Origin of the sequence: Serratia sp. HRI (genome assembly GCF_010119335.3) — a bacterium.
Lineage (GTDB): Bacteria > Pseudomonadota > Gammaproteobacteria > Enterobacterales > Enterobacteriaceae > Serratia > Serratia nevei.
In genome coordinates, this window is record NZ_CP083690.1 from 3,374,052 (window position 1) to 3,489,394 (window position 115,343).

Here is a 115,343-nt window from a genome sequence, read left to right on the forward strand (position 1 = left end):
AACGCGGTGCGCGGCCGGGCCGAAACCGGTTTTGGCGTGATGACCGAAGCGCAGTTGAAACACGCCGTCGCGCAGGCGCGTCAGCGCGGCGAGAAAGTGGTGATGACCAACGGCATCTTCGACATTCTGCATGCTGGCCACGTCTCTTATCTGGCCAACGCCCGCAAGCTGGGCGATCGTCTGATCGTGGCGGTGAACAGCGACGCCTCGACCAAGCGCCTTAAAGGGGAAACACGCCCGGTCAACGCGCTGGAGAACCGCATGATCGTGCTGGGCGCGCTGGAAGCGGTGGATTGGGTAGTGCCGTTCGAAGAGGATACGCCGCAGCGCTTGATCGCCGACATTCTGCCGGATCTGCTGGTGAAAGGCGGTGATTACAAACCGGAAGAGATTGCCGGCAGTGCGGAAGTGTGGGCCAACGGCGGCGATGTCAAAGTGCTGAACTTTGAAGACGGGCTGTCGACCACCAACATCATCAAAGCGATCAAAAACGGGCGCGGCTAACGCCGGGCGACCTAAAGAACAAGGGCGCGCTGTGCGCGCCCTTGGCGGGAATTATTCGTCTTCCTGTTTGGCGGCTGGTGTCGCGCTCAGTTTGCTTTCCAGCTCGGCCATGCGCTGTTCCAACAGCGCCAGCTTCTCGCGGGTGCGCAACAGCACCTGAGTCTGTACGTCGAACTCTTCGCGGTTAACCAAATCCAGGCGGGTCAGCTGCGACTGCAGGACCTGACGGATTTTTTTCTCAACGTCTTCCCCGAATTCACGAACGCCTTTAGGCATGGACTCATGAACCTGGCGTGCGATTTGTTCGATTTTTTTCGGGTCAATCATGGCGTATCCCTTTCAGAGTTTAATAGCTGCCGCTTAGTGTAATGCGAGTTGCCCGCGGGATAAACCATTAAGCGCATTCGCCGTGCGTGGCCGAATTGTGCTTTTGCCAATTGCCCTGCCTACCCATTAGCGTTATAGTCATCCTGCTTATTCTCAGGGCGGGGTGAAAGTCCCCACCGGCGGTAAATCACCTTCTACGGTGAAAGCCCGCGAGCGCTCAGCCAGCCTGTCAGGGCCGGTTAGAGGTCAGCAGATCCGGTGTAATTCCGGGGCCGACGGTTATAGTCCGGATGGGAGAGAGTAACGGTATCTGCCGGGCTTGCGCCCGCTTGCGTTATTTTTTTAGCTATTGCTAGCTACTCCTCAAGATCGCCCTGGTTCTGGTAATCCATAATTTTTAATGAGGTTTTTTACCATGAATCAGACGCTACTTTCAGACTTCGGCACGCCGACAGAACGCGTTGAACGCGCGATTGACGCACTGCGCAACGGGCGTGGTGTAATGGTGCTCGATGATGAAAACCGTGAAAACGAAGGTGACATGATCTTCGCCGCGGAAACCATGACCGTTGAGCAGATGGCGCTGACCATTCGCCACGGCAGCGGTATCGTGTGCCTGTGCATCACCGAAGAACGCCGTCAGCAGCTTGAGCTGCCGATGATGGTGACCAACAACTCCAGCCAATTCCAGACCGCCTTCACCGTGACCATTGAAGCGGCGCAGGGCGTGACCACCGGGGTTTCCGCTTCCGATCGCCTGACCACCATCCGTGCGGCGGTGGCAGACAGCGCCAAGCCGAGCGATCTGAACCGTCCGGGCCACGTATTCCCGCTGCGCGCGCAGCCGGGTGGCGTGCTGAGCCGTCGCGGCCACACCGAAGCGACCATCGATCTGGTTTCCATGGCCGGTTTCAAACCTGCCGGCGTGCTGTGTGAACTGACCAACGACGATGGCAGCATGGCGCACGCGCCGGAAGTGATCGCCTTCGCCAAACAGCACGACATGGTGGTGCTGACCATCGAAGATCTGGTGGCCTACCGCCAGGCGCACGAGAAAAAAGCCAGCTGATAGCCGGCCGCTTTCAACGATAAAAAAGCCGCGTAACGCGGCTTTTTTTGTGGCTACCGTTTTGACAGGCGTTCGCCGATGCGGCTGGCGTAATTCATCACGTGGAAGGTGTAGTTCTCCTCTACCGTGCCCTGGAACAGATGGGCCCAGGGGCCGATAGCGTAGATGCCGAGATCTTCCCCGCCGTGGGTCTCGCTTTTCAGCGGCACCAGCGCCGGCTGAATAAAGTCGGGCGCGGTGGCCTGCTCCATGGTCAATGCCGGGCGTTCGGCCAGCGGGATCGTGCCGCCGGGGCCATTGGCGAAGCCGATAGTGGTGTAAGGCTTGTCGTCGCTGCCCAGCAACGGTTTGCCGTTGACCCCCACGGAAATGCCGAGGATAGGATTACCCCGCTTGGCATAGCCGGCGATGGTGAGCGTGTGGCTGTGATCGCCGGTCACGATTACCAGGGTTTCGTCCAGATTGACCCTGTCGACGATGGTTTTCACCGCCTCGTTCAGGGCGACTGCGTCGCTCAGCGTGCGGTAGGCGTTACCGTTGTGGCTGCCGTGATCGATGCGTCCACTCTCCACCAACAGCAGGTAGCCTTCGGGGTTCTTGGCCAGAATATCGATGGCCTTGCCGGTCATTTCCGCCAGCGAAGGTTCTCCCGCCGCGTCTTGCCGCCGATCGTGCTCGAAGTTCATGTGTGACGGCTCAAACAGGGCCAACAGGTGGTCGACCTTACCCGGCTCGATTTTGTCGAACTGCGCCTGATTCCATACGTATTGTCCTCGCTCGCCATAGCGTTGTAGCCAGGCCTGCGTCAGATCGCGGCCATCCTTTCTGGCGCCTGTCTTGCCGGGGTATTCCGGGTCGCTCACGCTGTCGGGCAGGAAGTTGGCGCGCCCGCCGCCCATTGCCACGTTGAGGCCGTTGCCGTACTTCATTTCCACCAGTTGGCGCGCGATGTCGCGGCAACCTGCGGCCAGGGCCGCTGCCGGCATTTTGGCGTCGGATTCCCAATCGCGGTTGGCGATATGGGCATAGGTGGCGCCCGGCGTGGCGTGGGTGATGGTCGCGGTCGTCACGGCGCCGGTGGACATGCCGAGCGTTGCGGCCATCTCCCACAGCGTGGTGACGGCCTTGGTTTGCTGATCCTCGCAATTATTGAGGGCAGCCGTGTGGTTGAGGCCCATCAGATCGTTGATGGTTTTGACGCCGGTAGTCATCGCCACTGCGCTGGGCGCGGAGTCGGTGATTTGGGCGTCGGCGGAGTAGGTTTTGGCCGCCGCCAGATAGGGGAAGGCCTCCCAGGCCAGCACGTTGGATTCGCCGTCCACGCCGCGCTGCTGCCCCTCAAAAATGCGGGCGGCGGTCACGGTGGAAAACCCCATGCCGTCGCCGACCACCAGAATGACGTTTTTGGCGCGGTTGGTGTTTGGCGTCTGTTTCAGCCGCTGTTGCAGCTGAGCTTGCGCCTGAAGGAAGTAAGGGTCTTCGCGCTGCGTCAGCTGCGCGTTGTCCGCTGCGCCGGCGGTTGCCGTACAGCCGGCGAATAAGGACATGGAAAGCGCCAGGCGGGTTGCCAGTGTGAGTCTGAACATGAATTCCTCCTTGGTGAGACGTAATTCCCATCGCGCGGCGGGGCTGTCGGCACCCGTCGGCAGAGGAGGAGTGTATAGATTGTGTTAACAAAAAATACATAAATTGTTCACAAATTGGATCTGTGTGGCAGTAATGCCATGACATTCACGGTTGTTATTAATCTATTGATATATATAATTTTTTTTATCTTTCTGTTGACCGACGTATTTCTCTGCTTTTAATTCAAATTTATTGAATATCTTCATCACGGTTATCCGGCTGTGTTGGTGCGGCAAAGCGCGTAATGTAGCGGCATAGCACAATTTGAACTAAGGATCTCCCTATGAACACCTCTCGTATGCCTGCACTGTTTCTTGGCCACGGTAGCCCGATGAACGTGCTGGAAGACAACCGTTACACCCGGGCATGGCGTGCGTTGGGTGAGTCATTGCCGCGTCCGAAGGCGATCGTGGCGATTTCCGCACATTGGTATACCCGCGGCACTGCGGTTACCTCGATGGAAAAACCCAAAACCATTCACGACTTCGGAGGGTTCCCGCAGGCGCTGTTCGATACCCGTTATCCGGCGCCGGGCTCTCCCGCGCTGGCTGCGCAGCTGCAGCAAATGCTGGCGCCGGTGCCGGTAACGGCCGATCTCGGCGAGTGGGGGTTGGATCACGGCACCTGGGGCGTCTTGATCAAGATGTATCCCAATGCCGACATCCCGGTGGTGCAGCTCAGCGTCGACGGCACGCAGCCGGCGGCCTATCACTATGAACTGGGCCGCAAACTCGCTGCGCTGCGCGATGAGGGGGTGATGATTGTCGCCAGCGGCAACGTGGTGCACAACCTGCGCATGGTGAAATGGCAGGGCGATACCAGCGCCTACCCGTGGGCGGAATCGTTCAATAACTTTGTCCGCGATAACCTGCGTTATCGGGGTGATAACCATCCGCTGGTGGATTTCATGCGCCATGAGGGGGCGGCGCTGTCGAATCCGACGCCGGAACACTATCTGCCGTTGCTGTACGTGCTTGGCGGTTGGGATGGAAAAGAGGCCATCAGCGTGCCGATCGACGGTATCGAAATGGGAGCACTGAGCATGCTGTCGGTGCAGGTAGGCTAAAGAAAAAACGCCAGTCAGAGACTGGCGTTTTTGTCTTCGGTGGGGGGATCAGCCGAGGATGGTGTGCGGATAGAAGCGCGACAGATCCTGCGTGATCAGTTCGCGATCTTCGCGCAGGCCGATGCCGCAGGGTTGATCGTTTACCAGCCAGCTGCCGATCAACGTGTAGCTGTCTTCGAACTTCGGCAGCGGATGGAACTGCTGCACGATCATGCCCTCTTCGCCGTATGGCCCATCGACGCGCGCCACTTCCTGACCGTTTTCGACGATCTGGATATTGGCGCCTTCGCGTGAGAACAGCGGCTTGGTGACGTAATGATCCATCGGCGGATGATCGTCTTGCGCGAAATAAGCCGGCAACAGATTCGGGTGGTTCGGGAACATTTCCCACAGCAGCGGCAGCAGCGCTTTGTTGGAGATGATGCTCTTCCAGGCCGGCTCCAGCCAGCGCACGCCGGCGTCTTCGAGCTTGGTGGAGAACATCTCGCGCAGCATGAATTCCCACGGATAGAGCTTGAATAGGTTGCCGATCACCTGATCCTGCAGATCGGTAAACTGGCCTTTCTCGCCAAGGCCAATCTCTTCCATGAACAGGAACTCGGTCGGCAGACCGGCTTCCTGCGCGCAGTCCTGCAGATATTGCACCGTGCCGCGATCTTCTTCGCTGTCCTGGCAGCAGGCCAGGTGCAACAGGCCAAAACCGTGATGCGCTTTCAGCTCGGCGAAACGCTCGATCAGTTTTTCCTGCAGGCTGTTGTACTGATCCGACTCCGGATCCAGCTTGCCGGCGTTGATCTGGTCTTCCAGCCACAGCCACTGGAAGAAGGCCGCCTCATACAGCGAGGTTGGCGTATCGGCGTTGTTCTCCAGCAGCTTCGGCGGGTTGACGCCGTCGTAGGCCAGATCGAGACGCGAGTACAGCGACGGCTGGTTGGTGCGCCAGGAGCTGCGCACGAACTCCCAGGTGTGTTTCGGGATGCAGAACTTGGCCATCAGCTCGTCGCTGCCAACCACTTTTTCCACCACCTGCAGGCACATCTGGTGCAGCTCGGCGGTGGCGCTTTCGATCTCTTCAATCTGCGCCAGCGTGAACTGGTAATAGGCGTCTTCACACCAGTAGGGCTCGCCGTACATGGTGTGGAAACGGAACCCGAACTCGGTCGCTTTTTCACGCCAGTCCGGGCGCTCGGTAATAGCAATACGTTTCATGCATCAACCGCCCATGCTGCGAGAGCCGGAGTTGGAGGTGGCGCTGCTGCGCTGCATGCTGGTCTGCTTGGCCACGGTCTCGCCGAAGCCGCCGCGGGTCACGGTGTTGGTGACCGCAGGCTTCGGTGCCATGGCGGTTTTCGGCACCGTCATGGTGCGGCCGCCGGCGGTGGCCGGGCCGTAGCTCTTGCCGCTGGCGTCGACAAACTTGCCGTTTGCCGGGCTGGCGGCGTTCTTGGAGGTGAACAGCGGCTGCTGCGCGAAGCCGGAGCCGCCCATCAGGCGACCCATCATGTAGCCCGCCATCAGCGGCATCCAGAAGCTGCCGCTGCTTTGCGATTCCGCCGCCATGCCGGCCTGCGCCGGAGCCGGCGCCTGGGTGCACTGCGCTTCGCCGAACTCGGCGACGCAGTCTTCGCGGGTAGCATATTTCGGTGCGGTTTTCGCCGCTTCTTTCAGGGCGTTGTTGTAGGCGGTGGTGCACTGCTCGCTCATCGAAGGATTGGCGCGCGAACAGTCATCGGCATTCTGATACAGGGAGACCGTTTCATCGCTCTTCTCGCAGCCGGCCAGCATAAAGACAGCGCTGATCGCCAAAGCCACGGGCGCGACACGGTAGCTGCGCCAGGATTTGCGGAACGTCTCTTGGTTGATGTTTTTTGTCCGTTTCATCGTTATCAATCCCATCATGCGGGCTGTTTTCGCCCTTTCCCAGTAGTGGCGCTAAGGATAGGGGAAACATGGTCAAAATTAAAGCTGAAACGCCCGCAGAATCGACTCTTTACGCAGTTATACGTTGGGGTGTGCGCCAGTTCGCTTTCGCGGCGAAAAAACGCGCGTTGGCGTTTCATCATGAAACGTTGTCGCTATGATGATGTTCCATAATGGAACAAAAATCGCGAGGCTCGCCAGGCGGGCGGCGGGCGCTCATAGTCGAAGCACAACAACAAGCCGGCGGCGAAGTCGGCGCGTCATCACCTGATATCTGAACGTTACCATCGCCAACTCCCTACAAGGATCCGGTTATGTTGAGAATCATCCAGTCACCAGGCAAATATATTCAGGGCGCCAATGCGCTGGCCGCCGTCGGCGAATACGCCAAATCCCTCGCCGATCACTACCTGGTGATCGCTGACGACTTCGTGATGCAGCTGGCGGGCGACACCCTGATGGGCAGCCTGCAGCAGCACGGCGTGAAACATCACGCGGCCCGCTTCAACGGCGAATGCTGCCGCAAAGAGATAGACCGGCTCGGCCATGAGCTGCAGGCTCACGGCTGCCGCGGCGTGATCGGCGTCGGCGGCGGCAAGACGCTCGACACCGCCAAGGCCGTGGCGCACTACCAACAGCTGCCGGTGGTGCTTATTCCCACCATCGCCTCCACCGATGCGCCGACCAGCGCGCTGTCGGTCCTCTACACTGAACAGGGCGAATTCGCCGAATACCTGATTTATCCGCGCAACCCGGACATGGTGGTGATGGACAGCGCCATCATCGCCAAAGCGCCGGTGCGTCTGCTGGTGGCCGGCATGGGTGACGCGCTCTCCACCTATTTCGAAGCCCAGGCCTGTTTCGACGCCCAGGCCACCAGCATGGCCGGCGGCAAATCGACGCTGGCGGCGCTCAGCCTGGCGCGGCTGTGTTATGACACGCTGCTGGCGGAAGGGGTGAAAGCCAAACTGGCGGTCGAGGCCGGCGTGGTGACGGAAGCGGTGGAGCGCATCATTGAGGCGAATACCTATCTGAGCGGCATCGGCTTCGAGAGCAGCGGGCTGGCGGCGGCGCATGCCATCCACAACGGTTTTACCGTGCTGGAAGAGTGCCACCACCTGTATCACGGCGAGAAAGTGGCGTTCGGCACCCTGGCACAGCTGGTGCTGCAGAACAGCCCGATGGCGCAGATTGAAACCGTGCTGGCGTTTTGCCATGGCATCGGCCTGCCGATCACGCTGGCGCAGATGGGCGTCACCGGTGATGCGACGGCGAAGATCATGGCGGTGGCCGAGGCCAGCTGCGCCACCGGCGAAACCATTCACAACATGCCGTTCAAGGTCGCCCCTGCGGGCGTGCAGGCGGCGATCCTGACGGCGGATCGGCTGGGCGCCGCCTGGTTGCAGCATCATTGATACCCTTGGGGCGCGGTGTGCCGCGCCCTTGTTCTTACAGAGGAAACCATCGTGAAAAAACTGATTAATCAGGTCGAGTCGGTGTTGGAAGAGCAGTTACAGGGGCTGGCGGAGGCCCATCCCGAGCTGCTGGTGCACGCGGATCCGGCGTTCGTGACCCGCGCTGACGCGCCGGTAGTGGGCAAAGTGGCGATCCTGTCCGGCGGCGGCAGCGGCCATGAGCCGATGCACTGCGGTTTCGTCGGCGAAGGGATGCTCGACGGCGCCTGTCCGGGCGAAATTTTCACCTCGCCGACGCCGGATAAAATGTACGAGTGCGGCCAGGCGATCGACGGCGGCGCCGGGGTGTTGCTGCTGATCAAGAACTACACCGGCGACGTGCTCAACTTCGAAACCGCCACCGAGCTGCTGCACGACAGCGGCGTCGCGGTGGCGACGGTGCTGGTGGATGATGACGTGGCGGTCAAAGACAGCCTGTTTACCGCCGGACGGCGCGGGGTAGCCAACACCGTGCTGATGGAGAAGCTGCTGGGCGCCGCCGCGGCGCGCGGCGACGATCTGGACAGCGTGGTGACGCTGGGGCATCGCATCAATAACCACGGGCATTCGATCGGCATCGCGCTGGGGGCTTGCACCGTGCCGGCCGCCGGCAAGCCGTCGTTCACCCTGGCGGAGAACGAAATGGAGTTCGGCGTCGGCATTCACGGCGAGCCGGGCATTGCGCGCCGCCCGTTCACCACGCTCAACGCGGCGGTGGACGACATGTTCCATACGCTGATCGACCACGGCCACTATCAGCGCACGATCCGCGTCTGGGATCGTCAGCAGGGCGAGTGGCGCGATGAGATGCAGACCAAGCAGCCGCTGACGCGCGGCGATCGGGCGATCGCGCTGGTCAACAACCTGGGCGCCACGCCGCTGTCCGAGCTGTATGGCGTATACCATCGATTGGCGGAACGCTGCGCCGAGGCCGGCATTATTATCGAACGCAACCTGGTGGGCGCTTATTGCACCTCGCTCGATATGCAGGGCGTGTCCATCACGCTGTTGAACGTGGACGATGAGCTGTTGTCCTTGTGGGATGCGCCGGTGAAAACGCCTGCGCTGCGTTGGGGTTGCTGAGGAGGAATCATGGCGTTGACCAAACAACAGGTTGTCGATTGGCTGATGCGTTGCGGCGAGGTGTTCAGCCGGGAGCGCGATTTTCTGACCCGGTTGGACACCGAGATCGGCGATGCCGACCACGGTTTGAACATGAATCGCGGTTTTAACAAGGTGGTAGAAAAACTGCCGTCGGTGGCGGACAAAGATATCGGCTTCATTCTGAAAAACACCGGTATGACGCTGCTGTCGAGCGTGGGCGGCGCCAGCGGTCCGCTGTTCGGCACCTTCTTCATCCGCGCGGCGCAGGCGGCGAACGCCAAGCAAAGCCTGGATCTGGCGGAGCTGCAGCAGATGATGCAGGAGGGGGTGGAAGGCGTGGTGATGCGCGGTAAGGCGGAGCCGGGCGACAAAACCATGTGCGACGCCTGGTGGCCTGTGGTGGAAAGCCTCGGCCAGTCCGCGCAGCAGAACCTGAGCGTGGCGGAGGCGCTGCAGCGCGCCGCCGACAGCGCCGAGCGGGCGGTGGAGAGCACCATCACGATGCAGGCGCGCAAGGGGCGGGCCAGTTACCTGGGCGAGCGCAGCATCGGCCACCAGGATCCCGGCGCCACTTCGGTGATGCTGATGATGAAAACGCTGGCCGAGGTCGCCGGTAGTTAGCTGTAGCAGGAGGCGAGATGATTAATATCGTGGTGGTTTCGCACAGTGCGTTGCTGGCGCGCGGCGTTGAGCAGTTGGCGCGGCAGATGATGCGCGGTGATGGCTGCAAGCTGGCGCTGGCGGCGGGTGTGGATGACGAGCAGCATCCGATCGGCACCGACGCGGTCAAAGTGATGGAGGCGATCGAAGCGGTTGCCGACGGCGACGGCGTTCTGGTGCTGATGGACCTGGGCAGCGCGCTGCTCAGCGCGGAAACCGCGCTCGATCTGCTGGACCCAGACGTGGCCGCCAAAGTGCGGCTGTGTGCGGCGCCGCTGGTCGAAGGCACGCTGGCGGCGGTGGTCGCCGCCAACTCCGGCGCCTCGCTGGAGCAGGTAGTGGCGGAGGCGCAGGGTGCGCTGCAGGCTAAACAGGCGCAGCTGGGCGAGGCCACATCTACGGCGAAAAGCGCGGCTTTGCCGCTGGCGCAGGGCAAAAGTGCAACCTGGACGGTGCAGAACCCGCACGGGCTGCATGCGCGCCCGGCGGCGCGGCTGGTAGAGGCGCTGGCGCCGTTCAAGGCCGAGCTGGTGCTGGAAAAACAGGGGCAGTGCGTCGATCCGCGCAGCCTCAATCAGCTGGCGCTGCTGCAGGTGCGCCACGGCGACACCATTCGCTTGATCGCTGACGGCGCGCAGGCGGACGAAGCGCTGGCGGCGTTCAAAGCGCTGGCGGAACAACATTTCGGCGAGACGGTTTCCGAGCGGCAGCAGCCTTCGCTGCATGGCATTCCGGTGGCGGAAAGTGTCACCAGCGGGCCGGTGTTCCAGGCCCACTGCTTCTGGCCGCCAACCGTCGATAGACGGATTGGCGCGGACGAGGTGTTGGGCGAACAGCAACGCCTGCGGGAGGCGCTACAGCACACCCTGAGCGATCTGAACCGGCTGGCGGAACGTACCGGCACGCTGATCGGCAAGCCGCAGGCGGCGATCTTCGGCGCCCACAGCATGCTGCTGGACGATCCGGATCTGCAGCAGGCGGCGTACACCCGCATCGCGCAGCAGCTGTGCTGCGCCGAACAGGCCTGGCGGCAGGTGCTGGAGGCAATCGCCGAAGAGTACCGCGAACTGGATGACGACTACATGCGGGCGCGTGAACTGGACGTGCGCGACATGCTGCGCCGCACGCTGTGCCATTTGCAGGGGCTGCCGCTGCCGGTCATCGCGCTGGCAGAGCCGTCGATACTGGTGATGGACGAGCTGATGCCTTCAGAAGTGGTGATGCTCGACAGGCGGCTGGTGCTTGGCATCTGCCTCAGCGGTGGCAATGCCCTGTCGCACAGCGCCATTCTGGCGAAGGCGATGGGTATTCCGATGGTGGTCGGCATGCAGGATTGCCTGAGTAAAACCCGCAGCGGGCAGAAGGCGATGCTGGACGCCGCGCGCGGGGTGTTGCAGCTCAGCCACTAGGCGCGCAGCTTGAACTGGCGGATGTCGATCCCGTGCTGTTTGATCTTCCGCCACAGGGTGGTGCGGCCGATGCCCAGCAGCTGTGCCATCTCTGTCAGCTGGCCTCGGCTGACGGTCGCCGCGCGGAGGATCGCCTGGCGCTCCATGTCCGTCAGCGTCAACAGCGGCGCGCCGGGCTGCGGATCGCTCTCCAGCAGCGATGGCTGGCCGAGCAGGTGTGCCGGCAAATCTGCTAACTGGATGTGGTGGCCGTGGCAGATCATCGCCGCGCGCTCCACCACCCCTTTCAGTTCCAAATCGTTGCCCGGCCACAGGTAGAGCGCCAGCTGGGCCATCACTTCGTCATCCACCCGGAAGCGGCACTGAAAATGCAGCTCCAGCGCGCGCAGATGGTGTTTGACCAGCAGCGGAATATCGCTCAGCCGCTGGCGCAGCGGCGGGATCTGGATCTCGAAGGCTTGCAGGCTGTAAAACAGCTGGCGGCGGAAGCGGTTTTGCTGCACCAGCAGCGGCAGATCGGCGGCGCTGCCGGCGATCACCCGCACATCGACCGGGATCACCCGGCTGGAATTGAGGCGGATCACCACGCCGGTTTTCAGCACCTGCAGCAACGCCGACTGCATCTCCGCCGGCAGGTATTCGATCTGTTCGAGGTACAGCGTACCGCCGTTGGCCAATTCGAATTTGCTGAGCTGGCCCGCCTCTTCTTCGCTGGCGTCGCTGCCCAGCAGCTCACGCAACCCCTGCGCCTGCGGCAGCAGCTGGCAGTTGAGGGCGATATACGGCCCGGCGGCGCGTTCGCCGGCGTTGTGGATAGCCTGGCTGAGCCGCTCTTTGCCGACCCCTTCCTCTCCGCGCAGCAGGATTGGATGCTGGCCCTTGGCCGCCTGCTGCCCGTAACGGATCAGCCGCCGCATCTCCAGCGAGGCGGAGGGCATCTGCTCAAAGCTGTGGCTGACGCGCCCCAGCTGGCTGCTGACGTACTGGCGCAGCCGCTCGAGCGGGTGCAGCAGGGCGATGAAACTGCAGCGATCGCCGTCGAAAATCGGCTTGAGCGTCAGCAAGGCGGCGATAAACTGCCGCTGGCTTTCGAAGGTGACTTCGACGTGTTGCAGCGGCTGCCGGTCGGCGATGGCGCGCTTGAGCAGGGCGGGCAGCGTCAGCAGCTGCGCCAGCGGTTTGCCCTGGCTCTGCTGTTCATCCAGCTTCAGCAGGCCGGCGGCGCGCTGGTTGATGTATTGCAGGTAGCCACGGTGATCCCAGGCCATAACGCCGTCGTCCACGCCGTCCAGCAGGCCGTAAAGCTGATTCAGATGGCGGTTGGATTCCGCCAGCAGGCCGTCGGCGTTCAGCGAATTGCCGATTTCGCGGGCGATGGCCAGCGTCAGCGACAGATCGCCGGCGGCGCAGTCGGCCAGCAGGCAGCCTAGCGCGATAGAGCCGCGTTGGCGGCCGCTGTTGTCGTAGACCGGCGTGGCGCAGAACGACCAGCCGTGCAGCGCCCGGCGCACGTGTTCCTCGCCGCTCACCCGCACCGGGTGGCCTTCCGCCGCCGCCAGCGCCGGGGCGTTGGTGCCGATCTGCCCCTCGGCCCAGTAAGCGCCGGGGGCGAACCCCAATGGCTGCAACAGCTCCCAGGTTTTGGCGTCGCCGCAGCGCCACAGCATGCAGCCGCTCTCGTCGAGGATCATCAACAGGCAACGCCGTGGCTCCATATATTCGCAGGCATCTTCCAGCGCCGCCTGGCCGAGCGTCAGCAGGTCGTTCTTGCGGCGGCAAATCGATTCGAAGGTGGCGCCCTGAGCGCGGTGCGGTGCTTGCCAGACGTCGGGCTGCATCAGGCTGCGGCAACGCAGCCAGGAGGCGTAAACCGCCTGTGTCGGGCGCAGCGGCGGCGGCAGTTCGCCGTCGTTAATCAAGCGCTGCCAGCGTGAATCGTTGTCCATCGAACCTCATCCAGACTGCGAAAACGAGAGTGACGATGATACCACCTGGGGCAGCGACGGCTGTGAGGTGGCGGGCAGAAGTGGGGAAATCGGGGCAAAAAAAACGGGGTGCGGCGCAGGCCGGACCCCGTGTTTATCAACGCGCGCTTCAGTTGCGGAATGGGTTGCCGCTGTTGCGTACCGGTTGGCGGACGGCCGGTGCCGCAGCGCGTGTGGCGCTTGGTGCCGGCGCTGCGGTTTGCTGCATTGGCGCATTGTCCTGATAACCGTCCGCATAGGCGTCCTGAGCGCGGTTGTGCGGTGCGACGGCGTCAGGTGCGGTCGACACCGGTTTACCCAACGCGCCATTCAACAGCAGCAGATCGTTTTGGTTCAGCGTGCCGAGCGCCGACTTGATGTTCAGCTGGTTGATCAGATAGGTATAACGCGCGTCGGACAGCTGACGTTTGGCGTTATACAGGGTGGTGGTGGCGTCCAGCACATCGACGATGGTACGGGTACCGACCTGATAACCGGCTTCCATCGCATCCAGCGAGCTCTGCGCGGAGATCACCGCCTGTTTGTAGGCGTTGATGCTGCTGATCGAGGCGTTGACGTTGTTGAACGACGAACGCACGGTCTGCACCACGCTGCGGTGTGAGCTTTCCAACTGCTCGCTGGCGCCGACGAAGCCGTACTGCGCCTGTTTCACCTGGGAATTGGTCGCACCGCCGCTGTACAGCGGCAGGTTGAAGCTGATGCCGACCTTATTTTGGCCCGCATCGGAATCGCTGTAGCGTGCAGCATTCGCGCCTCCGGTTTTGGAGCCGTTGTATTTGGTATTGCTGATGCCGGTTGACGCGCTGACGTCAATCGTCGGCATATAGCCGGTTTGGGCTGCGCGGATTTGCTCGCGCGCCAGATCCTGGCTCAGACGGGCGGACAGCAGGCTCAGGTTACGTGCTTCCGCTTCTTTGAGCAGGTTGTTCACCGCTTCTGGGCGCTGGGTACTGAAGCGATCGGTATTCAGCGAGGCCAGTTCCGGGTAGAAGGCCCCGGTCACCTGGCGCAGCGTTTCGAGCGCATTATCCAGATCGTTGCGGGCGGAGACTTCCGCCGCCAGCACGGTGTCATAGTTCGAGCGGGCGTTCTGCACGTCGGTGATCGCTACCAGGCCCACGTTGAAGCGTTGGGTGGTTTGATCCAGCGTGCGGTATACCGCATCTTTCTGCGCCTGGGTATAGGACAGCTTGTCGATCGCTTTCAGCACGTTGAAGTAGGCAGTGGCGGTGTTGAGAATCAGCGATTGCTCTGCGGTCTGGAAGGTGACGTCGGAGATGCCGGCGGTCTTTTCCTGCAGCGTCAGCTGGCGCCATTTCGACATGTCGAAAATAGTTTGCGTCAGCGTCAACGAACCGCTGGTCACGTTGCTGTTAACGCCATTGCTGTCACGATAACCGTTGGTGTAATCGTAACCTGCGGCTAAACCGAGCTGCGGCAGCAGCGGGCTGCGCGCTTCATTGATCTTTTCGAATGCGGCGTCGCGGTCAGCAGCACTTTTGCGCAGATCCGGGTTACTTTCCCTGGCCTGTTTGTAGACCTGCAGCAGGTTCTCTGCCTGGCTCATTGCACTGAAGCCGCCCAGGCTCAGTCCGATAAGAAGGGGGAGCAGTTTCTTCATTTGCATTCCTTGTTGTGCAGCAATATTGCTATGTTAGCGCTGACGATAGACGAAATAGTTGCCGATTCTAGCAGAGTCTGCGGTACGCATCAGGTGGCTGAATGTGCCATCTCACGTAACTTTTACCTTTCAGACCGCCCATTTACCAGGGCAAACTGCCCGAGCCGACTGCAGCTGATATTATGGCTGACAATCCGGATTGTTTCCCACTATTACATGCGAGCGCACAAACGTGCCGCATCCGGCGGCGAAAAACAGCCTAACATAAAGCCGCGGCGGAGAGTCCCGCTGTTTCTGTCATCAAAACCGTTTATTTTATCGGCATACTACGCAGGAGAATTCGCACATGAACCGTTCGCAGCCGTCACCCGTCACTTTCGATAAAAAAGATGTAGAAATTATTGCACGCGAGACGCTGTACCGTGGTTTTTTTTCACTCAATTTATACCGGTTTCGCCATCGCTTGTTCAATGGCGAAATGAGCCCTGAAATCACGCGTGAAATTTTCGAGCGCGGCCATGCGGCGGTGCTGCTGCCCTACGATCCGGTGCGCGACGAAGTGGTACTGATTGAACAACTGCGCATCGCCGCGGTCGATACCAGTAATTCGCCCTGGCTGCTGGAAATGGTGGCGGGTATGATCGAAACCGGCGAAAGCGTCGAAGACGTGTGCCGCCGCGAAGCGCAGGAAGAGGCCGGCGTGATGGTCGGGCGCTGCAAGCCGGTGCTGAGCTATCTGGCCAGCCCGGGGGGCACCAGCGAACGTCTGTCGATCATGGTCGGCGAGGTGGACGCCGGCACCGCCGAAGGCATCCATGGCCTGGCGGAAGAACATGAGGATATCCGCGTCCACGTGGTCAGCCGCGAGCAGGCTTACCGCTGGGTGGAGGAGGGCGCGATCGATAACGCCGCATCAGTGATTGCATTGCAATGGCTGGCGTTGCACCATGAATCGTTGAGAAAAGAGTGGGCCAACTAATGAAACAGCGCTATACCCCTGATTTCCCCGAAATGATGAGATTGTGCGAAACCAACTTCGCGCAATTGCGCCGCTTGCTGCCGCGCAACGACGAAGCGGGCGAAACGGTGACTTATCAGGTGAACGGCGCCGGCTATCGTTTGACCATCGTTGAGTCCACGCGTTACACGTCGTTGGTGGAGATTGAGCAGATCTTTCCGGCGGTCAGCTACTGGAGCCTGCCCGCGATGACGGTGCGGTTGTACCATGACGCCATGGTTGCGGAAGTGTGTTCCAGTCAGCAGATCTACCGCTTTAAAGCGCGTTATGATTATCCTAATAAAAAGTTGCATCAACGCGACGAAAAGCATCAAATTAACCAGTTTCTTGCTGATTGGCTGCGCTACTGTTTGGCGCATGGAGCGATGGCGGTTCCGGTTTGTTAGACAGACTGAAATAACAAAGGACACCATTTGGAAAGCCTGTTTAAACTGCCCGTGGCGAGTGGGGCCGCGGTCAGGATTCTACAAATAACAGATACCCACCTTTTTGCCGGCGAACACGAGACGTTGCTCGGCATCAATACCTATCGCAGCTATCACGCGGTGCTGGACGCCATCCAGGCGCAGCGCCGCGATGTCGACTTGATCGTCGCCACGGGAGATTTGGCGCAGGATCATTCGCAGGAGGCGTACCGCCACTTCGCCGCCGGCATCGCGCAACTGCCGGCCCCCTGCGTGTGGCTGCCGGGTAACCACGATTTTCAACCGGCGATGGTCGACGCGTTGGCCGCCGCTGGCATTGCGCCTTCCAAACAGGTGCTGCTGGGCGATAACTGGCAGGTGCTGATGTTGGATAGCCAGGTGTTCGGCGTACCGCACGGCGAATTGAGCGAATACCAGCTCGAGTGGATGGAGCGCTGCCTGCAGGCTCACCCCGAGCGCTATACGCTGTTGCTGCTGCACCATCATCCGCTGCCTTCCGGCTGTACCTGGCTCGATCAGCACAGCCTGCGCAACCCGCATATGCTGGGTGCGATCCTGCTGCGTTATCCGAAAGTGAATACCGTGGTGTGCGGGCACATTCACCAGGATCTGGATCTGGAATGGCAGGGCCGGCGCCTGTTGGCGACGCCCTCGACCTGCGTGCAATTCAAGCCGCACTGCACGAACTTCACCATCGACGACGTCTCCCCCGGCTGGCGCTACCTCGATCTGTTGCCGGACGGCCGCGTCGAGACGCAGGTGTTCCGCCTGGAAAACGACGATTTCCGCCCCGATATGGACTCGGATGGATACTGATGCCTTCGACACTGCTCTACCTGCACGGTTTCAACAGCTCGCCGCAGTCGGCCAAGGCGGTGGCCTTCAAGGCCTGGCTGGCCGAACACCATCCCGATATCCAGATGCTGGTGCCTCAGCTGCCGGCTTTTCCGGCGGAGGCCGCCGAGATGCTGGAGAATCTGGTGCTGGAGCGCGCCGGCCAAACGTTCGGGCTGGTCGGCTCCTCGCTCGGCGGCTATTACGCCACCTGGCTGTCGCAGTGTTTTTCGCTGCCGGCGGTGGTGGTCAACCCGGCGGTCAAGCCGTTTGAGCTGCTGGTCGACTATCTCGGCGCCAACGAGAACCCCTACACCGGCCAGCAATATGTGTTAGAGTCACGTCACGTTTACGATCTGAAAGTGATGCAGATCGATCCCTTGGAGTCGCCGGATTTAATCTGGCTGCTGCAGCAAACGGGCGATGAAATTCTCGATTACGGCCAGGCAGTGGCGTATTACACCGCGTGTCGGCAAACGGTGGAGTCGGGTGGAAACCACGCCTTCGTCGGTTTCGAGCACTACTTCCCCCAGATTGTGGATTTTTTAGGGCTAAACGCGGTCTGACGGACCGTTCCGGCACCTCCCTTTAACCACGAAAAAATAATCAACGATGACTCAATCCAGCTATAACGCTGATGCCATTGAAGTACTCAGCGGTCTAGAACCAGTGCGCCGTCGTCCCGGCATGTATACCGACACGACGCGCCCAAACCACCTCGGCCAAGAGGTGATCGATAACAGCGTCGACGAAGCGTTGGCCGGTCACGCCAAGCGTATCGACGTGATTCTGCACGCCGATCAGTCGCTGGAAGTGATCGACGACGGCCGCGGCATGCCGGTGGATATCCACCCGGAAGAGGGCGTGCCGGCGGTTGAGTTGATCCTGTGCCGGCTGCACGCCGGCGGTAAATTCTCGAATAAAAACTACCAGTTCTCCGGCGGCCTGCACGGCGTTGGGATCTCGGTGGTCAACGCCCTGTCGAAGCGGGTGGAAGTCAACGTGCGCCGCGACGGCAACGTCTACGGCATCGCCTTCGAAAACGGCGACAAGGTGCAGGATCTGACGGTGACCGGCACCTGCGGCAAACGCAATACCGGCACCAGCGTGCACTTCTGGCCGGACGAACAGTTCTTCGACAGCCCGCGCTTCTCGGTATCGCGCCTGACTCACCTGCTGAAAGCCAAAGCGGTGCTGTGCCCCGGCGTCGAGATCTATTTCATCGACAAAGTGAACAACACCGAGCAGCGCTGGTGCTACCAGGATGGCCTGACCGACTACCTGATGGAAGCGGTTAACGGCCTGATTACCCTGCCGGAAGCGCCGTTCGTCGGCAATTTCGCCGGTGACACCGAAGCGGTGGACTGGGCGCTGCTGTGGCTGCCGGAAGGCGGTGAGCTGCTGACCGAAAGCTACGTCAACCTGATCCCGACCATGCAGGGCGGCACCCACGTCAATGGCCTGCGCCAGGGGCTGCTGGACGCGATGCGCGAGTTCTGCGAATTCCGCAATATTCTGCCGCGCGGCGTGAAGCTGTCGGCGGAGGATATCTGGGATCGCTGCGCCTACGTGCTGTCGGTGAAGATGCAGGATCCGCAGTTCGCCGGGCAGACCAAAGAGCGTCTCTCCTCGCGCCAGTGCGCGGCCTTCGTTTCCGGCGTGGTGAAAGACGCCTTCAGCCTGTGGCTGAACCAGAACGTTCAGGCGGCGGAACAGCTGGCCGAGCTGGCGATCTCCAGCGCCCAGCGCCGTCTGCGCGCCGCCAAGAAAGTGGTGCGCAAGAAGCTGACCAGCGGGCCGGCGTTGCCGGGCAAGCTGGCGGACTGCACCTCGCAGGATCTGGCCATGACCGAACTGTTCCTGGTGGAAGGGGACTCGGCGGGCGGATCGGCCAAGCAGGCGCGCGATCGTGAATATCAGGCGATCATGCCGCTCAAGGGCAAGATCCTGAATACCTGGGAAGTCTCCTCGGACGAAGTGCTCGCCTCGCAGGAAGTGCACGACATTTCCGTGGCGATCGGCATCGATCCGGACAGCGAAGATCTCAGCCAGCTGCGCTACGGCAAAATCTGCATCCTGGCGGATGCGGACTCCGACGGCCTGCACATCGCCACGTTGCTGTGCGCGCTGTTCGTGCGCCACTTCCGTTCGCTGGTGAAGGGCGGCCACGTCTATGTCGCCATGCCGCCGCTGTATCGTATCGATCTCGGCAAAGAGGTGTTCTACGCGCTGGATGAAGAAGAGAAAGCCGGCGTGCTGGAACAGCTGAAGCGCAAGAAGGGCAAGCCGAACGTGCAGCGCTTTAAAGGGCTGGGCGAGATGAACCCGCTGCAGCTGCGCGAAACTACCCTCGATCCGAATACCCGCCGTCTGGTGCAACTGACGGTGGCTGAGGATGACGTCGATCAGACGCTGGCGGTGATGGACATGCTGTTGGCCAAGAAGCGTTCGGAAGATCGCCGCAACTGGCTGCAAGACAAGGGCGACATGGCCGAACTGGCGGTCTGAGCCTGATCCTGGCCCGGTGAAACGCCGGGCCTGCTTTCCCGCAGGGCGTTGCATGCGGCGCCCGTCAACCTGGGGCGAACCGCGTGAAGATCACCCTCGAAGAGCTGCTGGCGTTCACGGCGGTGGTCGACAGCGGTTCGGTCACCGCCGCCGCCGATCGGCTCGGCCAAACCACCTCCGGCGTTAGCCGCGCACTCAGCCGTCTGGAAGCGAAGCTCGACGCTACGCTCTTGCGCCGCACCACGCGTCGCCTGAGCCTGACCGAAGAAGGGCAGAGCTTCCTGGCGCCTGCGCGCGAAATCCTGCGTTCGGTGGATCAGGCCGAAGAACTAATGGCGCTGCGGCGCCGGCTGCCCGCCGGTCGGCTGCGGGTCAACGCCGCCGCCCCTTTCATGGCGCATGTGCTGGTGCCGATGGTGGCGGAGTTCCGCCGCCGTTATCCGCAGATTGAGCTGGAGCTGGACACCGACGATCGCAATATCGACCTGCTGGAGAAACGCGCCGATATCGCGATCCGCATCGGCGCGCTGCGCGACTCTACGCTACACGCGCGCCTGCTGGGCAACAGCCGGTTGCGCATTCTCGCCAGCCCGGATTACCTGCAACGGCATGGCGAACCGCGCGGCGTGGAAGATCTGCACCGCCATTGCCTGTTGGGATTCACCTATCCGGAGTTGCTGAACCAGTGGCCGCTGCGTCACCGGCAGGCGCGGCATTTCGCCATCGAACCGACGATCTCGGCCTCCAGCGGGGAGACGCTGCGTGAGTTGGCGCTGCGCGGGGCGGGCATTGTCCAGCTGGCGGACTTTATGACGCGACGCGATCGGGAAGCGGGCAGGCTGGTACCGCTGCTGGTGCGGGAGACGCTGGACGCGCGTCAACCGATCCACGCGGTGTATTACCACGACGCCCAGCTGGCGGCGCGCCTCACCTGTTTTCTCGACTACGTCAGCGCCCGCCTTGAGGCAGAACCGCCAGAGGCCGCAGAGGGCCTCTGAGGGGATTACAGCGCGTTTTCCAGCACGTAGATCTCGGTACCCAGCACGTAGTCCTTGATGGTCTCGCGGTGCTTGAGCATATGCTCGATCTGCAGGTGTTTTTCCAGATGCGACTGGCTTTGCCATTTTTCCAGCATAAACACCGAGTCCGGCGACAGTTTCTGCCAGGGGGCATGGGTGTGGCTGTCTACCATCGGCGTGTATTCGCCGCAGCCTTCTTCCGCCAGCACCAGCGGCACCAGTTTTTCAATGGCTTGTAACACGGTGGCGCGGTGGCCGGGTTTGACTTTGATTTCTGCGATTACGGTGATCATCATTACCTCGTTGGTTAAGCCCTTCGCTGCCAGTTAAGCAAAAATTTCCGCCAGATGCTCGCGATAACGTGCGATGTCCGTTTCGATATCCGGTTGTTTTATCACGTCATTGCAGATAAAGGTCGGCAAGGCTTCCATCCCCAGGAACTGGTTGGCCTTGTGGAAGTGCAGGTAAACGCCGTCGACGCCGACGCCGTGGAAGAACTGGTTCGGATCGGTGAAAGCCTCGAGCGGGGCGTTCCAGGTCAGGCTCAGCAGGTATTTTTTTCCCTGAATCAGGCCGCCGGAACCGTACTTCTTGCCGGCGTCGGAGCGGGTGCGGCCATCGCTGGCGTACAGGCTGCCGTGGCCGGCGGTGAACACTTCGTCGATGTATTTTTTCAGGATCCACGGCTCGCCCATCCACCAGCCCGGCATCTGATAGATGACCGCATCGGCCCACAGGTATTTCTGCACCTCGGCCTCAATGTCATAGCCGTCGTCGACCACCGTGACCTGCACATCGTGCTGCAGATCGCGCAGGAAGCTTTCTGCCACGTCGCTCAGGGTTTGGTTGAGTTCGCCGTTGGAATGGCCGAATTGCTTTTTAGCGTTGATAATCAGGATATTGCTCATCTTTTGCGGCTCCCGTCAGAGTTAAGATAGATGCCGTTTTCCGCTGCGGGGCGCAAAAACAGCTTGCTGAACGAGAGTGTAATCGTTGGCCAGGCAAGTAAAAACGTGACGGCAGGCACAACAGTGTTGATTCTTAATCAACAATCACGGTGGAATTTTGCCTAAACGCCCCGGCGACAGCGCCTTCGGCCGGCGATCCTTGCGCCAACTGTGACAGCCACCCCGCAGATGGGTTACTATCGCGGGCAGAATCGACAAGCGATGCCTTATTGTCGTCCAGGGATTGCCAAGCCACGGTCTGAGGATAATTGAGTAATGAGTGATCTGACTCATGACGGTGTAGAGCGTTTACCGCTGCACACATTCACTGAAAACGCCTATCTGAACTATTCCATGTACGTCATCATGGATCGGGCGTTGCCGTACATTGGCGACGGCTTGAAACCGGTACAACGCCGCATCATCTACGCCATGTCTGAGCTGGGGCTGAACAACAGCGCCAAATTCAAAAAATCCGCCCGTACCGTGGGCGACGTGCTGGGTAAATACCACCCGCACGGCGACAGCGCGTGTTATGAAGCCATGGTGCTGATGGCGCAGCCGTTCTCGTACCGCTATCCGCTGGTGGACGGCCAGGGGAACTGGGGCGCGCCGGACGATCCCAAGTCGTTTGCGGCGATGCGTTATACCGAATCGCGCCTCTCCAAATACGCCGAAGTGCTGCTGGCCGAGCTGGGGCAGGGCACCGTCGACTGGATCCCGAACTTTGACGGCACGCTGCAAGAACCGAAGATGTTGCCGGCGCGCCTGCCGAACATCCTGCTGAACGGCACTACCGGCATCGCCGTCGGCATGGCGACCGACATTCCGCCGCACAACGTGCGCGAAGTCGCCGCGGCGGCGGTGGCGCTGCTCGACAAGCCGGGCGCTTCGCTCGATGACCTGCTCGAATTCGTGCAGGGGCCGGACTTCCCGACCGAAGCCGAGATCATCACCCCGCGCGATGAAATCCGCAAAATTTACCAGAGCGGCCGCGGCTCGGTGCGCATGCGCGCCGTGTGGAAGAAAGAAGACGGCAGCGCGGTGATCACCGCCTTGCCGCACCAGGTGTCCGGTGCCAAGGTGCTGGAGCAGATCGCCAGCCAGATGCGCGCCAAGAAGCTGCCGATGGTCGAAGATCTGCGCGATGAATCCGACCACGAAAACCCGACGCGTCTGGTGATCGTACCGCGCTCCAACCGCATCGATCTGGAACAGGTGATGAACCACCTGTTCGCCACCACCGATCTGGAACGCAGCTACCGCATCAACATGAACATGATCGGTCTGGATAACCGCCCGCAGGTCAAAGGGCTGGTGGAAATCCTCACCGAATGGCTGGCCTACCGTCGCGACACGGTGCGCCGCCGCCTGAACTACCGCCTCGAGAAGGTGCTGAAACGCCTGCATATCCTCGAAGGTTTGCTGGTGGCGTTCCTCAATATCGACGAGGTGATCCACATCATCCGCAGCGAGGATGAGCCGAAGCCGGTGCTGATGCAGCGTTTCGGCATCTCCGACACTCAGGCGGAAGCGATCCTCGAGCTGAAACTGCGTCACCTGGCCAAGCTGGAAGAGGTCAAGATCCGCGGCGAGCAGGATGAGCTGGCGAAAGAACGCGATCAGCTGCAGGCGCTGCTGGCGTCCGAGCGCAAGCTGAACACGCTGATTAAGAAAGAGATCCAGGCCGACGCGCAGACCTACGGCGACGATCGCCGTTCGCCGCTGACCGAGCGTGCGGAAGCCAAGGCGATGAGCGAGCACGACTTCGTGCCGTCCGAGCCGGTGACCATCGTGCTGTCTGAAATGGGCTGGGTGCGCAGCGCCAAGGGCCACGACATCGATCCGGCCGGCTTGAGCTACAAGGCCGGCGACAGCTTCCGCGGCGCGGCGCGCGGCAAGAGCAACCAGCCGGTGGTGTTCATCGACTCCACCGGACGCAGCTATGCGCTCGATCCGATGACGCTGCCTTCGGCGCGTGGGCAGGGCGAGCCGCTGACCGGCAAGCTGACGCCGCCGCCGGGCGCCACCATTGAGCAGGTGCTGATGGCGGCCGACGATCAGAAGCTACTGATGGCATCCGATGCCGGTTACGGCTTCGTTTGCACCTTCAACGATCTGGTGGCGCGCAACCGCGCCGGCAAGGTGATGATCACGCTGCCGGACAACGCCAGGGCGCTGCCGCCGATGGAGATCCACGGCGCAGACGACATGCTGCTGTCGATCACCGCCGCCGGGCGCATGCTGATGTTCCCGGTTGCCGATCTGCCGCAGCTGTCGAAGGGCAAAGGCAACAAGATCGTCTCCATTCCGGCAGCCCAGGCGGCGGCCGGTGAAGACAAGCTGGCCTGGCTGTTCGTGTTGCCGCCGCAGGCGTCCGTCACGCTGCACGTCGGCAAACGCAAGCTGACGCTGCGGCCGGAAGATCTGCAGAAGTTCCGTGCGGAGCGCGGTCGCAAGGGCACCCAGCTGCCGCGCGGCCTGCAGCGTATCGATCGCGTCGAAGTGGATGCGCCGGTGCGGGTATCGGGTAGCGACAGCGAAGAGTAAGCGTTGGCGCCAGCGTTAACGGGCGGTCGCAGCATGCTGTGGCCGCCTTATTTATTTTTGCTGGCGTTTATTTTCCAAATAGTTAACATTTCTGCGCATAAAATTATTGTGCGTATTGCTGGCTGGCGGGAAAATAGCGAGAAACGCAGGCGACATCGGCGTGCTTATCGCCTGGCCGGCAAATAATGAGTAAAGGAATCTGCGCAGCGAAGTAAACTGCGTTGGCAGTGTGCTAATGAGGTTGTTATGTTATTGATTTTGCGTGCCGTTCTCGCCACTCTTTTCTGTATTCTGGTGTGTATTTTCGGTTCTGTTTATTGCTTGTTCAGCCCGCGCAATCCCCGCCATGTGGCGACCTTCGGCCACCTTTTCGGCCGCCTGTCGACGCTGTTCGGCATCAAGGTTGAAACCCGCGTGCCGGCCGATGCGGCCAACAACGGCAACTGCATCTATATCGCCAACCACCAAAATAACTACGACATGGTGACGGCCTCGAATATCGTGCAGCCGCGCACCGTGACCGTCGGTAAAAAAAGTCTGGTGTGGATCCCGTTTTTCGGCCCGCTGTATTGGCTGACCGGTAATCTGCTGATAGATCGTGATAATCGCGCCAAGGCGCACGGCACCATCGCCCAGGTGGCGGAGCAGTTCAAAAAGAAAGACATTTCGATCTGGATGTTCCCGGAAGGGACCCGCAGCCGCGGTCGCGGGCTGATGCCGTTTAAAACCGGCGCGTTTCACGCGGCCATCGCCGCCGGTGTGCCGATTGTGCCGATCTGCGTATCGACCACCAGCGGTAATATAAATCTTAATCGCTGGAATAACGGTCATGTGATCGTCGAGATGTTGGCGCCGGTGGATACCAGCAAATACGGCAAAGAAAACGTGCGCGAGCTGGCGGCCCATTGCCGCGAGCTGATGGAGGCGAAGATCGCCGAATTGGACGCCGAAGTCGCCCAGCGCAACGCCGCCAAAAAATAAGAGTCTACCGGCTTCAAAGAATACGTTTTTAATTGGCGTTCAGCGCCGTTAACGCCTGAGCGCCTGCTAATCTTGATTGGCGGGCGTTTGGGTTTTGCACACGGTTTAGTTATTGCTTTTCATGGAGAAAATATGTCACTCAGTCGACGTCAGTTTTTACAGGCATCGGGCCTGGCGCTGTGCGCGAGCGCCGTGCCGCTGAGGGCAGAGGCGAGCGGAACGCAGACCCCATTACCCATTCCGCCGCTGCTGGAGTCTCGCCGCGGTCAGCCGCTGTTCCTGACCCTGCAGCGCGCCCACTGGGCGTTTATGGATAACCGCAAAGCGGCGGTGTGGGGCGTCAACGGCATGTATTTGGGGCCGACGGTGCGGGTTTACAGCGGCGACGACGTCAAGCTGATCTACAGCAACCGCCTGCAGGAGCCAGTGGCGATGACCGTCAGCGGGCTGCAGGTGCCGGGCACGCTGATGGGCGGCGCGCCGCGCATGATGTCGCCTAACGTCGACTGGTCGCCGGTGCTGCCTATTCGTCAGGCGGCAGCCACCTGTTGGTACCACGCCAACACGCCGAACCGCATGGCGCCGCACGTTTACAACGGGCTGGCCGGGCTGTGGCTGGTGGAAGATGCCGTCAGCAAAGCGCTGCCGCTGCCCAACCACTACGGCGTCGACGATTTCCCGCTGATCATTCAGGACAAGCGCTTTGATAACTTCGGCACGCCGCAATACGATGCGCCGTCGCAGGGCGGCTTCGTCGGCGATACGCTGTTGGTCAACGGCGTGCAAAACCCGTATGTCGAAGTGTCGCGCGGCTGGGTGCGTTTGCGCCTGCTTAACGCCTCCAACGCGCGCCGCTATACCCTGCAGCTCAGCGACGGGCGCCCATTCAACGTGATCGCCAGCGATCAGGGCTTCCTGCCCGCGCCGGTCGCGGTGCAGCAGCTGTCGTTGGCGCCGGGCGAACGCCGGGAAGTGCTGATCGACATGTCGAAGGGCGACGAGGTGACCATCACCGCCGGTGAAGCGGCGGGCATCATGGATCGCCTGCGCGGCCTGTTCGAGCCGTCGAGCATTCTGGTGTCCACCCAGGTGCTGACGCTGCGCCCAACCGGCCTGCTGCCGCTGGTGACCGACAACCTGCCGATGCGCCTGCTGGCGGATCAGCTGTTGGACGGCAGCGCCAGCCGCACCCGCGATTTCCGCCTGGGCGAAGGCGGCGTTGGCATCAACGGCGCGATTTGGGACATGAACCGCATCGACGTGCAGGCGCAGCAAGGCACCTGGGAACGCTGGAACATTCATGCGGATACGCCGCAGTCGTTCCATATTCAGGGCGTGCAGTTCCTGATCAAACGCGTCAACGGCGCGCAGCCGATGGCGGAAGATCGCGGCTGGAAGGACACCGTCTGGGTCGATGGCGACGTCGAGCTGCTGGTGTATTTCAACCAACCTACCTCCGAACACTTCCCGTTCCTGTATTACAGCCAGACGCTGGAAATGGCCGATCGCGGCACCGCCGGCCAGTTGATGGTGCAGCCGACGATGTAATCTGCGCTGCGGGCCGCCTATGGCGCCCGCAGCCTCTCCAGAAAGGCCTGTACTACCGGCGTGACGCTGTCGGCGCGGTAAACCGCATACAGATCCGCCGGCGGCGCCTGTTGCAGCGAGCAAAAGCGGACGCCGGGCCACGGAATGCGGCCGTAGCTGTCCGGCAGCAGCGTAATGCCGCAGCCTTCCGCCACCAGCGCCAGCAGGGTTTGCGGCTCGTTGACCTGATAAGCGACGTCCGGCAAGAATCCCTGCTGCAGACACAGATTGTGCAGATACAGCCCCAGGCTGGCCTCATGCGGCGGCAGCACGATGAAGCTATCGTTCTGCAGCGCCGCCAGCGGGATGTTTTCCTGCTGCGCCAGCGGATGATCGAGCGGCAGCACCACGGCGATGCTTTCGCTCGCCAACCGTTGGCAGGTTAACCCCGGCAGCGTCTGCTGCTGCGCCTCTCGCCAGACCCCGATATCGATATGCCGCTTTTGCAGCGCGGCGATTTGCTGGCTGGGCGTCAGCTCGTTCAACGACCAGGTGACGCCGGCGCTTTGCTCGCTGAACCGCCGCAGCGCCGCGATCAGGCCGCCCCAGGCCGAGGTGCCGACCATGCCGACCACCATGTGGCCGCCTTCGCCGCGCCCCATCTGTTGCACCTGATGCAGCGCGCTGTCGGCCTGATCCAGCAGCCGCTCGACGTTGCGCAGCAGCGTGCGGCCGGCCGGCGTCAGCGTCATGGAGCGGGTGGTGCGTTTGAACAGCACCACGCCGAGCTGGCTCTCCAGCTCCTTGATGTGCTTGCTGAGCGGCGGCTGTGACATATTCAGCCGCCGAGCCGCCTGGGTGAAGTTCATCTCTTCCGCCACCACGCGGAAATAGTGCAGCAGGCGGAAGTTAATCCGGCCGGGATCGGGCAGGGCATGGGGCTGATTCATCCGGGATATCGTCTCCTTGTGACGCAGCTCAACTTATAGGTAAATGGAATAAATCGGCCGCCAAGAATGTATTGGTCTCGGCTGAGCCTCGCTCTCTACTATGGGGATTATTATCCCCCGCTGAAAGAGAGAATACGATGTTTAATCAAGAAGATGCTTTTACCTGCGCCGATGTCGTCCGCGCACGCCTGCCGGGTTTCCAGCCGAAAGCGGCCTTGATTCTCGGCTCTGGGCTCGGCGCCCTGGCGGAGGTGATGACCGAAACCATCACCATCGACTACGCGGAGCTGCCGGGCTTTCCGGTGAGCGGCGTCGCCGGCCATGCCGGGCAGCTGGTCGCCGGCAAGCTGGAGGGCGTACCGGTATTGTGCATGAAAGGGCGCGGTCATTTCTATGAAGGGCGCGGCATGCAGGTGATGACTACCGCGGTGCGCACCTTCAAACTGCTGGGCTGTGAGTTCCTGCTGGCGACCAACGCCGCCGGTTCACTGCGCCGCTCGGTGGCGCCGGGCAGCCTGGTGGCCATTACCGATCACATCAACTTCATGCCGGAATCGCCGCTGGTCGGCGCCAACGACGAGCGCTTCGGGCCGCGCTTCTTCAGCCTGGCGAACGCCTACGATCGCGATCTGCGCGCCCAGCTGGCGGCGGTGGCCGAAAGCGCGGGCATCCCGCTGGCGGAAGGGGTATTCGCCGCCTACACCGGGCCGAATTTCGAAACGCCGGCGGAGATCCGCATGATGCAGACCCTGGGCTGCGACGTGGTGGGGATGTCGATCGTGCCGGAAGTCCTGACGGCGCGCCACTGCGGCCTCAAGGTGCTGGTGGTGTCCGCGATGACCAACTACGCCGAAGGGCTGTCGGATACGCCGCTCTCCCATGAACAAACGCTCAGCTGCGCGGCGCTGGCGGCGGACGATTTCATGCGCCTGATCCGCGAGCTGTTCAAAACGCTGTAATAGCGCAAGCAAACCGGCGGCGGGCGGCAGGGGCCCAGCCGCATCAATCATCGTTGAAAGCATAATAACAAGGTGATGGCGATGGCGATAAAAACACGATTGAAAGTCATGATTTTCCTGCAGTTCTTTATCTGGGGTGCCTGGCTGGTCACGCTGGGCTCCTACATGATCAACACGCTGCATTTCAGCGGCATGCAGGTGGGGATGGTTTACAGCGCCAAAGGCATCGCTGCGCTGATCATGCCGGGGCTGGCGGGCATCATTGCCGATCGGTGGATGAAGGCCAACTATCTGTATGCGCTTTGCCACCTGCTCGGGGCGCTGGCGCTGTACTGCGCGGCGCAGGTCGAGCAACCGATGCTGATGTTCTGGGTGATGCTGTTCAACGCCATGGTCTATATGCCGACCATCGCGCTCTCCAACGCCATTTCCTATTTTTGCCTCGAGAAGCACGGCTTTGACACGGTGAAGGACTTTCCGCCGGTGCGGGTGTACGGCACGGTGGGGTTCATTCTGGCGATGTGGCTGGTCGGCTTTAGCCAAATTGAGCTCAGCAATCTGCAGCTGTACCTGGCTTCTGCGGCGTCGCTGCTGCTGTCCGCCTATTCGCTGACGCTGCCGCGCTGCCCGACCAACCGCGCGGCCGAGTCAAAGAGCTGGGTGAGCGTGCTGGGGCTGGATGCGCTGGTGCTGTTTCGCCAGCGGCGCATGGCGCTGTTTTTCCTGTTCGCCATGTTGCTTGGGGCGGCGCTGCAGATAACCAATACCTTCGGCAACCCGTTCCTGCACGATCTGTCGCTCAATCCGCTGTATCAGGACAGCCTCAGCGTCCGGTATCCGGCGGTGCTGCTGTCGCTGTCGCAGATCTCCGAAGTGTTCTTTATCCTCACCATTCCCTTCTTCCTGCGCCGTTACGGCATCAAGCAGGTGATGCTGATCAGCATGGCGGCCTGGACGCTGCGTTTCCTGTTCCTGGCTTATGGCACGCCGGTCGGCTTTGGTTTCGTTCTGCTGCTGTTGTCCATGATCGTCTACGGCTGTGCGTTCGACTTCTTTAATATCTCCGGCGCTATCTTCGTCGAGAAAGAGGCCGATCACCGCATCCGCGCCAGCGCGCAGGGGCTGTTCATGACCATGGTCAACGGGTTGGGCGCCTATCTGGGGGCGCTCGCCAGCGGCGAGGTGGTGGACTTCTTCAGCCATGACGGCGTGAAAGACTGGCAGAGCATCTGGCTGGTGTTTGCGCTGTATACGCTGGTGCTGGGGATCGTGTTCGCGTTGAGCTTCAACTACCGCCACTCGCCGCAGGAGAGCGCGGTGGCGGCGCAGTAGGGTAGGGGGCGCAGCCTGGCTGCGCCCTGAAACGTCAGGCCTGCGGGAAGCGCTGTTGCAACTGCGGCCAGTCCGGCGGATTGGCGGCCCCGAGGCTGGCCACCACGCAAGCAGCGACCCGGTTGGCCAGATCGACCGCCTGCGGCAGCGGCCAGCCGGCGGACAGGCCCGCCAGTAAACCGGCGCAGTGGGCATCGCCCGCGCCGATGGTGTCGACCACGTCTACCGGATAGGCGGGAACGTGCAGCGGCGGCGTGCGGCCGTCGCAGATCCACGCGCCGTCGCGATCCAGGCGGCAGATCAGCGTCAGATTACGGGCTGCGGCATAGCGCTGCGCGGCCTCTACGGCGTCGCCGGCGCCGCACAGCGCGGCCACTTCGTCGCGGTTGAGCGTCAATAGGGTGTGGCTGTCGCTGAGCATGGCGAAGAAATCTTCGCTGAGCTGAGCGATGCGCGGGCCGGGATCGATCAGGCGCGGTTGGTCGAACGGCATGCGCGTCAGCCACTCGCGCAGCGCTTCGCCGCTTTCGCTCGCCAGCTCGTAGCCGCTGGCGTAGATCAGGGTGTGCTCCGTCAGCGGCAGCGTCGCCAGCTGCGCTTTATTCCATTGGCTTTCGCAGCCGGACACCGTGATGAAGGTGCGTTCGCCGTTTGGCTCCACCAGCGCCAGGCACCAGCCGTTGTCCATCTGGCCGTGGCGCAGCAGCACCTCCAGATCCAGTTCGCCCATGGCGGCTTCGACAGCCGCGCCCCATTCGCCGTTGCCAACCGGCATGCCGTTAATCACCGGCGTTTCCAGGCGCACCAGCGCGCGCGCCACGTTGAACGCGCAGCCGCCGATTTGCCGCGCCTGCGGCTGGGCTTCGATATCTTCGCCGCTGGTCGGCAGGCGCGGCAGCGTCATCACCAGATCGCCGACCGCGCCCCCAATAACCAGGACAGGTGTTACAGCTTCCCACTCACTCATTGATGTTCTCTGCGTTGGGTCAGGTACAGACCGTAAGCGATCAGACTCACCGCGAACGATACAAACAGCCCCAGGCTGGAATCGGCGAACAAGCCTTTGGCCAGCGGGCCGTCGATAAAACCGGTTTTGGTGACCAGCAGGCCGCACAGGGCGCCGAGGAACCAGCAGAACAGCGGGGCTTTGCGCACGCCGCGGTTCTGGCCATGCAGGCCGTACAAAGCGTTGCCATCATACCCGTGGCGGCGGCGCAGGCACAGGTAATCGAGCAGGAAAATCGCCTCCCAGGCCGCCAGGAATACGCCGCAGAACACCAGGAAGGAGATGAACGGCCCCATGAAATCGCCGGAGATGAACAGCACATACAGGGCGATGCCCAGCACCATGACCGCGTCGATCGACACCGCCAGCCACTGTTTGACCTGCACGCCGATGGTCAGCAGGTTAAGGCTGGCGGAATACAGGCTGAGCACCGCGATGGTGACGATGCCGGCGGTGGCGGCCAGCAGATAAGGGATCGCCATCCAGGCGGGCAGCACTGAGCCTATCAGCGCGATGGGGTTGGCGGCGCTGGCCAGATCGGGCAGCTGCACGGAAAGCAGGATGCCGGCCAGCATCAGCAGCATCAGCGGCAAACAGGCGCCGCCCATTACCGCGGCGAAAATGCTTTTGCTCGACGAGCTCGGACTTTGATAGCGGCTGTAATCGGCGCCGGCAATCGCCCAGCTGATGCCGGTGCCGGCGGCGATCACCGATACCGCCGGCAGGAAGCCGGTCAACCAGCTGCCGGAAGGCAGCGCCAGCACCTGGCTCCACTCGGTGTTGAACAGGATATAGAGCACCACGATCAGCGTCATGGTGCCGAAGATGCGGCTGAACCAGCTTTGCATCCAGACCACGGTATTTTGCCCCAGCAGGCTGACGACGACAGTGAGCCCGCCGAACAGCAGCAGGCTGAGCGCGGTCAGCAGGTGGCTGCTACCCAACCCGAAGGCCTCGAACAGCGCCGCCAGCGTCAGGGTGCCGGTGATCACATTGACCGCTTCCCAGCCCATCAGGTTGATCCAACTGAACAGGGTGGGCGCCACGTTGCCCTTCAGGCCGAAAATCACCCGCGAGAGCGTCAGCGTCGAGGTGCGCCCGCGCTTGCCGGCGAAGCTGGTGAGGCCGACCAGCACGAAGCTGGCGACGCCGACCAGCGCGGCGAGTACCGATTGCAGGAAGGATAAGCCGAAGCCGACGATAATGGCGCCGTACACCACGCCGAGAATGCCGATATTGGCCGCCGACCAGATCCAAAACAGCTCGATGGGCTTGCCGGTCTGCTCCGCGTCCGGTACCCGATCGATACCGGTGCTTTCTACCTTCCATGCTTCATTGCGATTGATATCGGTCATAGCAAATGATCCCTGTAGCGCAGGGCCGCGAGGGCCGCCGCAGTTGACTGAAAATCGATTCCGTTGGCGCGGTTGACGCCGGCTATTCCGTTGTCGGTGAAGACGCCGATTCCGCGCAGTGTGTAGCGGCTGATACCGCCGGGTCTGTCAAAGTGAGGGCGGTATCCACCTTATCGGGTGAGGCACGTCGGCCGCACGGCGCCAATGAGTGTAGTCAAAGAGTGGGTCTGCAGCGGGGTTTGGCGAAGCGGGAACGTTTCTATTTGCCGACATCAAACCGTTGCGCCCACCGCAAGGGGATCCTGTGATGTGGCTATGAGCAGTGAGCAAGCTATCCATTAGCTACGTTGCTTATTCTCGGCCGTTTGTGCTGACAGTATATCCCCGCTACCGGCCATCAAGGGTATCCTTTAGGGTCGGCAGCGGGTTTTTTATTTTTTTTAAAGTGGGTCCCTGGTGTTGGTGCAATTGATGTATCAACATCAATAAGCACAGATTACGCGCGATCTAGATCCAATGAAAGTCCATTAGGCAAAAATTGTGATGCCACTCTGAAAACATTAGCGATATTTTAGTTAAGGTGAGGGGCTTATCGCCGGATCGGCGATAGGATAAAAAACGAAATCCAGACAAATGGCATAGGTAAGAGGGCGGGCGAATGACGGATTTTATGGCCTGGCTGCGTGGCCATCTGGCGCAGGGGGCGGTAGCGCCGCGTTATATTCAGCTGGCGACGGCGATAGAAACCGCAATCAGGCAGCAGGTGCTGGCGGCAGAGGCGTTTTTGCCGCCCGAACGGCAGATGGCGGAAGGCCTGGCGCTGTCGCGCGTCACCGTCAGCAAGGCGATGAAGCTGCTGGAGGAGAAAGGGCTGATTTCGCGGCAGCAGGGCGTTGGCACCCGCGTAGCGATGCGCATCGGCTATTCCCTCGATAAAGACAGCGGTTTCACCGCTCAGGCGCTGCGCCACGGCAGCAGCGTCAGTAACCGATGGTTGCTGCGCACCCGGGTCGGCGCGCCGGCCAAGGCCGCGGCGGCGCTGGGGCTGGCTGAGGGGGATGAGGTGATCAAACTGCGGCGTTTGCGCTTGCTGAACGGCAGCCCGGTCTCGCTGGAAACCACCTATATTCCGCCGCGCTTCCTGCCCGAACCGGGGCAGCTGGAGCATTCGCTGTATGCGTTATGGCAATCGCGCGGCATCGTGCCTGAAGATAAACACTTTCTGCTGAAGGCGGTGTCCTGCAGCGACGAGGTCGCCGAGCTGCTCAACGTGCCGTGCGGCGCGCCGTTGTTGCACATCACCCAGACCAGCCGCAATGCCCAGGGTGAGGCGCTGGAGTTCAGCGATATCTTGTGTCGCAGCGACGTTTATGAATTCGAAGTGAACGGTTAGCGAAATAACCATGCTCTTTTTGCTGCTAGTGCGTATAATCGCCGCCCGGCGATTAATTAACCTGTAAAAAGAGCAGCAGAATGAGCACCACCAGCCTGATCCAACCCGATCGTGAACTGTTTTCCTATAAGCCTTATTGGGCGGAATGTTTTGGCACCGCGCCGTTTTTACCGATGTCGCGAGCAGAGATGGATCAACTGGGCTGGGACAGCTGCGACGTGATCATCATCAGCGGCGACGCCTATGTCGATCACCCGAGCTTCGGCATGGCGATCATCGGCCGCATGCTGGAAGCGCAGGGCTTCCGCGTCGGCATCATCGCGCAGCCGGACTGGAGCAACAAAGAAGATTTCATGCGGTTGGGGAAACCGAACCTGTTCTTCGGCATTACCGCCGGCAACATGGACTCGATGATCAACCGCTATACCGCCGATCGCAAACTGCGCCACGACGATGCTTACACCGCCGGCAACGTCGGCGGCAAACGCCCGGATCGCGCTACCCTGGTTTACAGCCAGCGTTGTAAAGAAGCCTACAAAGACGTGCCGATCGTGCTGGGCGGCATCGAAGCCAGCCTGCGCCGCATCGCCCACTACGATTACTGGTCGGATACCGTGCGCCGCTCGGTGCTGGTGGATTCCAAAGCCGACATGCTGATCTACGGCAACGGCGAACGCCCGCTGGTGGAAGTGGCGCATCGCCTGGCCGCCGGTGAGAAGATCGGCGACATCCACGATATTCGCAATACCGCGGTGATGCGCAAAGAAGCGCTGCCGGGCTGGAGCGGCGTGGATTCCACCCGTATCGACAAGCCGGGCCGCATCGAAGCTATCCCGAACCCGTACGGTGACGATCTGCCGTGCGCCGACGGCGCCAAGCCGAAAGAGCCGGAAGCCAAGCCTGTCACCGTGCGCGCCGCCAAGCCGAAGCCGTGGGAGAAGACCTACGTGCTGCTGCCGTCCTTCGAGAAAGTGAAGGGCGACAAGGTGCTGTATGCGCACACCTCGCGCATTTTGCACCATGAAACCAACCCGGGCTGCGCCCGCGCGCTGATGCAGAAACACGGTGACCGCTACGTGTGGATCAACCCGCCGGCGATCCCGCTGACCACGCCGGAGATGGACAGCGTCTTCGCGCTGCCTTATCAGCGCGTGCCGCATCCGTCCTACGGCCAGGATCGCATTCCGGCCTATGACATGATCCGTTTCTCGGTGAACATCATGCGCGGTTGCTACGGCGGCTGCTCGTTCTGTTCGATCACCGAGCACGAAGGGCGCATCATCCAGAGCCGTTCGGAAGATTCGATCGTTCGTGAAATCGAAGAGATCCGCGACAAGGTGCCGGGCTTTACCGGCGTGATCTCCGATCTCGGCGGCCCGACCGCCAACATGTATATGCTGCGCTGCACCAACCCGCGCGCCGAGCAGACCTGCCGCCGCGCCTCGTGCGTGTATCCGGAGATTTGCACCTACATGGACACCAACCACGAGCCGACCATCAAACTGTATCGCCGTGCGCGTTCGCTGGAGGGCATCAAGAAGATCCTGATCGCTTCCGGGGTTCGTTACGATCTGGCGGTGGAAGATCCGCGTTATATCAAGGAGCTGGCGACCCACCACGTCGGCGGCTACCTGAAGATCGCGCCGGAGCACACCGAAGAAGGGCCGCTGTCGAAGATGATGAAGCCGGGCATGGGCAGCTACGATCGCTTCAAGCAGCTGTTTGATCACTATTCGAAGCAGGCGGGCAAAGAACAGTACCTGATCCCGTACTTCATCTCGTCGCACCCGGGCACCCGCGATGAAGACATGGTGAACCTGGCGCTGTGGCTGAAGAAGAACCGTTTCCGCCTCGATCAGGTGCAGAACTTCTATCCTTCGCCGATGGCCAACTCCACCACCATGTATTACAGCGGTAAAAACCCGCTGAGCAAGGTGGGGTATAAGAGCGAAGACGTGGTGGTGCCGCGCGGCGATCGCCAGCGTCGCCTGCATAAGGCGCTGCTGCGTTACCACGATCCGGCCAACTGGGCGCTGATCCGCACCGCGCTGGAAGAGATGGGGCTGAAGCACCTGATCGGCAGCCGCCGCGAGTGTCTGGTGCCGGCACCGAGCATCGACGAGCAGCGCGAAGCGAAACGCCTGCAGCGCCATACCCGGCCGGCGCTGACCAAGCATACCGATATCAATCGGCAGCGCACGCCGTCCAACCAACCGCCGCGCAAACCGATTCGCAAAGCCAAGCCGTAACGGCCACGCCGCGTGCGCAAACAAAAAGGAGAACCCTCGGGTTCTCCTTTTTACTTTTGCTCATCACAAACTATCGTAGGCGGCTTCCACTTTCATCAAATGGCGCGGCGCCTGCGGAGCGGGGTGGTATTTGCGCACGTGCCAGTTAAAGGCTTCCGGCGATAGGTTGTTGATCATCGCGATGGCCTGCTGGCGGTTGCTGGAGAAGGTGCGCAGCAGCGCGCCGGTGCCGTTGACGTAGGCGATGATGGTGGCGTAGCGCAGCGTAACAGGGTTCGTGATCCCTTTAAGCTGCTGTTTTTGCAAGGTGGCCAGGTAGGCGGCGCCGAGATCGATATTGGTGTCGGGATCCCGCAGGTCGTCAGCGTCCGGGCAACCGCGTTTGCCTTTGTAGCGGTAGGCATCGCAGCCGGCGGTATCGGCTTTCAGCTGCATCAGGCCGATAGCGTTGGACTTGCTCACCGCCGCAGGGTTGAAGCCGGACTCCACCTGGATCATGGCGGTGATCAGCTTGGCGTCCACGCCGTATTCGCTGGCGGCGTCTTTAATGGCGCTATCGAAAGCGTGGCGATCGTAGCTGACGCGCTGTTTCTTGCCGGCGCAACCCGCCAGCACCAGCATGACGCAAAGCATGCTCAGCCTTAACCCGTGTGAGAAAGAGAATTTCATGGTGCTCCGTGCTTGTCTGTTTTTTTAACGGCGTTAACCGGCGGGCGAGGCCTCCGGCGTCGTCATCATAACGTCAGGCGGCGTAAGGGAGCAATGCGCGGGAAGGAAAAGCCCCCTCCGGCGGGAGAGGGCTTGGGGAGGGGTTACAGGGTATCCGGATCCGGCCCGAGGCGGTTGCCGACGTCCAGCTTGGCGATCTCGCCCAGTTCGTCCTTATCGAGTTTGAAATCAAACACCTCGAAGTTTTCGCGGATGCGCGACGGCGTGACCGATTTCGGGATCACGATAAGGCCGCTGTCCAGGTGCCAGCGCACCACGATCTGCGCCGGGGTTTTCTCGTATTTCTCGGCCAGCGCCTTGATCAGCGGCTGGTCGAACACCCCTTCACCGCCCTGCGCCAGCGGGCTCCAGGATTCGGTCGCGATGTGGTGCGTGGCGTTCCAGGCGCGCAGCTGGCGCTGTTGCAGCAGCGGGTGCAGCTCTATCTGGTTGATGACCGGCGCCACGTTGGTTTCATCCAGCAGGCGCTGCAGGTGCGGCGTATGGAAGTTGCATACGCCGATGCTTTTCACCAGGCCTTGATCGCGCAGCTTGATCAGTTCGCGCCAGGCGGAGACGTATTGATCTTGCTGCGGGCGCGGCCAGTGGATCAGGTAAAGATCAACATAGTCCAGCCTGAGTTTTTCCAAACTGGTTTCCAGCGCCGCCAGCGGATCGCCCTGATCGTCGTTCCACAGCTTGGTGGTGATGAACAGCTCGCTGCGCGGCAGCGAGCTGGACTGCAGCGCGGCGCCGACGCCTGCCTCGTTCTTGTAGATCGCGGCGGTGTCGATGGAGCGGTAACCGATCTCCAGCGCTTTGCTCACCGCGCGGGTGGTCTCTTCAATACTCGCCTGCCAAACGCCGAGACCCAACTGCGGCATCAGATTACCATCGTGGAGTTTGATGATGGGTTGTTGCGTTGTCATGCGCATCTCCTTGTGTACGGATTGCGGCGCCTGCGGCACCGAAACGGCTATAGATAAATTCTAGTTGGCAAAATGAGCGGTTGCCGGGTTTGCCAGCCTAATTTCAGCGGTGGCGGGAGGGCGACTTTCTCCCCGCTCTCCCTGCGAATGAGCGGTAAGACGGGGGGCGAAACGATCGGCGGCGCGCGGAGGCGCCTGACGGCACCCGGTGATCGGCCGGGCGCCGGATGCGGCGAAAAATGGCTGACGGAGACTAAAGCCTAGCAAAAAATCGCCGTTTTGCGATTAACGCGCCGCTTCGTAAATGCGGCGGCTGACGTCCAGGGTGATGTCCTGATGCTCGCCCAGGGCGGTCATGCCGTGCTGATGCAGCTTGTCGAGCAGCGCCGGAATGCTGCTGCCGTCGAGCTGATAATCCGCCATGCGGGTCGGTACGCCCATCTGCTCAAAGAAGGCGCGAGTGGCGGCGATGGCACCGTCGATACGGCTGTCTTCGCTGCCTTCGCGCAGGCCCCAGACGCGGTCAGCGTACTGCAGCAGTTTTTCGCGCTTCTGCGCTTTCTTCTCGTGCAGCAGCGCCGGCAGGACGATGGCCAGCGTTTGCGCGTGGTCGAGATCGTGCATGGCGGTCAGCTCGTGGCCCAGCATGTGGGTTGCCCAGTCCTGCGGCACCCCGGCGCCGATCAGGCCGTTCAGCGCCATGGTGGCGCTCCACATCACGTTGGCGCGCACCCCATAGTTTTCCGGTTCGGCCAGCGCGCGCGGCCCGTCTTCCAGCAGGGTCAGCAGCAGGCCTTCGGCGAAGCGATCCTGCACTTTGGCGTCCACCGGGTAGGTCAGATACTGCTCCAGAGTGTGCACGAAGGCGTCGACCACGCCGTTGGCGATCTGGCGCGGCGGCAGCGAGTAGGTCACCACCGGATCCAGCACGGCGAAGCGCGGCTGCACCAGCGGCGAGAAGAAGTGCTGCTTGTCGCCGCTGCTTTTACGGGTGATCACCGCGCCGCTGTTGGATTCGGAACCGGTGGCCGGCAGCGTCAGCACGCAGCCCATCGGCACCGCGTCGGTGATGTGGCTGCCGACGGTCTGCAGGATATGCCAGGCGTCGCCGTCGGCGGTGTAACGGGCGGCGGCGGCGATGAACTTGGTGCCGTCAACCACCGAACCGCCGCCGACCGCCAGCAGGAAATCGATGTTTTCCGCCTTCACCACCTCGACCGCTTTCATCAGCGTTTCGTAGGTCGGGTTCGGCTCGATGCCGGAGAACTCCCGCACGTCGCGGCCGGCCAGCGCGCTGTACACCTGATCCAGTACGCCGTTTTTCTTCACGCTGCCGCCACCGTAGGTGATCAGGATGCGTGCGTCCGCCGGGATCTGGCCGGCCACTTCGGCAATTTGGTCTTTGCCGAACAGGATTTTGGTTGGGGTATGCAGAATGAAGTTTTGCATGGGTGATTTCTCTCTTTCTGTCAGGCGGGCGCCAAAGTGGCGCAAAGGTTTCTGGCCCGTATTGTCAGGAACCTGGCGGCAACGCACAATGCACATTCCTGTCTGGTTCTTGCCTATTCCTACAAGTCGCTGTAGAAATGGCGAGTTTTAAATTATTATTTATGCCGAATCGTTCTGACTGTAAGAGGGTGTTTCCGTGATTGAAATCGATGCGCAGCGCAGCCGCATGGCGCGCCAGGCGATGGCTATCGCCACCGGCAACGGCTACACGCCGTCACCGGTGCCACGGGTAAAGATCCTGTATGTCGATCGCCACTGCCCGCGCCAACCGGTGATGTACGAGCCGGGGATCGTGATCGTCTTTCAGGGGCATAAGGTGGGCTATTGCGGCAACAAGATGTTCCAGTACGATCCGCGCAACTACCTGCTGATGACGGTGCCGCTGCCGTTCGAGTGCGAAACCTTCGCCAGCCCGGAACTGCCACTGGTTGGGTTGGCGGTCAATATCGATACCCAAATGCTGCAGGACTTGCTGATCGACATTGGCGACGACGACTACCTGATGCAACCGCGGGCGGAGAGCAACGGGGTGAACCTGGCCGAGCTGACGGAAGCGCTGCTGTGCGCCACCGAACGCCTGCTGGACGTGATGGCCAAGCCGCTAGATGCCCGGGTGCTGGGGCCGCAGATCGTGCGCGAAATCCTTTACTACGTGCTGCGCGGCACCTGCGGCGCGTCGCTGCAGGAGCTGGTCAACCGCCATACCCACTTCAGCCAGATCGCCAAGGCGCTGCGGCGCATAGAAAATCAATATGCCGACAACCTCAACGTCGAACAGTTGGCCAGCGAGGTCAACATGAGCGTCTCGGCGTTCCACCACAACTTCAAGGCGGTGACCAACACCTCGCCGCTGCAATACGTGAAGTCGTACCGGCTGCATAAGGCGCGCCTGTTGATGGTGCATGACGGCCTGAAGGCCAGCACGGCGGCGATCCGCGTCGGCTACGAGAGCGCGTCGCAGTTCAGCCGTGAATTCAAGCGCCTGTTCGGCATGACGCCGAGCGATGAAATCGCCCGGCTGCGCGACGCCAACCCGCAGCTGCTGGAGGGCTGAACCGCGTTTACGGGGTCAAGACGATCTTGCCGAACGGTCCGCGATCGAGGTGATCCAACGCCTGCGGCAGCTGATCGAAACGGTAGACCTGGTCGATCACCGGCTGCAGGTTGACGGCGTCCACGGCGCGCACCAGATCTTCCAGCGCGCGGCGGTGGCCGACGCCGATGCCCTGGATCTCCGCCGATTTCAGCAGCAGCAGGCCGGCGGGGGCGGAAATCTCGGCGCCCGCCAGCACGCCGATCACCGAGATGCGGCCGCCCACCGCCACGGCGCGTACCGAGTTGCCCAGATTCGGGCCGCCGACGGTGTCGATCACATGGTCGATGCCGCGATCCTGCGTCAGCGCATAAATTGCTTCCACCCAATCGCCTTTCAGCCGGTTGATGCCGTGACTGGCGCCCAGCGCCTGGGCACGCGCCAGCTTTTCATCGCTGCCGGAGGTCACATACACCTCGGCGCCGTGCGCTTTGGCGATCTGCAGCGCGAACAGCGCCACCCCGCCGGTGCCTTGCACCAGCACCGTCTCGCCGGCATGCAGTTTGCCTTGCTCCACCAGCGCGAACCAGGCGGTTAGCCCGGCGCACGGCAGGGTGCTGGCCTGCACGTCGTCCAGCGACGCCGGCGCCGCCACCAGCCAGTCCTCATGCAAAATCACATATTCCGCCAGCACGCCCTGATAGAAACCGCCGAGGGTGTGGTAAGGCACCTGGCGCGCATTGCCGTACGGTTTTTGCCGGCCGTCGAGCCAACCGGGGCTGAAGGTAGAGATGACCCTAGCGCCGGGTTGGAAGCGGCTGACGCCGGGGCCGATAGCGTCGACCTCGCCGGCCATGTCCGAGGCGGGGGTGAACGGCTGCGGCAACGTCAGCCCCATGCCGCTTTCAATCATCAGTTTGTCGCGGTAGTTGAGCGCGACCGCTTTCACTTTCACTCTGATTTCGTGTGGCCCCGGCTGCGGGATCGCGTCGACGGTCAACCGCAGGTGTTCACGCCCCAGGGCGTCCATCGTCCAGCGTTGTATCGTGTCGGTCATGATGTTCTCCAAAGTCAGCGATTAACGACCGGTCGATAATATCGTTGATGAAGGTTCGCCAGTGGCGATAAGATTTCCGAAGATTGTTTCTTTTAGGGCGACAAATCATGAGCGATCGGTTGAGCGGTATTTCGGTATTCGTCACCGCCGTGGAGGCGGGCAGTTTTGCGTTGGCGGCCAGCCGGCTGCACCTGTCGCGTTCGGCGGTGGGGAAAACCATCGCCCGGCTGGAACAGCGGCTGGGCGTGCGGCTGTTTCATCGCACCACCCGCAGCCAGAGCCTGACCGACGACGGCGCGTTATTCTATGAGCGCTGCCTGCGAGCGCTGGAGGAGATCCGCGGTGCGGAAACGCTGCTGGAGTCGGGCAAGCGACAGGTCAGCGGCCGGCTGCGGGTATCGATGCCGGTGCTGTTTGGCCGCATGTGTATTGCGCCGCTGTTGACCGAGCTGACGCGCGAGCACCCGGGCCTGGAGCTGGAGCTGTCGTTCAACGATCGGGTGGTGGATCTGATTGAGGACGGCTTCGATATGGCGATCCGCAACGGCACGCTGGCCAACAGCGGCGGGCTGGTGGCACGCCGCATCGGCGATCACCGCATGGCGCTGTGCGCCTCGCCGGCCTATCTGCAGCGGTGCGGTGAACCGCACAGCATCGAACAGCTGGCACAGCATGAGGCGGTGACCTATATGCGCGCCGGTGCACGGCGCAGCTGGTTGGTATTGGATAGCGACGGCAAGCCGCAGGAAGTGATGCCGACTAACCGGCTGCAAATGGACGATCTGCAAGCGATTGCGGATGCGGCGACGGCGGGGTTCGGCATTGCCTGGCTGCCGTGCTGGCTGGTGCGTGAGCAGCTGTTGAGCGGGGCGCTGGTGCGCTTGCTGCGTGACCGGCCGGGCGCCGCCTTTGAAGCGCATGCGGTGTGGCCGCACACGCCTCACCTGCCGCTGAAGGTGCGGCTGGCGGTGGATACGCTGGTAAGCAAGTTACCCGCCAGTCTGGCGTTGGTCGAGAAGGCGCTGTAGTGCGCCGGGCTCAGGAGGAGGCGCGCTTTTTACGCCAGATCACCAGCATGGCGCCCAGCAGGCCGACGAACAGCAGCAGCAGCGGCAGCAGCATCAGGCCGGTCATCACCTGGCTTTCGTAGCGCTTCACCAGCGGGATTTGGCTGAAAGCGTAGCCGAGGCCCACCAGCGCGCAAACCCAGATCGCCGCGCTCAGCCAGTTGAACACCTGGAAGCGTGAGCTGTTGAGCCCGGAAATGCCGGCCATGGTCGGCAGCAGGGTGCGCACGAAGCCGAGGAAGCGACCGATCAGCAGCGCCGCCAGCCCGTGGCGGTTGAACAGGTTATGCGCGCGCTGGTGATATTGCGCCGGCAGCTGCAGCAGCCAGCCCTTCACCACGCCGGTGTGGCCCAGCCAGCGGCCCTGGATATAGCTCAGCCAGCAGCCGAGGCCGGCGGCGGCGGTCAGAATCAGCAGGGTGGGGGCAAAGCCCATCACGCCTTTGGCGATCAGCGCACCCGACAGCAGCAGCAGGCTGTCGCCGGGGAGGAAGGAGGCGGGCAGCAGTCCGTTTTCCAAAAACAGAGTGGTGAAAAGTACGGCGTAAACCACCCAAATTACGCTTGGATCGGCGAGGGCGATAAAGTCCTGCTGCCAAAGCGCATGAATAATCTCTCGTAATACATCCATTTTATGTCCTGTTGCATGCCGGTTGCGCCCGGGGTCACGTTCTCCAGGGTGCGGCGGTTACCGTATCTGACAGTTACCCGGGTAGTGTACCGCTAATAGCTTAAGCCGACATTAAACGAGACGAAGAAAATTAGCGGAATCCGCCTTAGCGCACGCCGTTGAGGCGATCGAAACCGGCCGCCAGATCGGCGATCAGGTCTTCGACGTTCTCCAGGCCGATGTGCAGGCGCACCAGCGTGCCGGAGAAATCGACGCCGCCTGCCGGACGGATCGCTTCCAGCTCTTCCGGCTGGTTGGCCAGGATCAGCGACTCGAAGCCGCCCCAGGAGTAGGCCATGCTGAAGTGGCTGAAGTTGTCCAGGTAGGCGGCCAACTGCGCATCGTCCAACCGCTCTTTCAGCACGAAGGAGAACAGCCCGTTGCAGCCGCTGAAGTCACGGCGGTAGAACTCGTGGCCCTTGCAGCTGGGCAGGGCCGGGTGATTGACCGTCGCCACTTCCGGCCGCGCCGCCAGCCAGTGGGCGACTTCGATGCTGCTGCGTTCGTGCTGCTTCAGGCGCACGCTCAGGGTGCGCAGGCCGCGGCTCGCCATGTAGGCGGTGTCGGCATCCACCATCTGCCCCATCAGGTAGGAGTACTCGCGCAGCCGATCCCAACAGCGCGCGTTGGCGACGGCAGTGCCGAGCATGTAATCGGAATGGCCGATCAGGTATTTGGTGCCGGCCTGAATCGAAATGTCGATGTCGAAATCCAACGCCTTGAACAGCACGCCCGCCGCCCAGGTATTGTCGATCATGATCACCACCTCCGGCGCTACGGCGCGAATGGCCTGCACCATCGCCGGAATGTCCTGCACTTCCAGGGTGATGGAGCCGGGGGACTCAAGGAACACCACGCGGGTATTGGGTTGGATCAGCGTGGCGATGTCGGCGCCGATCAGCGGATCGAAATAGGTGGTGCTGACGTTCATGCGGCCGAGGATATGGGTGCAGAAATCCTGGGTCGGTTCGTACGCCGAGCCCGTGACCAGCAGGTGATCGCCGGCGCCGACGAACGACAGGATCGCATTGGCCACCGCCGCGGCGCCGCAGGGGTACAGCACGCAGCCGGCGCCGCCCTCCAGTTCTACCATCGCATCCTGCAGGGCGAAGTGGGTCAGCGTGCCGCGTCGGCCGTAAAACAGCTCGCCGTGGGCGCGTTGCGCGGTGGCATGCTTTTTGGCGGCGACGGAGTCGAAAACCAAAGAAGAGGCGCGTTGCGTGACGGGATTGACGGAGCCCTGGGTGTAGCGTTTGCCGCGGCCGGCGCCGATCAGCGTGGTTTCGATGTGTTTTGACGTCATGGTACCTGGCTCACCTCTGGTTGCTCTGCACGTGCCCGTTTGCGATAGCCCTTACGTTAGCATGAGTTAATATGGCCATCCAGACGTTTTAACTTCCAGATATAGAAACGGCTATAATTGGCTGCCGGACGCGCCTTTCTCACCTCATCCTTCTGCCGTGGTGCGAGAGAGAAGCCCATTCCTCGGTCAAGACGCCGTTCGGCAGCGTGGCCTTGTTGCGTCGTTGTGGGAGAAAAGTAACGAAATAAGCCCATAAAAGGGGCGTTTGGCGGTGAACGGGCGCAGATTGGCGCTTTGCGGCGGGGCTGGCTAAAATTTTCTCGTTTATTTGGTAAATAATAATGAGAACTACTATCAATCCCCGGTTGGTTTGATATGATCGCACGCTGAATTATTCCTTAATTTTGATCGGTAATGGGTGGAGGCACAGCGTGAAAACGGCTGGCAAGAATTTAAATCAAGGATCGTTCGGCCAGGGCCGGGCGCAGTGGGGCAAGGCCTTCGGCCGCAGCCTGATGGCTTCTATGGTGCTGGTCGTGGGGCTGGCCGGCAGCGCGCAGGCAGCGCCGGCGGCCAATCCGGCCGTTACCGAAAGCGTTGCGCCGACCACCGCGCCTGCAGCCGCCGCGCCGGAGAGCATCACGCCGGTGAACCCGGCGCCAACGATCCAGCCACCGGAAACCCGCGGCATGGACCTGTCCGTTTGGGGCATGTACCAGCACGCCGACGCGGTGGTGAAAGCGGTAATGATCGGCCTGGTGCTGGCCTCGATCGTGACCTGGACCATTCTGTTCTCCAAAGGCAGCGAACTGCTGCGGGCCAAGCGCCGTCTGCGCCGCGAACAGCTGGCGCTGGCCGAAGCGCGCTCGTTGGATGAAGCCTCCGAGCTGGCGCAAAACTTCGGCCCGGAAAGCGTCAGCGCGGTGTTGCTGAACGATGCGCAAAATGAGCTGGAGCTGTCTGCGGAATCCAACGACAACAACGGCATTAAAGAGCGTACCGGCTTCCGCCTCGAGCGCCGCGTGGCGGCCTACAGCCGCAACATGGGCCGCGGCAACGGTTTCCTGGCTACCATCGGCGCCATCTCGCCGTTCGTCGGCCTGTTCGGCACCGTGTGGGGCATCATGAACAGCTTCATCGGCATCGCCCATTCGCAGACCACCAACCTGGCGGTCGTGGCGCCGGGCATCGCAGAGGCGCTGCTGGCGACCGCGCTGGGCCTGGTCGCGGCGATCCCTGCCGTCGTTATCTACAATATCTTCGCCCGCGTCATCAGCGGCCATCGCGCCCAGGTGGGCGACGTAGCGGCGCAGGTCTTGCTGCTGCAGGGCCGCGATCTGGATCTGGCCGCAACGGCGGAAGCCAAGCGTTCACAGCACGCACACCAACTGCGGGCGGGGTGAGTCATGGCGATGCGCTTAAATGAAGATCTGGACGACAGCGGCGAACTGCATGAAATCAACGTGACGCCGTTTATCGACGTTATGTTGGTGCTGTTGATCATCTTTATGGTGGCCGCGCCGTTGGCAACGGTAGATATTCGCGTCGATCTGCCGGCTTCTTCCGCCAAACCGCAGCCGCGGCCGGAAAAACCGGTGTTCCTGTCGGTGAAGGCCGACAAGCAGCTCTACGTCGGCGATCAGCCGGTGAATGCCGATCAGCTGACTTCGGTGCTGGATCAACGCACTCAGGCGAACAAAGAAACCACCATCTTCTTCCAGGCGGACAAGAGCGTGGACTATGAAACGCTGATGAGCGTGATGGACACCCTGCGTAAAGCCGGCTACCTGAAAGTGGGGCTGGTGGGCATGGAAGGCGCCGCCAAGTAGCGGCAGCAAAACGATAAAGGGCGCTCAGGCGCCCTTTTTTATTGATTCAGAAATATCACTCCCCGGCCAACAACGCCCGGGAACCGGCATGGCGCCAGTGGATGCGGCCCGGCAGATAAAGCGCATTCTGTTCCAGCGGCCGCTCATCGATGAGCGCGGTAACCTGGTCGAAGCTATGCTGCGCCAGCGCCCGGCAGTCTTGCGCGACCGTATCTATCTTCAGCGTCATGCAATCGAACAGGTAGTGATCGTCGAAGCTGCACAGGTGGATGTCGCTCTCCATCAGCTGATGCTGCGTCAGATAACGCAACACCCCTTCCAGCAGGCCACAGGCCGCGGTGAACAGCGCTTTGGGCGGACGCCCCAGCTGTGCGCACAGCTGAGCGAACATCTCGTAACCCGAGCTGGGGTGGTAGCTGCCGTTGATGATCCATTCCGGTTTGCACGTTACGCCGGCGCGCTCCAGGCCAAGCTGGAAGCCGGCCAGCCGATCGCGGGTCGGCGAAATGCGCGGCTGCCCGCCGAGAAAATAGATCTCATCCGGATGTTGGCGCGCGACCTTTTCCACCAGGTCGGCGGTCGCATTAACCGAATCGGTGATCACCAGCGGCAGCTCGGAACCGGCGATCAGGCGGTCCATCTGCACCACCGGGAGCCCGGCGTTGATCTTCTGGTATTCCGCGTCGTTCAGCTGGCTGGAGGCGACGATCAAACCGTCGACTTGCCGCTGCACCAGACTGTTCACTGCCATCATCTCCTGCGCCGGGTTTTCATCGGTGCAGGCGATCAACAGCTGCAGACCGGCTTCGCGGCACAGCGTTTCCAGCTCGCGCGAGATCACCGCAAAGCCGTAGTTAGTCATCTCCGGCACCACCAGCCCCAGCGTGTGGCTGCGGTTGGAGCGCAAAGAGCGGGCGTGGATGCTGGGCTGATAATGGTGTTCGTGCGCCAGCGCCAGAATGCGATCGCGGGTGTCGTCGGACACCCGGTATTCCTTGCTGCGGCCGTTCAGCACCAGGCTGGCAGTCGATTTCGACACCCCGGCCAGCGTGGCGATGTCACTGATGGTAATGCGTTTATTTTTTTTCACTGACGCCATCTGAAGTCATCGGAGGATGCGTCATTCTAGCATGCATGGCGTCAGCGGCCAGTATTCCAACGCCAGCGGCGCGCTCCCGTTCAGCCGCAGTTGCGGTTCACCTGCCGGGAAGTAGCGCGCGCTCATCACCGCCTCGCCGTGGTTGATGAAGATCTCCACGCTGGAGCGATCGAACAGCAGCTGCAGATGCGTGACCGGGCCGCGCCAGTAACGGTGCTCCGGCCGGCCGTCGGCCAGAGAGGCGCGCGTCAGCTGCAGCCGCTCGCCGTCCCAGTTCAGCGTCATCGCGTCGCCAAAGGCGGCGCTGAACGCGCCCTGCGGCGTCAGCTGCAGCTCCGCGGCGCCCAGCGCATAGGTGGGGGCGTCATCGGCGCGGCCTCGCCAGTCTTCTCGCTCGCCGCGCAGCTGTTGCAACTCGCGCGCTGGGCGCTGGTGGAGGCGGCCATGCCGCAGCGACAGCTCGCGTGGGCAGGTCATGGTGTGGATCCAGCCATAACGACGCGTCGGATGGGCTTCTTCATCTTGCTCGGGCACGCCCATCCAGGCGAACAGCAGGCGGCGGCCATCTTCCGCCGGCGTCGTCTGGGGCGCGTAGAACTCGAAGCCGGCGTCCAGCTCGTGAAATTCGCCGTGGCTGAAGGCCGCCTGCCGATAATCCAGCTTGCCGAGCAGATAGCCGGCCTGATAACGGTTGAGGTAGCGTTCCGGCTGTGGCGCCAGCCCCTGCGGGCAGCAGATCAACACGTCGCCGCCGTCCAGCGAGAACAGATCCGGGCACTCCCACATGTAGCCGAATTCGCCCAGGTCGTTCAGGCCGGAACCGGCGATCTCTCCCAGTGCTAGCCAGTCGCGCAGATTGCTGGAGCGCAGCAGCAGCACCTTGCCGCGATCCTGCAAGTCACGCGCGCCGAGCACCATGTACCAGGCATCCTGATGACGCCACACTTTCGGGTCGCGTACGTGGCCGCTGTAGCCCTCCGGCAGCGGCAGCACCGGCCCGAGTTTGCGGTATTCGCCCCGATCGCTTGCCTGAGCCAGGCATTGGTAAGCGGTGCGTGAACCGTCGGGGAATTTCACGTTGCCGGTGTAGATCAGCGTGACTTTGTCTTCCGCCACCACCGCCGAGCCGGAGTAACAGCCGTGGCTGTCGTAACAGGCGCCCGGTGCCAGGGCGAGCGGCTGATGTTCCCAATGCACTAAATCGATCGACTGCCAGTGTCCCCAGCACTTGTTGCGATGATCGCAGCCCAGCGGATTCCACTGATAGAACAGGTGATAAACGCCGTTGTGTTGGATAAAGCCGTTGGGATCGTTCAGCAAGCCAACGCTGGGCGCCAGATGCCAGGTCGGGCGGTGCGGATCGCGCAGCGCGAGTGGCTGGCCGTTCATGACCGCCCGCAGTGCCTGTTTGATTAAGCTGAGTTCTTCCATCATTGTGCGTCCGTGTTGTATTTCAGCAGCAGGGAGAGCACGAAGGCGCTGCCAAAAGCGATTGCCAGGCCGATGATATAGCTGACCAGCGAACTGGCCTGCACGATCGCCATGCCGGGGATCGCCGTCAGCCCGACCGCGTTCATGCCGACATGGTTGGCCACTACCCAGGCGCCGCCGAGCGCGCCGCCCGCCAGCGCCGCCAGGAAAGGCTTCACGAAGCGCAGGTTGATGCCGAACAGCGCCGCCTCGGTGATGCCGAGCATGGCGGAAAAGGCCGAAGGCACCGCGATGGCTTTGATTTTGGCGTCGCGGGTTTTGAAATACACCGCCAGGCAGGCGCCGCCCTGCGCGATGTTGGCCATCGACCAGATAGGCAGCAGGAAGTTGACGCCGATATTGGGATTGCCGAGCAGCCCGGCTTCTACCGCGTGGAAGCTGTGGTGGATGCCGGTGATGACGATAGCGGAATAGAGGCCGCCGAACAGCAGCCCGGCGAACCACCCCGCATGGGCAATCAGCGTGCTGAGCACGAAGGAGATGCCGTCGCCCAGCGCCCGGCCGGCGGGGCCGATAAACAGCAGGGCGACAAAGCCTGAGATGACCACCGTCAGGAACGGCGTCAGGATCAGATCGAGCGCGTTGGGGATCACCCTGCGCAGCCGCTTTTCCAGCACGCTCATGAACCACACCGTCAGCAGCACCGGGAACACGGTGCCCTGATAGCCGATCATGGCGATGTCCAGACCGAAGAAGTTCATGGTGTGGAACCCTCCGGCGACGCCCCAGGCGTTGGTCAGCGCCGGATGCGTCAGAATGCCGCCTAGCGTGGCACCCAGGTAGGGATTGCCGCCGAATTCGCGTGCGGCGGTGAAGCCGATCAGAATCGGCAGGATAATGAACGCCGCCGAGCTGAACATATCCAGCATGATGAACAGCGCGCTGTTGGCATCGGCCCAGCCATAGGTTTTCACCATGCCGAGCAGCCCCATCAACAGGCCGGAAGCGACGATCGCCGGGATGATCGGCACGAAGATGTTCGACAGCAGACGGGCGATGCGCTGCAGCGGGTTGAGCTTTTTCGCCGCGATATCGGCGGCTTCGGCCTTGCTGGATTCGCTGACGCCTGCCGCCTTGATGAATTCCGCATGCACCTTGTTGACCAGCCCGGTGCCGAAGATCACCTGGATCTGACCGGCGTTGCTGAAACAGCCTTTGACGCCATCCAGTTTGCCGATGGCCTCTTTATCCACTTTGCTGTCGTCCACCAGTACCAGGCGCAGGCGCGTGGCGCAGTGGGCGGCGCTGGCGATATTCTCTTTACCACCGAGCAGCGGCAACAGCGCGTTGGCGGTTGCGGTAATGTCCATGTTGTCCCCTTGCTAAATAAAAATGCCGCTGCGCAGTTTGCGGCGCAGCGACGTGAATCGATGTCAGAAGAAATACTTGAATCTGGCGCGCATGCCGTAACGTTGGTCGTTGTCGCCGTTGGCTATCTTGTTGTCGGCGTTGGCTTCCAGCAGTGAGACATAGGCCCCCAAATACAAATTGAAATTCTTCATATTCATAATGTTAGGTATCTGATACGACGCATGAACGGTGTGGATGTCGTAGTTGCCCGGTTCGCTGAGCGGGTTGTGGATATCGGCGGCGATCCCGGCGGTATTGAACTCTTTGATATTGTTATGGGCATAGATATAACCCAGTTCGAAGCGCCGCCACAGCACGTTCACGCCGGCGGTGAAATCTTGCTCGCCTGACGCATCCAGATAGGCGGTGCTCAGGTTGGCTACCACGCCGTTGTTCGGATCGGCTGCGCTGTTGTTCCAGCTCATCGTCATGCCGTAGCCGTTGCGCTTGGACTGATCGACGAAGCGGCCCTGGCCGTCCTGATAGCCGTAGGCGTTATTCACCACGTTGCTTTCCATTGCCGCCGCGATGCTGAAGGCGTCTTTTTTCCAGGCGATCACCGGGCGCAAATAGGCGACGTTTTTCTTATTGTCCAGGGCGTTGCCGTGGTAGCTGTTGTCCTGGAACAGCGAAGTGCCGTCCTCCACCAGCGTGTTCAGCTCGAAATAGACATCACCGGCGTATTTGCTCAACATCAGGTTGCCGCCGCTGCTGCTGCGGCCGCGGCCTTCTTTCATCATGTAGATATAGCCGAAGCCGTCGGCGTACAGATCGTTGGCGGTATTGCCGGAGTATTGAATGAAGGTGTCCTGATTCAGCGGGAACATGTCGTAGGCTTCAAAGCGGCCGATTTTGGTTTGCCAGTTCTTTTCATTGCCGAAGAAGAAGGCGGCGTCGTCCAGATTCATTTTGCCGGTCATGTCCGCCAGCGGCTGCACGCTGAAGCCGGAGAAGTTACCGTCCTGATTGCGGCGGTAGCCGTCCAGCCCGACCAGAATGCGGCCGTTGATATCCCAACGTTCTTTGTTGCCGGGCTTCCAGTCCTTGTGGTCGCTGCCTTTCAGCGACGTCAGCTGGCCGCTGCGGCTGGCACCGTCCAGGTTGAACTCCACGTCGCCGTACAGCTTCAGCTCATTGAATCCGCTCAATTTCAGCGCGCTGGCCGGGGCAATCGGCGTAGCGGCATGCTGCGCAATCTGCGCGGTTTGCCGTTCGGTGTTGGCGGTGCGTTGTTCCAGCTGTTGCGCCCGGCGTTCCGCCGCCGTCGCGCGGGTTTCAGCCTGTGCGGCGCGCCGTTCCGCCAGCGCCAGACGTTGTTCCAGGGCGTTGAGGCGCGCCTCGATGCCGCCGCTGCCCGATGCCGCTGCGCTGGAAGCGGAGAGGAAAAGCCCTGTTGTTATCGCCAAATAGCTGAGTTTTTTCATCATCGTCTATCATCCGGGTAAGGGTTGTTATTATTGTTTGCTAAATTGCTAAACCGGTTTTTCATGGCGAAAGATAACGAGAGGGAGGCGAGCTGGCAACTCAGTTAGCTAACCCGATTCAGCTATTGTGATCGAGCGCGCAAATCGTGGGCAAAAGACCACGGCGAACCTGGGGATCGCCGTGGATGCAGAGGATCAACGGAGGAAAGCCGCCAGCTCGTCGGCGTGGGGCAGGGCGGTCATGGCCCCTTTGGCGGTGGTGGCCAGCGCGCCGCAGGCCTGCGCCTGGGCGATAACCGCCGGCCACTGCGCTTCCTGCGGCAATTCGTGAAGGCGTGCCAGCGCCGCTAACAGCCCGGCGACGAAGGCGTCGCCGGCGCCGGTGGTATCGACCGGAACGACAGGCGCCGCGCGGAAATGACGCAGCCGTTGGCCGTCATGCACATAGACGCCGTCGCCGCCCAGCGTCACCAGCAGCAGGCGCAGCGGATAGGTTTGCATCATCCAGCGAATGGCGTTCTCCAGATCGTCAAGATGGCTGATGAAAGCCAGCTCTTCGCGCGACAGTTTTACCACGTCCGCCAGCAGCAGCGCCTTTTGCAGGCAGGGGCGTAGCGCTTCCGGCTGGCGCCAGACCTCTTCGCGGATGTTGGGATCGAAACTGACCCGGCCACCGGCCGCCCGGATGCGCTCCATCGCGGCAAAGGCCGCGCTGCGGCTGGGCTCCTGCGAGAGCGCGATGGAGCAGAGGTGCAGCCATTCCCCCCGTTGGAAATCCGGCAGATCGTCAGGCTGCAAAAACAGATCGGCGCTGGGCTGCACCATAAACGTGAATGAGCGCTCACCCTGCAGATCGAGATCCACCACGACCGTGGAGGTGTGGTGTTCGGGGGCCGGCCGCATATGGCCGATATCCACCCCTTCATCGCTCAGCACCTGCTGCAAAAAGGCACCGAAGCCGTCTTGCCCCACCCGCCCGATAAAGGCGCTGTCGCCACCGAGCCGGGCGATGCCCACCGCCACGTTAGCCGGCGCGCCGCCGGGGCATTTGAGATAACCGTTGGCATTTTCCGGCACCAGGTCGATCACGGCGTCACCCAGTACCCATACGCGATTTATCATGCTTAATCCCTGTTTTTGTCCTTGTCAGATGGGGTGCTAAAATAGAAGAACCGGTTTAGCAAGGCAATGAAATAATATCCGACCGTGAGCGAGATCAAAAAAATAGCGGGGGTGGGGCAGGGATAAGGTTTTGAGAATGCGCCCTCCGCAGGAGAACCGACGTCTGTGGGCGCCACAAAGAGGCTGGCGGTTTAATTTCCGCGATTTCAATCTATAACGCTTTACTCCTGGCCCATCAGCGGGTCGCTGACGCTGTGCTCGCCATCCTCCAACCGGCCCGCCAGGCGGCGCAGCCAACCTCCCGGGCTTTGCAGCGTAAGGTCATACCAACCGCCGCTGGCGCGGGCGTCAAACCTCTGTTGGTGACTGCCGCCCGCCGGCAGCGTGATGTGCCACGGGCCCTGCTGCGTATAGGGGCAGCGTTCGAGGGTAACCGCGATCGCTTCGGTGCCCGGGTTGTTCAGCTGCAGCTGCAGGCTGCGGCCCGTCGGGCGCAAACGCACCTCCGGCTGCGGCCGGTTCAGGGCGCCGCGCAGTTCACGATGAAAGCCGTTGGGGCCGAGCAGCCACAGATGGTACTCATCCTCCGTCTGCCAGTCGTCGCTGACCGCCTTGCCCGCCTCGACGGTAAAACGGCGCGGGATCTGCGCCAGATCTCGCCGATCGTAGACGTGAAACACCGCTCCCTGCTCGCCGGTATTGAACAGGTTCAGCGTCACGCGGCGCTGTTCGGCCTCGACGGTGGCCTCGACGTGCAGCTGGTAGGGCAGCGCGCGGGAAGGGCGCGCCAGGCGACGTTGGTGGGGCAAACGCTGGTGGACAGGCGATGGCAGCGGTACCTGCGGCAGCTGTTCCTGGCGCTGGCGCAGGCCATCGGCGGCGTGGCGACTGGTGGCGGGCAGGTTCGGCAGCGCTTCGCCGTTAGGGTCGACAAAGTTGAACGCCGAGGTGAGATCGCCGCACACGGCGCGGCGCCAGGCGCTGATGTTGGGTTCATGCACCTGAAAGCGCTTTTCCAGGAATTGCAGCACCGAGGTGTGATCGAAGACCTGCGAATTGACCCAGCCGCCGCGGCTCCAGGGCGACAGCACCAGCATCGGCACCCGCGGGCCGGGGCCGTAGATGCGGCCGTCCGGCGGCGGTTGATCCTGCGAACCGGGCGGCGCCACGTGCTGGAAGATCTCGGTGTCGAACGGCACCGTCGATTTACCGGCGAAGCTGCCGTCCTCGCGCAGCGACGGCGCGGAAGGCGAAGGCATATGGTCAAAAAAGCCGTCGTTTTCGTCGTAGTTGACCAGCAGGACGGTTTTACTCCACACCTCCGGGTTGTCGGTCAGCGCGTTGAGGATCTCTTGGGTGAACCAGCCGCCCTGCACCGGGCTGGAGGGATCGGGGTGTTCCGAATAGGCCGCCGGCGCGATGATCCAGCTGACCTGCGGCAGTTTGCCCTGCTGTACGTCGGAGCGGAACCCGGCCAGCATGGCGTCCAGATCGTTGCCGTCGGCGGCCGGCAGGGTGTTGCCGTTGCCTTTGTACAGTGGCGCGGCCTCGTTAAGCGCATCGCGATAGGGCACGAAGGCGTTGAAGTCTTTCGGCGGCCGCGCCGGATTGCCCACCTGAATGCTGGCGGCGCGGTATTGGCGAAAACCCGCCAGCGGGTTGTCGGTAAAGTTGTCCGGCAGGAATTGATACACCTTCCAGCTGACGCCGCTCGCCTCCAGCCGTTCCGGATAGGTTGTCCACTGGTAGCCGATCTCCGCCGGGCCGGGGCTGTCCCATTCGTTGACCACCACCGCCACGTCGGCGGCGGACGGGCCGTTGGTGCCGGTCCAGTGGAACAGCCGGTTGGTGTTGGTGCCGGCGTGAATAGCGCAGTGATAGGCGTCGCAGAGGGTAAAGGCGTTGGCCAGCGCGAACTGGAACGGCAGCTCATGCTGGCGGTAGTAGCCCATCGAGGCCGGCGTTTTGTAGGTGGGCCAGGCGCTCATGCGGCCGTGATCCCAGGCGGCTTGCTCATCCACCCACGAATGCGGCGTGCCGGTGACGCGCTGGGCGTTGCCGCGTTTGCTGTCCAGGTGGTAGGGCAGCACCAGTCGTTCGGCGCCCTGCTGTTGCCAGACATGGCGATCGCCGGGCAATGGAATGGTAAAGCGATCGCTGAAGCCGCGCACGCCCGGCAGGGTGCCGAAGTAGTGGTCGAAAGAGCGGTTCTCCTGCATCAGGATCACCACGTGTTCGACGTCGCGCAGGGTGCCGGTGCGGTTGTTGGCGGGGATGGCCAGCGCTTTGCGAATCGAGGCGGGCAACAGCGAGAACGCCGATCCGATGGCGGCAGCCCGCAGGATGTCTCTGCGTGAAAGGTCAGGCATGCGTCGTTAATCTCCGTCAGTGTGCTTTGAAGATAGCCGCTGACGACGATAATGGCGAAAAATAACAGGGAGATGAAAGCGAGGGAAACAATGCTCCCTGGCGGGAGCATTGCGGGGATAACGCTTACTGTCTGATCAGGCGACCAAGCGCCGGTGCCGTTTCGAAATCGCTGCGGAAGGGGTTGATGTCCAGGCCGCCGCGGCGGGTGTAGCGCGCGAACACGCTGAGTTTTTCCGGACGGCAGCTCTGCTTGATGTCGTTGAAAATACGCTCGACGCACTGCTCGTGGAATTCGTTGTGCTGGCGGAAGGAGATCAGGTAGCGCAGCAGGCTTTCGCGGTCGATTTTGCGGCCTTCATAGCGGATCACGACGCTGCCCCAGTCCGGCTGGTTGGTGACCAGGCAGTTGGATTTCAGCAGGTTGGAAGACAGCGTCTCCGACACCGGTTCCCCTCTCTCGGCCGCGCCGCTCAGGTATTCCGGTTTGAAGGTGAAGTCGTCGACCGCGATATCCAAATCGTCGATGTTGATGCCCGGCAGGCGCTCGATCTGCGCCGGGTAACCTTCCAGCCCCGGATAGAGCTTGACGGTGACCTGGCCGTTGGCCGCCTGCGACAGATCTTTCTGCATGGCGGCGCTCACCTGTTCCACGCTGTCAAAGCGCGTTTGGTTGAAGCTGTTGAGATACAGCTTGAACGATTTGGACTCGATCAGGTTCGACGAGGAGTGCGGGAAGGTAAATTCGCCGATGCCCACCACCGGCTTGCCCTTGGCGTTGAGCCAGGACAGCTCGAAGGCGGTCCACAGATCAAAGCCGCTGAACGGCAGCTGCCGCTCGTCCACGCCGATCAGATCGCGGCCGCGCGCACGCGGCAAGGCTTCGAGCAATGCGGGAGCATATTGATCCGGATAATCGGAGTTCGCGCCAAGATGGGTGATCTTATCTTGCTTTTGGATATGCATATTCATTGCCCTTTGCTTGTTCGGTATTGATGTAGCGGTTAAACAGACTGCGGGTGGCGTAGATTGGCCCGACGCCCAGCAGGGCGTAAACCACCTTGATCAGGAACTGCGACAGGATCATGGTTTTGATGATGTCCCAGCTCAGCACGTTGTAGAACGCCAGCGTACAGAACACCACGCTGTCGATGGCCGAAGCCACAACGGTACTGGTGATCACGCGCACAAACAGGTAGCGGGAGTTGGTCAACTCTTTGATTTTGCAAAGCAGGTAGGAGTTGACGTTCTCGGAGATCAGATAGGCCGCTGACGAGGCCACCAGCACCGCCATGATGCTGTGCACGATGCCGTTGTAGGTCTCGCTGTACTCCCACTGCGGAATGCTCGGCACCAGCGTCGTTACCCAGACCCCCAGGACGAAGGTCAGGTTGGCGATAAACGAGATGATAATCGTGCGCCGGGCCAGCCGTAATCCATAGAATTCGTTGAGGATGTCCACCAGAATGAACGTGAGCGGGTAGATGAAGATCGCCGGTGGCGTGATGAGATTCAGCACCGGGATTTGGATCGGCTTGACGCCGCACAGCGTTGAGAAAATATAAATCACGCTGAGCGCCACGGTAATAATCAGGTAGGCGTACCAGGAGCGTTCGTGGCGATCGCTGAGCTCGTAGGCGGTTTTTTGTTTGTTGTCGCCATAGAGTTTGCGGTACAGCGCCTGCAGCTCGTGCCGGCTCAGATCTTCTGATATTTCGCTGTCGGCCAGCTCATTCAGCCCCATGGTAATGGTTTTGCCGGTGGCCAATACCATGACATTGGCCGCGATGGTGCCATGTCGGGTGAAGCCCAACAGCTTGAACTTCTGATTCGGTTCCATTTATAACCTTTCTCCAACGATATAACCCAGGAATTGCACGGTGTCCTGAGGGCGTTTGTCCATGCTTTCGCTGTCTTTGTCGTCAACCACAAAGAAGCCGCTTTTTCCCGAGTGATACAGCAAAGGTGAATCGCAAATCAGTACCGGCGGGCGTTTGATGATGATGACTTCGCCGGGAATAAATGACCCTTTAATTTCGGTCTCTATTTTCATTGCCAACATGTTCGACTCATCGCCGAAGAAATAAGTCAGAGGAAACTCGGTGACCAGTTGCCCGATCTTGCGCTGCGAGACGGCCAGATAGCGCGACTGCGGGATCACTGGGATGGCGGAAGGGTTCTTGTTGCCCTCGGTGGACAGCGTTTCGTTGAGCAGCTCCAGTTTTTCCAGATCGTAGTCTTCGATCTCTTCACAGGAGACCCCGAAGAAATCGGAAATTCGATTCACGGTGGATTGCTGAACGTTGTTCACTCTTCCGTCAAGAATTTTGTAGAGAGTCGTGCGCGTCAGGCCGCTGCGGTTGGAAAAGGAAGCCTTGGTTTCACCGCGGGTACGCATCAGATATTCAATATTTTTAATGATGTTGATTTTGCGCTGTGCGTTGGTGGTTTTCATCGGCTGTCCTTACAAACATTACGCTGGCTTCACTATATCTTACGCGTCGGCGTTGTCCAGATAAAAAGGCGCTGAGGGGGAGGTAACAGGCTGATTATTGGTGGTAATTATTGTTTTTTGTCAGCCGTTTAGCGCAGTGATGTTAGCGCAGGCGATCGGGGTGACCTGCAAAGATGATAAAACTGTGTAAATCAATTGATTAGCTTTTGCTTATGGAAAAGTGAACACAAAAGTCAATTTTATGTGTACTTTTATGTTGACCAAAGCCGATTTCATAAGCTACTGTTCATTCAAGCTGAAGTTTTTCTTTATGATCAAAACACTGAAGCCAACGATTTTATAATAAAAAACTCAGAGGGGGCGCTGCCACACTCTGAGCCTAATAGATTGCTTGCTACCGACACCAGGGACCCTAACTATCATGGCCGTTTGTCCGCGCGATCGGCCCATTCTTTTCCGTTACGCCCACCTTTCTCGAGCATAAAACACTCCCCCGTTACCGGAGGAGTGCATTAACTCATGGGCGAAAATCAGAGCGACTTCTGTGAGGCCAGCGGTTTTTGCGCCCGGCTGAAGGCCAGTTTGAGTACCCAATACAGCAGGCTGGCGGCTACCAGAGAGTTGATGGTCGGTACGCCCCATTCGGTCGCCAGACCAACGGCGCCACCGGCGATGCTGGCGACGATCGCCGCCCAGCCAATGGTTGGCGTTTCGTTTGGCAACTGGCCCGTGCGGCGGCTCTCGTCCAGGATTTTGCGGTGGCTGCGCAGCAGATAATAGTCCACCAGCATGATGCCGATAATCGGCGGGAAGACTACGCCAAGCACCGTCAGGAAGTCGACAAAGCGGTCCAGAATGCCCAGCACCGACAGCGTGGTGCCCAGAATCCCGATCACCAGTGTGGTGTAGGTGTACTTCAGCTTTTTGCCGGTGATGCCTTCCACCGCGTTGACGATGCCCAGCGAAGAGGAATACAGGTTGAGATCGTTGACGCGCAGGGTGGAGAACACCACGACCAGCAAACCGGCACCGCCGGCCGCTTGCGACATGATGGTGACCACATCGGCGGTGCCCAGGGTTTTGGCGATCAGGATCGCCAGGCCGTTCACCACGAACTCGCCGGCGATGATGGTGAAGATCGTGACGCCGAGCACGTGCTTGCCGTTTTTGGAGTAACGGGTCAGGTCGGGCGTCATCAGGCTGGCCACGATGGCGCCGCCGACGACGATGGTGATGCCGGCGCTGATGGTCAGCGGTTCACCCGGCGGCGCCAGCTGGATGATCTCCTGCAGGTTATGCCCGGTCAGTGCGGTCACCGATATATAGGCCACCAGCATGATGAACATCGGCACCGCGATACGGGCGGCGATGCGCAGCGCTTTGAAGCCGAATGCCACCAGGATGGTCAGCAGCGTGCCCGAGAGCCCGGCGGCCAGGCCGAAGCCCAGCTTATTGCCGAGCGCGAAGTCGAGCGACTTGGCGAAAATGGCGTTCTGAATGCCGAACCAACCCAACAGGCTGACGGCCACCACCACGCCAATCAGCACCGACCCCAGACGGCCGAAGCCGCACCAGCGCGCCAGCAGGCTGCCGGAAATCCCTTCGCGCATGCCCGCCAGCCCCAGGCCGTAGGTCACCACGCCGAAGATCAGGCTGCCGACGAAAATGGCGGTGAAGGCGTCAATCAGCGTCATGGAGTTGCCGAGCACGGCGCCGAGCATGAACTGGTCCAGCGCGGTCAACATGCCCATGTGCACGATGGCCACGCTTAAAAACGAAACTCTTTTATCCTGCGGCACCCGGGTGAGCGGATAATCTTCGATCTTTATCACGGTGAGATCTTCCTTGCGGTTCAAATAAACTGAATGCCTTTGGTTATCAGGCGATCGGGAATGTAGTTATCCAGGTTGGCGTATTTGCAGTACTCCTCAAATTGCTGCTGAGTATGCACGTTGGCCTTCTGGTAAATGTTATAAATGCGGTTTTCGATGGTCTTATTGCTGACGTTATAGATTTTGGCGATCTCTTTCACCGTAAATCGCTGAAGCATAAGAAAAATGACATCGAGTTCGGCACGGGTGAACAGCTCGTTATTGACTTCGGTGGTCAACACGCTGGGCTTTTGCTGATTGATGTATTTCAGCGGCGACAGGCTGTTCATCGGCTTGGCGTTCCAGATCACGCCAATCACCTGTTTGTCATCGTTGTACACCGGCAGCTTTTCGCTGATAAACGGCGTCAGGTTGTCTTTGCCGTACCAGTAGTGCGTTTCTATGACCGTGACCCGATCGCGCGCCGCTTCGGTCATCTTGTCATGCTCGATAAAATCGGCGGCGGAGTCGGCCCAGTCGGCGGGGAATTCGTGGTCATATTTGCCGGCGACGTCGAAATTCAGCGGCGTATTGGTATAGAGATAAGCGGCGCGATTCATATAGAGGTGGCGGGACAGCTGGTCTTTGATGCCCCAGGGCTCGCTCAAGTGCTCCATCATGGTGATGAGGCCCTTAAAATAAGATTCATTATTTTTATGCGATGAACCCATACCTACCTCTGCGCCGCTCAGGCCGCGTTACAGGCTTTTAGCCAGGTAATGGCGGGTGTGGCGATGTGCGTAGTCGCCCAGCTCGCCGTAGACCCGGTAGCCCAGTTTTTCGTAGAAGCCCCGGGCCTGGAAATCGAAGGTATCGACATAGGCCATATGGCAACCGCGCTTGCGGGCTTCTTCTTCGGCCAGTTGCATCAATTGGCGGCCGTAACCGCTTTTGCGACATTGATCGCCGACCCACAGATATTGCACTTCCAGGCCGCCCCACCAGGTGCGTGCGACCAGGCCGCCGACGATCTGCTGGTTGTCGTCGGTGACGGTCAGGAACAGTGGGTGAATGTCTACGGGCTGGGTTTTATGGTTGTGAGCCCAGAGGCTGTCGATAACGAACTCTTCATCCTGCGGGTTGGGTTTGTCGGTGATATTAATATTCATTTTTAATATAATTCCCTGTTTTAATTATTCAAAACTGAATTAGGCACTTTCGCCCTAACCGCCTCTAATATCACTTCCGTTAATGTATTTCAAGGGTGGTTTTCACCCTTTTCCGCCGGGTGAGGGGACGCTTATAGTAGGCGTCACAGGGAGAAGAAAATAGTGAAACAGGCGATATTAAAACGCTGAAATGCCCTGCTTACACCATCTTTTCCTACTTGCGCCTCACCAGGGCCCCACCGGGAAAACTGCAGTACTGTATGGCTCCACCGGATAGAGCAAGCTCACTTGCCGACGGGGGAGCCACTTTGTTTTTTGACGCGCCCACCCACGCCCGCCATTCGCTGTCTCAGATATTAAACACTCTTCTCATCAGAAGATATGCGCCGCAGATGAAAATGTGGCCGATACCTTCTGATCCGCTGATTTAGTCCTCTGTTATGACGCTGCTCAGCGCCGGCTCGATGGTGGCATCCAGCATGGCGCCGTGTCCTAAGGCCGGCCACTCCCGATAGCCGACGGCGAGACCGTCGAGCTGCGCCAGGTGTTCGGCCAATAAATGCGTTGCGTCCGTCGGCAGAGCGGGGCTCTTCACCCCGGGCGGGGCCGCACGATCGCGTTCCGCCAGGCCAACCCACAGTTGCAGCCTCGCCACCGGCGCCGGGCGTCGTGCCATCATCTGCTGCGCTTCTTGCAGGATCATGCCGTTGCCCCACCACAGCGAGGGTTCCACGGCGATGTAGCGTTGGAAGGCGGTGGGATGGGTGAACAACGTGTGCAGCACGAAGAGCCCGCCATAGGAGTGACCCCACAGCGTTTGCCGCTGCGGATCGACCGCCAGTTTGGCGGCGATCGCCGGTTTGATCCGCGTTTCAATCAATTGCAGGAACGCATCCGCGCCCCCGCCGCTCCGCGGCGGTTGCTTCAGGCCCGCCGGCAGAGGGAGCGTATAGTCGTAGGCGCGGCCGGCGGCATCGATGCGCAGATCGTTGTCATAGCCGATCATCACCAGCACCGGCGGCCGCTTCGCCGGCGCCAATTTGGCCAGCAAGGCGGGATTCAATCCCATCAGCACCGCATTGCCGTCGAGGAAATAAACCGTTGGATAGCCGTCAGGCGCAGGGGCCTGGCGCGGCTGGGCGATGCGAACGCGGTAATGCCGTTGGCCGTCGGCGGAGGTGAAGCGCAGATCGCTGAAACGGTAATCTGCAGAATCGCTATCGGCAACGGTAGTGCCGATCTTGCGTTCCAGGTCGGGCCTGGCCAGCACGGAACCCGGCAGCCAAAGGCCGATGGCGAGCGCCAGAAGCGCGGAGATAAAATGCCGGTTGGACAAGAACATGCGGATCAACATCCTTGTAAAAGGCCGATAGTAGCATCCGTTCGGGGCCGGCAAAACCTACCTTTAGGGCGGGCATTCCGACGGCGAAGTGCGGCCGAAGCCCAGAGAGGGCCGCCAGTTGCTTTGCAGGGTTAATAGCAACCCCTTGTTATTATTGATAAGTCAGGAATAAGAAGGGTTACAATTAATTAGAAATGGTTATGATTTTTGTGGGTGAGCAAACGGCGAAGAAGGGTGAAAACATACGGTTATCAACGATGTTTAGCAAAAAAAGCCCTATAAAATAGGGCAAAGACACACAACAACACCAGGGAAACTTTCCGGTATCTTATATTATAGCTTCCTATACATATAGAACATTTTATTATAAATATGTAAGTGATTCTTATTAATCACTCAATACCATTGTTTTTCAAATGGTTATGCAGCCTTTGCTGAGATATTGCCCTTGGGGCTGGTGCGGATAGCCAAGGGCGGGAGGCGGGGATATTGTCGCCACGGCGGCAGAACAGGCGAGAGCCTCGGCCCGATACCCCTCAAGGCGATACCGACCGGCAGGCGGCAAACGTGCCGGCCGGTATTTCTGCTCAGGCGCGGCCGATCTTCACTGTGGGGCCAGGTGAAAATCAGTGCTGTTGCAACGTCAACATCTCGCCAAGCAATACATCGGTTGGCGGCAGGATATCCGTATCCAGCCCGGCAGAGGGGGTAAAGGTCAATTCGCCGAAAATGATCTGGCCTTTGGAGATGTAGAAATCAACGCGAACAAACTCGAAGGGCGCGGACAAGCGTGAGGCGTACTCAAACAGCTCATCGTAGCCTTCTGGCTTCACGAAGGCGTCTATTTCTTCCTGGCTCAAGGCCAGACAGTCATCGCTGTAGCACAGAAACTTGAAATCTTTGTCAAAGAAGTAATACTTCGGCGACCCGGTATCTCTGCCGACACACAGCAATGTGCAGTAAGGTACTCCGCGGAAACAATAGATTTTATAGTCTTCAGGCCCGTGACCATTGGCCGATTCGATATATTTCTCCCCAATGATCTTTTTTTGTATCCCTTTGTAGTTGAGCTCTACATAGGTTTTCCAATAATCGTCTTTCATCCAGCCATCGATCAATTTTTTGGCGCTCTTGATATTCAGAAATTTTTTATTCTGGCAAATCAGGTTATATCCGGAACCGTGATTCCCTTTGATCACAAACTTATCCGGTAATGCGTCCCACGGAATATCGTTTACTGAATCACAGGCAAAGTACAATTCATTAAGGATCTCTTCGCACCCTTGATCTTTAATGTACTGTCTTACCACATATTTATCTGCACACTGCTTCACCAACGCATTGCGACTATAGCCATTCAACTTCAGGTGATTGATCTTTTCATTCCAGGTGGACGGCGCCTGCAAGTTTAACGGTTTGCCAAATGCTTTTTTGTAGAGCAATCTGGCCTTGAATTCGGGGGCCAATACGGCCAGCTGCTTTACAATAAATTTAATGACTTGTCTTTTCATATCCGTAATTCCATCAAAGCGTAGTGACAATGATTAAGACGTTCTTGTATTTAAAACGCGTGTGGCACGCTTTCACTGCGCCATTGAATGGCCGTCGGCGTGGTTCCCAGATCAAATGGCTTGTGAGCTAACGCCCGATTAAGAATGCGGGCCGATCGCCACGCCATCAGACTCAACTGCGGATCGGCGATGCCGTGATTGTGCATACTGGCGTTCATGGCGAATAAGCAGTTCTCCGCCGGGCCTTCCCACTCAAAGGTAAAGTCTGGGGCGATGCGGTATTCGCCATCCGCAGTGGTCAGCAGGCGGTGGGCCAAAGGTTCAAGGAACTCTGGCGTGGCCGTCTGATAACCTGTGGCAAAGATCACCACGTCCGCTTTGAAGGCTTCTTCACCGTGATCGAGATGATGACGTGTTTCGAGTTGGTAGGCGTTATCCAGCGTGTGTTTCACGGCCGTCAGCGAACGGCTGGGCAGCAGGCGCACCCATAATTTCTCGCGCAGGACATCGAAGCGGTGGTACATGGCGCGATAAATCGCCAGCAGCGACTCACTGGTGATGCCGTCGGAGGTCATCTTCTGTTCGGCCAGCATATGCCGCTTGGCCGCGCTATCCAGCGAGTAAAAGCTCTCGACGTAATCGGGCGTGAAGTATTCGTTGGCAAAGGCCGCTTCATCGAGCGCGTTGTAATTGTTGCGGCGTGATATCCAGTCGAGCTGTTCCGGCTGCCCCCATTCCCCTTTAAAAATATTCAGGAACAGATCGGCGCCGCTCTGGCCGCCGCCGACGATCGCCACGCGTTTGCCGGTCAAATCGGGGTTGCGCAGCATCATTTCACTGGCGTGGAAACAGCGATCGCTTTGCGCCGTCACGCAATCCGGCAACTTTATTTTCTTGCCTATACCAATGCTGACGTGTTTGGCGTGGAAGACCTTATTCGAGGTGGTCACCACGAACTGGCGCTGCCGATCGTCGAACTCGATCTGCTGAACGTCTTGGTTAAACGCCAACGAGTCCATCCCGCCGGCGGCCCAGGTGAGGTAGTCGGCGAACTCTTCACGCGATGCGGTGCGCTGTTCCGTCGTCAGAAAACGATAGAACTTTCTTTTTTTTACCAGATAGTTGAGAAAGCTGTAGCGATTGGTGGGGGCAACCGCGCTCACCAGGTCTTTTAAAAAGTTGGTCTGCATGCTGCAATCCGCCAGGATCATCCCTGGGTGCCAGGAGAAATGAGGTTTGCGCTCCAGGAATTGCCCCGTAAACCCCTCTATTTCACTTCCTAAGGCCGCCAGGCTAAGATTCGACGGGCCAAGGCCAATGCCGATGATATCCAAACGCTGATTCATTAATAAGCTCCAGTATAATGAGAATAATACCCAGAAATACGGCTGCAGATAGGGTGGCTTATAGCAACCAGGCTGCCTTTTTCTTATAAGTAAGCTTCACGAATTAAATTTAATTAAAATGTGTACGGGCCAGAAATACCGAATTTTTAAATGCCCGTTTAGAATTGAGTAGCACATCAGGTAAAGGCTACGGGTGTATTTCTTTCCATGAAAATCCCTATGAAAGCTTGCGTGTGGTTTTAATGATTATTCCTAAGTAAAAATCCGATATCCCTGAGTCTCGACGCCATGAAAACGATCGCCTGAAGCGGCTACCCATGGTATGGGTTCTCATCTGATTTTCTGGTGTATGTGCCAGCCTGCGTTCGTTTTGCATTTCCGGGATCGGGTGTTCGTTGCTTAGAATAACCCTAAAATAGGCGCTGAGAAGGTGAAATAACGTGATATTAAAAGCCGGGCGCTTTTTGCAAAGATGAAATCGGAAGTGAAATTATGAAATCGGTTGATTAAATCTTGTTTTTGTTTAATTAATTCAGTGGGTTGTCTTTTTGCGGGCAGCGGCATTTTACACCCGCTAACCGAGAATTCCCGGCCGTTCTGAGCCTCATTTTCCCCTTATTACCCACCGGCAGCGGTAAGATTTTACCCCCGGTGGCATCAACCTATGGGCATGGATTGCTCACGTTAACGACCGGGTTTAGCGTTTGTTTAACTCCTGTGGCAAAGGTTAGCGCAGTGAGTGGGGCCGGCAGTGGCAACCCGCCCACTTACGCAGGGGGAGAAGCATGCCTGACAGGTAGGAGGGAATTTATACAGCTCGTAGGAATATTCTTATCGTTCGGTTATAATCCGCGCCACGAGTAGGCCTAAGAGAGTGAGCATGAGATTTTTGATCAATAACAGGGTTATCTTCGATGAAGATAATCTCACGCTGGCATTGGCAGATGAAAACGCCGATCCGGTGGTGCTCACCGCTATTGCCAACCGCCTGCTCGCGCTGCTGGTGAAGAATAATAATATCCTGATTAGCCGGGATTTTATTTTCTCTGCCGTTTGGGAAGATCACGGTAAAACGGCCTCAAGCAGCAACCTGAACAACTATATCGCCAGCCTGCGCCGGTCTTTTTCCAGCCTGGGTGAGGATGAAATCCTGGTCACGGTACCTCGGCAAGGATTTATGTTTACCGCAGCTAGCATTCATTCCGTAGCGGATCATATGACGCAGGACGAAAACGTTCCTGCTGTTTCTTTGCCCGTTCGGCGACGCTGGGATGTTATTTTACCGAAGGTAACGTTGCTATTAACCGGGATTGCGTTGGTATTGGCGGGCGTTTACTTTTTTACCGAACGTTACGATACCGCTTATCAGACCCAAATCGCCAGCTACAAATCTTGTCGCGTGGAGACGCTGAACGACAGCGAGCGGATCGACGAACGGTATATTTCCGACGCCCTGGAAAGGCTCAAAAGCCGTGGTTTTGATTGTGATGTACCGGCAACGGTTTATTACTCTCGATTGAGATACCGTTATACGAACTACAAAAAGCTGATTGATTTTATCTCGTATTGCCCGAAACACCGCGTTAAGAATATGGATGCGCACTGTGAAGATGAGTTTGAGGTGATCAATGAAGGTTAGCTCGCGCCGTGCTTTCTATCTGGCATTATATGCTGCTATTTCACTTGTTATTGTTATATTGATTTATTTATTGACTGCTTCGCGAGATTTTCCTGAATGCAATGCGTCTTTATCGACGACGCGCATGACGCCGAATGGGACGTTAACCAGCGGTTTGTACGTTAACATCGTGCGTTCGGGATGGCGCCGCGCGACTATTACGCTTAACGGCTTAGCCTATCGGGATGGAAAGAAACAGGTGATCGCCAGGGTGCTGGAAACGAAGTATCACTATCATCGGGGTTTTTACTATGTTGCCATTGAGAAGAAAATCCTTCAATCCATGGATAATTTCACCTACTCAGATGCTCAGACGTTTCTGTTGGGTGAGGAAAAGCATTACTATGTTTTAAAAATTGCCAAATTGAATGATGACAACTTTATTATGTACTACGGCAGGCAGCCTGAGCTGCTGTGCTCCGTAACCAGAAAATGATGTGGACATCCCATAATGAGATGATTATGGGATGTGGTTGGTGATGGCGTGTATAGCAAATAACGGCAGGTAGAGCGTGTCCGTGAGCGGACATCTTGCTGTTTTTGTATCACTGGTAGTGAAAAACGTTACTCATTTATGGGATATAGACCACTTCGCAAGGTTGGTGGCCTGCATTTTCTCGGCAGGACACGAGCATTTTTTCTTCAAACTGCCGGTTATCCTGCGTGATTTTGTTGTAGTAATAAACTTTGGTCTTTTTCTGGCAGTTGACATAGGCCTTTACCATGTCGGTTACCGTTTCCTTCTCTGGGTAATCCCACCCCATGCTGTATATTTGGCAACCCGCGAACTGAGTGCCGCTGAATATGTTGTTACGTGCGGAATACTGGTGGCTGGCCATGATCAATGCAGCGATGCTGATGAATAGGATGAGATTAAACCATTTATTCCAGCGCTGAAGCTGCCGCCATGCCGAAAATAACTTTCCGCTACCACGCCCTCTGGGGAGGGCTTGCCCCGGCGGTTGCGTGGGAACAACGATTTCCTCCATTATGTTTTGTTCTTTTTCTGGTTCAGCAGTGGCGTGTCGGCTAACTTTTTTTGCAACGAACTTAAACCCTTGCCGCGGGTAAGTGATTATCAACTCCGTCTCGCCAAGTTGCGCCAGATGGCGACGTAATAGTGAGATATAGTTATTCAAGTTGCTGTTTGTTCCTTTTAGTCCTCGTTCTTCCCAGACCTCTTCAAGTAATTGTTGACGCTTAATTAACATTTCATTGTTTCTAACGAAAATAGAAAGCAAGCGGCAAGCCGCGGCCGCTAGCGGCTGCATATTTTGCGGGGCGTTGACGCTCTCCAGGGTTCCTTCGTATTCATTGAACTTAACCCTTCCGTTTATAATGAAAATCATAGGAATCCTCTCATTTTTGTTTCGGGAAGGGATTTTGCGCTGAGAGGTTCTATTTTTCAATAACCCTGCTCCTCTGTGTTTTCCAATAATATTGATATCTGTCACTAAGTGATAATTTATCCATAATAAATTTTTTATGGAGATCTAATTATTGCTATAAGTTATGTCACTTTTAGTATTTATGTGTAATTTAATGGTATTTTTTAGATTTAAATATTGTATTTAAAGTGTTTGATGAAATAATATTTCAAGATCGGAGTGGGAGAGCTAAAGTAGCTTCACCCCCGGCGATGGAGGGTTTCATCGGTTGGGAAAGACATGATGAGTAAGTATTAAGTGATTGGTTTATTCCTTGAATAGTATGTAGTTGACCTATTAACCATGGTTATCTACTGCATCAGTGATAGCCGCGAGCAAAAGGCGGCTTGACTTTTAAAACATCAGGCCGTTGATACGCATTACTCATCGTTAAGAAAATACCTTATGTATTAATACGATTAAGGATAATTGGTTATATGAAACTGAATCAAATCATGCTGGCTGCCGTTATGGCGTTTGGTGTTTCTTCTCTGGCTCATGCTGCGGTTAAAGATCAGGGTCACGGTAAAGTGACCTTCAACGGTTCTATTATCGATGCGCCTTGCTCGATCTCACCTGATTCAATTGATCAGACCGTTGAATTGGGCGCTATTTCAAATGTGGCGCTGAAAGATGGCGGCAAATCCACACCGCGTCCTTTCCAGATTAAATTGGAAAACTGCGAGCTGACCGTGGATGCAAATGATCCATCGAAGAACAATAACAAAGTCTCGTTGACCTTCTCCGGTTCAGCTTCTGATGCGGACAGCGCTCTGCTGGGCATCACCGGTACCGCTAAAGGTGCGGGTATTGCTCTGACCGACGGAAGTGGTAAGAAAATTAAATTGGGTACTGCATCCGATGCACGCCTGCTGCAGAACGGTTCTAATACCCTTAGCTTCTCTGCTTATCTTCAAGGCAGTAGCGCATCCGGCGCAGTAATTGTTCCGGGTGAATTCCAGTCCGTCGCCGACTTCACCTTAGCTTACCAGTAATTCGTTAACCTAACGTAATACGCGTGATTACCGGCATGCGGGGTAACCCGCATGCTGTTTACAAGGGGACATTATTTCGTTGGGTAAGGTGATGACGTATAAGATGAACAAATTAGGAGCTCTTTGCCTATTGCTGGCGCCATTTTCTTTTGTTTCTCAGGCTATTTCTGCGTTGCAAGGCGAAGGGCGCGTCAATATGCAAGGGGCTATTAATGACGCTGCTTGTGCTATCGCTACAGAAAGCCGTGAGCAACTTATTGATATAGATATTATATCCGTTTCCGATATTGCCCGCGATGGGCAAGGTCGGAACGTACCTTTTAGCATTAAATTAGTTAACTGCGTTTTGGAACGAACAGACAAGACATTGCCGAGGTGGAAACAGTTCCAGGTGACTTTCGACGGCCGTGCCGATGGTGAATTTTTTGGCATTAATGGCGGGGCCTCAGGTATAGCGCTGGAAATAATCGATCTTGAAGGCAATGCCGCAAGGCCAGGAAAACCATTGCCATTGATGAATGTGCCACTTGGGGATTATCGGCTCAATTATGTCATGAAAGTTATGGCAAATAGTCGGCCTTTGTCTGCAGGGGATTTTTATTCATCGGTTAGATTCAAAATGGATTATTACTGAATCGATCGACTATTTCAGGGAAGTTAAAAGATAGAAGGTTCGGAATATGATGTTTTTGCCTGCTGGAAAATCATTTCGTTTATCTATTTTGAGTGCCTGGGTGGCGTTGTGCTGCTTTGGTTTCACCTCTGCTGCCGGCGCTCAGGAAGAAATCCAGTTCAACATTGATGTGCTGGACGTGAACGATCGCAAAAACATCGATCTGAGCCAGTTCGCCCGTAGCGGCTACATTATGCCGGGTACTTACGGTATGGCGGTGCACGTCAATAAAAGTGATTTACCGGAACAGCAAATCGCTTTTTATGCGCCGGATGATGATCCTAACGGCAGCCGCGCCTGCGTTTCTCGCCCTCTAATGGAACAGCTAGGGCTGAAAACGGCGCTGCACAAGGGTTTGGCTTGGTGGCATCAGGGCGAATGCCTGGATGAGGCCAGCTTGAAGGGGATGGAGATACGTGGTGACTTGGCCACCTCATCGTTGTATCTCAGCATTCCGCAGGCCTATCTGGACTATGTTTCGGAGGATTGGGATCCGCCGTCGCGCTGGGATGAAGGCATTCCGGGGCTGTTGCTTGACTACAACCTCAATGCGCAAACCCAGCATCAGATACAGGCGGGTACGCGTGGCTATAGCATGAGCGGTAACGGTACTGCGGGAGCTAACTTGGGCGCTTGGCGGTTACGGGCAGATTGGCAGGCGCAGCTAAATCACCAGACCGGGTCGGGGCAACCGACTGACAAGCGTTTGGACTGGAGCCGTTACTACGCTTATCGGGCCGTGTCGGCGTTGCGATCAAAACTGACGCTTGGCGAAGGCTATCTTGATTCCGGGCTGTTCGATAGCTTCCGCTTCGGCGGCCTGAGCCTGCGGTCAGACGACAACATGCTGCCGCCGAACCTGCGCGGTTATGCGCCGGAGGTGACGGGGGTGGCGAAGAGTAATGCTAAGGTCATCATCAGCCAGCAGGGGCGGGTGCTGTACGAAACCACGGTGGCGGCGGGGCCGTTCCGTATCCAGGATTTGAATGATGCGGTGTCTGGTGAATTGAATGTGCGGGTGGAAGAACAGGATGGCAGCGTACAAGAGTTCACGATGAACACCGCCAGCATTCCGTATCTGACTCGGCCGGGATCGCTACGCTACAAGCTGGCTTTGGGGAAACCCTCCGATATTGAACATCGTTATCGTGGCCCCCTGTTCGGTACCGGCGAGCTTTCCTGGGGGGTGAGCAACGGCTGGTCGCTGTACGGCGGCGCATTGCTGGGGGGCGATTATAATGCCGCGGCGCTGGGCATTGGCCGCGATCTGATGCTGCTGGGGGCTCTGTCGTTCGATGCCACCCAGTCGCGCGCCAAATTGCCGTATAGCGGTGAAATACTGAGCGGCGGCTCATACCGGCTCAATTATTCGAAGAGTTTCGATGAGTTGGACAGCCAGGTGACCTTTGCTGGCTATCGCTTCTCGGAGCAGAATTTTATGAGTATGAGCGAATATCTGGATGCGCGGGAGTACGGCAGGCGTTTCGGCAACGGCAAGGAAATGTACACCATTACCTACAATCAACAGTTGCGGAATTTGGGGGCGAGTGCCTATCTCAATTACAGCCATCAAACTTACTGGGATAGGCCAGCCAACGATCGCTATAACCTAACGCTGTCGCGCTATTTTGATGTCGGCCGCGTTAAAAATTTGGGGTTATCGCTGTCGGCGTATCGTAACCGCTACAACGAACGCAACGACGACGGTATGTATCTGTCGCTGTCGGTGCCATGGGGGAATGGCGCGACGTTAAGCTACAACGCGATGCTCAAGCGCGACGACAACACCCATCGGGTGGGCTATTACGATCGTTTGGACGGTCGCAGTAACTACCAGCTCAGCGCCGGCGGCTCGCGCAGCGGCGCCAATCTGAGCGGCTATTTCAACCGCGAGGGTGATATGGCGCGGGTAACCGCTAGCGCCAGCTATCAGCAGGATCGCTACAGCGCGGTTGGCTTATCGGCTCAGGGCGGCATGACGCTCACCGCCGAAGGTGGAGCATTCCATCGCAGTAACCTGCCGGGCAGTACCCGATTGTTGCTGGACACGGAAGGCGTGAGCGGCGTACCGGTGCGCGGCTATGGCAACGTAGCAGGGACCAACCTTTGGGGGAAAGTGGTGGTGGCGGATGTCAACAGTTACTACCGTAACAAGGCCAGTATCGATTTGGACAAACTTGGCGAGGGGGCGGAAGCGGTTAAATCGGTGGTACAGGCGACGCTGACCGAAGGTGCCATCGGCTACCGCAGATTTGAAGTGATTGCCGGGGAGAAGGCGATGGCGGTAATCAAACTGGCAGACGGCAGCGAACCGCCGTTTGGCGCCACGGTGCGGAATGCGCGCCAGCAGGAGACCGGCATCGTTAACGATGGCGGCAGCATTTATCTGAGCGGTATCAAAGCCGGTGAAAGTATGACCGTGCACTGGGAGGGGGCCGCACAGTGCACAGTGCAACTGCCGATGTCATTGCCGCCAGAGATACTGGTGAATAATTTACTACTCCCTTGCCGGGCATTATCGGGAGTAAATGAATATCAATCGGAAAGTGGAGCGTAACTTGAGAGGGCTAATTATCTTTATATTCGTTGCACCCATTTATTTCTATAGCGCAATGGTACAAGCAATATATGTTGATGGCGGGTTCACCGCTTGGCGTTGGGAGGGAGAACCACCACTGCCGACACAGCAATCTCGATGGGTTGAGATTAGCTTTCGCTTTTCCTCCATTATGTTCGATGACTATGACGAAATATTTTCCAATGGGAAAAAAGTTCGCTGTGATAATCAGGGCTGTCGGTTTGTATTATGGATCCACAGCTACTCGGGGATAGTCGTGTCGCCAGGTGTTTTTTTCGCTCCCGGCGGCACTTTATTGGCGTCGTCTTACGAGGCCAACCAATGGGTCAGGAATTCGATGCCATATGAAGATTCGATAAGATTTAAATACGATTTAAATAACAATGACCGACGGTGTATGTTTCTTCATTTAGAGACCGGATCTCACACCCACATATTAGGTTCCACTTGTAACGGTGTACTTCCGCCGCTGCCGCCAACTACACCAGAGCCGCCACCGCCGCCAGAGCCGTTATCTTGCGCGGTGGCATGGCAAAGCAGCATTGAGATTGATTTTGGCGTGGTGACGGCGGGCGAAAGCAAGGCTAAAGGCTTGGCAGCCAAACTGGTCTGTCAGGGCGGAACGTCAGGAAAAGCCCGCCTAAGATTTACGGATGTCAATCAGATAGGCGCAGATACGGTAACGTTGCGAAAGAGTGGCTCAAGTGAGGAAATAAAAGTGAAGCTATCGGTTGGTGATGCCAATTCATCTAATGAGAAGATAATTGATGTCTCACCAGGATTTAATACGACTTATGCGTTTATAGCCAAATTAGACGGCACACAACTGAGCGGCGTTGATGGCGGCACTTTTTCTGGCAATGCGCTGATTGTATTTGAAGTCATTTAGCAATTCTAAAATGTACGATGTTATTTAACTCGGTAGCTGAGGTGATTATTGAGCTGCCTGGAGGAAGGTTATTTATGAATACGTTTATGCAATATAATGTTACGCGAGCCGTATCGGCAATGGCATTAGTTGGCGGTGTCTTTTTGTCGATGCCGTCACAGGCGGCCATCGCTTTGGATCGCACCCGGGTTATTTTCGACGGCGGCCAGCAATCAGTGAGCCTGAGCGTCAGCAATCAGAATAAACAGCTACCTTATCTGGCGCAGGGCTGGCTGGAAGATGAGCAAGGCAACAAGATTCAAAGCCCGTTGACCGTGTTGCCGCCGGTGCAGCGTATCGAACCGGGCAAGCCAAGTCAGGTGAAAATCCAGGCGTTGCCGGCGGCCAAACAGCTGCCTCAGGACAGGGAGACGCTGTACTACTTCAATCTGCGTGAGATCCCGCCAAAGAGCAATAAACCGAACTCGCTGCAGATCGCACTGCAGACGCGCATCAAGCTGTTCTATCGCCCCGCGGCGATAGCGCCGGAGCGCAACGCTGCGCCATGGCAGGAGCAATTAACGCTGACCAGGCAAGGCGATAAATACATCGTCAATAACCCGACACCGTATTACGTCACCATTATCGATGCGGCCGGTCGTAAAGGCGTAGCGGGCGCGCAGAACTTTGAACCGTTTATGGTGCCGCCAAAGGGGCAGGTGCCGCTGACAGCAAGTGCTACCAGCCTGGGGGGCAGCCCTGTGTTGACCTATATCAACGACTACGGCGGGCGGCCGCAACTGACGTTCAATTGCCATACCGGCAGGTGCAACGTCGTACCGGAGAAAAATAACTCGTGAGATAACCGGTGGCCGTAGTGGAAGGAGAAAACATATGGCTCGTAGGCATGTAATACCTGAAATCTGGCGCTATAGGGTAAATGGATGGCGATATGGGCTCGCGCTAGCGGGCCTGGCATTGATGGTGCCACTCAGCGTAGCGATGATGCTATGGCTGATGCCGGCCTCGCAGGCAGCGGACAATTGGCAAGTGGAAGGTTCCAATGGCGTACTGCATATCAGCGGTGCACTGGCCGAGAGTGCCTGCCGATTGGAAATGGCTTCAGCCCGGCAGGATGTGTGGTTGGGGGAGGTAGCGACCGGAAGGCTTGAACAGGTGGGCGCACGTGGTGTACCGGTGGCGTTTGAATTACGTCTTCGTGACTGTTTACGCAGCAGGACGGCCAGTCGGGATGAGCGTACGGGAATTTTAAGCTGGGCACCGGATCAACCGGCGGTCAGAGTGAGTTTCAGCTCGCGGGCCGATCGGGATAACCCGCAGCTGGTAAAAGCGCAGGGGGTGGGTGGCATCGGGTTGCGCATGTTGGATGAGCACGGCCGCAATGTGCGCCTAGGCAGCCGCGGTGAACCGCTGTGGCTGACTCCAGGGAGCAATGTGTTGGCTTACAGGGTAATGGCCGAGCGTACGGCACAGCCTCTGGTGCCCGGCAGTTATCACGCCGTGGTGGATTTTCATTTGAGCTATGACTGAGGGGGCCGTCTGCGCCGCGAACAGCTGGCGCTGGCCGAAGCGCGTCGTCATGAGAAAGGAAAACAAGATGGCTAAGGAGTAACGGGGTGAAAAAGGGAACCAAAATTCGACAGGCCATGGCGGCGTTGCTGTTGTGCGGCTGTGGTGGTATGGCTTTCACGCAAGCCGCGACGGTGAAAGTCAGCGTGACGGTGGTGCAACCGTTGCCTTGCACCATCAACGGCGGGCGGCCAATTGAGGTGAACTTCGGTGATGAGCTGATGACGACACGCATCGATGGTTACCGTTACCGCGTACCGATAGATTTTTCGTTTACCTGCACCAACCCCTATAAAAGCGCCATGCGCATGCAGGTACGAGGCGGCACGGCCAATTTTGGTCAAGGGTTGCTCGGCACTAATCGCGACGGTTTAGGCATCCTCATCTTACAGAAGCAAAGCGGGAATCAGCTGCCGCTGAATTCTTGGCTCAATTTCACCTATCCCAATCCGATAACGCTGGATGCCGTGCCGGTAAAACGGGCAGGTGTCAATCTGGAGACGGGGGAGTTTACCGCATCCGCAACTCTGAGAGTCGATTATCAATAACCACTGGGAGTGAATTTATGAAGCCTTACTTTTTCCTTCCTGTTGTGTGTCTGCTTCTATGGAGCCAGGGTTCTCTGGTTGCCGAAGAGGTTGCGATGCAATTTCGTGGCGGTTTGATCGCCCCACCTCCGTGCGTGATTAACGCCGGAGCGAAAATAGATGTCGATTTTGGCTCCCGCGTGGGGATCAAAAAAGTGGATGGCGTGAACTACCGCCAAGCGATCGATTACCACCTTGATTGCGAACCGGGGGCACGGCCTTGGGAGCTTAGGTTAACGTTGAAGGGGAACGGTACCGCTTTTGATGGGGCCGCGCTGCAGAGTAATAAAGCGGATCTGGGGATCCGCGTTTATCAAAATGACGAGCCTTTTATGATCTACAGCTCTATTTCCATCGATCCCAGTAGCCCGCCGCGGTTGGAGGCGGTGCCGGTTAGCAGACCGGGGGCCACGTTGACGGAAGGCACTTTTTTTGTGACCGCGACATTACTGGCCGAGTTTTCCTAGGGGTTTGATATGAAAGACTTTTCTTTTTTTTCTGCGGTGATGGTGTTATTGATTGCGTTAACGCCACACGTCCGGGCAGAGGATAACCTGTATTTCCATGGCGAGCTGGTGGCGGAGCCCTGCGTGATCCCACCGGGCAGTGAAGTTATCCCGCTCGATTTTGGCACCGTGATAGATAAATATCTTTATAGCTATCAACGTACGTTACCCGTTCCATTGGCCATTCAACTGGCGGAGTGCGATCTAAGCCTGGGGCAATCTCTGACGCTAACATTTGTCGGTAGTGAAAACGGCAGCTTGCCCGGCTATTTGGCATTGGGCGCCGGCAGCCAGGCCAGAGGCGTTGCCATCGGTCTGAAAAGCATGGAGGGAAAAGCTCTACCGCTGAATCAGCGGGGAGAAAAGATCTCACTGGTAAGCGGTAATAATCAGATCCGTCTTCAGGCCTATATTCGAGGTGAACCGCTTGCTCTCCAACACAGAACCATTGTTCGTGGGGATTTTAGCTCTGTTGTCACCTTTAACCTGGAATATGAATAGATAGGCACGGAAGGTTTGGTTAAAGAGTTTTATTCTGCCATCGCGGTTATTTTAGGGTGTAATTCGTTTCTTATGATTTCCCTTTGCCTGAGCCAACAAACTCGTTTGCCGCCAGTCTATCCACATTTTTTAAGAGGTGAATAATGGAGCGAATCAATATCGTTATTGATGATGACAATGCTTATTTTGTGACGGGACTACGTTTCAGCATTGCGGAATATGCGGAAAAAAATCATAAGACGGTAAGTTTTTTGTCGCCTGATGATGACCTACAGGCTGACATGGTGATTGCCGTATCGATGTGGCGCGCACAGCGATGGCGTAAAATGAATCCTTGTGAAGCCGTGTCGGCTATCATGACTATTAAAGAAAAAAGAATAGGGCGCGTTAATGAGAGTGAGAATGTCCTTTATCGAACCGATAACCGGAGCAGATTGTTTGAGTTGTTGGCGAAGAGCTTGGCTAAAACTCCTGCTGAAAGACAGCTTCTCGGTTATGTACTGACGAGCAGGGAAAAACAGGTAATCGATTATCTAAAAAAAGGCTTTGATCAATCAAAAACAGCCAAATTCCTAGGGATAAATGTAAAAACGGTACATAGCCATAAACGGTCGGTTATGAAAAAACTGATGCTGAATCGCCATCGAGAATTTATGTATTGGTTAATATCGCAAGATGACTAATCTTTTTTTGAAAAGTGATGGCTTGCTATTCTATTGGTTTTAAATTCTTCTTTTTTGATAAAAGGAACTTAAGTGTTTTTTTTGCTTTCTGCAGTAATACTATTTCTATTTAGCCTGCTGTCTTTTTATAAGCATTTTAAATTAGTCAGGAAAAGACGGTTGATTTTTAGTCGTCATAAGATTTCATGGTAGGAGACAGCGCGGAAAATTTTAATAAACGGTGCAGCCGGCTTATTCATCTTGGGCAACGGTAATAAGTGCCGGGGTATTGCTCATTCACACCTGCAAAGGCATTCCCTTGTTGGCGGCCACTTGCTGATTAACCAACCGAATAGGCTAACCAGGGTGTTTTCCGCCTGATACGGCCCCAAGTTGGTATGCTGCACAACAACCTTTCTGCCATTGATGGTCCGTAAATTCAGATTATGCCGTTCTATCCGCTGGGTATATTTCTTGCTGATAACATGGCTGGTTGCGGCCAGCAGCGTCTGATAGACCGGCCAGGCATCAGTCATGTAGAAGGCAATGTTAAACCGACCCAGTAAAGCCAGAAGACGCTGCAATGTCAGGGCGTTACGTGGGTCAAACACATGGGCGAGAACACGTTTGCGGATGCGATCATAAGCATAAAACAGCCATCGTGGATTGCCTTTGCTGCGCACATATGACCATTGTTCATCAGCTTCGCAACAGATGACGACTGTTGCTCCGGACTCAGCGTTCTGCGCTACCTGTTGTGGCGAGAGTTTTTTAGATGGCAGAGAACCGTGTTGAGGCTTATTCCCAGAACCCGCGCGGTATCCCGGCATCCCGAGCCATTCATCGCCATATCAACAATGGTCTGATGAGTGCCTGGTTTGGCACCGTTGTAGCAATAACTGAGCTGGAAGGTCTTCAGACAGAGCTTGCAGCGATAGAGTTGTGCGCCTGAACCGGAGTGGCCGTTGCGGATAACGCCATGAGTTTCAGTGCGGCGGGGACAAACAACATCAATCTTTGCCATCAGTCATCCAAAAAGCAAAGAATACAACAACACTAACTTTGCGTCACGACCCATTTTTGCCATCTATAGCACTTACTTCATAATTTTCTACGATTGGCCTGATTCTCCTCCGGAGTTTTCCTGGATACATGACGGCCTAATGACGATATTATCTATTCCACTCTCTTCGGCGCTCGCCAGTTATCCAGCGTAGAGTTTTTCCAAAGGCTTAAGTTCGCTTATTTTTCTGAAAAGCAGAGTAATTAATTATTCGATATAATTACATCGTTACTCACCTGCATTAGTTAGTTCTGGTATACATATCCGTCATCAGAAATAGAAAAAGACCCCAACTAACATCCAGTCCTTTCGCACTAAACTAAGTTTAGTGCGAACAACATAAGGAATAGAGGCTCAAAATCCGAGTCCCGAACCAAATGAAGTCTTGCAGTAAATATAATTTTTCTCTTTCATTATTAAATATCTGCCATTTTTATTTCTGCCCATGAACCTGGCGATTTAACTGCCACCACAGAAGGTCTGTAAAAACTCTCCACCGATGGCACAGCCCTTCCTGCTTTGAATTTATGAGACCTGGTTCGCCAAGAAGCAAACCATTCTTATTCGCCCAAGGGCGAAATTCGGTTTTTCCAGTAAAAATACAGGCACCTTCGGGTGTGATAGAAACCTCAGGGTTGTAACCCTGACACCAAGTATTATCCAAAGACTTTGCCAGTAAATTACACCCCGTACGATAATACTCCGTATCTGACAGGCTGAGTTGATAGAGTGTTGGCAGGATATCTTTGTGGCTTCCAACACGATTAGTATCAAAGTAACTGTTCTGACGATAATTCTGAGGAACGTAAATATAAAATGGGACAGCATGCCCCAGAACCAGTTCATGAGGGTCAGGATAGCCAATGCCCCGTATGTTATGATCGCCAGTGGCAGCAATAATGGTATGTAATCCTACTGGCTTAGATTTTACCCAACTAATAAAACGACCTAATTGATCATTAGCATAGCGCAATGTATTCATAACTTCATTTAGCTCTTCATCTTTTGCCAGGTTTCTTAGTCGTTTCTTTTCCTCGCCTGTCAAGTCAATATTATTGCCACTGTAGTTGCTAGGGGCTTTGTAAGGAGGGTGATGTGTGGTGGACATAGACATTATAAAGACATGTTCGCCTTTTTTTTCTGCTTCTTCCAGACGTTCTTTCATGTAACGGAACATATATTCATCAGGAACACCCCAAGTTCCTATGTGTGCATCAGGGTAGCGTTTTTTCAAACCGTTTTGCTCTATGAATTCACTGACGCCTAAACGAGGAAGAAATTGATTGAGATTTTGCCATGCACCATTGCCAGAGGTGACAAATATAATTTTATAACCGTTAGCCAGGAAGGGTTTAAACATATTGCTAGCAAAATCGACAGTCTGCGCACTAGACTGCCCGATACTACTCATGGGGCTACGAACGAAAAATCGGCTCAAAGTATCTATCGTACCATCACCTTCAGAAATAAAACGGTCAAAACGCCAATCAGCCAACCAGTGTTGCTGTAAAGTACCAAGCAAATCGCGACCGCGACGGTCAAAGCTTGCAAGATGATACCCCATGCTTTCCATTACTGCCAGCACCACATTTGGGGGATTTTTTTTCGCCGCCTGGTTTACATCGGTTTTCACCATAAACGGCTGTAGGCTGGGTTGCGTAGGTTGTTCCAGGAAACGGTCCAATAGTTCGGCACCTTTTTCATCCGTTGCCTCAGAAAAATAACTGTTTTTATCATGGGCGTTAAAAGCCCAGTTAAGAGCTATCAAACCATTAGGTGTAAACATATTCAAAAATTTTATTTCTGAAACTTGAGCATCACTCTGACGTAAAGGAAAAGTGCCTAAAGAACCACGCATGCCCAAGAAACAAATAAGTAGAACTATTAACGTACCAATAATAGATGTTGACAGATTAATCTCGCACTCTGGCTTAGTATTTATGACGCGTTGCCAATGACGATAAAATTTGAAATAAATAATAGCGAGCAATGTAAGGAAGAATAAAGCACGACTGACCGGATAGTCTTGCCATACGGTGGTAAGCACAGCAGCAGTATCATCTTCCACCAGGCCGAAAATGAAGATGTCAATAAAGCGCTCATAGGTAGCATAATAGAAAATATTCCCCACTGTAAATACTGTGACGATCAAACTCAATACAATCGCAAGCCAAGGCCAGGAACGTTGCCAGATACGAAACCCGCGGGTGTTCGTTGCAAGCATCCCCGCGATTAACAGACAAGGAACAAATAGTAAACTGGCGATACGAATATCGAATAGACCGCCAACCCAGAACATCCGACTAACATCCTGAGAAAAATCAACCAGTATATCTGATGTCCCATAGGTGGATAGCAGATAAACCCTCCCCGCAGACTGGGTAAGAACAGCTAATAGCCAGGGTAATAACAACGCGATGAATGCTTGTCTGAAACGATAAAACCACATAATACCCTCTTGTCAAGAGTTAGCAAAGATATTGCATATTGAATTTTTTAAAGAGTTACGATGTCAACTCTTCCGCAACTCGGGTTGGGACATATTGATAAAACCTTAATTAACAAAAATCTAATCTGACTGTATATTCTGGTAACGACAGATTTTTCGGTAAATTCGGAGGGTGTCATCCAGCCCAGTGCAGAATAGGGACGACTCCGATTATAGTGTATGCGCCAGGCCTCGATTTTGCATCGCGCATCCTTCACCAGTTCTCGTACAGACATTCCTGCCTTAAATTGATTCGTCAGGTTTAGTGACTCGCCTACGTCATAATCCCCTTTCAAGCACAATGCAGTTGAACTATCGCCATTATCATATACATTCCATTAACATTCATACATGAATGCCCCTTTTGGCTTACAGAGTTCAAAATCCGAGTTTTCTGAATGATCATGTCTAATTATTCAGAAGATTGGATACTAGAGTTTAGTATAAAATGCTTATAAAAAGATTGCATGGAGAAGGCATGTGGATTCTGTGTAGAAGATATGTGGATTCTGCGTAGAAGGCATGTGGATTCTGTGTAGAAGGCAGCATTCATGCTTGACATGGAGATTAAATGAAAACCATTAGAATTCTTCTTTCGGAAGATGAATATGATATCATCGCGTGTTCACCGCAGAAATATCTGCAACGCCGACAGACCCAAATAAGAGAGTCGATGAGTCTGGAATTATAGGCAAATCCAGGTGGTCGTGACGCAAAGTTAGTGTTGTTGTATTCTTTGCTTTTTGGATGACTGATGGCAAAGATTGATGTTGTTTGTCCCCGCCGCACTGAAACTCATGGCGTTATCCGCAACGGCCACTCCGGTTCAGGCGCACAACTCTATCGCTGCAAGCTCTGTCTGAAGACCTTCCAGCTCAGTTATTGCTACAACGGTGCCAAACCAGGCACTCATCAGACCATTGTTGATATGGCGATGAATGGCTCGGGATGCCGGGATACCGCGCGGGTTCTGGGAATAAGCCTCAACACGGTTCTCTGCCATCTAAAAAACTCTCGCCACAACAGGTAGCGCAGAACGCTGAGTCCGGAGCAACAGTCGTCATCTGTTGCGAAGCTGATGAACAATGGTCATATGTGCGCAGCAAAGGCAATCCACGATGGCTGTTTTATGCTTATGATCGCATCCGCAAACGTGTTCTCGCCCATGTGTTTGACCCACGTAACGCCCTGACATTGCAGCGTCTTCTGGCTTTACTGGGTCGGTTTAACATTGCCTTCTACATGACTGATGCCTGGCCGGTCTATCAGACGCTGCTGGCCGCAACCAGCCATGTTATCAGCAAGAAATATACCCAGCGGATAGAACGGCATAATCTGAATTTACGGACCCATCTTAAGCGACTGATCTGTAAGACCATCTGTTTCTCAAAATCAGAAGAAATGCACGATAAGGTCATCGGCTGGTATCGATGTAGTAGCGATGTCGATGGCGTATATCCAGCTGTCTTCGCTTGGCATTCCTAGAGAAGTTGTGTTGGGTATGCACGGATTCGAGACAGCAGCTTCGCCCCCACTAGGCTTATTCAACATGCACTACACCTTCCAGAACGGCGGCAAAATGACGAGTTAGACACACTCCTAGCCGAGCTGAAGTTGGGTGACGGAATTTTCTGGGGTTCCGGCGTAGAGCCCCCTTTTGCTAACTTGCCGCCGTTAACGCGACACAACCATAATTACGGTATTTCGGTCGACATTAAGCAGCTATTATAATTAGCGTTTATGGTTAAGCGACTGTTCATCCGCCGCCTGTTCGTTTACCTATCAGATAATGATGCGGAGTACTGATTATGTTAAAATCTCGTCCGTTCCTGCTGTTATTGTTATTGCTGCTGGGTTTGCAGCTGACACCGCCCGGCGCCGTCGCCGCCATCCAGGATGATCCCGCCGCCGAAAGCGCGCCCGATCCCGCCACGCAGCTGAAAGCCGCGCAAAAGCAGTTGGACAACATGAAGCAGCTGGTTTCCAAAGCGACCACCGATACCCAGCTCAGCAAATTGCGGCTGGCGACCGACGATCTGGTCGCCAGCATGGAAAAACTTGCCACCGATCTGCAGCCCGAGCAGGACAAACTGAAAGCGCAGCTGGACGTGCTGGGACCGCCCCCGGTGGCCGACGCACTGCCGGAAACCCCGGCGGTGGCCCAGCAGCGCAACACGCTGAACAGCAGTAAAAAGCAGCTGGATGACGCGGTGAAACACGCGCGGGCCATCAAGAACAGCGCCGTCGATCTGGGGCAGCAGATCGGCGATCTGCGCCAGGTGGCGTTTAAAACCCAGCTGACGCTGAATACTGGCAGCATTTTGGGCGTCAAATTCTGGACGCCGGTGGTGCAGCCATCCGCGGATGATGTGCAACGGCTGGACCAGTTCAAGGCAGAGATGAAAGCGGCCTGGGACGCCAGTTGGCAGGACGAATGGCGGTACGGCACGCTGGCGCTGCTGGCGCTGGCGGTGATCATCTGGACCTGGGGGCGCTATTTTTCCGAGCGTTTTCTCGCCTGGGTCAGTATCCGTTTCCTGCCGGACGGGCGCTTGCGCCGCAGCTTCATGGCGATCGCCACCGTGGCGGTGACGGTGGTGACCACCTCCATCGCGCTGAACCTGCTGTATTACGTCTTTGTGCGCGTGCAGCCGCTGCCGGTGATGCTGGAGGATTTCGCGGAAGGTTTCAACTTTCTGGGGGTTTTCTGCGCGCTGATCTCCGGGCTGGGGCGTGCGACGCTGTCGTTGAGTCGCCCGTCGTGGCGCTTGATTTCCATGGATAACGAGGTGGCTGCCGGGCTGCGTTACTTCTCGCCGCTGCTGGCCGGCCTGGCGCTGGTATTCGGCACCGTGGAACTGATTAACAACGTCGTCAGTGTCTCATTAGCCACCACCATCTTCGACAACGGCCTGGTGGCGGGGCTGATCGGGATGGTGTTGCTGGCTGCGCCGCTGCGCGGCCAGCGCATTCGTCGCCGTCTGGAACAGCAGGGCGCGCCCCTGGAAAAACGCACGCTGGTCGGTGGGCTGGTGCACCTCGTCATCCTGGTCTGTTCGGTGGTGATCCTGTTTTCTCTGCTCATCGGCTACATCGCCTTCGCCCGCTTCCTGACCTACCAGCTGATCTGGGGAGTGCTAGTGCTGATGACGTTCTACTTTATGGTGCTGTTCACCACCGATTTGTGCGCCGCGCTGTTTTCGCCGCAGACCGTCAGCGGCAAGATGCTGAAGAAAACGCTCAGCTTCAAGGATCGCCATTTGGAACAGATGTCGACCATCACTATTGCATTGGCCAAATGTTCGCTGTTGCTGTTGATGATTGTCGCGTTGTTCAACGGCTCGTTCGGCAGCACCACGCCGGGCTCGCTGATGGAGAAAATCGTCTCCATCCTGACCGGTGAAGGGCTGCAGCGTTTCAACATCGTGCCCGGCAACCTGCTTAACGCCATGATCTGCCTGGCGATCGGCATCTATATTTTGCGCGCAGTGCGGCGCTGGCTGGGTTCTGAACTGTTGCCGAAAACCATCTCGGACGTCGGCATTCGCGCCTCGCTGGTGACGCTGTTCAGCAATATCGGCTATGTGCTGGTGATTCTGATCACCCTGGCGGCGCTGGGCATCCAGTGGAGCAACCTGGCGTGGATCGTCAGCGCCCTGTCGGTCGGTATCGGTTTCGGTTTGCAGGAGATCGTGAAGAACTTTATTTCCGGCCTGATCCTGCTGACCGAACGCCCGGTGAAGGTGGGGGATATGATCGGCATCGGCGGCGTGGAAGGCGACGTGCGGCGCATCAACGTGCGCGCCACCGAAATCCAGCTCAGCGACCGTTCCACCATGATCGTACCGAACTCGCAGCTGATCTCGCAGAACGTGCGCAACGCCACCATGGGCAACGCGCAAGGGGTGGTGACCATTGCGCTGACGTTCCCGACCTCCATCGATCCGGAGCAGGTGCGCAATATCTTGCTCAGCGCCTATAACGAGTACGAAACTATTCTGGAAACGCCGGCGCCTTACGTGCGCTTCAGCCAGCTGGGGCCGGACGGCATCATCCTGAGCGTGACCGGCTACGTGACGAGCCCGCGCATGGTCGGCGCCACCAAGAGCGAACTGCTGTTCAATATCCTCAAGCTGCTGCGCGCGCAGGAAGTGAGCCTGTCCAGCCCACAGGAAGTGGTGTTTATGAAGCAGCAGGCGACACGATACCAGGCCAACGAAGAGGAGCACTCCTCCTAGGGTTGTGTCGGGTAACATGCTGTTTTTTTATGATGTAACCTGACCATGCCCTTGATCCGAAAAGCCTTCCGGCGGCTGCATTATCCCGTCGATATTATCGCCCAGTGTGTTCGCTGGTATCTGGCCTATGCCTTGAGCCTGCGTAATCTGGAAGAAATGATGGCGGAGCGCGGTATTGTTGTTGGCCATTCCATGCTCCATCGTTGGGTCATCCGTCTGGTGCCGTTACTGGATAAGGCATTTCGCCGACATAAACGTGCCGTGGGGTGCCGCTGGCGCATGGACGAAACCTACATCAAAGTCAGAGGGCAGTGGAAATATCTATACCATGTCCTCTGTAGCTATCTAGTCGTTCAAGTAGTTCAGAAATGCGATTCAAGGCGAGGGCAGGGCGATGCCGGCGTTTCACTGTCGTTAAAGCACCTGCCATATCAACGGCAGGGTTGTAGCTGATAATGCCTGACTGGGCAGCATAGCGCATGACTGCAGTGATACGTTGCTGAAGGCGGGCTGCAATCTCATAGATCTCTTTAGCTTCGGCTGCTTTAACGGGGATAAGTAAATCTGGAGTCCTGAGGGTGGTAATATCGCGTGAGCCGATGAAGGGGAAAACATGCGTCTCGAGACTTTTCAGTATTTTCTCACTATGTGAGGCTGACCATTTTTTGTTGCTCTTATGCCACTGTCTTGCGATGCTTTCAAATGTCTGTGCTGCTTCGGGCACAGACTTTTTGATTCGTTTCTGTTCGCACGGATCGGTTCCCTCAGCTATCTGTTTCCTCGCCGTATCGCGTTTTTCCCTTGCTTCTGATAACGAGACTTCAGGATAGACACCCAGAGCGAGCGTTTTCTCTTTTCCCAGAAATCGGTAGCGGAGCCGCCAGTAGCGCGAGCCGTTCGGGTGAACGAGCAAAAACATGTTGCCGCTGTCGGCAAGTTTATAAGGTTTTTCATCCGGTTTTGCTGCACGGATTTTAGCGTCAGTGAGCGCCATTGGCGGGGTCTCCTGATGGTAAAAGGGGTATAAATTTTATCGAATCAGACTATACCCTCAGTTATACCCTCGCAAGGGGCTTGATGCGGGTAGAATTACGTAGAGTTCGGTGGAAATAGGGAAGGTGGGAAACGTTGATTTTGGTGGGCTTAGAATGCAAAAACGGACCTCCGTGGAGGTCCGTTGATATGAATTTGGTGCCCGGACTCGGAATCGAACCAAGGACACGGGGATTTTCAATCCCCTGCTCTACCGACTGAGCTATCCGGGCAACGGGGCGCATTAAACCGTATTGGCTGGGTGGCGTCAATCGCTTTCTGTCACAAAGCCGATCGGTTGCTCTATTTTCAGGCAGCGAACCCGGCTGAGTGGGGGATGGGGGGGTATTTCAACTCAATAAATATGCATATAAAACGTGTATTTATACCGTCGTCAAGATGGTTTTTTATTATTTTTTAATTAAATAACAATGCGTTATTGTAAAATCAATGCGCGTTAAACCAGAGCGATTCTTGCTTGAACCCCGCAACGAATCATGCAATCATTGCGCAAATTTTAGCACTCTCCGTTCCCTGACGGTGTTCCCGCTTCTTATAAGCCAGAGGGTTATTGGCATGACTGGTTTTGTTGCTCAAGCGCTGCTGCGCACCAGACATCTGACGCCGCCACCGTTCCGCCGTTGTCTCCTTTGCACGTCATCCGCCCGAATACGCCTGCCGGCCATGCGGTAAGGCCACCTGATGCTCGCTGTTAGGCATGTGTAAAGCCAGCGCTGCGGCCCTGATTTTACTGATGCCTGTCGGACGCTGCCAAGACCAGTTCCCCCGATAGCCGCCTGATGATCCCCGATCATGAGCCGGTCACGCACGCCGCTTATGCTGCCGTGCCCGGGTATCGCTTTACCGGGATAACCGCGTTATCTCATTACCGTGCCGGTGGCACACCCTCATCCTTCACCGTTTGAGAGTCCGCATGATGAAAGAATTGAAAATCGCGACCAGCGCCAGCCTGGTCGCCACCATTGAGACGCTGCGCCAAATCGTGCGCGTAGAGCAGACGGACTACACCGACGTGGCGGCGGTGGTGGTGTCGGTCGCCGACGTTAACGCCGGCATTCTGGCGCGCTTGCAGGCGACGGGGTTCGACATTCCGACCTTCGTGGCGGTGGAAGGGGACGAGCATCTCTCGCCGGACTATCTGCCGTTCGTCAGTGGGGTTTTCGCGCTGCTGGCCGGCGCCAGCAAGCCGTTCTACATGGCACAGCTGGAGGCCTCCGCCGACGCCTACGAGCAGGCGCTGCTGCCGCCGTTCTTCAAAACGCTGAAGACCTACGTCGAGATGGAAAATTCGACCTTCGCCTGCCCGGGGCATCAGGGCGGCGAGTTCTTCCGCAAACACCCGGCCGGCCGGCAGTTCTTCGATTTCTACGGTGAGACCCTGTTCCGTTCCGATATGTGCAACGCCGACGTCAAGCTGGGCGATCTGCTGATCCACGAAGGGTCGGCCAAGGATGCGCAAAAGCACGCGGCGCGGGTGTTCAACGCCGATAAAACCTACTTTGTGCTCAACGGCACCTCGGCGGCCAACAAGGTGGTGACCAACGCGCTGCTGACCCGTGGCGATCTGGTGCTGTTCGATCGCAACAACCACAAATCCAACCACCACGGGGCGCTGATCCAGGCCGGCGCCACGCCGGTCTATCTGGAAACCGCCCGCAACCCGTTCGGCTTTATCGGCGGCATCGATGCGCACTGCTTCGACGAACGCTACCTGCGCGAGCAGATCCGCGAAGTGGCGCCGGAGAAGGCCGCGGCGGCAAGGCCGTTCAGGTTGGCGATCATTCAGCTCGGCACCTACGACGGCACGATTTACAACGCGCGTCAGGTGATCGACACTATCGGTCACCTGTGCGACTACATCCTGTTCGACTCCGCCTGGGTGGGCTATGAAGGCTTTATCCCGATGCTGAAAGAGTGCTCGCCGTTGCTGCTGGAGCTGGACGAACACGATCCGGGCATTTTCGTCACCCAGTCGGTGCATAAACAGCAGGCGGGGTTCTCGCAGACCTCGCAGATCCACAAGAAAGACGACCATATCAAAGGGCAAAAGCGCCACTGCAACCACAAGCACCTGAACAACGCGTTCATGCTGCATGCCTCGACCAGTCCGTTCTATCCGCTGTTCGCCGCGCTGGACGTCAACGCCAAGATGCATGCCGGCCCCGCCGGGCGCCGCATGTGGATGGACTGCGTCAAGCTGGGCATCGAGACCCGCAAACAGCTGCTCAAGCGCTGCTCACAGCTGAAGCCGTTTATTCCGCAGCAGGTGGCGGGCAAAGACTGGCAGGATCACGATACTGACCTTATCGCCAACGACGCGCGCTTCTTCACCTTCGTGCCGGGGGAAACGTGGCACGGCTTCGAAGGCTATGCCCAGGATCAGTATTTGGTGGATCCGTGCAAGCTGCTGCTGACCACACCGGGCATCGACGCCGCGACCGGCCAATACACCGAGTTCGGCGTGCCGGCCACCATTCTGGCCAACTTCCTGCGCGAGAACGGCATCGTGCCGGAGAAGTGCGATCTCAACTCGATCCTGTTCCTGCTGACCCCGGCGGAAAACCCGGCCAAGATGGAGCAACTGGTAGAGATGCTGGTGCAGTTCGAGCGCTATGTTGCAGAGGACGCGCCGCTGAGCGTGGTGCTGCCGACGGTGTACCGCAAGAACGAGCAGCGCTATCGCGGCTACAGCATTCGCCGGCTGTGCCAGGAGATGCACGATCTGTACGTCAGCTTCGACGTCAAACAGCTGCAAAAGGAGATGTTCCGCCAGGATCATTTCCCGCCGGCGGTGATGAACCCGCAGGACGCCAACGTGGCGTTTATCCGCGATAACGTCGAGCTGGTGCCGATCGGCCAGGCGGAAGGGCGCATCGCGGCGGAAGGGGCCTTGCCGTACCCGCCGGGCGTGCTGTGCGTGGTACCGGGCGAAGTGTGGGGCGGCGCGGTGCAGCGCTACTTCCTGGCGCTGGAAGAGGGCATCAACCGCCTGCCGGGCTTTTCGCCGGAGCTGCAGGGGGTCTACATCGAGAAAAAAGATCACGGCTGGAAGCGCATCTTCGGCTATATGATCAAGCCATAGAAAAAGGGCCGGTTCGCACCGGCCCTTCTCATTTATCCACGCGGAACGCGTTACTTTCTGCGGTAGCTCTTCTGCGCGGTATTCACTTTCACCAGATAGCGGCGCGACTCGGCGGCCGGGTGCTTGGTGGTCAGCGTCTGATACACGTCGCCCGGCTGCATGCCGTTGATGATGCCCACCGCGCGCGTTCTGTCGCTGGAGAACACCCGCAGCACGCTACCGGCGCCGCCGTTGTAGGCGGTGATCACCGCATAGCGGCGCGAGGTCGGGTTCTGAATGCCGCCCAGGTAGTTGTTCTGCAGGATCGCCAGATAGGCGGTGCCAGTGTCGATGTTGTTCTCCGGATCGAACAGGTAGCTGCGGCTCGGGGTGCCCCATTTGCCGCGCATCTGGAACACATCCTTACCGGCGGTATGCTGCACCACCTGCATCAGGCCCAGCGCGTCCGAACCGCTCACCGCATACGGGTTGAAGCTCGATTCGGTCTGCATGATCGCCAGGATCAGCGACTCGTCCACGCCGTATTTTTCCGACGCCTTGCGCACCATCGGCAGGTATTTGTGTGCACGTTTGTCCAGGTGGTTCGGCACCAGCTGGATGGTGACCGAGTAGATCACGTGCAGGCCGGAGGTGCGTTTTTGCAGCTTGGTCTGCAGCAGGTAATCGGCGAAGTGCGCCGCGCGCCATTCCCAGCGGATCGGCGCGCCCTTGTTATCCAGCACCTGACCGTACAGGAATGGCTCTTTGCTGATCTGGATATCGTTGGCGTCGGAATAGAGATCGATGGACCCCGGATCGTCACCCATCAGCAGCGTGCTGATGATCGCCTGGCGCAGGTGCGCGGCCGGATCGGTGGTGGCGATGGTCTCGATGGTAATGGCGCCGGTGTCGAAGTTGATGTGGCTGCGGGTTTGGTACTGGTCGGTATATTTGACGTAGTCTTTCGGCCCGGCGATCAGAACTTCGTTCAGACCCCAGATGTTCTCGATGTTGTGGGCGAATTGGCCCATCAGAATGTCGAAGCCGTTGGTATCTTTAATCCAGGCTTCGTTGATTTCTTCACTTTTTTTGCCGGAACAGGAGATCAGCAAAGGCGCTATTACGAGCAAAGCTAAAATTTTCTTCATCTTAAAGCCGTTTGGAAGAAGTATAAGAGGATTGAAGCGGGCCAGCGCCTGGCCCCAACAGCGTTATTCGCTCGGCGGCGTATAGCCTTCGATGTGCACGTCGTGCCCTTCGAACAGGAACTTGATCATTTCCTCTTCCAGCAGCTTGCGGTCGTCCACGTTCATCATGTTCAGCTTCTTCTCGTTGATCAGCATGGTCTGCTTCTTCATCCACTCGCCCCAGGCTTCCTTGGAGATCTCGTTGTAGATGCGCTTGCCGACGTCACCGGGATAAAGCTGGAAGTCCTGGCCTTCGGCGTCGCGCTGCAGGAAAGTACAAAAAATGGTGCGGCTCATGCTAATTCCTCATCGATGGCGCTATCGCCATATAAGTTTTGTTGGATCGGGGGCTGCTTCGCCAGCTGTTGCAACAGGCGATCCACCGGCGCTGCCAGCCCGACCGACGGCGGCTGCGCTAAGTTATACCAGAGACCCGCGCCCTCATCCATGCCGCTGCCCGCCGCGTCGAGCGACAGCCACATCGGCACGATATCGAGGTGGAAATGGCTGAACGTGTGGCGAAACGCGGTCAGCTGCTCCAGGCGCTTGCCTTTCAGACCGCGCTGCTGCAGCCAGAGTTCCAAATCCACGCGCGCGCTGAACTGCGGGAAGCAGAACAGGCCACCCCACAGGCCCACCGCCGGGCGCTGCTCCAGCCACACCCGGTCGCCGTGCTGCAGCAATAAGAAGTAGGCGGTTTTTTCCGGCAGGGTCTGCTTGGGTTTCTTGCCGGGGTAGTTGGCCCAGCTGTGGTTGGCGTAAGACAGGCAGCCGACGTTGAGCGGGCAGAGTTCGCACTTGGGCTTGGAGCGGGTGCAGACCATGGCGCCCAGATCCATCATTGCCTGGTTGAACTGGCCGACGCCCTGTGCCGGGGTGACCTCTTCGCTGATTTTCCACAGCCGGTTTTCGACTTCTTTCTTGCCCGGCCAGCCCTCCACCGCGTAGCAGCGGGCCAGCACGCGCTTCACGTTGCCGTCGAGGATCGGATAGTGTTGACCCAGCGCCAACGACAGCACCGCGCCGGCGGTAGAGCGGCCGACGCCCGGTAAATCGGCAATTTCTGCGAAGGTTGTCGGGAACTCGCCGCCGTGCTGTGCGACAATGGTCTGCGCCGCCTTGTGCAGGTTGCGGGCGCGGGCGTAATAGCCGAGGCCGGTCCACAGATGCAGCACTTCGTCGAGCGGGGCTTCCGCCAGCGCGCGCACGTTGGGAAAACGGGCCATAAAGCGCTGAAAATAAGGAATGACGGTGGCAACCTGGGTCTGTTGCAACATCACCTCGGAGAGCCATACTTGATAGGCGGTTTTTTCCAGCTGCCACGGCAGGGTCTTGCGACCGTAGCGCTGATACCAGTCAAGCACCACCTGTGCGAATTGTTGTGCTTGCATCATGAGCAGCGTCGTTATCCGGCAGAAAATGAAGCGAGATTGCAGCATAGAGTCATGGTGCTGTAAACCGGAACTTTCCGACGCCGCACGGCGGGTACAGAAGATGAACACTTGCTAAACCAATGTATCTTTGCATAATGCGCGTTTCCCTAATTGGCAGCCAAACAGACAGAAAGCACTATGATTAATGACGTCATCTCCCCGGAATTTGATGAGAACGGCCGCGCGATGCGCCGTATCCGCAGTTTTGTCCGCCGCCAGGGGCGGCTGACCAAAGGCCAGCAGCACGCGCTGGAGAACTATTGGCCGGTGATGGGCGTGGAGTATCAGGCTGACGCTGTCGATCTCGCCGCGCTGTTCGGCCGCGACGCGCCGACGGTGCTGGAGATCGGTTTTGGCATGGGCGCCTCACTGGTGACCATGGCGGGCAACAACCCGCAGCAGAACTTTTTAGGGATCGAAGTGCACTCGCCGGGCGTGGGTGCCTGCCTGGCCGACGCCCACGAGGCGAAGCTGAGCAACCTGCGCGTGATGTGCCACGACGCGGTTGAGGTGCTGGAAAACATGATCCCGGACGGCTCGCTGGACATGGTGCAGCTGTTCTTCCCCGATCCGTGGCACAAGGCGCGCCACAACAAGCGCCGCATCGTGCAAACGCCGTTTGTCGAACTGGTGCTGCGCAAGCTGAAGACCGGCGGCGTCTTCCACATGGCCACCGATTGGCAACCTTATGCGGAACATATGTTAGAGGTTATGAACGGGGTCGCAGGCTACCGTAATCTTTCCAGCGATAATGATTACGTGCCGCGTCCGGATTCGCGCCCACTGACGAAGTTTGAATTACGCGGCCAGCGCCTGGGACATGGCGTTTGGGACTTGATGTTTGAGAGGAAAGAATAATGGCTAAGAACCGCAGTCGTCGTTTACGTAAAAAGTTGCACATTGAAGAATTTCAGGAGCTGGGTTTCTCCGTAGCCTGGCGCTTCGCCGAAGGCACGTCGGTGGAAGACATCGACAGCACGCTGGATACCTTCATCGATGAAGTGATCGAGCCGAACGGCCTGGCGTTTGACGGCAGCGGCTACCTGCAGTGGGAAGGTCTGATCTGCCTGCAGAAGATCGGCCACTGCACCGACGAGCAGCGCGAGCTGGTGAAAAACTGGCTGGAAGCGCGCAAACTGACCGACGTTAAGGTCAGCGATCTGTTCGATATCTGGTGGGATTGATCGCGCTTGCCCGATGAGCGCGGCTTCGCGCCGCTTATTTCCCCCTAAATAATTGGATTCGCATCACGGCGGCAAGAGGGTGAGTCCCCAGGAGCTTACTTCAGTAAGTGACTGGGGTGAAAAATCAGCCGGGAGCAGATTTAAACGCTGTTTGCAGCGGCCCCGAAGGGGTGAGGCCCACGGATGGGCCGAGTAACTGCGCAGCCAACACAGATGCGGATTCAAGTATGACGGGGATGGATTTAAGGTGCCTTAACGGCGCCTTTGTTTTGCCCGGAGTGTGACCGAGGTGGTAACAACATTGGATAACGCGTTGCTGGAGGAGATCCTGCAACAGGTGCGCCCGCTGATTGGCCAGGGGAAAGTGGCCGACTACATCCCGGCGTTGGCGGAAGTGCCCGCCGATCGGCTGGCGATCGCCGTCTGCACGGTGGACGGCGAACTGTTCCAGGCCGGCGACGCCGCGGAGCGCTTCTCCATTCAGTCGATCTCCAAAGTGCTGAGCCTGACGCTGGCGCTGACGCGCTATCAGGAGCCTGAGATCTGGCGGCGCGTCGGCAAAGAGCCTTCCGGCCTGCCGTTCAACTCGCTGCTGCAGCTGGAGATGGAGCAGGGCAAACCGCGCAATCCGTTTATCAACCCCGGCGCGCTGGTGGTGTGCGACATGCTGCAAACCCGGCTCAGCGCCCCCAAACAGCGCATGCTGGAGGTGGTGCGTCAGTTGGCCGGTGAAGACGACCTGGCCTATGACCTGCGGGTGGCGCGCTCCGAGTTCGAACATTCCGATCGCAATGCGGCCATCGCCTATCTGATGAAGTCGTTCGGCAACTTCGAAAACGACGTGATCACCGTGCTGCAAACCTATTTCCACTACTGCGCGCTGCGCATGAGCTGCGTGGAGCTGGCGCGCAGCTTCGTCTATCTGGCCAATCACGGCCGCGATCTCAACGGCGAGGCGGTGATCAGCCCGCTGCAGGCCCGACAGATCAACGCCCTGATGATGACCAGCGGCATGTACGACGGCGCCGGCGAATTCGCCTATCGGGTGGGGATGCCGGGCAAGTCCGGCGTGGGCGGCGGCATCGTGGCCATCGTGCCGGGCGAGCTGTCGATCGTCGTCTGGTCGCCGGAGCTGGATGCTTCCGGCAACTCGCTGGCGGGAACTGCGGCGCTGGAACTGTTGTCTCAACGTATCGGTCGTTCGATTTTTTAATCCCAATCAGGATGGGAGTCAGGAGAAGCTATGTTGAAGAAAACCGGGTTAGCCTTACTGCTGCTGGCGGCGACTGCCGCACAGGCCCACGCCGAGTACCAATGCAGCGTTAAACCCCAGGACGATGTGATCATCAGCCCGCAGAGCGTGCAGGTGAAAGGCGCCAGCGGCGACCTGCAAATATCGCCGGATGGCGACGTGATCCGCAACGGTCAGGCGCTGAGCCTGAGCGACAGCCAGCGGCAGAAAGCCTTCAGTTACCAGAGCGCGCTGCGCAAGCAGCTGCCGTGGATCGACGACGGCGCGCAGAAGCACCTGGAGAAAGCCCGCGCAGCGCTGGATAAAGTGATCGTCAAAGAGCTGGGCAGCAACAGCAACGTGCGCAACCGGCTGACCACCCTGAACGGCCAGCTGAAGCAGCAGATGAACCGCATCATCGAGCACCGCAGCGACGGCCTGACCTTCCACCACAAGGCGATCGACCAGGTGGAACAGGACGGCCGCAACATCGTGCAGCAGAGCATGGGCGGCGTGCTGCAGGACAGCCTGAACGAGATGGGCGTCAAACAGGCTGCCAACAGCGGCGGCAACCCGCTGCAGGCGATCATGGGCAATTTGGGCGGCTTGCAGAAGGCGATCCAGAACGAATGGAACAACCAGGAGCAGGATTTCCAGAACTTCGGTCACGACGTTTGCAACCGCGTCACCGCACTGGAAACCCAGCGCAAGGATCTGCTTAAAGCGTTGAAGTGACGGATAGATATCGCATATCCATATCAGAGACGCTGAGGCGAAGCGAAATTCTGGTTGATACCTATCAGGCATTGTTTTTGGCGGCTTGGCATGAGTATTTCGGCTAAACGCGTCAGCTTTGAGACGCGTTGGACGAGGATGTTTCCGTTGAGGGATTGCTGAAGGGGCGTGGCGACGTGACGCATCGCCCTCATAATGCCGCCTGAACATGAAAAAAAGCGCTGATTATTCAGCGCTTTTTTTTTACTCGTCGTCCGCCAGGAACAGTTCCAGCAGCGAGTTGAGGAACAGTTTGCCCTTCTCGGTGATTTGCCAGTGCTCCGCGGTTTCTTCCAGATAGCCTTTGGCCAGCGCTTCGTCCAGCTGCGGGCGAATGACGCTTTCCGCCAGCCCGGTGTAGTTGACGAAGTCGGCGCGCGGCGCAGCTTCCAGCAGGCGGAAGCGGTTCATGAAGAACTCGAACGGCCGATCCGCCGCCGCTACCTCATGCTGCTTGTCCATGTAGTCGCCGCGCATAAAGCCGCGCGGGTGCTTGGTCTTGGCGGTGCGCAGGATGCGCCCGTCGCTGAAGGTCACCTTGCCGTGCGCGCCGCAGCCGATCCCCAAGTAGTCGCCGAAGCGCCAGTAGTTGAGGTTGTGCTGGCATTGATAGCCCGGCTTGGCGTAGGCCGAGGTTTCATACTGCTGATAGCCGGCGGCGCTCAGCAGCTGGTGGCCGCGTTCGAAGATGTCCCACAGCGCGTCGTCGTCCGGCAAAACCGGCGGGCGCGAGCTGAACAGGGTGTTCGGCTCGATGGTCAGCTGATACCACGACAGGTGCGGCGGGTTCAGGGCAATAGCCTGGCGCAGATCGTCCAGCGCCTCTTCCAGCGACTGATCCGGCAGGCCGTGCATCAGATCGAGGTTGAAGCTGCGCAGGCCGAGACCGGTCGCCAGCGTTGCCGCGCGCTTGGCCTCTTTCGGGCCGTGGATGCGCCCTAAGCGGGTCAGCTTCTCGGCGCTGAAGCTTTGCACCCCGATGGAGATGCGGTTGACGCCGGCGCGCTGGTAGCCGCTGAAGCGATCGGCCTCCACGGTGCCGGGGTTGGCCTCCATGGTGATTTCAGCATCGTCGGCGACGCGAATGCGCGCCCGCACGCCGTCCAGCAAGGCTTGCATCGCCTCGGCGCTCAGCAGGCTGGGGGTGCCGCCGCCGATGAAGATGGTGCTTATCTCCCGGCCGCCGGCCAGCGGCAGGTCGGCATCCAGATCCGCCAACAGATGATCGACATACTCCTGATGCGGCACGTCACCCTTCAGCGCATGGGAGTTGAAGTCGCAGTACGGGCATTTCTGCACGCACCACGGGATGTGAATGTAGAGACTCAGCGGGGGCAGCTTAAGCATTGCGCATGGCTTCCAACATCAGCGTCAGCGCCTTGCCGCGGTGCGAAATCGCCCGCTTCTCGTCGCGGCTCAGCTCGGCGGCGGTGCGGCCCAGCTCCGGCACGTAGAAGACAGGATCGTAACCGAAGCCGCCTTCGCCGGCGGCCTGCTCGGTGATCTCACCGGCCCAGCTGCCGTGGAACACCAGCGGCGTCGGATCTTCTGCATGGCGCAGATAGACCAGCACGCAGTGGAATTGCGCGCCGCGCCGGCCCGGCGCTACGCCTTTCAGCGCCGCCAGCAGCTTGTCGAGGTTCTGCCGATCGTCGGCGTCTTCACCGGCATAGCGTGCGGAGTAGATGCCCGGCGCGCCGCCCAGCGCGTCGACCGCCAGGCCGGAATCGTCGGCGATCGCCGGCAGGCCGGTGACCTGTGCCGCATGGCGCGCTTTCAGAATGGCGTTTTCGATAAACGTCAGCCCGGTCTCTTCGGCGGATTCCACGCCCAGATCGGTTTGCGCGACCACGTCCAGGCCGAAATCGGCCAACAGGTCGGCAAGTTCGCGCACTTTGCCCGGGTTACCGGTGGCAAGAACGACTTTTTGCATAATGACTACCTTGAAAATTATTCGATGAGCGCCGCGACCACGGCGGGGATCTGTTGCGGATTCACGATGCGTAACTGTTTATGCCGCCCCAGTTCGCCTTTCTCGATGGTGACGTTGCTTTTCGCCACTTTGAACTGCTTGGCGATAAACTTGATCAAATGGGCGTTGGCTTGGCCGTCGACCGGCGGGGCGGTGATGGCGACTTTCACTTCGTCGCCATGCAAGCCGATAATTTGGTCGCGGCTGGCTTTCGGCTGAATATATAGCCTGATCGCCAGCCCGTCCAGCGCCGGAGTGACTGCACTCACAGCAGGAACCAGATCTCGCCGAACAGATCCATGCCCAGGTAGTTGATCAGATAGAGGATCAGGATCACCACCATGGCGGAAAAGTCGATGCCGCCCATCGCCGGGAGGATGCGACGGATCGGCGCCATCAAGGGTTCGGTCAGCTGGTACATCACGTAGTCGATCGGGCTGCGGCCCTGACTGATCCAGCTCATCAGCGCACGAATGATCATCACCCAGAAGATCAGGTAGCCGGCGGATTTCACCAGCGAGATCAGGCCGAACAGCAGGTTATACGGGCTGAGCGACATCGCGCCGCCCTGGATCAGCAGCAGCAGCGGATACTTGATGGTCATCAGCAGGAACGCCAGCAACAGCGAAGCGCTGTCGATAGGCCCCAGCGACGGGATAATACGGCGCAGTGGGCCGACGACCGGCTGGGTGATCTTCACCACAAACTGCGAGAACGGGTTATAAAAATCGGTGCGCGTCCATTGCATCCAAATGCGCAGCAACAGCACCATCACGTACAGATCAATAACGGTCTTGACCAGGAAAGTCAGCGTTAGCATGAAGTGGTCCTTCTCCTTAACTCATGGTTATTTAAAATAATTTTTCCATCTCTTGCGCGCGGGAAACGGCGGCCTGCATCGCTTGCGCCACGGTTTCCGGCAGTTGGCGTTCGTTGAACACCCGCAGCGCTTCGGCGGTGGTGCCGCCTTTGGAGGTCACCTGCTCGCGCAGCGTGCCCAGCGGCGTATCCGGGTTGGCTTCCACCAAGGCGGCGGCGCCGGAAGCGGCCTGCTGCACCAGATCGCGCGCGGTCTGGCTGTCGAAGCCCATGCGTTCGGCCTCTTTTTGCATCGCCTCCATAAACAGGAAGAAATAGGCCGGGGCGCTGCCTGCGGCGGCGATCACGCCGTTGATGCCATTTTCGTCATCGACCCAGCAAACTTTACCGACCGACGCCATTAAATCGCCGGTGTAGTCGCGATCCTGCCGGCTGACCTGCGCCGGCGCGTACAATCCGCTCATGCCCTTGCCGACCAGCGACGGGGTGTTGGGCATGATGCGCACGATGTTCAGCTTGTCGCCGAGCAGCTGATAGAAACGGCTGACCTGAATGCCGGCGGCGATCGACAGCACCAGTTTGCCGCTGAAATCGACCTGCTCGCGCAGCGGTTGGCAAACGTCGGCCATCATCTGCGGTTTGACTGCCAGCACCACCACGTCGGCCTCGCGCGCGCAGGCGACGTTGTCGCCGCTGCTGACGATGCCGTAGTCTGCCGCCAGCGCGTCACGGTTTTTCGCCGAAGGGGCGCAGACGCTGATGGATTTGGCCGGATAGCCGCCCGCCACCAGGCCGGCGATGATTGCACGCGCCATGTTGCCGGCGCCGATAAAGGTAATCTTGCGATGTTGCATCAAATCCCTCGTCTGTTTGTCAGGCCTGCGAGTAGTCGCGGGCGCCAAAAATTGCGGTGCCGATGCGCACCAGGGTGCTGCCAGCGGCGATCGCCGCCGCCATGTCGTCCGTCATGCCCATCGACAGCGTATCGGCCTGCGGATAACGCTGACGCAGGGCGAGAAAGGCGTCGTTCATCCGGCTGAATACCGCCAGCTGCCGCTGGTAATCCGCTTCCGGCGCCGGGATGGCCATCAGGCCGCGCAGCGCCAGGTTCGGCAGCGCGGCGATCGCTTCGGCTAACGCCGGCAGCTCGGCCAGCGCGATGCCGGATTTACTCTGCTCATCGCTGATGTTGATTTGAATCAGCACGTTGAGCGGCGGCATGCCGGCCGGGCGCTGATCGCTCAGGCGCTGGGCGATGCGCAGCCGATCTACGGTATGGCACCAGGCGAAGTGTTCCGCCACCAGCCGACTCTTATTGGATTGCAGCGGGCCGATAAAGTGCCACACCAACTCGCCGTTCTGCGGCGACTCGGCGAAATGCCGGATCTTGTCTACCCCTTCCTGCACGTAGTTCTCGCCGAAGGCGCGCTGGCCCGCGGCGATGGCTTCTTCGATCGCCGCCACAGGTTTGGTTTTGCTGACTGCAAGCAGAGCAACTTGTTCTGGCGCCCGCGCGCAGTTTTGCGCGGCGGCCGCGATGCGGTTTCTGACATCCTGCAGGTTCTGTTGGATAGTGCTCATTATTGACCCGGGAGAGTGATATGGATATCGATGAATTCGTGGCCCTTAGTGTAAAGCATAATGCTTCCGATCTGCACCTTTGTGCCGGTCATCCGCCGATGTTGCGCATCGACGGTGAACTGCAGCCGCTGGCGGCGGCGTCAACGCTGACGGCGCAAGGCGTGCAGGCCCTCTGCGACGGATTGCTGAGTGCGCAGCAGCGCGAGAGCCTGCGGCGGCTGGGGCAGATCGATCTGGCGCTGCACAGGCCGGGTGGGGAGCGGCTGCGAGCCAACGTTTTTCAGCAAAGCGCGGGGATGTCTCTCGCATTGCGGCGCATCGCCGGGCAGGCGCCTTCGCTTGCCGAGCTGGCGCCGCCGGCCATCGTCCCGGCGCTGCTGCGGCGCGACGACGGGCTTCTTCTGGTCACCGGCGCCACCGGCAGCGGCAAATCCACCACGCTGGCGGCGATGATCGACGAGATCAACCGGCACCAGCCGCGGCACATTTTGACGCTGGAGGATCCGATCGAATTCCTGCACCGTAGCCGACGTTCGCTGATCCAGCAGCGGGAGATCGGCCGCGACAGTCACAGCTTCGATACGGCGTTGCGCGCTGCGCTGCGCGAAGATCCGGATGTGATCCTGCTGGGCGAGCTGCGCGATGTTGCCACCATTCGGCTGGCGCTCACCGCGGCGGAGACTGGCCATCTGGTGCTGGCGACGTTGCACACCCGCAGCGCGCCGCAGGCGGTGGAACGGCTGGTGGATGTGTTTCCGGCGGAAGAGAAACCCTATGTGCGCGCCCAGCTGGCCGGCAGCCTGCAGGCGGTGATCGCGCAAAAGCTGATGAGGCGGCCCGGCGGCGGGCGAGTGGCGATCTTTGAGGTGCTGACGGCGACGGCGGCGGTCAGCAACCTGATCCGCGAAGGGAAAACCCATCAGTTGGCGAGCGTGTTGCAAACCGGCGCGCAGTCCGGCATGCAAACCTTTGAGCAAGGTTTGCAGCAGCGGATCGACGCCGGCGTGTTGGGGGATTGTGTTGGCGAAGGGGCGGGGAGTTAACCCAGCTGCCGTTCGAACCAGCTTTCGAGGATCACCACCGCAGAGGCGGAATCCACGCTGCCTTTGTCGAGCGCACGGAAGCCGCCGCGATCGAACAGGTTGGCGCGCGCCTCCACGGTGCTCAGGCGCTCGTCATGCAGATCGATCTGGATGCCGAAGCGGCCGTGCAGCCGGTTGGCGAACTTGCGCGCCTGGGCGGTCACCGGTTGTTCGGTGCCGTCCATGTTCAGCGGCAGGCCGACCACCACCAGATCCGGCTGCCACTCCTTCAGCAGCTTTTCGATTTTCAGCCAGTCTGGCGAGCCGTCCTGCGCTTTGAAGGCCGGCAGGGCGCGGGCGCTGCCGGTCAACTCCTGGCCGACGGCCGCGCCGATGCTTTTGGTGCCGAAGTCGAAGGCGATAATGGTACGGTTGCTCATCAGGCGTGTCCTGCGTGGTTGGCGATGCTGCGAATGTCGATACCCAGAAGGTTCCCCGCCTCGCGCCAACGGCTGGCGATCGGCGTGCGGAACAGAATGTCGGTGTTGGCCTCGATGGTCAGCCAGGCGTTCTCCAACACCTCCTGCTCCAGCTGGCCCTTTTCCCAACCCGCATAACCCAGCGCCACCAGCACGTCGTCCGGTTGTTCCGGGGTGCCGAGCGTTTCCAGCACGTCTTTCGAGGTGGTGATCATGGTGTTGGGGGAAATTTGAATGCTGGCACCGAAGCCGTGGCGCGGCGTATGCAGGATAAATCCGCGATCGTCCGCCAGCGGGCCGCCGGCGAACACCGGCTTGTCCAGGCTGATGGCCGGATCGCGCGCAGGCGGCATGATCTTCAGCTTGCTCAGTACCGTGGCTACCGTGAACTGCTCCACCGGTTTATTGATCACCAAACCCATGGCGCCTTCTTCGTTGTGCTCACAGACGTAAATCACCGAGCGCTTGAAGCGAGGATCCTGCAGGGTGGGCATGGCGATCAGAAAATGGTGCTGTAAATTCATGGCGTTAGTATCAGGTAATCAATGGGTGAGAAAATAAACAGCCGCCAGTATGCGGCTATACCCGCCGCCTTTCAAGCCGCGTGCAAAGGCGCGCTTTGGTGGGCGCGATGCAGGATAGCGGGCGGCAGGCCGCCCGCATGACGCATTACTTCGCTGCCAGGCGCTTTTCAATCGCGTCCATCAGCATGCCGGTAATCGAGATCGGGAATGCCGCCTCAATTTCGCGCGCGCAGGTTGGGCTGGTCACGTTGATTTCGGTCAGGCGATCGCCGATCACGTCCAGGCCGACGAAGATCAGCCCTTTCTCTTTCAGCGTCGGCGCGACGGCGCGGGCGATTTTCCAGTCGCTCTCGCTCAGCGGACGCGCTTCGCCGCGGCCGCCGGCCGCCAGGTTGCCACGGGTCTCACCCTGCGCCGGAATGCGCGCCAGGCAGTAAGGCACCGGCTCGCCGTCAACGACCAGAATGCGTTTGTCGCCGTCCTTGATCGCCGGCAGGAAGTTCTGCGCCATGCAGAAACGGCTGCCGTGTTCGGTCAGGGTTTCGATGATCACCGACAGGTTAGGATCGTCCTGCTTCACGCGGAAGATAGACGCGCCGCCCATGCCGTCCAGCGGTTTCAGGATGACGTCGCCGTGCTGCTGGTGGAATTTGCGGATGTGCGCGGCGCTGCGGCTGACCAGCGTGTCCGGCGTCAGTTCCGGGAACCAGGCGGTGAACAGCTTCTCGTTGCAGTCGCGCAGGCTTTGCGGTTTGTTGACCACCAGCGTGCCTTTGACTTCGGCGCGCTCCAGAATGTAGGTCGCGTAGATGTATTCGGTATCGAACGGCGGATCCTTGCGCATCAGGATCACGTCCAGATCGTGCAGCGCCAGATCCTGCTCGCTGCCGAAGCTGAACCAGTTCTCCTTGTCTTCCTTCACGCTCAGCAGGCGAGTGCGGGCGCGCCCGTCACCGGCGTGCAGATAGAGATCGTTCATCTCCATGTAGTGCAATTCGTAACCGCGGCGCTGCGCTTCGAGCAGCATGGCGAAGCTGGTGTCTTTCTTGATGTTGATGGAGTCGATAGGGTCCATCACGATGCCGAGCTTAATCATCTTTTCTCCTTTAACCCAGGTCGCCGAAGCGGACCTGCAGAGCGGTAATGGCGGTGAGCGCTGTGGTTTCGGTACGCAGCACGCGTGGCCCCAGCAGAATATCAGTAAATCCGTGGTTGGTGGTCATGGCGATTTCGTCGGCGGACAAACCGCCTTCCGGGCCGATCAGCAGGCGGACGCGGTCTACCGGCTGCGGCAGCGTGTTGATGCTGTGGCTGGCGCGCGGATGCAGGTTGAGCTTCAGGCTGCCGTCCTGCTCGGCGCACCACGCTTCCAGCGACATCGCCTCGCGGATTTCGGGAATGCGGTTGCGGCCGCACTGTTCGCAGGCGGCGATGGCGATCTTTTGCCATTGCTGGATTTTCTTCGCCAGACGCTCGCCGTCCAGTTTGACGCCGCAGCGCTCGGAAAACAGCGGGGTAATGACGTTGACGCCCAGCTCGATGGACTTCTGAATGGTGAACTCCATCTTCTCGCCGCGCGAGATCACCTGGCCCAGATGCAGGTTGAGCGGCGATTCGATGTCATCCACGCGGCCGTCGCCGAGGCGCACCAGCACGCTCTTTTTGTCCACCCGAACTATCTCGGCGTCGAACACCTGGTTGCTGCCGTCGAACAGCTGCAGCGCCTGGCCGGCGCTCATGCGCAGCACGCGGCCGACGTGGTTGGCGGCGTCCTCGCTGAGGGCGATCTCCGCCCGATCGGTCAACGGCTGCGGATGGTAAATGCGGGGTATGCGCATGGGTAGTCTGATCCTGACGAAACGGCGCCGCGGGTTGGCGGCGCCATGAAAGATAAAGGCTATAGTAGGTTAGCTTTTCCGCTGCTGACAAGCCTGTTGAATATAGGGGTTGTGGTTGCCCTGCACCTTGGCGATACGTGCTTCACGCTGACATTCCCATTGGCTCACCGGATATTGCCGGTTCCACACCTCGAACAGCTGGGTTTGCTGGCGTGACAGCCGCAGCTGGTAGCGATCGCGCATGTAGAAGTAGGTGCGGGCAATGGCGCCGCGGGCGCGGGCGGGCGGCTCCGCCTGTTTATTCTTGAAGTCCACCTTCATCGGGCATTGCCCGTATTGGCCTTTACCGCCGTTCCATTGGCTGTACATGAAGTTATTGCGATCGCCGTTCACTTCGCCGATCGCCGGCTGCAGGTTGTGCAGATCGGTTTCTATCTGGCGATAGGTGGCGTCTTTGTTGCAGTTCTTGCGCCCGCCGTCCTGCCAGCACTGCAGCTGGTGGCCGAACTGCCAGGCCGGCACCACGTGTTCCCACTCGATACGCTGCGCGCGTTGGGCGTTTTTACGCACCTGATAGCCGCAGCCGGCGAGATCCGGGATGCCCTTCTTGCCTTGCCAGTCGATGCGGCAGCCGCAGTAAAAACTGCCCGGCGCATCCTGGTTAATCTTGGCCGCCGCCGCCTTGGCCTGAGAAAAATTATTGATGCCGTGCGCCTGTACGGTGCCTGCGGCGAAAACCGCCATAAACAAAATTCTGCGAAGCATATTCCAAAACAGCTCAAAATTGGAAAAGCAGGCAGGGTAACGGAACTTGCCGGCAGTGGCAAATGGCGATATTTGCTTGTTTTAACGTATAAATCGTTTAACTAAAGGTTCTCGCTAGCAAGAAATTTCAGTTTTTCGCCGCACCGGCGGCAGCGGTATTCGCTTTCGCCGCGCAGCACGCGGTTATGGCGGCGAATGGTGAGCTGGTGCTGTCCGCAGCCGCAGCGGTAGGGGAAGGTTTTGCTTTGCACCGAGGCGGTTTCGAAACGGTGAGTGCGGCTGGCGGGGGTCAGCAGTACGCTTTCCATCATCCAGCGCCATTCGCGGCCGTGCGGCGCCACCCGGCCGAATTGGCGAAACACCAGCAGGTGCGCCAGCTCGTGCGGCACCACTTCATCGATAAACGGCTGTTGGTTTTCCAGCAGCAGCACCGGGTTCAGACGGATTTCCCAGCTTTGCAGCCAGGCGGTGCCCGCGCTGGTGCCGCGTTGCTGATAGACGATGCTGGGTTCGGGGAACTCGACGGCAAAATGCCGGCGTGCCAACTGCAGCTTTTCTCGCAGGCAGCGCATCACCGCTTGTTGCAGCGCGATGGGGATTCTTGGTTTGTTCATTGCGGCCTAGCTTAAGCAATGGCGCGGCGGCTGACAATATGCCCCGGCTTAAATCCGCATCCGACGCTTTCTTGGCGCTGTGCGCCGGTTTTTCGCCACATTGATAAGACGATCGCCGCCGATGGATTGTAATCAATGTGTTAACTGCGGGATAATAAAGCGTGCATGATGAGCCTGTACCCGCAGTTCTCACCGAGCAAGGTTGAAACGCCGCCTGTGGTAATCCCTTACGCAAAGAGCGGTTATTTTGCGATTTGGCGCAATAACTGACTGATTAAAAATACGTAAGGTGGAGGCAGTTTTTTGACAAGGCGCCGAGCCGTGCGCCGCAAGTGTGAATTTAACGCAGCTGATGTTGCAAGTGAGAGATCAATGTCGAATAAACCGTTCCACTATCAAGATCCGTTCCCGCTGAAGAAAGACGATACCGAATACTACCTGCTGAGCCGCGACCACGTTTCCGTGAGCGAATTTGAAGGCCAGGAAATTCTGAAAGTTGCCCCTGAAGCGTTAACCCTGCTTGCCCAGCATGCATTCCACGACGCCTCGTTCATGCTGCGCCCGGCGCACCAACAGCAGGTGGCCGATATCCTCGACGATCCGGAAGCCAGCGAAAACGACAAGTACGTTGCGCTGCAATTTCTGCGTAACTCAGAAATCGCCGCCAAGGGTATTTTACCGACCTGCCAGGACACCGGCACGGCGATCATCGTCGGCAAAAAGGGCCAGCGCGTCTGGACCGGCGGCGGCGATGAAGCGGCGTTGTCGCGCGGGGTGTACAACACCTACATCGAAGAGAACCTGCGCTATTCGCAGAACGCCGCGCTGGATATGTACAAAGAGGTCAATACCGGCAGCAACCTGCCGGCGCAGATCGATCTCTACAGCGTGGACGGCGAAGAGTACAAGTTCCTGTGCATCGCCAAGGGTGGCGGTTCCGCCAACAAAACCTATCTGTATCAGGAAACCAAGGCGCTGCTGTCGCCGGGCAAACTGAAAAACTACCTGGTCGACAAGATGCGCACGTTGGGCACCGCGGCTTGCCCGCCGTACCACGTGGCGTTCGTCATCGGCGGCACCTCGGCGGAAGCGACGCTGAAAACCGTCAAGCTGGCCTCGACCAAGTATTACGATGGCCTGCCGACCGAAGGCAACGAGCATGGCCAGGCGTTCCGCGATCTGGAACTCGAAGCGGAACTGCTGCAAGAAGCGCAGAACCTGGGTCTGGGCGCGCAGTTCGGCGGCAAATACTTCGCGCACGATATTCGCGTGGTGCGCCTGCCGCGCCACGGCGCGTCCTGCCCGGTCGGCATGGGCGTCTCGTGCTCGGCGGACCGCAACATCAAAGGTAAGATCAACCGCGACGGCATCTGGCTGGAAAAACTGGAGCACAACCCGGGTAAATTCATTCCCCAGGAACTGCGTCAGGCCGGGGAAGGCGAGGCGATCAAAGTCGATCTCAACCGCCCAATGGCCGAGATCCTTAAACAGCTGTCGCAGTACCCGGTTTCCACCCGCCTGTCGCTGAGCGGCACCATCATCGTCGGCCGCGATATCGCGCACGCCAAGCTGAAAGAGCGTCTGGATCGCGGTGAAGGCCTGCCGCAGTACGTCAAGGATCACCCGATCTACTACGCCGGCCCGGCCAAAACGCCGGAGGGCTACGCGTCCGGTTCGCTGGGGCCAACCACCGCCGGGCGTATGGACTCTTACGTCGATCTGCTGCAATCCCACGGCGGCAGCATGATCATGCTGGCGAAAGGCAACCGCAGCCAGCAGGTGACGGATGCCTGCCACAAGCACGGTGGTTTCTATCTCGGTAGCATCGGCGGCCCGGCGGCGGTGCTGGCGCAGCAGAGCATCAAGAGCCTGGAGTGCGTGGAGTATCCTGAGCTGGGCATGGAAGCGATCTGGAAAATCGAAGTGGAGGATTTCCCGGCGTTTATCTTGGTGGATGACAAAGGCAATGACTTCTTCCAGAAGATCCAGGCCGGTCAATGCTCCAGCTGCCTGAAATAAGCGCGACCCCCTTCGCCGCCTGCGGGCGGTGAAGGGGAGTGTGTAAAGTCCTGTAGCTTGCTGGACGTCGAGTTTTAACCTGTATACCCTACGCGGATAGCACTAAAATTCGACTAATGGAATATCGGCAACAGAAGGTTCGGCAAGCACATGGGTACGCAGGAAAGTCATATCAAGGAATTGCTGGTCTGGATTGAAGATAACCTGACCAATCCGCTGTCGTTGGATATCGTTTCCGCCAAGTCAGGCTATACGAAATGGTACCTGCAGCGCATGTTCAAGAAGCAGACCGGGTTATCGTTAGCCTCGTACATCCGCGCTCGCCGCCTCTACCTCGCCGCCTTCGCCTTGCGTTTCACGCAGAAGAGCATTCTCGATATCTCGGTCGAATACCAATTCGATAACCAGCAGACGTTCTCGCGCTGTTTCAAGAAACACTTCGCCGAATCGCCCAGCGTGTATCGCCATGCCCGCAAGCAGGACTTCAGCAATCTGGTGCGTTCGCTGGCGGCCAGCCAGCCCGGCGATATTCAGGTTGAACGCGTCAGCATCGCCCGGGGGCAATACGCCTTTCACGGCAAGCGGTACGCTTATCACCTGGATATCGAGAAGCTGGACAAGTCGCACCTGCCGCAGCGCAGCGCGCTGCGGGGGCAGTTCTACACCTTGTTGGGCGAGCGCCCGACGCAAACCTATTCGTTTACCCAGCTGGTGCCGGACGGCGAGCGGGTCAGGGTCGATTATACCCTGGGCGTGACGACGGAATACCCGCTGCGCGAAGGCGTGGTGCTGGAGCCGCTGCCGGAGATCCACGGCGAGTTTTGCCGTTTTCGCTATTCCGGCAAGCCGGTGGCGCTCAACGACCACATCATTCAGATCTACACGCAGGTGTTGCCCGAAATGGGGCTGGCCCGCGGTGACGGGCCGGACATTACGGTGTTCAGCTATTCGCTGAGCGGGAAAGAGGAACTGCATCTGGAGCTGCAGCATCTGGTGCCGGTGGTGCCGCTGCATTGATCCCGTCGGCGGCCGGCAGCCGGTTTTTTTGCTGCACGATCGCCGCCATCACCGCCAGGGCGATCTCCGCCGGGGTTTTGCTGCCCAGCGGCAGGCCGATCGGCGCATGGATGCGTTCCAGCTCCTGCGGCGTGAATTCGGCAATCTGCTGCAAACGCTGGCGCCGCCGCGCGCTGTTTCTGAGCGATCCCATGGCCCCGATGTAAAACGCCGGAGTGTGGATCGCTTCCATCAGTGTCAGGTCGTCCATGCGCGGATCGTGGGTCAGCGCCACGACGGCGGTATTGGCGTGGCATCCCCCTTCTTCAATAAATTTGGCCGGAAACTGGCGCAGCAACGTCACGCCCGGTTTCAGCTCGGCGGCAAAGTTATCCAGCACCTCCGGGCGGTTCTCGCACACCAGCACCTCAAACCCCAGCGCCACGGCGAAATCGGCGCAGTACAGCGCCACGCTGGAAAGCCCGGCGATCAGCAGGCGCGGCGCCGCCGCGATGTGCAGGGTGATCTGCTCGAGCCGGCGTTCGACCTGCGTGGCGCTGGTGAAGTGGCTTTGCTCGAGGCTGTGGCAGGCGTTGGGCAGCGTCAGGCGTTTGATCAACGCGTGATGCCCTTCCAGCGCGCCGGCGATGCGTTGCAGGTAAGCGATGCTGTCTTCACCCGCCGGCAGGTATTCGATCAGCACGTCCAGCACGCCGCCGCAGGGCAGCGCCACGTTGGGCGTCATGCCGCCTTCGCCGTAACGGATCACCTGGCTGGCCGCCTGGTACTCCCCGGCGGCCACGCGGCGCAAAAAATCCTCCTCCACGCAGCCGCCCGACAGCGAACCGCTGTAGCAGCCGTCGCGGGTCGCCGCCATCAGCGCGCCCGGCGACCGCGGCGAAGAGCCGTAGGTACTGAGCACGGTGCATAACCAGACCGGTTGTTGCTGCAGCCAGCTTATCGCCTGGCTGACCACGGTGACATCAAGATGTTGCATAGGTGAATTTACTCGCTGGCCGGGAGTTGCGATGGAAGATCAATATCCTGCACGACGCCGGGGTGCTCAAGCGGCAGCAGGTGCACTGCCGCGCCTTGCAGCAGTTCACGTGCGCCATTATCGCCGCGCAGTTGGCAAAGGGGTTTGCGCAATAGGGCGGAAAAACCAACCGGGTGACCGGGCTGTTGCGCATAGCTGGGGCGCACGATCGCGTGCTGCCGTAAGGCATCCGCCACCTGCCGGAAAACCTCGGCGCCGACGAACGGCATATCGGCCAGGTGGATCAGCCAGCCCTGCCAGTGCGGTGTGGCGGCAACGCCCGCGGCGATCGAGTCGCCGAGGCCCGAACTGGCGAGCAGGGTGACCGGCACCTGATTGGCGGCGCAGGCTGCCAGCACCGGCAGATTATCCGGCCGGGTCACCACCTGTATCGGCAGGCCGGAAGCCAATGCCTGGCGCAGGGTGTGTTCGAACAGCGATCGCCGCTCGCCCGCCGCGTCGGCAAATCCGGCGTTCAATTTATTGCCTTGGCCGCCGGCCTGAATAAAGCGCTCCCCGCGTCCGGCGGCGGTGATGACAATGCCCGTGGTCATGGTTGAAGTCCGCGTTTGCGCAAATTATTTATTAGCCTACAAACTACCTGTGTTTTGCAAATGTTTTTTTGTTGAAAACGGCCTGTTAATCATCACATAATTTTAGTTATAAGCATATGCTTATGACGTCTACGGCAAGGTCGTCAGCGTTTGCGCAACAACACCGCGAACAAAAACCAATTACAAGAAAGACGTGAAGGACTTATTTATGAGCAATTTCAACCCGTCGCGGCGCCGCTTTATCAAAAGCGCCGTGATTGCGGGGGTGTCTGTGTATCTCGCGCCCCTGTACAGCCGCGCCTACGCCGCGCTGTTCGAGCAAAAAATCCTCCAGTCACCCAACTGGGATCCGCAGACCAAACGCGTCCGTTTCCGTATCGATGGCCGCGCCAAGGTCATGGGGCAGAAGGTGTTCGCGCGCGATATCCGCGCGGTGGACATGCCGCACTGGCCACAGAAACAAGCGCACGCCTTCATTCTGCGCGTCACCAAAGCCGACCGGCTGTTCGAAGGGGTCGATCTGTCGCTGTTGGGGGACGACCTGCAGCCGGATCGCCTGGTGACGGCGGAAGATCTGGCGCGCGACGGCCTGGCCTTCCCGGCGTTCTACGGTGACGACATGCTGCTGCCGAGCGGCAAAACCCCGGCCTACCTTGGCCAGGCGGTGGCGATCCTGATCTATCACGACTTCGCCCGTTTCCGCTTCGCCAAGGACAAGCTGAAATTCCGCGAAGAGACCATCAAATACGGCGCGGTCACCGGCCCGCTGGAGCGCGATCCCTGGGGCAGCTTCCGCTATGTGCGGGTGGGGGGCGATCAACCGTTCGACGACGATCGCTTCTCCAGCCTGAAGGACACGCCAATCTTCCCGGTATCGATGAAAAAACACCTGCCGGTGTGGCCGGAAGGGCGCGAGGGCGGCAAGCTGGATCAGGAAGGCATGCGCTATGCGGGCCTGATCGCCGACGAGATGGCCAATCCGCCGGCCGATTGGCTGGTGATGTCGCGCCGCTACACCACGCAGTCGATCGATACCTCGGCGCTGGAGCCGGACAACGCCAACGGCTGGTTCGACGCCGAGACGCAAACGCTGCATCTGGTGGTGCCGACCCAGTCGCCGCAGGAAGTGGCCGACGAGATGCCGCGCATGCTGGCCAAGCGCAATCCGCCGGTGAAACAGCTGATCCTGCACCCGTGCTACACCGTGGGCTATGGTTCGAAAGATCACTACAACTTCCCGTATTACGGCGCGGTGGCGGCGATGTACGGCGACGGCCACCCGGTGCGCCTGGCCAACGACCGCTTCGAGCAGTTCCAGACGGCGCTGAAGCGCCACGCGTTCGATATGAATTACCGCATCGCGGTGAATCGCCAGACCGGCGTTATGCAGTCGTTCCTCGGCGACATGACCGCGGACGGCGGCGGCCGCAGCAACTTTACCCCTTCGGTGGTGATGGTCGGCGCGACCGCCGCCCAGTCGATTTACTACTTCCCGAAAAGCGATCTGTCCTCGGTCGGGCTGGCCTCGCGCGCCATCGACGCCGGCTCGGCGCGCGGTTACGGCACGCTGCAGAGCATGGCCGCCACCGAGATGATGGTGGACGAGCTGGCCGCCGAACTGAAGATCGACCCGATCGAGTTCCGCCTGCGCAACGTGCTGAAATCCGGCATGAAAAACACCCAGGGGGCGATCCCTGCCGGTGCGATCCGCGCCGATGAAGTGCTGGAGAAGGCGGCGAAGCATGAGATGTGGCTCAAGCGCGCCGAACGCAAGGCCGAGTTTGAGAGCCGCCATCCCGGCAAGCGCTATGGCGTTGGCTTCGGCTGCGTGCAAAAAGACTTCGGTACCGGGGCGGAAACCTCGTTCGCCCGGGTGGAGCTGAGCGAAGACGGCCGCATTACGCTGCATCACAGCGGCGCGGAGATGGGCACCGGCATGTCGACCTCGCAGTCGGTGCTGTGCGCGCAGTGGTTGGGCAAACCGGCCGACGAAGCGCATTTCTCGGTCACCGACTGGTCGGTGCTGCCGATGGTCACCAGCGGCGATCCTTACCTGATGTCGCAAGAGGAGCAGGATAAGCTGCAAACCAACCCCAACTGGACGCCGAGCTACTGCTCGCCGTCCAGCGCCAGCAACTCGGCCTATTACTTCTCGCACAGCACCCGCGAAGCGGCGCGCCTGATTTTCGATCACGGCCTGTGGCCGGCGGCGATGGCGTTGTGGCAGGCCGGTATCGGCGGCGGCCAGGCGGCGCCGCTGGTGGTGCGGCGTGAAGATGCGCGTTGGGTCGAGGGCGGCCTGACGGCGGCGGGCATGTCGGTGCTGAGCCTCGAGCTGCTGGCCAAGACGGCCTATCAGATGGGCGGCGTCACCGGCGCGGCGGTGCACGTTTTCAACCGCTGGCAGTGGGCGGAGGCCGATTTCACGCTGAACGGCAAAAGCGAACGCCTGCCGATCGACGGCATGGCGCTGCGCAACGCCGGCGGCGAATTCAAACCTCTGGCGCGTGGGCAGGTCTACTACCCGCCAACCCAGCGCAACAATGCGGCGGTGACCTACTACAGCGCCGTCGGCACGCTGGCGGAAGTGGCGGTGGATATCGCCACCGGCCAGGTGGAATTGCTGAATCACCATTCGATCATGGAGTGCGGCAACCTGATCGTGCCGGAACTGGTTTCCGGCCAACTGCAGGGCGGGCTGGCGATGGGGATCGGCCATGCGCTGCACGAATATTTACCGCTGTACGAAGACGGCCCGGGCAACGGCACCTGGAACTTCAACCGTTACCACCTGCCGCGCGCCAGCGACGTGGCGGTGTGGAAACAGAGCGGCGACATCCTGCCGGCGCTGTCGGAAACCGATCCGCCGAAAGGCATGGCGGAGGTGGTGATGATCCCGATCGTGGCCGCGTTGGTCAACGCCATCGCCGACGCCACCGGCCACCGTTTCCGTGATTTGCCCGTTCGTGCAGAAAATATTCGTGAGGTATTACAATGAGCATTAAAACCCAGCCGATCTCCCTGACCATCAACGAGAAGCAGTACGGCCCGATAGAGGTGCCGGAAGGCTTGATGATGATCGATTTCCTGCACGAGTACCTTGACCTGACCGGTTCGCGCCTCGGCTGCGGGCAGGGCATTTGCCACGCTTGCGTGGCAATCGTCGATCACCCGAGCGGCACCAGTGAAGAGGTGCGCACCTGCATCACCGGCGCGCATTTCTTTAACGGCAAGAAAGTGCGTACCGTCGAAGGCCACGCCAAGGTGGACGAGCAGGGCGAGGTGGTTGAACTGTCGCCGATCCAGCAGGCGTTTCTGGAGCACTACAGCTTCCAGTGCGGCTATTGCACGCCGGGCTTCGTCAATGCTGCCACCATTTTCGTGGAAAAGCTCAAGCGTGAACCTATCGCTCGCGAGCAGCTGGAAAGCGCCATCGAGCAGGCGCTGGACAGCCACATCTGCCGCTGCACCGGCTACGTGCGTTACTACGAAGCGGTGCGCGACGTGGTGCTGAAAACGCCGGGCCTGCTGAAGGAGACGGCGCAATGAAAAAACGTCTCGCAGTGTTGATTTTGCTGGTGGCGATCGTGGTGATTGCGCTGCTGTGGTGGCGGGAAAACCGCCGTTACGACGGCCCGGTGCAGCAGGTGACCGCCGGCGCCGAACAGATCGCCCGCGGCCGCTATCTGGCTCAGGCTGCCGACTGCGCCGCCTGCCATACCGCCAGCGGCGGCGCGCCGTTGGCCGGCGGCTATCCGCTGGACACGCCGTTCGGCACGATTTACGGCAGCAATCTGACGCCGTCGGCCGACCACGGCATCGGGCGCTGGACCAAGGACGACTTCTTCCTGGCGCTGACGCAGGGCGTGGCACCGGGCGGGCGACACCTGTACCCGGCGATGCCTTACACCTCGTACAAGGGCATGTCGCGTCAGGACGCTGACGACATCTACGTTTACCTGATGACGCGCCCGGCGGTGGACGTGGCCATTCCGGCCAACGAGATGCCGTTCCCGTTCAACCAGCGCATGGCGCTGATCGGCTGGAATCTGCTGTTCCGCAGCCAGGATCCGCTGCCGGCCAGTTCACAGGGCAGTTCGCCGCAATGGCAGCGCGGCCGCTATCTGGCCGACGTGCTGGGGCACTGTGGCGAATGCCACACGCCGCGCGGCGCGCTGGGGCAGATGGATCTCGCTAAGCCGATGCAGGGCGGCGATCTCGGCCGCTTCATGGCACCGGACATTACGCCGCACGGTCTGGCGCAGCGCGGCTGGACGCCGCAGGACGTCAGCCGCTTCCTCAGCACCGGCCTCGCGCCGCAGGGTTCCGCCTTCAGCGAGATGCATATGGTGGTGGATCTCAGCACCCGTCATTTGACGCCGGAAGACCATCAGGCGCTGGCGCTGTATCTGATGGGCGAGCAGCCGCCGGCGGCGGTGCCGGTGAAAATGGGCCAGGGCAGCGATGCCGGGCGCATGGCCTATCTGGATCAGTGCGCCGGCTGCCACGCGCGTGAAGGCGAGGGCAAACCGCACGTGGCACCGGCGATGCGCGATAATGCCACGCTGCGCCAGGCGGACGGCAAGAACCTGATCGTGTCGGTGCTGGACGGCCTGCCGGCCCAGCAGTTCCCGAACGATGAAAGCATGCAGAGCATGCCGGGCTTCGCGCGTGACCTGGGGCGGCTTGCCGGCGGACATCACCGCCGAGCAGGTGAAAGCGCTGCGCAAGTAAGCGGCGTTCAGGCGAAAAAAATGGCCCGCATCTGCGGGCCATTTTATTGTAAGCCTTAAACCACCTCCTAAGGAGGTGGTGATTGAACCTGTGAGGCTCTAGCCTGAAGGAAACCCATGCCGGAATATTCCAGCTTACTCACCACAAGTAAGAAGGAAATCACCAACATGGGTTTATACAGGAGTTCATCACATGTGTTCTGGCGTTGCAAATACCACCTGGTGTGGACGCCGAAGTATCGATTTAAAATCCTCCGCGACAAGGTGGGTAAAGAGCTCTACCGAACAATTTATATCCTCTGCAACATGAAGGACTGTGAAGTCCTTGAGCTAAATATTCAGCCAGATCATGTGCATCTGGTCGTGATAGTCCCCCCGAAGCTATCGATTTCGACGTTGATGGGCGTCCTGAAAGGACGCAGTGCAATCCGGCTTTACAATCGTTTTCCACATATACGAAAGAAGTTGTGGGGCAATCATTTTTGGGCAAGGGGATACTTTGTCGATACGGTAGGAGTAAACGAAGAAATTATCAGGCGATACGTGAGGCATCAGGATAAGAAGGACCAAGAGATCGAACAGCAGATGGAGTTGTTGCAGGATTAACTCGAAAATGGCCCCCTTTTAGGGGGCGTCGTGTAAAGCCACCTCCTCAGGAGGTGGTCTTTTACTTATTGTGCGGTCACGGGATTCAACGGCTGGTGACGCCGTCGACGCGTTGGCTGCGCTGTTTGATGGCGTAACCGACGGCCAGGATCGCCACCCACACCGGGATCAGCAGCACCGAGATTTGAATGCCCGGCGTCAGGTACATAATCACCAGGATGCCGGCCATGAACAGCAGGCACAGATAGTTGCTGAACGGGTACCAGAAGGCTTTGAACTTCGGCACCACGCCTTCGCGGTTTTTGGCGGCGCGGAACTTCAGGTGCGCCAGGCTGATCATCGCCCAGTTGATCACCAGCGCCGACACCACCAACGCCATCAGCAGTTCGAAGGCCCGCCCCGGGATCAGGTAGTTAATCAGTACGCACAGCGCGGTGGCGAGGGCGGAGATACCGATGGCTACCACCGGCACGCCGCGGCCGTCGACCTTCAGCAGGCTTTTCGGGCCGTTGCCCTGCTGCGCCAGGCCGTACAGCATGCGGCTGTTGCAGTAGACGCAGCTGTTGTACACCGACAGCGCGGCGGTGAGCACCACGATGTTCAGCACGGTTGCCACCAGGTTGCTGTTCAGCGCGTGGAAGATCAGCACGAACGGGCTGCCGCCTTCGACCACTTTGCCCCACGGGTACAGCGACAGCAGAATGGCCAGCGAACCGATATAGAAGATCAGGATGCGGTAGATCACCTGATTGGTGGCTTTCGGAATGCTCTTTTGCGGATTGTCGGCTTCGGCGGCGGTGATGCCGACCAGCTCGAGGCCGCCGAAGGAGAACATAATCACCGCCATCGCCATCACCAGGCCCATGACGCCGTTCGGGAAGAACCCGCCCTGCGCCCACAGGTTGGTGACGGTGGCCTCCGGGCCGCCCATGCCGCTGAACAACAGGTAGGCGCCGAACACGATCATGCCGATAATCGCCACCACCTTGATGATGGCGAACCAGAACTCCATCTCGCCGTAAACTTTAACGTTGGCCAGGTTGATGGCGTTGATCGCCAGGAAGAACACCGCGGCGGAGACCCAGGTGGGGATCTCCGGCCACCAGTACTGCACGTAGATGCCGACCGCGGTCAGCTCCGCCATCGCCACCAGGACATACAGCACCCAGTAGTTCCAGCCGGAAGCGAAGCCGGCGAAGTTGCCCCAGTATTTGTAGGCGAAATGGCTGAAGGAACCGGCAACCGGTTCTTCCACCACCATTTCCCCCAGCTGGCGCATGATCAGAAACGCGATGAAGCCGCCGATGGCGTAGCCGAGGAGCACTGACGGGCCGGCCATTTTTATTGTTTGAGCGATACCGAGGAATAACCCGGTGCCGATTGCGCCACCTAAGGCGATGAGCTGAATATGGCGGTTTTTCAGGCCGCGTTTCAGCTGGTCACCATGCTGTTGACCATCCATCAATCTAACCCTCTGTCGTTGCGAATGACCACATACCTGTAAAGCAGTGGTTACGATGTGTGTTTTGTTTTATTTACGGCGTTATAGCTATTAATTCCACGGCGCCGCTACCGTTTGGCAGAGAATAATGTTATGCGCGTCAGTTTGCACCTGCTT

At 58.8% G+C, this 115,343-nt stretch carries 103 protein-coding genes, 1 tRNA gene, 4 pseudogenes and 1 riboswitch (1 of these 109 only partly in view); of the genes and pseudogenes, 52 read left to right on the top strand and 56 right to left on the bottom strand.

Features of this window, described 5'->3' with window-relative positions; all coding sequences use genetic code 11:
- Positions 1-504: the 3' portion of a bifunctional D-glycero-beta-D-manno-heptose-7-phosphate kinase/D-glycero-beta-D-manno-heptose 1-phosphate adenylyltransferase HldE gene (hldE, locus tag GF111_RS16195; protein WP_047729816.1), read on the top strand. Its footprint begins 927 nt before the window's first position; 504 of the gene's 1,431 nt are visible here — the last part of the coding sequence; the start codon falls outside the window, past its left edge; it ends in the stop codon at positions 502-504.
- A 51-nt stretch (positions 505-555) separates the two neighbouring features.
- Here hldE and ubiK read toward each other — a convergent pair whose 3' ends face one another.
- Positions 556-831 carry a ubiquinone biosynthesis accessory factor UbiK gene (gene ubiK, locus GF111_RS16200; protein WP_038879493.1) on the bottom strand — a complete coding sequence of 92 codons (276 nt, stop codon included), beginning with the start codon at positions 829-831 and terminating at the stop codon, positions 556-558.
- 145 nt (positions 832-976) lie between these two features.
- Positions 977-1,137: riboswitch (FMN riboswitch) on the top strand.
- 109 nt (positions 1,138-1,246) lie between these two features.
- On the opposite strand from ubiK, the gene ribB reads away from it, so the two are divergent.
- Positions 1,247-1,900: a 3,4-dihydroxy-2-butanone-4-phosphate synthase gene (gene ribB / locus GF111_RS16205; protein ID WP_033636071.1), complete on the top strand. Its 654-nt coding sequence runs from the start codon at positions 1,247-1,249 to the stop codon at positions 1,898-1,900.
- Positions 1,901-1,953: 53 nt separating this feature from the next.
- Here the strand turns inward: ribB and GF111_RS16210 are convergent, their stop codons facing one another.
- Entirely contained in the window at positions 1,954-3,486 is a 1,533-nt protein-coding gene (locus tag GF111_RS16210; RefSeq protein ID WP_080491117.1) for an alkaline phosphatase, read from the bottom strand.
- A 323-nt stretch (positions 3,487-3,809) separates the two neighbouring features.
- Here GF111_RS16210 and ygiD point away from each other — a divergent pair, with 323 nt between their 5' ends.
- On the top strand, positions 3,810-4,592 hold the full coding sequence (gene ygiD, locus GF111_RS16215) for a 4,5-DOPA dioxygenase extradiol (protein ID WP_080491116.1): 783 nt from the start codon (positions 3,810-3,812) through the stop codon (positions 4,590-4,592).
- Between the two features lie 48 nt (positions 4,593-4,640).
- Here ygiD and GF111_RS16220 read toward each other — a convergent pair whose 3' ends face one another.
- Both GF111_RS16220 and GF111_RS16225 read right to left on the bottom strand, forming a co-directional pair.
- The gene (locus tag GF111_RS16220) at positions 4,641-5,801 is read right to left on the bottom strand and encodes a glutathionylspermidine synthase family protein (RefSeq protein WP_033649062.1); all 1,161 of its coding nucleotides are present in this window, start codon (positions 5,799-5,801) and stop codon (positions 4,641-4,643) included.
- Between the two features lie 3 nt (positions 5,802-5,804).
- Positions 5,805-6,473: a DUF1190 family protein gene (locus GF111_RS16225; protein ID WP_033644601.1), complete on the bottom strand. Its 669-nt coding sequence runs from the start codon at positions 6,471-6,473 to the stop codon at positions 5,805-5,807.
- Between the two features lie 353 nt (positions 6,474-6,826).
- Between GF111_RS16225 and GF111_RS16230 the strand changes: the two genes are divergently transcribed.
- From GF111_RS16230 to dhaM, 4 genes are read left to right on the top strand one after another with little or no spacing between them, the layout of a single operon-like run.
- Positions 6,827-7,927, top strand: coding sequence for a glycerol dehydrogenase (locus tag GF111_RS16230; RefSeq protein WP_038879482.1), 1,101 nt, complete (start codon positions 6,827-6,829; stop codon positions 7,925-7,927).
- 51 nt (positions 7,928-7,978) lie between these two features.
- Complete coding sequence (dhaK, locus tag GF111_RS16235) at positions 7,979-9,049, top strand: dihydroxyacetone kinase subunit DhaK (protein WP_038879479.1); 1,071 nt, start codon at positions 7,979-7,981, stop codon at positions 9,047-9,049.
- A gap of 9 nt (positions 9,050-9,058) precedes the next feature.
- Positions 9,059-9,691 carry a dihydroxyacetone kinase subunit DhaL gene (gene dhaL / locus GF111_RS16240; RefSeq protein ID WP_038879477.1) on the top strand — a complete coding sequence of 211 codons (633 nt, stop codon included), beginning with the start codon at positions 9,059-9,061 and terminating at the stop codon, positions 9,689-9,691.
- Positions 9,692-9,708: 17 nt separating this feature from the next.
- Positions 9,709-11,139, top strand: coding sequence for a dihydroxyacetone kinase phosphoryl donor subunit DhaM (gene dhaM / locus GF111_RS16245; protein WP_038879476.1), 1,431 nt, complete (start codon positions 9,709-9,711; stop codon positions 11,137-11,139).
- Here dhaM and dhaR read toward each other — a convergent pair.
- Both dhaR and hasF read right to left on the bottom strand, forming a co-directional pair.
- Positions 11,136-13,085 (bottom strand): dihydroxyacetone kinase operon transcriptional regulator DhaR, encoded by a 1,950-nt coding sequence (dhaR, locus tag GF111_RS16250; protein WP_038879474.1) that lies wholly within the window; start codon positions 13,083-13,085, stop codon positions 11,136-11,138. The genes dhaM and dhaR overlap by 4 nt on opposite strands.
- A 148-nt stretch (positions 13,086-13,233) precedes the next feature.
- A complete protein-coding gene (gene hasF, locus GF111_RS16255; RefSeq protein ID WP_038879471.1) occupies positions 13,234-14,745 on the bottom strand; it encodes a multidrug efflux transporter outer membrane subunit HasF in 1,512 nt (503 codons plus the stop codon).
- Between the two features lie 346 nt (positions 14,746-15,091).
- Between hasF and nudF the strand changes: the two genes are divergently transcribed.
- The 6 genes from nudF (at position 15,092) to GF111_RS16285 (ending at position 20,528) form a co-directional block, all read left to right on the top strand.
- Complete coding sequence (nudF, locus tag GF111_RS16260; RefSeq protein ID WP_147190577.1) at positions 15,092-15,724, top strand: ADP-ribose diphosphatase; 633 nt, start codon at positions 15,092-15,094, stop codon at positions 15,722-15,724.
- Positions 15,724-16,149: a DUF1249 family protein gene (locus GF111_RS16265; protein WP_004937244.1), complete on the top strand. Its 426-nt coding sequence runs from the start codon at positions 15,724-15,726 to the stop codon at positions 16,147-16,149. The genes nudF and GF111_RS16265 overlap by 1 nt, the downstream gene beginning before the upstream one ends.
- 27 nt (positions 16,150-16,176) lie before the next feature.
- Positions 16,177-17,004, top strand: a complete 828-nt coding sequence (cpdA, locus tag GF111_RS16270) for a 3',5'-cyclic-AMP phosphodiesterase (protein ID WP_004937250.1) — start codon at positions 16,177-16,179, stop codon at positions 17,002-17,004.
- A complete protein-coding gene (yqiA, locus tag GF111_RS16275; RefSeq protein WP_055316194.1) occupies positions 17,004-17,588 on the top strand; it encodes an esterase YqiA in 585 nt (194 codons plus the stop codon). Before cpdA ends, yqiA begins: the two co-directional genes overlap by 1 nt.
- Positions 17,589-17,634: 46 nt before the next feature.
- A complete protein-coding gene (parE, locus tag GF111_RS16280) occupies positions 17,635-19,530 on the top strand; it encodes a DNA topoisomerase IV subunit B (protein WP_025304305.1) in 1,896 nt (631 codons plus the stop codon).
- 83 nt (positions 19,531-19,613) lie between these two features.
- The gene (locus GF111_RS16285) at positions 19,614-20,528 is read left to right on the top strand and encodes a LysR substrate-binding domain-containing protein (protein ID WP_038879466.1); all 915 of its coding nucleotides are present in this window, start codon (positions 19,614-19,616) and stop codon (positions 20,526-20,528) included.
- Between the two features lie 5 nt (positions 20,529-20,533).
- Here the strand turns inward: GF111_RS16285 and GF111_RS16290 are convergent, their stop codons facing one another.
- Positions 20,534-20,842, bottom strand: coding sequence for a putative quinol monooxygenase (locus GF111_RS16290; RefSeq protein WP_080491120.1), 309 nt, complete (start codon positions 20,840-20,842; stop codon positions 20,534-20,536).
- Positions 20,843-20,875: 33 nt separating this feature from the next.
- Positions 20,876-21,457, bottom strand: coding sequence for an NAD(P)H-dependent oxidoreductase (locus GF111_RS16295; protein WP_038879461.1), 582 nt, complete (start codon positions 21,455-21,457; stop codon positions 20,876-20,878).
- Positions 21,458-21,772: 315 nt separating this feature from the next.
- On the opposite strand from GF111_RS16295, the gene parC reads away from it, so the two are divergent.
- From parC to ftsP, 3 genes are all read left to right on the top strand, one after another.
- On the top strand, positions 21,773-24,046 hold the full coding sequence (gene parC, locus GF111_RS16300; protein WP_038879458.1) for a DNA topoisomerase IV subunit A: 2,274 nt from the start codon (positions 21,773-21,775) through the stop codon (positions 24,044-24,046).
- 246 nt (positions 24,047-24,292) lie between these two features.
- Entirely contained in the window at positions 24,293-25,027 is a 735-nt protein-coding gene (locus GF111_RS16305; RefSeq protein ID WP_004937266.1) for a 1-acylglycerol-3-phosphate O-acyltransferase, read from the top strand.
- Positions 25,028-25,159: 132 nt separating this feature from the next.
- Positions 25,160-26,575, top strand: a complete 1,416-nt coding sequence (ftsP, locus tag GF111_RS16310; RefSeq protein ID WP_038879454.1) for a cell division protein FtsP — start codon at positions 25,160-25,162, stop codon at positions 26,573-26,575.
- A gap of 17 nt (positions 26,576-26,592) precedes the next feature.
- On the opposite strand, the gene GF111_RS16315 is transcribed toward ftsP, so the two are convergent.
- On the bottom strand, positions 26,593-27,504 hold the full coding sequence (locus GF111_RS16315; protein ID WP_060433585.1) for a LysR family transcriptional regulator: 912 nt from the start codon (positions 27,502-27,504) through the stop codon (positions 26,593-26,595).
- Between the two features lie 137 nt (positions 27,505-27,641).
- Here GF111_RS16315 and xapA point away from each other — a divergent pair, with 137 nt between their 5' ends.
- Together xapA and GF111_RS16325 are read left to right on the top strand one after the other, a co-directional pair.
- Positions 27,642-28,463, top strand: a complete 822-nt coding sequence (xapA, locus tag GF111_RS16320) for a xanthosine phosphorylase (RefSeq protein WP_055311870.1) — start codon at positions 27,642-27,644, stop codon at positions 28,461-28,463.
- A gap of 81 nt (positions 28,464-28,544) precedes the next feature.
- The gene (locus GF111_RS16325; RefSeq protein ID WP_047729826.1) at positions 28,545-29,795 is read left to right on the top strand and encodes a nucleoside permease; all 1,251 of its coding nucleotides are present in this window, start codon (positions 28,545-28,547) and stop codon (positions 29,793-29,795) included.
- A gap of 34 nt (positions 29,796-29,829) precedes the next feature.
- On the opposite strand, the gene GF111_RS16330 is transcribed toward GF111_RS16325, so the two are convergent.
- Both GF111_RS16330 and GF111_RS16335 read right to left on the bottom strand, forming a co-directional pair.
- Entirely contained in the window at positions 29,830-30,762 is a 933-nt protein-coding gene (locus GF111_RS16330; protein WP_060433583.1) for a PfkB family carbohydrate kinase, read from the bottom strand.
- Positions 30,759-32,156 (bottom strand): cytosine permease, encoded by a 1,398-nt coding sequence (locus GF111_RS16335; protein ID WP_147190579.1) that lies wholly within the window; start codon positions 32,154-32,156, stop codon positions 30,759-30,761. The genes GF111_RS16330 and GF111_RS16335 overlap by 4 nt, the downstream gene beginning before the upstream one ends.
- Positions 32,157-32,814: 658 nt before the next feature.
- Between GF111_RS16335 and GF111_RS16340 the strand changes: the two genes are divergently transcribed.
- Together GF111_RS16340 and GF111_RS16345 are read left to right on the top strand one after the other, a co-directional pair.
- The gene (locus GF111_RS16340) at positions 32,815-33,549 is read left to right on the top strand and encodes a GntR family transcriptional regulator (protein WP_038879436.1); all 735 of its coding nucleotides are present in this window, start codon (positions 32,815-32,817) and stop codon (positions 33,547-33,549) included.
- An 80-nt stretch (positions 33,550-33,629) separates the two neighbouring features.
- The gene (locus tag GF111_RS16345; protein WP_147190580.1) at positions 33,630-35,798 is read left to right on the top strand and encodes a YgiQ family radical SAM protein; all 2,169 of its coding nucleotides are present in this window, start codon (positions 33,630-33,632) and stop codon (positions 35,796-35,798) included.
- Positions 35,799-35,861: 63 nt separating this feature from the next.
- Here GF111_RS16345 and GF111_RS16350 read toward each other — a convergent pair whose 3' ends face one another.
- The 3 genes from GF111_RS16350 to yqhD all read right to left on the bottom strand — a co-directional run bounded on the left by GF111_RS16350 (position 35,862) and on the right by yqhD (position 38,884).
- The gene (locus GF111_RS16350; RefSeq protein ID WP_038879430.1) at positions 35,862-36,467 is read right to left on the bottom strand and encodes a transglycosylase SLT domain-containing protein; all 606 of its coding nucleotides are present in this window, start codon (positions 36,465-36,467) and stop codon (positions 35,862-35,864) included.
- Between the two features lie 143 nt (positions 36,468-36,610).
- Positions 36,611-37,435 carry a 2,5-didehydrogluconate reductase DkgA gene (gene dkgA, locus GF111_RS16355; RefSeq protein ID WP_038879427.1) on the bottom strand — a complete coding sequence of 275 codons (825 nt, stop codon included), beginning with the start codon at positions 37,433-37,435 and terminating at the stop codon, positions 36,611-36,613.
- 285 nt (positions 37,436-37,720) lie between these two features.
- On the bottom strand, positions 37,721-38,884 hold the full coding sequence (gene yqhD / locus GF111_RS16360; RefSeq protein ID WP_094460807.1) for an alcohol dehydrogenase: 1,164 nt from the start codon (positions 38,882-38,884) through the stop codon (positions 37,721-37,723).
- Positions 38,885-39,110: 226 nt separating this feature from the next.
- Here yqhD and GF111_RS16365 point away from each other — a divergent pair, with 226 nt between their 5' ends.
- Positions 39,111-39,998 (top strand): AraC family transcriptional regulator, encoded by an 888-nt coding sequence (locus GF111_RS16365; protein ID WP_176602459.1) that lies wholly within the window; start codon positions 39,111-39,113, stop codon positions 39,996-39,998.
- A gap of 7 nt (positions 39,999-40,005) precedes the next feature.
- Here GF111_RS16365 and GF111_RS16370 read toward each other — a convergent pair whose 3' ends face one another.
- Positions 40,006-41,034 (bottom strand): NAD(P)-dependent alcohol dehydrogenase, encoded by a 1,029-nt coding sequence (locus GF111_RS16370; protein ID WP_038879418.1) that lies wholly within the window; start codon positions 41,032-41,034, stop codon positions 40,006-40,008.
- A 107-nt stretch (positions 41,035-41,141) separates the two neighbouring features.
- Between GF111_RS16370 and GF111_RS16375 the strand changes: the two genes are divergently transcribed.
- Positions 41,142-42,062, top strand: coding sequence for a LysR family transcriptional regulator (locus tag GF111_RS16375; protein WP_038879415.1), 921 nt, complete (start codon positions 41,142-41,144; stop codon positions 42,060-42,062).
- A 10-nt stretch (positions 42,063-42,072) separates the two neighbouring features.
- On the opposite strand, the gene GF111_RS16380 is transcribed toward GF111_RS16375, so the two are convergent.
- Positions 42,073-42,732 carry a DedA family protein gene (locus GF111_RS16380; protein WP_147191038.1) on the bottom strand — a complete coding sequence of 220 codons (660 nt, stop codon included), beginning with the start codon at positions 42,730-42,732 and terminating at the stop codon, positions 42,073-42,075.
- Between the two features lie 145 nt (positions 42,733-42,877).
- Positions 42,878-44,074: a cystathionine beta-lyase gene (metC, locus tag GF111_RS16385; RefSeq protein WP_038879409.1), complete on the bottom strand. Its 1,197-nt coding sequence runs from the start codon at positions 44,072-44,074 to the stop codon at positions 42,878-42,880.
- Positions 44,075-44,505: 431 nt separating this feature from the next.
- On the opposite strand from metC, the gene exbB reads away from it, so the two are divergent.
- Positions 44,506-45,477, top strand: a complete 972-nt coding sequence (gene exbB / locus GF111_RS16390; RefSeq protein ID WP_072271105.1) for a tol-pal system-associated acyl-CoA thioesterase — start codon at positions 44,506-44,508, stop codon at positions 45,475-45,477.
- Positions 45,478-45,480: 3 nt separating this feature from the next.
- The gene (gene exbD, locus GF111_RS16395; RefSeq protein ID WP_004937307.1) at positions 45,481-45,903 is read left to right on the top strand and encodes a TonB system transport protein ExbD; all 423 of its coding nucleotides are present in this window, start codon (positions 45,481-45,483) and stop codon (positions 45,901-45,903) included.
- Positions 45,904-45,958: 55 nt separating this feature from the next.
- On the opposite strand, the gene GF111_RS16400 is transcribed toward exbD, so the two are convergent.
- The 15 genes from GF111_RS16400 to GF111_RS16470 all read right to left on the bottom strand — a co-directional run bounded on the left by GF111_RS16400 (position 45,959) and on the right by GF111_RS16470 (position 64,390).
- Complete coding sequence (locus GF111_RS16400) at positions 45,959-47,002, bottom strand: LacI family DNA-binding transcriptional regulator (protein ID WP_038879406.1); 1,044 nt, start codon at positions 47,000-47,002, stop codon at positions 45,959-45,961.
- 21 nt (positions 47,003-47,023) lie between these two features.
- Positions 47,024-48,433, bottom strand: a complete 1,410-nt coding sequence (locus GF111_RS16405) for a sucrose-6-phosphate hydrolase (RefSeq protein ID WP_102779500.1) — start codon at positions 48,431-48,433, stop codon at positions 47,024-47,026.
- Positions 48,433-49,803, bottom strand: coding sequence for a sucrose-specific PTS transporter subunit IIBC (locus tag GF111_RS16410; protein ID WP_055312645.1), 1,371 nt, complete (start codon positions 49,801-49,803; stop codon positions 48,433-48,435). Before GF111_RS16410 ends, GF111_RS16405 begins: the two co-directional genes overlap by 1 nt.
- 63 nt (positions 49,804-49,866) lie before the next feature.
- Positions 49,867-51,267 carry a carbohydrate porin gene (locus GF111_RS16415; protein ID WP_038881883.1) on the bottom strand — a complete coding sequence of 467 codons (1,401 nt, stop codon included), beginning with the start codon at positions 51,265-51,267 and terminating at the stop codon, positions 49,867-49,869.
- Between the two features lie 195 nt (positions 51,268-51,462).
- Complete coding sequence (locus tag GF111_RS16420) at positions 51,463-52,389, bottom strand: aminoimidazole riboside kinase (protein WP_147191036.1); 927 nt, start codon at positions 52,387-52,389, stop codon at positions 51,463-51,465.
- A 221-nt stretch (positions 52,390-52,610) separates the two neighbouring features.
- Entirely contained in the window at positions 52,611-54,758 is a 2,148-nt protein-coding gene (locus tag GF111_RS16425; protein ID WP_094460808.1) for a phosphocholine-specific phospholipase C, read from the bottom strand.
- Between the two features lie 124 nt (positions 54,759-54,882).
- Positions 54,883-55,722, bottom strand: coding sequence for an NADPH-dependent 7-cyano-7-deazaguanine reductase QueF (gene queF, locus GF111_RS16430; protein WP_038879393.1), 840 nt, complete (start codon positions 55,720-55,722; stop codon positions 54,883-54,885).
- Positions 55,700-56,596 (bottom strand): queuosine precursor transporter, encoded by an 897-nt coding sequence (locus GF111_RS16435; RefSeq protein ID WP_019453032.1) that lies wholly within the window; start codon positions 56,594-56,596, stop codon positions 55,700-55,702. The genes queF and GF111_RS16435 overlap by 23 nt, the downstream gene beginning before the upstream one ends.
- Entirely contained in the window at positions 56,597-57,211 is a 615-nt protein-coding gene (locus GF111_RS16440) for a helix-turn-helix transcriptional regulator (RefSeq protein WP_004937341.1), read from the bottom strand.
- A gap of 530 nt (positions 57,212-57,741) precedes the next feature.
- Positions 57,742-59,043, bottom strand: coding sequence for a cytosine permease (locus tag GF111_RS16445; protein ID WP_047730842.1), 1,302 nt, complete (start codon positions 59,041-59,043; stop codon positions 57,742-57,744).
- A gap of 20 nt (positions 59,044-59,063) precedes the next feature.
- Entirely contained in the window at positions 59,064-59,753 is a 690-nt protein-coding gene (locus GF111_RS16450) for a PAS and helix-turn-helix domain-containing protein (protein ID WP_038879387.1), read from the bottom strand.
- A 27-nt stretch (positions 59,754-59,780) separates the two neighbouring features.
- Positions 59,781-60,191 carry a GNAT family N-acetyltransferase gene (locus GF111_RS16455; protein ID WP_019453029.1) on the bottom strand — a complete coding sequence of 137 codons (411 nt, stop codon included), beginning with the start codon at positions 60,189-60,191 and terminating at the stop codon, positions 59,781-59,783.
- A gap of 427 nt (positions 60,192-60,618) precedes the next feature.
- Positions 60,619-61,533 (bottom strand): alpha/beta hydrolase, encoded by a 915-nt coding sequence (locus GF111_RS16460; RefSeq protein ID WP_147191993.1) that lies wholly within the window; start codon positions 61,531-61,533, stop codon positions 60,619-60,621.
- A 626-nt stretch (positions 61,534-62,159) separates the two neighbouring features.
- Positions 62,160-63,044, bottom strand: a complete 885-nt coding sequence (locus GF111_RS16465) for an ATP-grasp fold amidoligase family protein (protein ID WP_147191898.1) — start codon at positions 63,042-63,044, stop codon at positions 62,160-62,162.
- 50 nt (positions 63,045-63,094) lie between these two features.
- Positions 63,095-64,390: a lysine N(6)-hydroxylase/L-ornithine N(5)-oxygenase family protein gene (locus GF111_RS16470; protein WP_061872419.1), complete on the bottom strand. Its 1,296-nt coding sequence runs from the start codon at positions 64,388-64,390 to the stop codon at positions 63,095-63,097.
- An 880-nt stretch (positions 64,391-65,270) separates the two neighbouring features.
- Here GF111_RS16470 and GF111_RS16475 point away from each other — a divergent pair.
- Complete coding sequence (locus tag GF111_RS16475) at positions 65,271-66,029, top strand: helix-turn-helix domain-containing protein (protein ID WP_147191903.1); 759 nt, start codon at positions 65,271-65,273, stop codon at positions 66,027-66,029.
- Positions 66,019-66,504 (top strand): hypothetical protein, encoded by a 486-nt coding sequence (locus GF111_RS16480; RefSeq protein ID WP_147191900.1) that lies wholly within the window; start codon positions 66,019-66,021, stop codon positions 66,502-66,504. The genes GF111_RS16475 and GF111_RS16480 overlap by 11 nt, the downstream gene beginning before the upstream one ends.
- A gap of 136 nt (positions 66,505-66,640) precedes the next feature.
- Here GF111_RS16480 and GF111_RS16485 read toward each other — a convergent pair whose 3' ends face one another.
- Positions 66,641-67,477 carry a transcriptional regulator gene (locus GF111_RS16485; protein ID WP_224217735.1) on the bottom strand — a complete coding sequence of 279 codons (837 nt, stop codon included), beginning with the start codon at positions 67,475-67,477 and terminating at the stop codon, positions 66,641-66,643.
- Between the two features lie 455 nt (positions 67,478-67,932).
- On the opposite strand from GF111_RS16485, the gene GF111_RS16490 reads away from it, so the two are divergent.
- The 10 genes from GF111_RS16490 to GF111_RS16535 all read left to right on the top strand — a co-directional run bounded on the left by GF111_RS16490 (position 67,933) and on the right by GF111_RS16535 (position 76,476).
- Entirely contained in the window at positions 67,933-68,490 is a 558-nt protein-coding gene (locus GF111_RS16490; RefSeq protein ID WP_080490824.1) for a fimbrial protein, read from the top strand.
- 103 nt (positions 68,491-68,593) lie between these two features.
- Positions 68,594-69,124 (top strand): fimbrial protein, encoded by a 531-nt coding sequence (locus tag GF111_RS16495; RefSeq protein WP_306685991.1) that lies wholly within the window; start codon positions 68,594-68,596, stop codon positions 69,122-69,124.
- 46 nt (positions 69,125-69,170) lie between these two features.
- Positions 69,171-71,720 carry an outer membrane usher protein gene (locus GF111_RS16500; protein ID WP_080490823.1) on the top strand — a complete coding sequence of 850 codons (2,550 nt, stop codon included), beginning with the start codon at positions 69,171-69,173 and terminating at the stop codon, positions 71,718-71,720.
- Positions 71,692-72,630 (top strand): hypothetical protein, encoded by a 939-nt coding sequence (locus GF111_RS16505; RefSeq protein WP_147191548.1) that lies wholly within the window; start codon positions 71,692-71,694, stop codon positions 72,628-72,630. Before GF111_RS16500 ends, GF111_RS16505 begins: the two co-directional genes overlap by 29 nt.
- A 119-nt stretch (positions 72,631-72,749) precedes the next feature.
- Entirely contained in the window at positions 72,750-73,469 is a 720-nt protein-coding gene (locus GF111_RS16510; RefSeq protein WP_224217855.1) for a fimbria/pilus periplasmic chaperone, read from the top strand.
- Between the two features lie 34 nt (positions 73,470-73,503).
- Entirely contained in the window at positions 73,504-74,160 is a 657-nt protein-coding gene (locus tag GF111_RS16515; protein WP_147191550.1) for a fimbrial protein, read from the top strand.
- Positions 74,161-74,246: 86 nt separating this feature from the next.
- Positions 74,247-74,747: a fimbrial protein gene (locus tag GF111_RS16520; protein WP_224217736.1), complete on the top strand. Its 501-nt coding sequence runs from the start codon at positions 74,247-74,249 to the stop codon at positions 74,745-74,747.
- A 17-nt stretch (positions 74,748-74,764) separates the two neighbouring features.
- Positions 74,765-75,253 carry a fimbrial protein gene (locus GF111_RS16525; RefSeq protein ID WP_162419984.1) on the top strand — a complete coding sequence of 163 codons (489 nt, stop codon included), beginning with the start codon at positions 74,765-74,767 and terminating at the stop codon, positions 75,251-75,253.
- A gap of 9 nt (positions 75,254-75,262) precedes the next feature.
- A complete protein-coding gene (locus GF111_RS16530; RefSeq protein ID WP_147191552.1) occupies positions 75,263-75,793 on the top strand; it encodes a fimbrial protein in 531 nt (176 codons plus the stop codon).
- 143 nt (positions 75,794-75,936) lie between these two features.
- Complete coding sequence (locus GF111_RS16535; protein ID WP_148940497.1) at positions 75,937-76,476, top strand: LuxR C-terminal-related transcriptional regulator; 540 nt, start codon at positions 75,937-75,939, stop codon at positions 76,474-76,476.
- A 272-nt stretch (positions 76,477-76,748) separates the two neighbouring features.
- Here GF111_RS16535 and GF111_RS16540 read toward each other — a convergent pair.
- The 3 genes from GF111_RS16540 to GF111_RS16550 form a co-directional block, all read right to left on the bottom strand.
- A protein-coding gene (locus GF111_RS16540) for an IS1 family transposase (RefSeq protein WP_370633469.1) occupies positions 76,749-77,479 on the bottom strand; the annotation gives its coding sequence in 2 pieces (ribosomal slippage) (positions 76,749-77,230 and positions 77,230-77,479; 732 coding nt in all).
- A 472-nt stretch (positions 77,480-77,951) separates the two neighbouring features.
- Positions 77,952-79,967, bottom strand: coding sequence for an LTA synthase family protein (locus GF111_RS16545; protein ID WP_147191923.1), 2,016 nt, complete (start codon positions 79,965-79,967; stop codon positions 77,952-77,954).
- Between the two features lie 47 nt (positions 79,968-80,014).
- Positions 80,015-80,242: an integrase core domain-containing protein gene (locus GF111_RS16550; protein ID WP_148940182.1), complete on the bottom strand. Its 228-nt coding sequence runs from the start codon at positions 80,240-80,242 to the stop codon at positions 80,015-80,017.
- 518 nt (positions 80,243-80,760) lie between these two features.
- On the opposite strand from GF111_RS16550, the gene GF111_RS16555 reads away from it, so the two are divergent.
- From GF111_RS16555 to GF111_RS16565, 3 genes and pseudogenes are all read left to right on the top strand, one after another.
- A protein-coding gene (locus tag GF111_RS16555) for an IS1 family transposase (protein WP_147190179.1) occupies positions 80,761-81,491 on the top strand; the annotation gives its coding sequence in 2 pieces (ribosomal slippage) (positions 80,761-81,019 and positions 81,019-81,491; 732 coding nt in all).
- A 323-nt stretch (positions 81,492-81,814) separates the two neighbouring features.
- Positions 81,815-84,244, top strand: a complete 2,430-nt coding sequence (locus tag GF111_RS16560; protein ID WP_147190177.1) for a DUF3772 domain-containing protein — start codon at positions 81,815-81,817, stop codon at positions 84,242-84,244.
- 45 nt (positions 84,245-84,289) lie between these two features.
- Positions 84,290-84,580, top strand: a pseudogene (locus GF111_RS16565) (DDE-type integrase/transposase/recombinase); the annotation flags it as partial.
- On the opposite strand, the pseudogene GF111_RS26715 reads toward GF111_RS16565, so the two are convergent.
- Both GF111_RS26715 and GF111_RS16575 read right to left on the bottom strand, forming a co-directional pair.
- Positions 84,567-85,238: pseudogene (locus GF111_RS26715) on the bottom strand (tyrosine-type recombinase/integrase); the annotation flags it as partial. The pseudogenes GF111_RS16565 and GF111_RS26715 overlap by 14 nt on opposite strands.
- A 195-nt stretch (positions 85,239-85,433) precedes the next feature.
- Positions 85,434-85,509, bottom strand: a tRNA-Phe gene (locus tag GF111_RS16575).
- Positions 85,510-86,213: 704 nt separating this feature from the next.
- Here GF111_RS16575 and speF point away from each other — a divergent pair.
- Entirely contained in the window at positions 86,214-88,379 is a 2,166-nt protein-coding gene (gene speF / locus GF111_RS16580) for an ornithine decarboxylase SpeF (RefSeq protein ID WP_147190714.1), read from the top strand.
- 50 nt (positions 88,380-88,429) lie between these two features.
- Here speF and mltC read toward each other — a convergent pair whose 3' ends face one another.
- The 3 genes from mltC to mutY form a co-directional block, all read right to left on the bottom strand.
- Complete coding sequence (gene mltC, locus GF111_RS16585) at positions 88,430-89,506, bottom strand: membrane-bound lytic murein transglycosylase MltC (protein WP_004937402.1); 1,077 nt, start codon at positions 89,504-89,506, stop codon at positions 88,430-88,432.
- A gap of 63 nt (positions 89,507-89,569) precedes the next feature.
- Positions 89,570-89,842: an oxidative damage protection protein gene (locus GF111_RS16590; RefSeq protein WP_004937404.1), complete on the bottom strand. Its 273-nt coding sequence runs from the start codon at positions 89,840-89,842 to the stop codon at positions 89,570-89,572.
- Entirely contained in the window at positions 89,839-90,939 is a 1,101-nt protein-coding gene (gene mutY, locus GF111_RS16595; RefSeq protein WP_004937408.1) for an A/G-specific adenine glycosylase, read from the bottom strand. The genes GF111_RS16590 and mutY overlap by 4 nt, the downstream gene beginning before the upstream one ends.
- Before the next feature lie 177 nt (positions 90,940-91,116).
- Here mutY and trmB point away from each other — a divergent pair, with 177 nt between their 5' ends.
- From trmB to GF111_RS16620, 5 genes and pseudogenes are all read left to right on the top strand, one after another.
- Positions 91,117-91,836, top strand: a complete 720-nt coding sequence (gene trmB / locus GF111_RS16600) for a tRNA (guanosine(46)-N7)-methyltransferase TrmB (protein ID WP_033654659.1) — start codon at positions 91,117-91,119, stop codon at positions 91,834-91,836.
- Complete coding sequence (locus tag GF111_RS16605; RefSeq protein ID WP_019456098.1) at positions 91,836-92,162, top strand: YggL family protein; 327 nt, start codon at positions 91,836-91,838, stop codon at positions 92,160-92,162. Before trmB ends, GF111_RS16605 begins: the two co-directional genes overlap by 1 nt.
- 289 nt (positions 92,163-92,451) lie before the next feature.
- Positions 92,452-93,375: a glutaminase B gene (glsB, locus tag GF111_RS16610; protein WP_047730848.1), complete on the top strand. Its 924-nt coding sequence runs from the start codon at positions 92,452-92,454 to the stop codon at positions 93,373-93,375.
- Positions 93,376-93,405: 30 nt separating this feature from the next.
- Positions 93,406-94,128 (top strand): DUF2884 domain-containing protein, encoded by a 723-nt coding sequence (locus GF111_RS16615; protein WP_038879295.1) that lies wholly within the window; start codon positions 93,406-93,408, stop codon positions 94,126-94,128.
- Positions 94,129-94,250: 122 nt separating this feature from the next.
- Positions 94,251-94,334 (top strand): annotated as a pseudogene (locus GF111_RS16620) (DUF2442 domain-containing protein); the annotation flags it as partial.
- A 37-nt stretch (positions 94,335-94,371) separates the two neighbouring features.
- Here the strand turns inward: GF111_RS16620 and hemW are convergent.
- From hemW to GF111_RS16650, 6 genes are read right to left on the bottom strand one after another with little or no spacing between them, the layout of a single operon-like run.
- The gene (gene hemW, locus GF111_RS16625) at positions 94,372-95,514 is read right to left on the bottom strand and encodes a radical SAM family heme chaperone HemW (RefSeq protein ID WP_060442859.1); all 1,143 of its coding nucleotides are present in this window, start codon (positions 95,512-95,514) and stop codon (positions 94,372-94,374) included.
- A complete protein-coding gene (locus tag GF111_RS16630; protein WP_047729848.1) occupies positions 95,507-96,100 on the bottom strand; it encodes an XTP/dITP diphosphatase in 594 nt (197 codons plus the stop codon). The genes hemW and GF111_RS16630 overlap by 8 nt, the downstream gene beginning before the upstream one ends.
- Positions 96,101-96,117: 17 nt before the next feature.
- The gene (gene yggU, locus GF111_RS16635; protein ID WP_047729849.1) at positions 96,118-96,408 is read right to left on the bottom strand and encodes a DUF167 family protein YggU; all 291 of its coding nucleotides are present in this window, start codon (positions 96,406-96,408) and stop codon (positions 96,118-96,120) included.
- On the bottom strand, positions 96,405-96,959 hold the full coding sequence (locus GF111_RS16640) for a YggT family protein (RefSeq protein ID WP_047729850.1): 555 nt from the start codon (positions 96,957-96,959) through the stop codon (positions 96,405-96,407). The genes yggU and GF111_RS16640 overlap by 4 nt, the downstream gene beginning before the upstream one ends.
- 31 nt (positions 96,960-96,990) lie before the next feature.
- The gene (gene proC / locus GF111_RS16645) at positions 96,991-97,812 is read right to left on the bottom strand and encodes a pyrroline-5-carboxylate reductase (protein ID WP_048234669.1); all 822 of its coding nucleotides are present in this window, start codon (positions 97,810-97,812) and stop codon (positions 96,991-96,993) included.
- A 19-nt stretch (positions 97,813-97,831) separates the two neighbouring features.
- Positions 97,832-98,539, bottom strand: coding sequence for a YggS family pyridoxal phosphate-dependent enzyme (locus tag GF111_RS16650; protein WP_048234668.1), 708 nt, complete (start codon positions 98,537-98,539; stop codon positions 97,832-97,834).
- A gap of 20 nt (positions 98,540-98,559) precedes the next feature.
- On the opposite strand from GF111_RS16650, the gene GF111_RS16655 reads away from it, so the two are divergent.
- A complete protein-coding gene (locus GF111_RS16655) occupies positions 98,560-99,582 on the top strand; it encodes a type IV pilus twitching motility protein PilT (protein ID WP_147190710.1) in 1,023 nt (340 codons plus the stop codon).
- Here the strand turns inward: GF111_RS16655 and ruvX are convergent.
- The 6 genes from ruvX to GF111_RS16685 all read right to left on the bottom strand — a co-directional run bounded on the left by ruvX (position 99,579) and on the right by GF111_RS16685 (position 103,781).
- Positions 99,579-100,001 carry a Holliday junction resolvase RuvX gene (ruvX, locus tag GF111_RS16660; protein ID WP_015379046.1) on the bottom strand — a complete coding sequence of 141 codons (423 nt, stop codon included), beginning with the start codon at positions 99,999-100,001 and terminating at the stop codon, positions 99,579-99,581. The genes GF111_RS16655 and ruvX overlap by 4 nt on opposite strands.
- Positions 100,001-100,564 (bottom strand): YqgE/AlgH family protein, encoded by a 564-nt coding sequence (locus GF111_RS16665; RefSeq protein ID WP_033635940.1) that lies wholly within the window; start codon positions 100,562-100,564, stop codon positions 100,001-100,003. The genes ruvX and GF111_RS16665 overlap by 1 nt, the downstream gene beginning before the upstream one ends.
- 145 nt (positions 100,565-100,709) lie before the next feature.
- The gene (gshB, locus tag GF111_RS16670; RefSeq protein WP_047729854.1) at positions 100,710-101,660 is read right to left on the bottom strand and encodes a glutathione synthase; all 951 of its coding nucleotides are present in this window, start codon (positions 101,658-101,660) and stop codon (positions 100,710-100,712) included.
- Between the two features lie 10 nt (positions 101,661-101,670).
- A complete protein-coding gene (rsmE, locus tag GF111_RS16675) occupies positions 101,671-102,402 on the bottom strand; it encodes a 16S rRNA (uracil(1498)-N(3))-methyltransferase (protein ID WP_033635938.1) in 732 nt (243 codons plus the stop codon).
- 69 nt (positions 102,403-102,471) lie between these two features.
- Complete coding sequence (gene endA / locus GF111_RS16680; protein WP_147190712.1) at positions 102,472-103,167, bottom strand: deoxyribonuclease I; 696 nt, start codon at positions 103,165-103,167, stop codon at positions 102,472-102,474.
- A gap of 101 nt (positions 103,168-103,268) precedes the next feature.
- Positions 103,269-103,781 (bottom strand): SprT family zinc-dependent metalloprotease, encoded by a 513-nt coding sequence (locus GF111_RS16685; RefSeq protein WP_016930082.1) that lies wholly within the window; start codon positions 103,779-103,781, stop codon positions 103,269-103,271.
- A gap of 372 nt (positions 103,782-104,153) precedes the next feature.
- On the opposite strand from GF111_RS16685, the gene fumA reads away from it, so the two are divergent.
- Complete coding sequence (gene fumA / locus GF111_RS16690; protein ID WP_047729856.1) at positions 104,154-105,800, top strand: class I fumarate hydratase FumA; 1,647 nt, start codon at positions 104,154-104,156, stop codon at positions 105,798-105,800.
- A gap of 150 nt (positions 105,801-105,950) precedes the next feature.
- Complete coding sequence (locus GF111_RS16695) at positions 105,951-106,817, top strand: helix-turn-helix domain-containing protein (RefSeq protein WP_048234664.1); 867 nt, start codon at positions 105,951-105,953, stop codon at positions 106,815-106,817.
- On the opposite strand, the gene GF111_RS16700 is transcribed toward GF111_RS16695, so the two are convergent.
- Together GF111_RS16700 and GF111_RS16705 are read right to left on the bottom strand one after the other, a co-directional pair.
- Positions 106,741-107,793 carry an XdhC family protein gene (locus tag GF111_RS16700; protein WP_048234663.1) on the bottom strand — a complete coding sequence of 351 codons (1,053 nt, stop codon included), beginning with the start codon at positions 107,791-107,793 and terminating at the stop codon, positions 106,741-106,743. The two genes, GF111_RS16695 and GF111_RS16700, sit on opposite strands and share 77 nt — an antisense overlap.
- 8 nt (positions 107,794-107,801) lie before the next feature.
- On the bottom strand, positions 107,802-108,386 hold the full coding sequence (locus tag GF111_RS16705) for an NTP transferase domain-containing protein (protein WP_048234662.1): 585 nt from the start codon (positions 108,384-108,386) through the stop codon (positions 107,802-107,804).
- 208 nt (positions 108,387-108,594) lie between these two features.
- Here GF111_RS16705 and GF111_RS16710 point away from each other — a divergent pair, with 208 nt between their 5' ends.
- The 4 genes and pseudogenes from GF111_RS16710 (at position 108,595) to tnpA (ending at position 113,725) form a co-directional block, all read left to right on the top strand.
- Entirely contained in the window at positions 108,595-111,384 is a 2,790-nt protein-coding gene (locus GF111_RS16710) for a xanthine dehydrogenase family protein molybdopterin-binding subunit (protein ID WP_047729860.1), read from the top strand.
- A complete protein-coding gene (locus tag GF111_RS16715) occupies positions 111,381-111,935 on the top strand; it encodes a (2Fe-2S)-binding protein (protein WP_038879260.1) in 555 nt (184 codons plus the stop codon). The genes GF111_RS16710 and GF111_RS16715 overlap by 4 nt, the downstream gene beginning before the upstream one ends.
- Positions 111,932-113,120 (top strand): annotated as a pseudogene (locus tag GF111_RS16720) (c-type cytochrome). The gene GF111_RS16715 and the pseudogene GF111_RS16720 overlap by 4 nt, the downstream one beginning before the upstream one ends.
- Before the next feature lie 167 nt (positions 113,121-113,287).
- Positions 113,288-113,725 carry an IS200/IS605 family transposase gene (gene tnpA, locus GF111_RS16725; protein WP_038874510.1) on the top strand — a complete coding sequence of 146 codons (438 nt, stop codon included), beginning with the start codon at positions 113,288-113,290 and terminating at the stop codon, positions 113,723-113,725.
- Positions 113,726-113,810: 85 nt separating this feature from the next.
- On the opposite strand, the gene GF111_RS16730 is transcribed toward tnpA, so the two are convergent.
- Positions 113,811-115,187, bottom strand: a complete 1,377-nt coding sequence (locus GF111_RS16730; protein WP_004937488.1) for an amino acid permease — start codon at positions 115,185-115,187, stop codon at positions 113,811-113,813.
- Positions 115,188-115,343: the final 156 nt, after the last annotated feature.

Bases quoted from the DNA above. Each gene is read 5' to 3' on its own strand.
- GF111_RS16700 (WP_048234663.1), bottom strand. From the start codon at position 107,793: ATGCAACATCTTGATGTCACCGTGGTCAGCCAGGCGATAAGCTGGCTG.
- GF111_RS16510 (WP_224217855.1), top strand. From the start codon at position 72,750: ATGGCATTAGTTGGCGGTGTCTTTTTGTCGATGCCGTCACAGGCGGCC.
- GF111_RS16325 (WP_047729826.1), top strand. From the start codon at position 28,545: ATGGCGATAAAAACACGATTGAAAGTCATGATTTTCCTGCAGTTCTTT.
- queF (WP_038879393.1), bottom strand. From the start codon at position 55,722: ATGCATATCCAAAAGCAAGATAAGATCACCCATCTTGGCGCGAACTCC.
- GF111_RS16455 (WP_019453029.1), bottom strand. From the start codon at position 60,191: ATGAATATTAATATCACCGACAAACCCAACCCGCAGGATGAAGAGTTC.
- ribB (WP_033636071.1), top strand. From the start codon at position 1,247: ATGAATCAGACGCTACTTTCAGACTTCGGCACGCCGACAGAACGCGTT.
- GF111_RS16315 (WP_060433585.1), bottom strand. From the start codon at position 27,504: ATGAATCAGCCCCATGCCCTGCCCGATCCCGGCCGGATTAACTTCCGC.
- GF111_RS16375 (WP_038879415.1), top strand. From the start codon at position 41,142: ATGAGCGATCGGTTGAGCGGTATTTCGGTATTCGTCACCGCCGTGGAG.
- GF111_RS16490 (WP_080490824.1), top strand. From the start codon at position 67,933: ATGAAACTGAATCAAATCATGCTGGCTGCCGTTATGGCGTTTGGTGTT.
- GF111_RS16515 (WP_147191550.1), top strand. From the start codon at position 73,504: ATGGCTCGTAGGCATGTAATACCTGAAATCTGGCGCTATAGGGTAAAT.
- GF111_RS16545 (WP_147191923.1), bottom strand. From the start codon at position 79,967: ATGTGGTTTTATCGTTTCAGACAAGCATTCATCGCGTTGTTATTACCC.
- nudF (WP_147190577.1), top strand. From the start codon at position 15,092: ATGAACCGTTCGCAGCCGTCACCCGTCACTTTCGATAAAAAAGATGTA.
- GF111_RS16365 (WP_176602459.1), top strand. From the start codon at position 39,111: ATGGCGCGCCAGGCGATGGCTATCGCCACCGGCAACGGCTACACGCCG.
- GF111_RS16335 (WP_147190579.1), bottom strand. From the start codon at position 32,156: ATGACCGATATCAATCGCAATGAAGCATGGAAGGTAGAAAGCACCGGT.
- fumA (WP_047729856.1), top strand. From the start codon at position 104,154: ATGTCGAATAAACCGTTCCACTATCAAGATCCGTTCCCGCTGAAGAAA.
- GF111_RS16695 (WP_048234664.1), top strand. From the start codon at position 105,951: ATGGGTACGCAGGAAAGTCATATCAAGGAATTGCTGGTCTGGATTGAA.
- GF111_RS16605 (WP_019456098.1), top strand. From the start codon at position 91,836: ATGGCTAAGAACCGCAGTCGTCGTTTACGTAAAAAGTTGCACATTGAA.
- GF111_RS16615 (WP_038879295.1), top strand. From the start codon at position 93,406: ATGTTGAAGAAAACCGGGTTAGCCTTACTGCTGCTGGCGGCGACTGCC.
- yqhD (WP_094460807.1), bottom strand. From the start codon at position 38,884: ATGCAAAACTTCATTCTGCATACCCCAACCAAAATCCTGTTCGGCAAA.
- GF111_RS16655 (WP_147190710.1), top strand. From the start codon at position 98,560: ATGGATATCGATGAATTCGTGGCCCTTAGTGTAAAGCATAATGCTTCC.
- GF111_RS16470 (WP_061872419.1), bottom strand. From the start codon at position 64,390: ATGAATCAGCGTTTGGATATCATCGGCATTGGCCTTGGCCCGTCGAAT.
- hemW (WP_060442859.1), bottom strand. From the start codon at position 95,514: ATGCTTAAGCTGCCCCCGCTGAGTCTCTACATTCACATCCCGTGGTGC.
- dkgA (WP_038879427.1), bottom strand. From the start codon at position 37,435: ATGACAACGCAACAACCCATCATCAAACTCCACGATGGTAATCTGATG.
- ygiD (WP_080491116.1), top strand. From the start codon at position 3,810: ATGAACACCTCTCGTATGCCTGCACTGTTTCTTGGCCACGGTAGCCCG.
- GF111_RS16410 (WP_055312645.1), bottom strand. From the start codon at position 49,803: ATGGACATTACCGCAACCGCCAACGCGCTGTTGCCGCTGCTCGGTGGT.
- GF111_RS16685 (WP_016930082.1), bottom strand. From the start codon at position 103,781: ATGAACAAACCAAGAATCCCCATCGCGCTGCAACAAGCGGTGATGCGC.
- exbD (WP_004937307.1), top strand. From the start codon at position 45,481: ATGGCGATGCGCTTAAATGAAGATCTGGACGACAGCGGCGAACTGCAT.
- GF111_RS16505 (WP_147191548.1), top strand. From the start codon at position 71,692: ATGAATATCAATCGGAAAGTGGAGCGTAACTTGAGAGGGCTAATTATC.
- GF111_RS16400 (WP_038879406.1), bottom strand. From the start codon at position 47,002: ATGGCGTCAGTGAAAAAAAATAAACGCATTACCATCAGTGACATCGCC.
- GF111_RS16550 (WP_148940182.1), bottom strand. From the start codon at position 80,242: ATGTCTGTACGAGAACTGGTGAAGGATGCGCGATGCAAAATCGAGGCC.
- GF111_RS16420 (WP_147191036.1), bottom strand. From the start codon at position 52,389: ATGATAAATCGCGTATGGGTACTGGGTGACGCCGTGATCGACCTGGTG.
- GF111_RS16730 (WP_004937488.1), bottom strand. From the start codon at position 115,187: ATGGATGGTCAACAGCATGGTGACCAGCTGAAACGCGGCCTGAAAAAC.
- parC (WP_038879458.1), top strand. From the start codon at position 21,773: ATGAGTGATCTGACTCATGACGGTGTAGAGCGTTTACCGCTGCACACA.
- ftsP (WP_038879454.1), top strand. From the start codon at position 25,160: ATGTCACTCAGTCGACGTCAGTTTTTACAGGCATCGGGCCTGGCGCTG.
- GF111_RS16530 (WP_147191552.1), top strand. From the start codon at position 75,263: ATGAAAGACTTTTCTTTTTTTTCTGCGGTGATGGTGTTATTGATTGCG.
- GF111_RS16345 (WP_147190580.1), top strand. From the start codon at position 33,630: ATGAGCACCACCAGCCTGATCCAACCCGATCGTGAACTGTTTTCCTAT.
- GF111_RS16350 (WP_038879430.1), bottom strand. From the start codon at position 36,467: ATGAAATTCTCTTTCTCACACGGGTTAAGGCTGAGCATGCTTTGCGTC.
- trmB (WP_033654659.1), top strand. From the start codon at position 91,117: ATGATTAATGACGTCATCTCCCCGGAATTTGATGAGAACGGCCGCGCG.
- GF111_RS16290 (WP_080491120.1), bottom strand. From the start codon at position 20,842: ATGATCACCGTAATCGCAGAAATCAAAGTCAAACCCGGCCACCGCGCC.
- GF111_RS16460 (WP_147191993.1), bottom strand. From the start codon at position 61,533: ATGTTCTTGTCCAACCGGCATTTTATCTCCGCGCTTCTGGCGCTCGCC.
- GF111_RS16405 (WP_102779500.1), bottom strand. From the start codon at position 48,433: ATGGAAGAACTCAGCTTAATCAAACAGGCACTGCGGGCGGTCATGAAC.
- GF111_RS16495 (WP_306685991.1), top strand. From the start codon at position 68,594: ATGAACAAATTAGGAGCTCTTTGCCTATTGCTGGCGCCATTTTCTTTT.
- GF111_RS16480 (WP_147191900.1), top strand. From the start codon at position 66,019: ATGAAGGTTAGCTCGCGCCGTGCTTTCTATCTGGCATTATATGCTGCT.
- GF111_RS16225 (WP_033644601.1), bottom strand. From the start codon at position 6,473: ATGAAACGGACAAAAAACATCAACCAAGAGACGTTCCGCAAATCCTGG.
- GF111_RS16295 (WP_038879461.1), bottom strand. From the start codon at position 21,457: ATGAGCAATATCCTGATTATCAACGCTAAAAAGCAATTCGGCCATTCC.
- GF111_RS16590 (WP_004937404.1), bottom strand. From the start codon at position 89,842: ATGAGCCGCACCATTTTTTGTACTTTCCTGCAGCGCGACGCCGAAGGC.
- dhaM (WP_038879476.1), top strand. From the start codon at position 9,709: ATGATTAATATCGTGGTGGTTTCGCACAGTGCGTTGCTGGCGCGCGGC.
- GF111_RS16330 (WP_060433583.1), bottom strand. From the start codon at position 30,762: ATGAGTGAGTGGGAAGCTGTAACACCTGTCCTGGTTATTGGGGGCGCG.
- GF111_RS16415 (WP_038881883.1), bottom strand. From the start codon at position 51,267: ATGAAAAAACTCAGCTATTTGGCGATAACAACAGGGCTTTTCCTCTCC.
- ubiK (WP_038879493.1), bottom strand. From the start codon at position 831: ATGATTGACCCGAAAAAAATCGAACAAATCGCACGCCAGGTTCATGAG.
- GF111_RS16305 (WP_004937266.1), top strand. From the start codon at position 24,293: ATGTTATTGATTTTGCGTGCCGTTCTCGCCACTCTTTTCTGTATTCTG.
- GF111_RS16475 (WP_147191903.1), top strand. From the start codon at position 65,271: ATGAGATTTTTGATCAATAACAGGGTTATCTTCGATGAAGATAATCTC.
- mltC (WP_004937402.1), bottom strand. From the start codon at position 89,506: ATGAAGAAAATTTTAGCTTTGCTCGTAATAGCGCCTTTGCTGATCTCC.
- GF111_RS16210 (WP_080491117.1), bottom strand. From the start codon at position 3,486: ATGTTCAGACTCACACTGGCAACCCGCCTGGCGCTTTCCATGTCCTTA.
- GF111_RS16435 (WP_019453032.1), bottom strand. From the start codon at position 56,596: ATGGAACCGAATCAGAAGTTCAAGCTGTTGGGCTTCACCCGACATGGC.
- ruvX (WP_015379046.1), bottom strand. From the start codon at position 100,001: ATGAGCAACCGTACCATTATCGCCTTCGACTTCGGCACCAAAAGCATC.
- GF111_RS16465 (WP_147191898.1), bottom strand. From the start codon at position 63,044: ATGAAAAGACAAGTCATTAAATTTATTGTAAAGCAGCTGGCCGTATTG.
- speF (WP_147190714.1), top strand. From the start codon at position 86,214: ATGAAAGAATTGAAAATCGCGACCAGCGCCAGCCTGGTCGCCACCATT.
- dhaR (WP_038879474.1), bottom strand. From the start codon at position 13,085: ATGGACAACGATTCACGCTGGCAGCGCTTGATTAACGACGGCGAACTG.
- GF111_RS16640 (WP_047729850.1), bottom strand. From the start codon at position 96,959: ATGCTAACGCTGACTTTCCTGGTCAAGACCGTTATTGATCTGTACGTG.
- GF111_RS16710 (WP_047729860.1), top strand. From the start codon at position 108,595: ATGAGCAATTTCAACCCGTCGCGGCGCCGCTTTATCAAAAGCGCCGTG.
- GF111_RS16650 (WP_048234668.1), bottom strand. From the start codon at position 98,539: ATGAGCACTATCCAACAGAACCTGCAGGATGTCAGAAACCGCATCGCG.
- GF111_RS16560 (WP_147190177.1), top strand. From the start codon at position 81,815: ATGTTAAAATCTCGTCCGTTCCTGCTGTTATTGTTATTGCTGCTGGGT.
- GF111_RS16220 (WP_033649062.1), bottom strand. From the start codon at position 5,801: ATGAAACGTATTGCTATTACCGAGCGCCCGGACTGGCGTGAAAAAGCG.
- proC (WP_048234669.1), bottom strand. From the start codon at position 97,812: ATGCAACATCGCAAGATTACCTTTATCGGCGCCGGCAACATGGCGCGT.
- dhaL (WP_038879477.1), top strand. From the start codon at position 9,059: ATGGCGTTGACCAAACAACAGGTTGTCGATTGGCTGATGCGTTGCGGC.
- hasF (WP_038879471.1), bottom strand. From the start codon at position 14,745: ATGAAGAAACTGCTCCCCCTTCTTATCGGACTGAGCCTGGGCGGCTTC.
- parE (WP_025304305.1), top strand. From the start codon at position 17,635: ATGACTCAATCCAGCTATAACGCTGATGCCATTGAAGTACTCAGCGGT.
- GF111_RS16630 (WP_047729848.1), bottom strand. From the start codon at position 96,100: ATGCAAAAAGTCGTTCTTGCCACCGGTAACCCGGGCAAAGTGCGCGAA.
- tnpA (WP_038874510.1), top strand. From the start codon at position 113,288: ATGGGTTTATACAGGAGTTCATCACATGTGTTCTGGCGTTGCAAATAC.
- GF111_RS16715 (WP_038879260.1), top strand. From the start codon at position 111,381: ATGAGCATTAAAACCCAGCCGATCTCCCTGACCATCAACGAGAAGCAG.
- endA (WP_147190712.1), bottom strand. From the start codon at position 103,167: ATGCTTCGCAGAATTTTGTTTATGGCGGTTTTCGCCGCAGGCACCGTA.
- GF111_RS16705 (WP_048234662.1), bottom strand. From the start codon at position 108,386: ATGACCACGGGCATTGTCATCACCGCCGCCGGACGCGGGGAGCGCTTT.
- GF111_RS16425 (WP_094460808.1), bottom strand. From the start codon at position 54,758: ATGCCTGACCTTTCACGCAGAGACATCCTGCGGGCTGCCGCCATCGGA.
- GF111_RS16535 (WP_148940497.1), top strand. From the start codon at position 75,937: ATGGAGCGAATCAATATCGTTATTGATGATGACAATGCTTATTTTGTG.
- GF111_RS16440 (WP_004937341.1), bottom strand. From the start codon at position 57,211: ATGAAAACCACCAACGCACAGCGCAAAATCAACATCATTAAAAATATT.
- metC (WP_038879409.1), bottom strand. From the start codon at position 44,074: ATGACGTCAAAACACATCGAAACCACGCTGATCGGCGCCGGCCGCGGC.
- gshB (WP_047729854.1), bottom strand. From the start codon at position 101,660: ATGATTAAGCTCGGCATCGTGATGGACCCTATCGACTCCATCAACATC.
- mutY (WP_004937408.1), bottom strand. From the start codon at position 90,939: ATGATGCAAGCACAACAATTCGCACAGGTGGTGCTTGACTGGTATCAG.
- GF111_RS16370 (WP_038879418.1), bottom strand. From the start codon at position 41,034: ATGACCGACACGATACAACGCTGGACGATGGACGCCCTGGGGCGTGAA.
- GF111_RS16265 (WP_004937244.1), top strand. From the start codon at position 15,724: ATGAAACAGCGCTATACCCCTGATTTCCCCGAAATGATGAGATTGTGC.
- GF111_RS16380 (WP_147191038.1), bottom strand. From the start codon at position 42,732: ATGGATGTATTACGAGAGATTATTCATGCGCTTTGGCAGCAGGACTTT.
- GF111_RS16230 (WP_038879482.1), top strand. From the start codon at position 6,827: ATGTTGAGAATCATCCAGTCACCAGGCAAATATATTCAGGGCGCCAAT.
- GF111_RS16665 (WP_033635940.1), bottom strand. From the start codon at position 100,564: ATGAATTTACAGCACCATTTTCTGATCGCCATGCCCACCCTGCAGGAT.
- xapA (WP_055311870.1), top strand. From the start codon at position 27,642: ATGTTTAATCAAGAAGATGCTTTTACCTGCGCCGATGTCGTCCGCGCA.
- rsmE (WP_033635938.1), bottom strand. From the start codon at position 102,402: ATGCGCATACCCCGCATTTACCATCCGCAGCCGTTGACCGATCGGGCG.
- GF111_RS16340 (WP_038879436.1), top strand. From the start codon at position 32,815: ATGACGGATTTTATGGCCTGGCTGCGTGGCCATCTGGCGCAGGGGGCG.
- GF111_RS16500 (WP_080490823.1), top strand. From the start codon at position 69,171: ATGATGTTTTTGCCTGCTGGAAAATCATTTCGTTTATCTATTTTGAGT.
- yqiA (WP_055316194.1), top strand. From the start codon at position 17,004: ATGCCTTCGACACTGCTCTACCTGCACGGTTTCAACAGCTCGCCGCAG.
- GF111_RS16450 (WP_038879387.1), bottom strand. From the start codon at position 59,753: ATGGGTTCATCGCATAAAAATAATGAATCTTATTTTAAGGGCCTCATC.
- GF111_RS16525 (WP_162419984.1), top strand. From the start codon at position 74,765: ATGAAGCCTTACTTTTTCCTTCCTGTTGTGTGTCTGCTTCTATGGAGC.